Annotated in this window: 102 protein-coding genes and 1 riboswitch (1 of these 103 running past the window's edge); of the genes, 78 read left to right on the top strand and 24 right to left on the bottom strand. The window is 72.3% G+C overall.

Translation table 11 applies throughout. The annotated features are described in order from the left end of the window. The first annotated feature begins 75 nt into the window (after window positions 1-75). The 8 genes from ruvC to ACGFMM_RS30015 all read left to right on the top strand — a co-directional run bounded on the left by ruvC (window position 76) and on the right by ACGFMM_RS30015 (window position 9282). Window positions 76-606: a crossover junction endodeoxyribonuclease RuvC gene (ruvC, locus tag ACGFMM_RS29980; RefSeq protein WP_393649607.1), complete on the top strand. Its 531-nt coding sequence runs from the start codon at window positions 76-78 to the stop codon at window positions 604-606. Beyond that, a complete protein-coding gene (gene ruvA, locus ACGFMM_RS29985) occupies window positions 603-1223 on the top strand; it encodes a Holliday junction branch migration protein RuvA (RefSeq protein ID WP_393649608.1) in 621 nt (206 codons plus the stop codon). The genes ruvC and ruvA overlap by 4 nt, the downstream gene beginning before the upstream one ends. Before the next feature lie 71 nt (window positions 1224-1294). After that, window positions 1295-2389: a Holliday junction branch migration DNA helicase RuvB gene (gene ruvB / locus ACGFMM_RS29990; protein ID WP_393649609.1), complete on the top strand. Its 1095-nt coding sequence runs from the start codon at window positions 1295-1297 to the stop codon at window positions 2387-2389. 190 nt (window positions 2390-2579) lie between these two features. Beyond that, window positions 2580-3038: a preprotein translocase subunit YajC gene (yajC, locus tag ACGFMM_RS29995; RefSeq protein WP_393649721.1), complete on the top strand. Its 459-nt coding sequence runs from the start codon at window positions 2580-2582 to the stop codon at window positions 3036-3038. Between the two features lie 144 nt (window positions 3039-3182). Next, the gene (gene secD / locus ACGFMM_RS30000; RefSeq protein ID WP_393649610.1) at window positions 3183-4955 is read left to right on the top strand and encodes a protein translocase subunit SecD; all 1773 of its coding nucleotides are present in this window, start codon (window positions 3183-3185) and stop codon (window positions 4953-4955) included. Between the two features lies 1 nt (window position 4956). Then, window positions 4957-6051 carry a protein translocase subunit SecF gene (secF, locus tag ACGFMM_RS30005; RefSeq protein ID WP_393649611.1) on the top strand — a complete coding sequence of 365 codons (1095 nt, stop codon included), beginning with the start codon at window positions 4957-4959 and terminating at the stop codon, window positions 6049-6051. Further along, a complete protein-coding gene (locus tag ACGFMM_RS30010; RefSeq protein ID WP_393649612.1) occupies window positions 6048-6599 on the top strand; it encodes an adenine phosphoribosyltransferase in 552 nt (183 codons plus the stop codon). Before secF ends, ACGFMM_RS30010 begins: the two co-directional genes overlap by 4 nt. A 202-nt stretch (window positions 6600-6801) precedes the next feature. Next, on the top strand, window positions 6802-9282 hold the full coding sequence (locus ACGFMM_RS30015; protein WP_393649613.1) for a RelA/SpoT family protein: 2481 nt from the start codon (window positions 6802-6804) through the stop codon (window positions 9280-9282). A gap of 67 nt (window positions 9283-9349) precedes the next feature. Here ACGFMM_RS30015 and ACGFMM_RS30020 read toward each other — a convergent pair whose 3' ends face one another. Continuing rightward, window positions 9350-10579 carry a DUF349 domain-containing protein gene (locus tag ACGFMM_RS30020; protein WP_393649614.1) on the bottom strand — a complete coding sequence of 410 codons (1230 nt, stop codon included), beginning with the start codon at window positions 10577-10579 and terminating at the stop codon, window positions 9350-9352. 177 nt (window positions 10580-10756) lie between these two features. Beyond that, on the bottom strand, window positions 10757-11545 hold the full coding sequence (locus tag ACGFMM_RS30025) for a peptidylprolyl isomerase (protein WP_393649615.1): 789 nt from the start codon (window positions 11543-11545) through the stop codon (window positions 10757-10759). Between the two features lie 155 nt (window positions 11546-11700). Here ACGFMM_RS30025 and ACGFMM_RS30030 point away from each other — a divergent pair, with 155 nt between their 5' ends. The 5 genes from ACGFMM_RS30030 (at window position 11701) to rpsD (ending at window position 16847) form a co-directional block, all read left to right on the top strand. After that, entirely contained in the window at window positions 11701-12408 is a 708-nt protein-coding gene (locus ACGFMM_RS30030) for an MBL fold metallo-hydrolase (protein WP_393649616.1), read from the top strand. Window positions 12409-12420: 12 nt separating this feature from the next. Beyond that, window positions 12421-13683 (top strand): histidine--tRNA ligase, encoded by a 1263-nt coding sequence (gene hisS, locus ACGFMM_RS30035; protein ID WP_393649617.1) that lies wholly within the window; start codon window positions 12421-12423, stop codon window positions 13681-13683. Window positions 13684-13846: 163 nt separating this feature from the next. Further along, window positions 13847-14470, top strand: a complete 624-nt coding sequence (locus tag ACGFMM_RS30040; protein WP_393649618.1) for a vitamin K epoxide reductase family protein — start codon at window positions 13847-13849, stop codon at window positions 14468-14470. A 51-nt stretch (window positions 14471-14521) separates the two neighbouring features. Next, window positions 14522-15874: a replication-associated recombination protein A gene (locus ACGFMM_RS30045; protein ID WP_393649619.1), complete on the top strand. Its 1353-nt coding sequence runs from the start codon at window positions 14522-14524 to the stop codon at window positions 15872-15874. Window positions 15875-16232: 358 nt separating this feature from the next. After that, on the top strand, window positions 16233-16847 hold the full coding sequence (gene rpsD, locus ACGFMM_RS30050; protein WP_393649620.1) for a 30S ribosomal protein S4: 615 nt from the start codon (window positions 16233-16235) through the stop codon (window positions 16845-16847). 35 nt (window positions 16848-16882) lie between these two features. Here the strand turns inward: rpsD and ACGFMM_RS30055 are convergent, their stop codons facing one another. Then, the gene (locus tag ACGFMM_RS30055; protein ID WP_393649621.1) at window positions 16883-19054 is read right to left on the bottom strand and encodes an ATP-binding protein; all 2172 of its coding nucleotides are present in this window, start codon (window positions 19052-19054) and stop codon (window positions 16883-16885) included. 170 nt (window positions 19055-19224) lie between these two features. Between ACGFMM_RS30055 and ACGFMM_RS30060 the strand changes: the two genes are divergently transcribed. The 15 genes from ACGFMM_RS30060 (at window position 19225) to nusB (ending at window position 32884) form a co-directional block, all read left to right on the top strand. After that, window positions 19225-19656: a DUF948 domain-containing protein gene (locus ACGFMM_RS30060; protein WP_393649622.1), complete on the top strand. Its 432-nt coding sequence runs from the start codon at window positions 19225-19227 to the stop codon at window positions 19654-19656. A 5-nt stretch (window positions 19657-19661) separates the two neighbouring features. Then, window positions 19662-20021: a DUF6167 family protein gene (locus ACGFMM_RS30065; RefSeq protein ID WP_393649623.1), complete on the top strand. Its 360-nt coding sequence runs from the start codon at window positions 19662-19664 to the stop codon at window positions 20019-20021. Next, window positions 20021-22690 (top strand): alanine--tRNA ligase, encoded by a 2670-nt coding sequence (gene alaS, locus ACGFMM_RS30070; RefSeq protein ID WP_393649624.1) that lies wholly within the window; start codon window positions 20021-20023, stop codon window positions 22688-22690. The genes ACGFMM_RS30065 and alaS overlap by 1 nt, the downstream gene beginning before the upstream one ends. 2 nt (window positions 22691-22692) lie before the next feature. Next, window positions 22693-23157, top strand: a complete 465-nt coding sequence (gene ruvX, locus ACGFMM_RS30075) for a Holliday junction resolvase RuvX (RefSeq protein ID WP_393649722.1) — start codon at window positions 22693-22695, stop codon at window positions 23155-23157. 98 nt (window positions 23158-23255) lie between these two features. Beyond that, window positions 23256-24980 (top strand): endolytic transglycosylase MltG, encoded by a 1725-nt coding sequence (gene mltG, locus ACGFMM_RS30080; RefSeq protein ID WP_393649625.1) that lies wholly within the window; start codon window positions 23256-23258, stop codon window positions 24978-24980. Continuing rightward, entirely contained in the window at window positions 24977-25804 is an 828-nt protein-coding gene (locus tag ACGFMM_RS30085; RefSeq protein WP_393649626.1) for a shikimate dehydrogenase, read from the top strand. Before mltG ends, ACGFMM_RS30085 begins: the two co-directional genes overlap by 4 nt. Next, window positions 25801-26031, top strand: a complete 231-nt coding sequence (locus ACGFMM_RS30090; RefSeq protein ID WP_393649627.1) for a hypothetical protein — start codon at window positions 25801-25803, stop codon at window positions 26029-26031. The genes ACGFMM_RS30085 and ACGFMM_RS30090 overlap by 4 nt, the downstream gene beginning before the upstream one ends. 112 nt (window positions 26032-26143) lie before the next feature. Then, window positions 26144-27328: a chorismate synthase gene (gene aroC, locus ACGFMM_RS30095; protein ID WP_393649628.1), complete on the top strand. Its 1185-nt coding sequence runs from the start codon at window positions 26144-26146 to the stop codon at window positions 27326-27328. Further along, the gene (locus ACGFMM_RS30100) at window positions 27325-27843 is read left to right on the top strand and encodes a shikimate kinase (RefSeq protein WP_393649629.1); all 519 of its coding nucleotides are present in this window, start codon (window positions 27325-27327) and stop codon (window positions 27841-27843) included. The genes aroC and ACGFMM_RS30100 overlap by 4 nt, the downstream gene beginning before the upstream one ends. Beyond that, window positions 27840-28937 carry a 3-dehydroquinate synthase gene (aroB, locus tag ACGFMM_RS30105; RefSeq protein WP_393649630.1) on the top strand — a complete coding sequence of 366 codons (1098 nt, stop codon included), beginning with the start codon at window positions 27840-27842 and terminating at the stop codon, window positions 28935-28937. Before ACGFMM_RS30100 ends, aroB begins: the two co-directional genes overlap by 4 nt. Window positions 28938-28942: 5 nt before the next feature. Continuing rightward, on the top strand, window positions 28943-29380 hold the full coding sequence (gene aroQ, locus ACGFMM_RS30110; protein ID WP_393649723.1) for a type II 3-dehydroquinate dehydratase: 438 nt from the start codon (window positions 28943-28945) through the stop codon (window positions 29378-29380). Between the two features lie 239 nt (window positions 29381-29619). After that, window positions 29620-30597, top strand: a complete 978-nt coding sequence (locus tag ACGFMM_RS30115) for an AAA family ATPase (protein ID WP_393649724.1) — start codon at window positions 29620-29622, stop codon at window positions 30595-30597. A 112-nt stretch (window positions 30598-30709) separates the two neighbouring features. Further along, on the top strand, window positions 30710-31822 hold the full coding sequence (locus ACGFMM_RS30120) for an aminopeptidase P family protein (RefSeq protein WP_393649631.1): 1113 nt from the start codon (window positions 30710-30712) through the stop codon (window positions 31820-31822). 49 nt (window positions 31823-31871) lie between these two features. Beyond that, window positions 31872-32438, top strand: coding sequence for an elongation factor P (gene efp, locus ACGFMM_RS30125; protein ID WP_393649632.1), 567 nt, complete (start codon window positions 31872-31874; stop codon window positions 32436-32438). 2 nt (window positions 32439-32440) lie between these two features. Continuing rightward, a complete protein-coding gene (nusB, locus tag ACGFMM_RS30130) occupies window positions 32441-32884 on the top strand; it encodes a transcription antitermination factor NusB (RefSeq protein ID WP_393649633.1) in 444 nt (147 codons plus the stop codon). Window positions 32885-33113: 229 nt separating this feature from the next. On the opposite strand, the gene bldD is transcribed toward nusB, so the two are convergent. Then, window positions 33114-33614, bottom strand: coding sequence for a transcriptional regulator BldD (bldD, locus tag ACGFMM_RS30135; RefSeq protein ID WP_030607052.1), 501 nt, complete (start codon window positions 33612-33614; stop codon window positions 33114-33116). Window positions 33615-33859: 245 nt separating this feature from the next. Between bldD and pyrR the strand changes: the two genes are divergently transcribed. From pyrR to ACGFMM_RS30205, 14 genes are all read left to right on the top strand, one after another. After that, window positions 33860-34435, top strand: coding sequence for a bifunctional pyr operon transcriptional regulator/uracil phosphoribosyltransferase PyrR (gene pyrR, locus ACGFMM_RS30140; protein ID WP_393649634.1), 576 nt, complete (start codon window positions 33860-33862; stop codon window positions 34433-34435). An 80-nt stretch (window positions 34436-34515) separates the two neighbouring features. Then, entirely contained in the window at window positions 34516-35496 is a 981-nt protein-coding gene (locus tag ACGFMM_RS30145; RefSeq protein ID WP_393649635.1) for an aspartate carbamoyltransferase catalytic subunit, read from the top strand. A gap of 2 nt (window positions 35497-35498) precedes the next feature. Then, the gene (locus ACGFMM_RS30150; protein ID WP_393649636.1) at window positions 35499-36785 is read left to right on the top strand and encodes a dihydroorotase; all 1287 of its coding nucleotides are present in this window, start codon (window positions 35499-35501) and stop codon (window positions 36783-36785) included. Continuing rightward, window positions 36782-37399 carry a hypothetical protein gene (locus ACGFMM_RS30155; protein WP_393649637.1) on the top strand — a complete coding sequence of 206 codons (618 nt, stop codon included), beginning with the start codon at window positions 36782-36784 and terminating at the stop codon, window positions 37397-37399. Before ACGFMM_RS30150 ends, ACGFMM_RS30155 begins: the two co-directional genes overlap by 4 nt. Further along, window positions 37396-38535 (top strand): glutamine-hydrolyzing carbamoyl-phosphate synthase small subunit, encoded by a 1140-nt coding sequence (gene carA, locus ACGFMM_RS30160; protein ID WP_393649638.1) that lies wholly within the window; start codon window positions 37396-37398, stop codon window positions 38533-38535. Before ACGFMM_RS30155 ends, carA begins: the two co-directional genes overlap by 4 nt. After that, entirely contained in the window at window positions 38528-41836 is a 3309-nt protein-coding gene (gene carB, locus ACGFMM_RS30165) for a carbamoyl-phosphate synthase large subunit (protein ID WP_393649639.1), read from the top strand. Before carA ends, carB begins: the two co-directional genes overlap by 8 nt. A 78-nt stretch (window positions 41837-41914) precedes the next feature. After that, window positions 41915-43024 (top strand): quinone-dependent dihydroorotate dehydrogenase, encoded by a 1110-nt coding sequence (locus tag ACGFMM_RS30170; protein ID WP_393649640.1) that lies wholly within the window; start codon window positions 41915-41917, stop codon window positions 43022-43024. Beyond that, entirely contained in the window at window positions 43021-43860 is an 840-nt protein-coding gene (pyrF, locus tag ACGFMM_RS30175; protein WP_393649641.1) for an orotidine-5'-phosphate decarboxylase, read from the top strand. The genes ACGFMM_RS30170 and pyrF overlap by 4 nt, the downstream gene beginning before the upstream one ends. Before the next feature lie 269 nt (window positions 43861-44129). Further along, window positions 44130-44453, top strand: coding sequence for an integration host factor, actinobacterial type (gene mihF, locus ACGFMM_RS30180; RefSeq protein WP_393649642.1), 324 nt, complete (start codon window positions 44130-44132; stop codon window positions 44451-44453). Between the two features lie 49 nt (window positions 44454-44502). Further along, a complete protein-coding gene (gene gmk / locus ACGFMM_RS30185; RefSeq protein ID WP_393649643.1) occupies window positions 44503-45066 on the top strand; it encodes a guanylate kinase in 564 nt (187 codons plus the stop codon). 29 nt (window positions 45067-45095) lie between these two features. Further along, the gene (gene rpoZ / locus ACGFMM_RS30190; RefSeq protein ID WP_005319902.1) at window positions 45096-45368 is read left to right on the top strand and encodes a DNA-directed RNA polymerase subunit omega; all 273 of its coding nucleotides are present in this window, start codon (window positions 45096-45098) and stop codon (window positions 45366-45368) included. A gap of 58 nt (window positions 45369-45426) precedes the next feature. Beyond that, a complete protein-coding gene (gene coaBC / locus ACGFMM_RS30195; RefSeq protein ID WP_393649644.1) occupies window positions 45427-46695 on the top strand; it encodes a bifunctional phosphopantothenoylcysteine decarboxylase/phosphopantothenate--cysteine ligase CoaBC in 1269 nt (422 codons plus the stop codon). Between the two features lie 263 nt (window positions 46696-46958). Continuing rightward, window positions 46959-48167 carry a methionine adenosyltransferase gene (gene metK, locus ACGFMM_RS30200; protein ID WP_393649645.1) on the top strand — a complete coding sequence of 403 codons (1209 nt, stop codon included), beginning with the start codon at window positions 46959-46961 and terminating at the stop codon, window positions 48165-48167. Window positions 48168-48252: 85 nt separating this feature from the next. Then, entirely contained in the window at window positions 48253-50406 is a 2154-nt protein-coding gene (locus tag ACGFMM_RS30205) for a primosomal protein N' (protein WP_393649646.1), read from the top strand. Window positions 50407-50531: 125 nt separating this feature from the next. Here ACGFMM_RS30205 and ACGFMM_RS30210 read toward each other — a convergent pair whose 3' ends face one another. Next, window positions 50532-51038: a hypothetical protein gene (locus ACGFMM_RS30210; RefSeq protein ID WP_393649647.1), complete on the bottom strand. Its 507-nt coding sequence runs from the start codon at window positions 51036-51038 to the stop codon at window positions 50532-50534. Window positions 51039-51299: 261 nt separating this feature from the next. Here ACGFMM_RS30210 and fmt point away from each other — a divergent pair, with 261 nt between their 5' ends. The 5 genes from fmt to ACGFMM_RS30235 all read left to right on the top strand — a co-directional run bounded on the left by fmt (window position 51300) and on the right by ACGFMM_RS30235 (window position 57378). Further along, complete coding sequence (gene fmt / locus ACGFMM_RS30215) at window positions 51300-52232, top strand: methionyl-tRNA formyltransferase (protein ID WP_393649648.1); 933 nt, start codon at window positions 51300-51302, stop codon at window positions 52230-52232. A gap of 115 nt (window positions 52233-52347) precedes the next feature. Further along, a complete protein-coding gene (locus ACGFMM_RS30220) occupies window positions 52348-53769 on the top strand; it encodes an RsmB/NOP family class I SAM-dependent RNA methyltransferase (protein WP_393649649.1) in 1422 nt (473 codons plus the stop codon). 131 nt (window positions 53770-53900) lie between these two features. Continuing rightward, the gene (gene rpe / locus ACGFMM_RS30225) at window positions 53901-54584 is read left to right on the top strand and encodes a ribulose-phosphate 3-epimerase (protein WP_393649650.1); all 684 of its coding nucleotides are present in this window, start codon (window positions 53901-53903) and stop codon (window positions 54582-54584) included. A gap of 149 nt (window positions 54585-54733) precedes the next feature. Further along, window positions 54734-55783 (top strand): sugar-binding transcriptional regulator, encoded by a 1050-nt coding sequence (locus ACGFMM_RS30230; protein WP_393649651.1) that lies wholly within the window; start codon window positions 54734-54736, stop codon window positions 55781-55783. A 152-nt stretch (window positions 55784-55935) separates the two neighbouring features. Next, window positions 55936-57378 (top strand): GuaB1 family IMP dehydrogenase-related protein, encoded by a 1443-nt coding sequence (locus ACGFMM_RS30235; protein ID WP_393649652.1) that lies wholly within the window; start codon window positions 55936-55938, stop codon window positions 57376-57378. Window positions 57379-57385: 7 nt separating this feature from the next. On the opposite strand, the gene ACGFMM_RS30240 is transcribed toward ACGFMM_RS30235, so the two are convergent. Next, window positions 57386-58507, bottom strand: coding sequence for a GDSL-type esterase/lipase family protein (locus ACGFMM_RS30240; protein WP_393649653.1), 1122 nt, complete (start codon window positions 58505-58507; stop codon window positions 57386-57388). Window positions 58508-58819: 312 nt separating this feature from the next. On the opposite strand from ACGFMM_RS30240, the gene ACGFMM_RS30245 reads away from it, so the two are divergent. Continuing rightward, window positions 58820-60301, top strand: coding sequence for an amino acid permease (locus ACGFMM_RS30245; RefSeq protein WP_393649654.1), 1482 nt, complete (start codon window positions 58820-58822; stop codon window positions 60299-60301). A gap of 10 nt (window positions 60302-60311) precedes the next feature. Next, complete coding sequence (locus tag ACGFMM_RS30250) at window positions 60312-60767, top strand: Lrp/AsnC family transcriptional regulator (RefSeq protein WP_393649655.1); 456 nt, start codon at window positions 60312-60314, stop codon at window positions 60765-60767. Window positions 60768-60846: 79 nt separating this feature from the next. On the opposite strand, the gene ACGFMM_RS30255 is transcribed toward ACGFMM_RS30250, so the two are convergent. Further along, window positions 60847-61392 (bottom strand): Repetin, encoded by a 546-nt coding sequence (locus ACGFMM_RS30255; RefSeq protein ID WP_393649656.1) that lies wholly within the window; start codon window positions 61390-61392, stop codon window positions 60847-60849. A gap of 280 nt (window positions 61393-61672) precedes the next feature. Here ACGFMM_RS30255 and ACGFMM_RS30260 point away from each other — a divergent pair, with 280 nt between their 5' ends. Both ACGFMM_RS30260 and ACGFMM_RS30265 read left to right on the top strand, forming a co-directional pair. After that, the gene (locus tag ACGFMM_RS30260; protein ID WP_393649657.1) at window positions 61673-62473 is read left to right on the top strand and encodes a carbon-nitrogen hydrolase family protein; all 801 of its coding nucleotides are present in this window, start codon (window positions 61673-61675) and stop codon (window positions 62471-62473) included. Between the two features lie 55 nt (window positions 62474-62528). Further along, window positions 62529-64223: a flavin monoamine oxidase family protein gene (locus ACGFMM_RS30265; RefSeq protein WP_393649658.1), complete on the top strand. Its 1695-nt coding sequence runs from the start codon at window positions 62529-62531 to the stop codon at window positions 64221-64223. Between the two features lie 4 nt (window positions 64224-64227). Here ACGFMM_RS30265 and ACGFMM_RS30270 read toward each other — a convergent pair whose 3' ends face one another. From ACGFMM_RS30270 to ACGFMM_RS30290, 5 genes are all read right to left on the bottom strand, one after another. Continuing rightward, on the bottom strand, window positions 64228-64917 hold the full coding sequence (locus tag ACGFMM_RS30270; RefSeq protein WP_393649659.1) for a DUF5995 family protein: 690 nt from the start codon (window positions 64915-64917) through the stop codon (window positions 64228-64230). 105 nt (window positions 64918-65022) lie between these two features. Beyond that, on the bottom strand, window positions 65023-66102 hold the full coding sequence (locus ACGFMM_RS30275) for a GNAT family N-acetyltransferase (protein ID WP_393649660.1): 1080 nt from the start codon (window positions 66100-66102) through the stop codon (window positions 65023-65025). A gap of 11 nt (window positions 66103-66113) precedes the next feature. Next, window positions 66114-67409 carry a beta-galactosidase gene (locus tag ACGFMM_RS30280; protein ID WP_393649661.1) on the bottom strand — a complete coding sequence of 432 codons (1296 nt, stop codon included), beginning with the start codon at window positions 67407-67409 and terminating at the stop codon, window positions 66114-66116. Next, entirely contained in the window at window positions 67406-69001 is a 1596-nt protein-coding gene (locus ACGFMM_RS30285; RefSeq protein ID WP_393649662.1) for a phospholipid carrier-dependent glycosyltransferase, read from the bottom strand. Before ACGFMM_RS30285 ends, ACGFMM_RS30280 begins: the two co-directional genes overlap by 4 nt. 701 nt (window positions 69002-69702) lie before the next feature. Further along, entirely contained in the window at window positions 69703-70914 is a 1212-nt protein-coding gene (locus ACGFMM_RS30290) for an MFS transporter (RefSeq protein ID WP_393649663.1), read from the bottom strand. A 128-nt stretch (window positions 70915-71042) separates the two neighbouring features. On the opposite strand from ACGFMM_RS30290, the gene ACGFMM_RS30295 reads away from it, so the two are divergent. Beyond that, window positions 71043-72191, top strand: coding sequence for an ROK family transcriptional regulator (locus tag ACGFMM_RS30295; protein WP_393649664.1), 1149 nt, complete (start codon window positions 71043-71045; stop codon window positions 72189-72191). Window positions 72192-72227: 36 nt separating this feature from the next. Here ACGFMM_RS30295 and ACGFMM_RS30300 read toward each other — a convergent pair whose 3' ends face one another. Beyond that, window positions 72228-72968 (bottom strand): SDR family oxidoreductase, encoded by a 741-nt coding sequence (locus ACGFMM_RS30300; RefSeq protein ID WP_393649665.1) that lies wholly within the window; start codon window positions 72966-72968, stop codon window positions 72228-72230. A 66-nt stretch (window positions 72969-73034) separates the two neighbouring features. After that, on the bottom strand, window positions 73035-75389 hold the full coding sequence (locus ACGFMM_RS30305; protein ID WP_393649666.1) for a chitinase C-terminal domain-containing protein: 2355 nt from the start codon (window positions 75387-75389) through the stop codon (window positions 73035-73037). A gap of 239 nt (window positions 75390-75628) precedes the next feature. Beyond that, window positions 75629-75758: riboswitch (FMN riboswitch) on the top strand. Window positions 75759-75937: 179 nt separating this feature from the next. Here ACGFMM_RS30305 and ribD point away from each other — a divergent pair. The 10 genes from ribD (at window position 75938) to ACGFMM_RS30355 (ending at window position 84470) form a co-directional block, all read left to right on the top strand. Further along, window positions 75938-77011, top strand: coding sequence for a bifunctional diaminohydroxyphosphoribosylaminopyrimidine deaminase/5-amino-6-(5-phosphoribosylamino)uracil reductase RibD (ribD, locus tag ACGFMM_RS30310; protein WP_393649667.1), 1074 nt, complete (start codon window positions 75938-75940; stop codon window positions 77009-77011). A gap of 2 nt (window positions 77012-77013) precedes the next feature. Beyond that, window positions 77014-77622: a riboflavin synthase gene (locus tag ACGFMM_RS30315; protein ID WP_393649668.1), complete on the top strand. Its 609-nt coding sequence runs from the start codon at window positions 77014-77016 to the stop codon at window positions 77620-77622. Between the two features lie 56 nt (window positions 77623-77678). Beyond that, window positions 77679-78257 (top strand): nicotinamide riboside transporter PnuC, encoded by a 579-nt coding sequence (locus tag ACGFMM_RS30320; protein ID WP_393649725.1) that lies wholly within the window; start codon window positions 77679-77681, stop codon window positions 78255-78257. A 91-nt stretch (window positions 78258-78348) separates the two neighbouring features. Continuing rightward, the gene (locus ACGFMM_RS30325; RefSeq protein WP_393649669.1) at window positions 78349-79626 is read left to right on the top strand and encodes a bifunctional 3,4-dihydroxy-2-butanone-4-phosphate synthase/GTP cyclohydrolase II; all 1278 of its coding nucleotides are present in this window, start codon (window positions 78349-78351) and stop codon (window positions 79624-79626) included. A 54-nt stretch (window positions 79627-79680) separates the two neighbouring features. Then, entirely contained in the window at window positions 79681-80166 is a 486-nt protein-coding gene (gene ribH / locus ACGFMM_RS30330; protein ID WP_024760819.1) for a 6,7-dimethyl-8-ribityllumazine synthase, read from the top strand. A 34-nt stretch (window positions 80167-80200) separates the two neighbouring features. After that, a complete protein-coding gene (locus tag ACGFMM_RS30335; protein ID WP_309049467.1) occupies window positions 80201-80482 on the top strand; it encodes a phosphoribosyl-ATP diphosphatase in 282 nt (93 codons plus the stop codon). A 49-nt stretch (window positions 80483-80531) separates the two neighbouring features. Continuing rightward, a complete protein-coding gene (gene hisG, locus ACGFMM_RS30340; protein WP_393649670.1) occupies window positions 80532-81380 on the top strand; it encodes an ATP phosphoribosyltransferase in 849 nt (282 codons plus the stop codon). Between the two features lie 35 nt (window positions 81381-81415). Next, a complete protein-coding gene (locus tag ACGFMM_RS30345) occupies window positions 81416-81862 on the top strand; it encodes a PH domain-containing protein (protein ID WP_393649671.1) in 447 nt (148 codons plus the stop codon). A 245-nt stretch (window positions 81863-82107) separates the two neighbouring features. Continuing rightward, window positions 82108-83439, top strand: coding sequence for a hemolysin family protein (locus ACGFMM_RS30350; RefSeq protein WP_393649672.1), 1332 nt, complete (start codon window positions 82108-82110; stop codon window positions 83437-83439). Next, complete coding sequence (locus ACGFMM_RS30355; RefSeq protein WP_393649673.1) at window positions 83436-84470, top strand: hemolysin family protein; 1035 nt, start codon at window positions 83436-83438, stop codon at window positions 84468-84470. Before ACGFMM_RS30350 ends, ACGFMM_RS30355 begins: the two co-directional genes overlap by 4 nt. On the opposite strand, the gene ACGFMM_RS30360 is transcribed toward ACGFMM_RS30355, so the two are convergent. Next, window positions 84471-86393 (bottom strand): AAA family ATPase, encoded by a 1923-nt coding sequence (locus ACGFMM_RS30360; protein WP_393649674.1) that lies wholly within the window; start codon window positions 86391-86393, stop codon window positions 84471-84473. Between the two features lie 346 nt (window positions 86394-86739). Next, a complete protein-coding gene (locus ACGFMM_RS30365; protein WP_393649675.1) occupies window positions 86740-87366 on the bottom strand; it encodes a uridine kinase in 627 nt (208 codons plus the stop codon). Window positions 87367-87837: 471 nt separating this feature from the next. Here ACGFMM_RS30365 and ACGFMM_RS30370 point away from each other — a divergent pair, with 471 nt between their 5' ends. The 3 genes from ACGFMM_RS30370 (at window position 87838) to ACGFMM_RS30380 (ending at window position 91731) form a co-directional block, all read left to right on the top strand. After that, window positions 87838-89211, top strand: a complete 1374-nt coding sequence (locus tag ACGFMM_RS30370; RefSeq protein WP_393649676.1) for a peptidase C39 family protein — start codon at window positions 87838-87840, stop codon at window positions 89209-89211. Window positions 89212-89326: 115 nt separating this feature from the next. After that, window positions 89327-90310, top strand: a complete 984-nt coding sequence (locus tag ACGFMM_RS30375) for a phosphotransferase family protein (protein ID WP_393649677.1) — start codon at window positions 89327-89329, stop codon at window positions 90308-90310. A 248-nt stretch (window positions 90311-90558) separates the two neighbouring features. Then, window positions 90559-91731 (top strand): acyl-CoA dehydrogenase family protein, encoded by a 1173-nt coding sequence (locus tag ACGFMM_RS30380; RefSeq protein ID WP_393649678.1) that lies wholly within the window; start codon window positions 90559-90561, stop codon window positions 91729-91731. Here the strand turns inward: ACGFMM_RS30380 and ACGFMM_RS30385 are convergent. Beyond that, the gene (locus ACGFMM_RS30385) at window positions 91694-91966 is read right to left on the bottom strand and encodes a hypothetical protein (protein WP_393649679.1); all 273 of its coding nucleotides are present in this window, start codon (window positions 91964-91966) and stop codon (window positions 91694-91696) included. The genes ACGFMM_RS30380 and ACGFMM_RS30385 overlap by 38 nt on opposite strands. Window positions 91967-92146: 180 nt before the next feature. On the opposite strand from ACGFMM_RS30385, the gene ACGFMM_RS30390 reads away from it, so the two are divergent. Both ACGFMM_RS30390 and ACGFMM_RS30395 read left to right on the top strand, forming a co-directional pair. Then, entirely contained in the window at window positions 92147-93268 is a 1122-nt protein-coding gene (locus ACGFMM_RS30390) for a hypothetical protein (protein ID WP_393649680.1), read from the top strand. Between the two features lie 14 nt (window positions 93269-93282). Further along, entirely contained in the window at window positions 93283-94374 is a 1092-nt protein-coding gene (locus tag ACGFMM_RS30395) for a phosphotransferase family protein (RefSeq protein WP_393649681.1), read from the top strand. A gap of 34 nt (window positions 94375-94408) precedes the next feature. On the opposite strand, the gene ACGFMM_RS30400 is transcribed toward ACGFMM_RS30395, so the two are convergent. After that, complete coding sequence (locus tag ACGFMM_RS30400; protein WP_393649682.1) at window positions 94409-94783, bottom strand: hypothetical protein; 375 nt, start codon at window positions 94781-94783, stop codon at window positions 94409-94411. A 236-nt stretch (window positions 94784-95019) separates the two neighbouring features. Between ACGFMM_RS30400 and ACGFMM_RS30405 the strand changes: the two genes are divergently transcribed. The 4 genes from ACGFMM_RS30405 (at window position 95020) to fxsA (ending at window position 99037) form a co-directional block, all read left to right on the top strand. After that, window positions 95020-95460 carry an Lrp/AsnC family transcriptional regulator gene (locus ACGFMM_RS30405; protein WP_393649683.1) on the top strand — a complete coding sequence of 147 codons (441 nt, stop codon included), beginning with the start codon at window positions 95020-95022 and terminating at the stop codon, window positions 95458-95460. Window positions 95461-95469: 9 nt separating this feature from the next. Next, window positions 95470-97098, top strand: coding sequence for an amidohydrolase (locus ACGFMM_RS30410; RefSeq protein ID WP_393649684.1), 1629 nt, complete (start codon window positions 95470-95472; stop codon window positions 97096-97098). A gap of 492 nt (window positions 97099-97590) precedes the next feature. Further along, window positions 97591-98370: a polyprenol monophosphomannose synthase gene (locus tag ACGFMM_RS30415; protein WP_393649685.1), complete on the top strand. Its 780-nt coding sequence runs from the start codon at window positions 97591-97593 to the stop codon at window positions 98368-98370. 73 nt (window positions 98371-98443) lie between these two features. Beyond that, the gene (fxsA, locus tag ACGFMM_RS30420; RefSeq protein ID WP_393649686.1) at window positions 98444-99037 is read left to right on the top strand and encodes an FxsA family membrane protein; all 594 of its coding nucleotides are present in this window, start codon (window positions 98444-98446) and stop codon (window positions 99035-99037) included. A gap of 141 nt (window positions 99038-99178) precedes the next feature. Here fxsA and ACGFMM_RS30425 read toward each other — a convergent pair whose 3' ends face one another. The 4 genes from ACGFMM_RS30425 to ACGFMM_RS30440 all read right to left on the bottom strand — a co-directional run bounded on the left by ACGFMM_RS30425 (window position 99179) and on the right by ACGFMM_RS30440 (window position 102640). Next, window positions 99179-99553 carry an RNA polymerase-binding protein RbpA gene (locus ACGFMM_RS30425; RefSeq protein WP_026278069.1) on the bottom strand — a complete coding sequence of 125 codons (375 nt, stop codon included), beginning with the start codon at window positions 99551-99553 and terminating at the stop codon, window positions 99179-99181. Between the two features lie 255 nt (window positions 99554-99808). Then, window positions 99809-101167, bottom strand: coding sequence for an MFS transporter (locus tag ACGFMM_RS30430; RefSeq protein ID WP_393649687.1), 1359 nt, complete (start codon window positions 101165-101167; stop codon window positions 99809-99811). Between the two features lie 43 nt (window positions 101168-101210). Next, the gene (locus ACGFMM_RS30435) at window positions 101211-101975 is read right to left on the bottom strand and encodes a glycerophosphodiester phosphodiesterase (RefSeq protein WP_393649688.1); all 765 of its coding nucleotides are present in this window, start codon (window positions 101973-101975) and stop codon (window positions 101211-101213) included. Then, window positions 101972-102640: a YitT family protein gene (locus ACGFMM_RS30440; RefSeq protein ID WP_393649689.1), complete on the bottom strand. Its 669-nt coding sequence runs from the start codon at window positions 102638-102640 to the stop codon at window positions 101972-101974. Before ACGFMM_RS30440 ends, ACGFMM_RS30435 begins: the two co-directional genes overlap by 4 nt. 103 nt (window positions 102641-102743) lie before the next feature. Here ACGFMM_RS30440 and ACGFMM_RS30445 point away from each other — a divergent pair, with 103 nt between their 5' ends. Further along, complete coding sequence (locus ACGFMM_RS30445; RefSeq protein ID WP_393649690.1) at window positions 102744-104243, top strand: PLP-dependent aminotransferase family protein; 1500 nt, start codon at window positions 102744-102746, stop codon at window positions 104241-104243. 49 nt (window positions 104244-104292) lie between these two features. Here the strand turns inward: ACGFMM_RS30445 and ACGFMM_RS30450 are convergent, their stop codons facing one another. Next, window positions 104293-105882, bottom strand: coding sequence for a hypothetical protein (locus tag ACGFMM_RS30450; protein WP_393649691.1), 1590 nt, complete (start codon window positions 105880-105882; stop codon window positions 104293-104295). 43 nt (window positions 105883-105925) lie between these two features. Then, window positions 105926-106120: a hypothetical protein gene (locus ACGFMM_RS30455; RefSeq protein WP_393649692.1), complete on the bottom strand. Its 195-nt coding sequence runs from the start codon at window positions 106118-106120 to the stop codon at window positions 105926-105928. Between the two features lie 279 nt (window positions 106121-106399). Here ACGFMM_RS30455 and ACGFMM_RS30460 point away from each other — a divergent pair, with 279 nt between their 5' ends. The 6 genes from ACGFMM_RS30460 to ACGFMM_RS30485 all read left to right on the top strand — a co-directional run. After that, window positions 106400-106810 carry an ankyrin repeat domain-containing protein gene (locus ACGFMM_RS30460; RefSeq protein ID WP_393649693.1) on the top strand — a complete coding sequence of 137 codons (411 nt, stop codon included), beginning with the start codon at window positions 106400-106402 and terminating at the stop codon, window positions 106808-106810. A 229-nt stretch (window positions 106811-107039) separates the two neighbouring features. Continuing rightward, on the top strand, window positions 107040-108455 hold the full coding sequence (locus ACGFMM_RS30465) for a HEAT repeat domain-containing protein (protein ID WP_393649694.1): 1416 nt from the start codon (window positions 107040-107042) through the stop codon (window positions 108453-108455). A gap of 179 nt (window positions 108456-108634) precedes the next feature. Further along, entirely contained in the window at window positions 108635-109768 is a 1134-nt protein-coding gene (locus ACGFMM_RS30470) for a glycosyltransferase family 4 protein (RefSeq protein WP_393649695.1), read from the top strand. 143 nt (window positions 109769-109911) lie between these two features. Then, window positions 109912-111039, top strand: a complete 1128-nt coding sequence (locus ACGFMM_RS30475; protein ID WP_393649726.1) for a glycosyltransferase — start codon at window positions 109912-109914, stop codon at window positions 111037-111039. Continuing rightward, window positions 111036-112169, top strand: coding sequence for a GDSL-type esterase/lipase family protein (locus tag ACGFMM_RS30480; RefSeq protein WP_393649696.1), 1134 nt, complete (start codon window positions 111036-111038; stop codon window positions 112167-112169). Before ACGFMM_RS30475 ends, ACGFMM_RS30480 begins: the two co-directional genes overlap by 4 nt. Continuing rightward, window positions 112166-114620 carry the 5' portion of a hydantoinase B/oxoprolinase family protein gene (locus ACGFMM_RS30485; protein ID WP_393649697.1) on the top strand. 1169 nt of this gene lie beyond the right edge of the window, so only the first 2455 of its 3624 coding nucleotides appear in the window; the start codon lies at window positions 112166-112168; its stop codon lies off the right edge, out of view. Before ACGFMM_RS30480 ends, ACGFMM_RS30485 begins: the two co-directional genes overlap by 4 nt.

Raw genomic sequence — 114620 nt, forward strand, 5'->3', positions numbered from 1 at the left:
CACACCCCGTCGGCCCGCTGCGTTGTCAGTGGCAGGCGCTAGCCTGCACAAACAGATGAGCGAGGGAGGGCCTTGGTGCGGGTACTGGGGGTGGACCCGGGGCTGACCCGGTGCGGCATCGGCGTCGTCGAGGGCGTCGCGGGCCGCCCGCTGACCATGCTCGGCGTCGGCGTCGTCCGTACGCCCGCGGACGCGGACACCGGCGCCCGCCTGGTCGGCATCGAGCGCGGCATCGAGGAGTGGCTCGACCGCTACTCGCCCGAACTGGTCGCCGTGGAGCGGGTGTTCAGCCAGCACAACGTGCGTACGGTGATGGGCACCGCCCAGGCCAGCGCCGTGGCCATGCTCTGTGCCTCCCGACGCGGGATCCCCGTCGCACTGCACACCCCCAGCGAGGTCAAGGCCGCCGTCACCGGCAGCGGCCGGGCCGACAAGGCCCAGGTCGGCGCGATGGTGACCCGGCTGCTGCGACTGTCCGCCCCGCCGAAGCCGGCCGACGCGGCCGACGCCCTGGCGCTCGCCATCTGCCACATCTGGCGCGCCCCCGCCCAGAACCGCCTCCAGCAGGCGGTCGCCCAGCACGCAGCGAAAGGCCGCACCTCATGATCGCGTTCGTCCGCGGACCCGTCGCCGCCCTCGCCCCCACGACCGCGGTCGTCGAGGTCGGCGGGGTCGGCATGGCCGTCCAGTGCACCCCGGACACCCTGGCCGGGCTGAGGATCGGTCAGGAGGCCCGGCTCGCCACCTCCCTGGTGGTCCGTGAGGACTCGCTGACGCTGTACGGCTTCGCCGACGACGACGAGCGCCAGGTCTTCGAACTGCTGCAGACCGCCAGCGGCGTCGGGCCCCGGCTCGCCCAGGCCATGCTCGGCGTGCACCGGCCCGACGCGCTCCGGCTCGCCGTCTCCACCGGCGACGAGAAGGCGCTGACCGCGGTGCCGGGCATCGGCAAGAAGGGCGCGCAGAAACTCCTCCTCGAACTGAAGGACAAGCTCGGCGCCCCGCTGGGCACGGGCGCGACGAGGGCGGTCGCAGCGGGCCCGGCGCCGTGGACGGAGCAGCTCCACGCGGCCCTGATCGGCCTCGGCTACGCGAGCCGCGAAGCGGAGGAGGCGGTCGAGGCGGTGACCCCGCAGGCGGAGGAGGCGATCGCCGCGGGCGGTTCGGCCCCGGTCCCGCAGCTGCTGAGAGCTGCCCTGCAGACCCTGAACCGAGCGCGCTGAGGCACCGCGGTCGCTCCCGCCCCCCCCGGTACCCACCGACCACCGCACCACCACCGAGATAGGCACACCACGTGAACTGGGACGACGAGACGGACACCGGCACCGCCGCCGAGCGGCTGGTCGCGCCCGCCGCCGACGGTGAGGACCAGGCCGTCGAGGCCGCCCTGCGTCCGAAGGACCTGAGCGAGTTCGTCGGCCAGGAGAAGGTCCGCCAGCAGCTCGACCTCGTGCTCAAGGCCGCCCGCCAGCGCGGCGCCACCGCCGACCACGTCCTGCTCTCCGGCGCTCCCGGCCTCGGCAAGACCACCCTCTCCATGATCATCGCGGCGGAGATGAACGCCCCGATCCGGATCACCTCCGGCCCCGCCATCCAGCACGCCGGCGACCTCGCCGCGATCCTCTCCTCCCTCCAGGAGGGCGAGATCCTCTTCCTCGACGAGATCCACCGGATGTCCCGGCCCGCCGAGGAGATGCTCTACATGGCGATGGAGGACTTCCGCGTCGACGTGATCGTCGGCAAGGGCCCCGGCGCCACCGCCATCCCCCTGGACCTGCCGCCGTTCACCCTGGTCGGCGCCACCACCAGGGCCGGCCTCCTGCCGCCCCCGCTGCGCGACCGCTTCGGCTTCACCGCGCACATGGAGTTCTACGAGCCGCACGAACTGGAGCGCGTCGTCCGCCGCTCCGCCGGACTCCTCGACGTCGAGATCGACACCGACGGCGCCGCCGAGATCGCCGGCCGCTCCCGCGGCACGCCCCGTATCGCCAACCGGCTGCTCCGCCGCGTCCGCGACTACGCGCAGGTCAGGGCCGACGGCCGGATCGACCGCGAGATCGCCGCCGCGGCCCTCGCGGTGTACGAGGTGGACGGCCGCGGCCTGGACCGGCTGGACCGCGCGGTCCTGGAGGCGCTGCTGAAGCTGTTCGGCGGCGGCCCGGTCGGCCTGTCCACCCTCGCGGTGGCTGTGGGGGAGGAGCGCGAGACGGTCGAGGAGGTCGCCGAGCCCTTCCTCGTACGGGAGGGTCTGCTGGCGCGCACGCCGCGTGGCCGGGTCGCCACTCCGGCGGCCTGGGCGCACCTCGGACTGCAGCCGCCGCAGCCCGGGACCTCGGGAAATCCGGCCGCCGGGCCGGGAAGCGGACAACCGGGGCTCTTCGGGGCGTGACGGCCCGGTGACGGCGCGGAGGCTCGCCGGACGAGGAACCAATGGGGGATGCTGGGCGTTGTTCCATCGATGCGGACTCGCCTAGACTCCGCCGATGCCGCCCTTATGGTCGGCGCACCCACCCCCGAAGATCAGGCCGCGGAATCGCCGCGACCATGCGAAGGATTTCCGTCCCGTGAATAACATCGGCATGCTCCTCCCGTTCATCGTCCTCATCGGGGCCATGTTCCTGCTGACCCGCTCTGCCAAGAAGAAGCAGCAGCAGGCCGTGGAAATGCGCAACCAGATGCAGGAAGGCTCCGGCGTCCGCACGATCGGGGGGATGTACGCCACCGTCAAGGAGATCAGCGAGGACACCGTTCTCCTGGAGGTGGCGCCCGGCGTGCATGCCGTCTACGCCAAGAACGCGATCGGCGCGGTTCTCTCCGACGACGAGTACAACCGGATCGTGCACGGCGAGACCGACGGCGACGACAGTGACATCAAGATCACCGCCGACGCTGTACCGGATGACGTCTCCTCGCTGACCGAGAAGGACGACGCCTCCGACGCCAAGACCGACCTGACCAAGAAGGCGGAGCCGGCCGAGGCGGGCGCCGAGGCCGAGGTCAAGGACGGCAAGGCGGACGGCGACACCGACGCGAAGTAGTCGCAGCCGGGGACCGCGGGCGCGCCCCCCGGCGAGCCCGCGGTCCCCGGACGGTGTCTACGACTGCGGGGGCAGGTCCCCACACAACATCGTGGCCGCGCGCGCACACCCGGCGCGGGCGGTTGGACAGGGAGAATCGACAAGGTGGCAGCACCGAAGAAGGGCCGAAGGCCGGCGGGGGGACAGGGCAGCCCGGGACGTGTCCTGGTCATGTTCCTGATCGCCATGGTCGCGCTCACCGGCGGGATGTTCTGGTCGGGTCACACCACACCGCGACTGGGCATCGACCTCGCGGGCGGTACGACGATCACGCTCAAGGCGAAGGCGGAACCCGGTAAGGAATCCGCCGTCAACGAGACCAACATGAACACCGCGGTCGGCATCATCGAGCGCCGTGTGAACGGTCTGGGCGTCTCCGAGGCCGAGGTACAGACCCAGGGCCGCGAGAACATCGTCGTCAACATCCCGCGCGGGACGAACGAGAAGCAGGCCCGTGAGCAGGTCGGCACCACCGCCCAGCTCTACTTCCGCCCGGTCCTGACCGCGCAGCAGCAGGCCATGGACCCGAAGGCGACGCCGTCCGCGTCCCCCTCCGGCTCCCCGTCGCCGAAGCCTTCGGCCTCCGGCGCGACCGCCGACAAGGGCAAGGGCGAGAAGGACGGCAAGGCCACCGCCACGCCCACGGCGAGCGCCACCACCCAGGGCCGGCCGGTCTCCGAGGCCCTGAAGGCCCCGAGCCCCACGCCGACCCCGACGGGCAAGCCGAAGGCGTCCGAGACGCCGAAGGCGCCCGCGAACGGCGAGGCCGCGCTCCAGCAGAAGTTCGCCACGCTCGACTGCACCGACCCGGAGCAGCGCGTCGCGGCCGGCAAGAGCGCCAAGCCCACCGAGTCCACCGTCGCGTGCAGCACGCCCGAGAACGGCGTCGTCGAGAAGTACATCCTCGGCCCGGTCGAGGTGGACGGCAAGGACGTCGACGACGCCAAGGGCGCCTTCGACCAGCAGCGCGGCATGTGGATCGTCCAGATGCAGTTCACGGACGCCGGCGCCAAGAAGTTCCAGAAGATCACGGGCCGGCTGGCCCAGCAGCAGGACCCGATGAACCGCTTCGCGATCGCGCTCGACGGCGAGGTCGTCTCGGCCCCGTCCGTGCGGCAGACGCTGAGCGCCAGCGCGGAGATCTCCGGCAACTTCACCCAGGAGTCCGCGCAGGACCTCGGCAACATCCTGTCCTACGGTGCCCTGCCGCTGTCCTTCGAGACCCAGAGCGTCGACACCGTCACCGCCGCCCTCGGCGGCGAGCAGCTCCAGGCGGGTCTGATCGCGGGCGCGATCGGTCTGGCCCTGGTCGTGCTCTACCTGGTGATCTACTACCGCGGCCTGTCGCTGATCGCGCTGCCGAGCCTCCTGGCCTCGGCGATCCTCACGTACGTGATCATGGCGCTGCTCGGCCCGGCCATCGGCTTCGCGCTGAACCTGCCGGCCGTCTGCGGCGCCATCGTCGCCATCGGCATCACCGCGGACTCGTTCATCGTGTACTTCGAGCGCATCCGGGACGAGGTCCGCGAGGGCCGCACGCTGCGCCCGGCCGTCGAGCGCGCCTGGCCGCGGGCCCGACGCACGATCCTCGTGTCCGACTTCGTGTCGTTCCTCTCCGCCGTGGTGCTCTTCGTCGTGACCGTCGGCAAGGTCCAGGGCTTCGCGTTCACCCTCGGTCTGACCACCCTGCTCGACGTGGTCGTGGTCTTCTTCTTCACCAAGCCGCTGATGACGCTGCTCGCCCGCACGAAGTTCTACGGCAACGGGCACCCCTGGTCCGGTCTGGACCCGAAGCGCCTCGGGGCCAAGCCCCCGCTGCGCCGTTCGCGTCGTGCCTCCGGCCCGGCCGCCGGCCCCGTCGACCCGAAGGAGGCGTGAGATGGCGAAGCGCGACAGCTTCAGCGCCCGGCTCAACCGCGGTGAGGTCGTCTACGACTTCATCGGCAACCGCCGGATCTGGTACGGCATCTCGGTCCTGATCACCATCACGGCGATCGCGGCCCTGGCCGTCCGCGGCCTGAACATGGGCATCGAGTTCCAGGGCGGCGCGGTCTTCACCACGCCGAAGACCGAGGTCTCGGTCTCCCAGGCCCAGGACTACGCCGAGGAGGCCTCCGGCCACGACGCGATCGTCCAGAAGCTCGGCGGTGGCGAGCTGCGGATCCAGGTCGGCGGCGTGGACACGGCGAAGTCCGACCAGATCCGCGAGGACCTGGCCAAGGACCTGAACATCCCCGAGTCGCGGATCGCGGCCGAGCTGGTCGGTCCCAGCTGGGGCGAGCAGATCGCCACGAAGGCCTGGACGGGCCTCGGGGTCTTCATGATCCTCGTGGTGATCTACCTCGCCATCGCCTTCGAATGGCGGATGGCGGTGGCGGCCCTGGTCGCCCTGATCCACGACCTCACCATCACCGTCGGCATCTACTCGCTGGTCGGTTTCGAGGTCACGGTCGGCACGGTCATCGGTCTGCTCACGATCCTCGGCTACTCGCTCTACGACACGGTGGTCGTCTTCGACTCCCTCAAGGAGCAGACGAAGGGGATCACCAAGCAGACCAGGCACACGTACAGCGATCTGGCGAACATCTCGATCAACAGCACCCTGATCCGGTCGATCAACACCACGGTCGTGGCGCTGCTCCCGGTCGCCGGTCTGCTGTTCATCGGCGGCGGCGTGCTCGGCGCGGGCATGCTGAACGACATCTCGCTGTCGCTGTTCGTGGGTCTGGCCGCCGGCGCCTACTCGTCGATCTTCATCGCCACACCGCTGGTCGCGGACCTCAAGGAGCGCGAGCCGGCCATGAAGGCGCTGAAGAAGCGGGTGCTCGCCAGGCGGGCCGCCGCGGCCGCCAAGGGCGAGTCCGTGGACGCGGACCCGTCGGACGAGTCGGACGACTCGGTCGAGGACGCCGTCCCGGCCGCCGTGGTCGGCCAGCGCGGCCGCCGCGGCCGCTCCTCGGACGGACGGCGATGACCGAGCAGGTGACCGACCCGCGCGCCCTGCTGCTCAGCAGGATCCGCGACGTCCCGGACTATCCGAAGCCGGGCGTGCTGTTCAAGGACATCACGCCGCTGCTCGCGGACCCCGTGGCGTTCACGGCGCTGACCGACACGCTCGCCGAGCTGTGCCTGAGCAACGGAGCGACGAAGATCGCGGGCCTGGAGGCCCGCGGCTTCATCCTCGCCGCTCCGGTCGCCGTCCGCGCCGGCCTGGGCTTCATCCCGGTCCGCAAGGCCGGCAAGCTGCCCGGGGCCACGCTGAACCAGGCGTACGAGCTGGAGTACGGCACCGCCGAGATCGAGGTGCACGCCGAGGACCTGACCGCGGACGACCGCGTCATGGTCATCGACGACGTCCTCGCCACCGGCGGCACCGCCGAGGCGTCCCTCCAGCTCATCCGCCGCGCCGGCGCCTCGGTCGCGGGCGTCGCGGTCCTGATGGAACTGGGCTTCCTGCCCGGCCGCAGCCGCCTGGAGCCCGTCCTGGACGGCGCTCCGCTGGAGGCGCTGATCACGGTCTGAGCCGCGCGGCACGCGCTGCCCGCACAGGGGCGCTCCGGGACTCCCGGGGCGCCCCTGCGCGCTGTCCGGGGGCCGTGCGCCCCGGGTGGCCGGAATCGCGCGGTGGGCTCAGGGGGCGGACGCGTGCGCGTGGCGGCGGGTGGGTCGATACCATGGGTTTTCCGGGCCTGACCGGGGGACCCGGATCCCACGAGGAGCGCTCTTGCCAGACGAGGCCAAGCCACTCTCCGCCGCGCAACCCGACCCGCAGGCCGCGCAGGCCGCGGCGGGGTCCGCCACGCCACAGAACAAGCCCGCGGAGAACCGGCCGGCGCCCGACCGTGCGCCGGTCGCGCCCGCGCCGCTGGCGCCCCGGCCCACGCCGAGCCCCGCCGCCCGGCCGGGCGGCTCCTCGAACCGCGTAAGGGCCCGCCTCGCCCGGCTCGGCGTGCAGCGCTCGTCGCCGTACAACCCGGTCCTCGAACCGCTGCTGCGGATCGTCCGCTCCAACGACCCCAAGATCGAGACGGCGACGCTCCGCCAGATCGAGAAGGCGTACCAGGTCGCCGAGCGCTGGCACCGCGGCCAGAAGCGCAAGAGCGGCGACCCGTACATCACGCACCCGCTCGCCGTCACCACCATCCTCGCCGAGCTGGGCATGGACCCGGCGACGCTGATGGCGGGCCTGCTGCACGACACCGTCGAGGACACCGAGTACGGCCTCGACACCCTGCGCCGCGACTTCGGCGACCAGGTCGCCCTGCTCGTCGACGGCGTCACCAAGCTCGACAAGGTCAAGTTCGGCGAGGCCGCCCAGGCCGAGACCGTGCGCAAGATGGTCGTCGCCATGGCCAAGGACCCCCGCGTCCTGGTCATCAAGCTCGCCGACCGCCTGCACAACATGCGCACCATGCGCTACCTCAAGCGCGAGAAGCAGGAGAAGAAGGCGCGCGAGACCCTCGAGATCTACGCGCCGCTCGCCCACCGCCTGGGCATGAACACCATCAAGTGGGAGCTGGAGGACCTCGCCTTCGCGATCCTCTACCCCAAGATGTACGACGAGATCGTCCGGCTCGTCGCCGAGCGCGCACCCAAGCGGGACGAGTACCTGGCGATAGTGACCGACGAGGTGCAGAGCGATCTGCGCGCCGCCCGGATCAAGGCCACCGTCACCGGCCGGCCGAAGCACTACTACAGCGTCTACCAGAAGATGATCGTCCGCGGCCGTGACTTCGCGGAGATCTACGACCTGGTGGGCATCCGTGTCCTCGTCGACACCGTCCGCGACTGCTACGCGGCCCTCGGCACCGTCCACGCGCGATGGAACCCGGTCCCCGGCCGGTTCAAGGACTACATCGCGATGCCGAAGTTCAACATGTACCAGTCGCTGCACACGACGGTCATCGGACCCAACGGCAAGCCGGTCGAGCTGCAGATCCGCACCTTCGACATGCACCGCCGAGCCGAGTACGGCATCGCCGCGCACTGGAAGTACAAGCAGGAGGCCGTCGCCGGCGCCTCCAAGGTCCGCACCGACGTGCCCAAGTCGTCCGGCAAGGGCAAGGACGACCACCTCAACGACATGGCGTGGCTGCGCCAGCTGCTCGACTGGCAGAAGGAGACCGAGGACCCGGGCGAGTTCCTGGAGTCGCTCCGCTTCGACCTGTCGCGCAACGAGGTCTTCGTCTTCACCCCCAAGGGCGATGTCATCGCGCTGCCCGCCGGCGCGACCCCCGTCGACTTCGCGTACGCGGTGCACACCGAGGTCGGCCACCGCACCATAGGCGCCCGGGTCAACGGCCGTCTCGTCCCGCTGGAGTCCACCCTCGACAACGGCGACCTCGTCGAGGTCTTCACCTCCAAGGCCGCAGGCGCCGGCCCGTCCCGCGACTGGCTGGGCTTCGTCAAGTCCCCGCGGGCCCGCAACAAGATCCGCGCCTGGTTCTCCAAGGAGCGCCGCGACGAGGCGATCGAGCAGGGCAAGGACGCCATCGCGCGGGCCATGCGCAAGCAGAACCTGCCGATCCAGCGGATCCTCACCGGCGACTCGCTGGTCACCCTCGCCCACGAGATGCGCTACAGCGACATCTCCTCGCTGTACGCGGCGATCGGCGAGGGCCATGTCACCGCCCAGTCCATCGTGCAGAAGCTGGTCCAGGCGCTCGGCGGCGAGGAGGCCGCCACCGAGGACATCGCCGAGACCGCGCCGCCGACCCGCGGTCGCACCAAGCGCCGCTCCAGCGCCGACCCGGGCGTGGTGGTCAAGGGCGTCGAGGACGTCTGGGTGAAGCTGGCCCGATGCTGCACCCCGGTGCCGGGCGACCCGATCGTCGGCTTCGTCACCCGCGGCAGCGGCGTCTCGGTGCACCGCGCCGACTGCGTCAACGTCGAGTCGCTGTCCCGGGAGCCGGAGCGGATGCTGGACGTCGAGTGGGCGCCGACCCAGTCCTCGGTGTTCCTCGTCGCCATCCAGGTCGAGGCGCTCGACCGCTCGCGACTGCTCTCGGACGTCACGCGGGTGCTGTCCGACCAGCACGTCAACATCCTGTCCGCGGCGGTGCAGACCTCCCGCGACCGGGTGGCGACCTCGCGGTTCACCTTCGAGATGGGCGACCCGAAGCACCTCGGCCACGTCCTGAAGGCGGTGCGCGGCGTGGAGGGCGTGTACGACGTCTACCGCGTCACCTCGGCCCGCCGGCCGTAGCAGCGCGTACGAGGAAGGGCCCCCGGGATCGTGTCCCGGGGGCCCTTCCTCGTACCGTCAGGGGCACTCAGCCGCCGAACTCCTCCAGGCCCTTCAGCGCCTGGTCGAGCAGCGCCTGGCGGCCCTCAAGCTCCTTGGCGAGCTTGTCGGCCTTGGCGTCGTTGCCCGCCGCACGGGCCGCGTCGATCTGCTTCTGCAGCTTGTCGACCGCGTCCTGCAGCTGCCCGGTCAGACCCGCGGCGCGCGCCCGCGCCTCCGGGTTCGTCCGGCGCCACTCGGCCTCCTCGGCCTCCTGGATCGCCCGCTCCACCGCGTGCATCCGGCCCTCCACCTTCGGGCGGGCGTCGCGCGGCACGTGGCCGATGGCCTCCCAGCGCTCGTTGACGGTCCGGAAGGCTGCGCGGGCCGCCTTCAGATCCGTCACCGGCACCAGCTTCTCGGCCTCGGTCGCGAGCTCCTCCTTCAGCTTGAGGTTCTCGGTCTGCTCCGCGTCCCGCTCGGCGAAGACGCCGGAGCGGGCCGCGAAGAACACGTCCTGGGCGCCGCGGAAGCGGTTCCACAGGTCGTCCTCGAACTCGCGCTGGGCCCGGCCGGCGGCCTTCCAGTCCGCCATCAGCTCGCGGTAGCGGGCGGCCGTCGCACCCCAGTCCGTGGAGTTCGACAGCGACTCCGCCTCGGCGACCAGCGCCTCCTTCGCCTTGCGGGCGTCCTCGCGCTGGGCGTCCAGCGAGGCGAAGTGGGCCTTGCGGCGCTTGGAGAAGGCCGAGCGGGCGTGCGAGAAGCGGTGCCACAGCTCGTCGTCGGACTTGCGGTCCAGCCGCGGCAGGCCCTTCCAGGTGTCCACCAGAGCCCGCAGCCGCTCGCCGGCGGCCCGCCACTGCTCGCTCTGCGCCAGCTCCTCGGCCTCGACGACCAGCGCCTCCTTGGCGTGCCGGGCCTCGTCGGTCTGCTTGGCCTTCTGGACCTTCCGCTCCTCGCGGCGCGACTCGACCGTCTCCACCAGCTTGGCGAGCCTCTTGCCCAGCGCGTCCAGGTCGCCGACGGCGTGGTGCTCGTCGACCTGCTGGCGCAGGTGCTCGATGGCGGTCATGGCGTCCTTCGCCGAGAGGTCGGTGGTCTTCACCCGACGCTCGAGGAGGCCGATCTCGACAACCAGGCCCTCGTACTTGCGCTCGAAGTAGGCCAGTGCCTCCTCGGGAGTGCCGGCCTGCCAGGAGCCGACGACCTTCTCGCCATCGGCCGTACGCACGTACACGGTGCCCGTCTCGTCGACGCGGCCCCACGGGTCGCTGCTCACAGCGCCTCCTCCACCTGATGCCCTGCGAAGGGGTTGTGCCCCCCGGGCATCGTCCACAGTTTCGCGGCGGGTCTCGCCCGCCCTCCACAGCGCGAAATCCCTTCCGCGCTGCACAACGCCAATCTAGGCGACCGGCCGCCCGGCTGTCCGCAGTCAGCGCGAGCGAAGTTCACCGGTTCACACCTTGCGGACCGCGGCCTTCTCCACGGTGACGGCCAGCTTGGGCGCGCCGTCCTGGGCCCCGCCCTCGACGCCGCCGGCCGCGATCTCCTTCACGACCTCCAGGCCGGCCTTGTCGATCGTGCCGAAGGGGGTGAACTGCGGGGGCAGCTTGGTGTCCTTGTAGACCAGGAAGAACTGGCTGCCGCCGGTGTTCGGCTGCATGGTGTTGGCCATCGCGACCGTGCCGGCCGGGAAGGTCACCGTGCCGTCCGCACCGGCCTTGCCCAGCGCCGTGAGGTTCTCGTCCGGGATGTTGTAGCCGGGGCCGCCGGTGCCGTCGCCCTTCGGGTCGCCGCACTGGAGCACGAAGATGTTCTGCGTCGTGAGCCGGTGGCACTTCGTGCCGTCGAAGTACTTCTTGTCCGCGAGGTGCTTGAAGGAGTTCACGGTGTGCGGGGTCTTCGCCGCGTCCATGGCGACGGACACGGTCCCGCGGTTCGTCTTCAGCTCCATCGAGTACTTCGCCTTGGAGTCGATCGCCATCTTCGGCTCGGGCGCCTTCGACTCCGAGGGCTCCGGCGGGGTCGGCGTGGGACTTGCCGAGGCCGCGTCGTCGTTCTTGTCGCCGCCGGTCATCGCGACCGACGCGTACACGGCGCCTCCGGAGGCGAGCACCACGGCCAGACCTGCGGCGACCACGCTGTTGCGCCGCCGGTTCCGGCGGCGCATCTCCTCACGCCGCTGCTGCTGCCGCGCGTACTTCTCCCTGGCGAGCTGCCGCCGCCGCTGATCGCTGTTGACCACCGGGTCGCTCCTTGTCGGTTCGCTGGTTCCTGTCCTGGCCGGGTGTGCCCGTACCGTATACGGGTTGGCTGTGGGATGAGCAGCGCCGGTAGGCTCTGATCTGCTGCATTCCGCTCTGCCGCAAGCTCGTGCCGGACGACACACTAAGGACGATCGTGCTGATTGCCGGGTTCCCCGCCGGGGCCTGGGGGACCAACTGCTACCTGGTCGCCCCCGCCGCAGGCGAGGAGTGCGTGATCATCGACCCGGGCCACCAGGCCGCCCAGGGAGTCGAGGAGACGCTCAAGAAGCATCGGCTCAAGCCCGTCGCCGTGGTCCTCACCCATGGCCACATCGACCATGTCGCCTCCGTCGTGCCGGTCTGCGGCGCCCATGACGTACCCGCGTGGATCCACCCCGCCGACCGGTACATGATGAGCGACCCCGAGAAGGCGATCGGCCGCTCGATCGGGATGCCGCTGCTGGGCGAGCTGACCGTGGGAGAGCCGGACGACGTCCGCGAGCTCGGCGACGGCAGCAGCCTGGAGCTGGCCGGACTGGAGTTCTCGGTCGCGCACGCGCCCGGTCATACAAAGGGGTCGGTGACCTTCCGGATGCCCGAGACGACGGAGATCCCGTCGGTGTTCTTCTCGGGCGACCTGCTGTTCGCCGGCTCCATCGGACGCACCGACCTCCCCGGCGGTGACATGGACGAGATGCTCGAATCGCTGGCCCGCGTGTGCCTGCCGCTCGACAACTCGACCGTGGTGCTGTCCGGACACGGTCCCCAGACGACCATCGGCCAGGAGCGCGCCACCAACCCCTATCTGCGGCAGGTGGCCGCCGGCCTCGGGAGCGTGGACGCTCCCCGACGAGGAATGTGACGAGAGACTTCCGTGAGCACCTTCAAGGCCCCCAAGGGCACGTTCGACCTGATCCCGCCGTTCTCCGCGACCTATCTGGCCGTCCGTGACGCCATCTCCGCGCCGCTGCGGACCTCGGGCTACGGCTATGTCGAGACCCCCGGCTTCGAGGACGTCGACCTCTTCGCCCGCGGCGTCGGCGAGTCGACCGACATCGTGACCAAGGAGATGTACACCCTCACGACCAAGGGCGGCGCCAACCTGGCGCTGCGCCCCGAGGGCACCGCCTCCGTGCTGCGCGCGGCCCTGGAAGCCAACATGCACAAGGCCGGCGGACTGCCGGTCAAGCTCTGGTACTCGGGCTCGTACTACCGCTACGAGCGCCCGCAGAAGGGCCGCTACCGCCACTTCTCGCAGGTCGGCGCGGAGGCCATCGGCGCCGAGGACCCGGCGCTCGACGCCGAGCTGATCATCCTGGCCGACCAGGCGTACCGCTCCCTGGGCCTGCGCCAGTTCCGCATCCTGCTGAACTCGCTGGGCGACAAGGAGTGCCGCCCGGTCTACCGCGAGGCCCTGCAGGGCTTCCTGCGCGGTCTCGACCTGGACGAGGAGACCCGCCGCCGCATCGAGATCAACCCGCTGCGGGTGCTCGACGACAAGCGCGCCGAGGTCCAGGAGCAGCTCGCCGACGCGCCGCTGCTCAAGGACTACCTGTGCGAGGGCTGCAAGGCGTACCACGCGGAGGTGCGCGAGCTGCTGACCGCGGCGGGCGTGGTCTTCGAGGACGACGTGAAGCTGGTCCGGGGCCTGGACTACTACACCCGCACCACCTTCGAGTTCGTCCACGACGGTCTCGGCTCGCAGTCCGCGGTGGGCGGCGGCGGCCGCTACGACGGCCTCTCCGAGATGATCGGCGGCCCGGCGCTGCCGTCGGTCGGCTGGGCCCTCGGCGTGGACCGCACGGTCCTGGCCCTGGAGGCGGAGGGGATCGAGCTCGACATCCCCGCGGCCACCAGCGTCTTCGCGGTGCCCCTGGGCGAGGAGGCCCGCCGGGTTCTGTTCGGCGTGGTCAACGAGCTGCGCAGGGCGGGTGTGGCGACCGACTTCTCGTACGGCGCCAAGGGTCTGAAGAGCCACATGAAGAACGCCAACCGCTCCGGCGCCCGCTTCACGATCGTGGCCGGCGAGCGCGACCTCGCCTACGGCGTCGTCCAGCTGAAGGACATGGAGTCCGGCGAGCAGGAGCCGGTCGCCCTGGACAAGCTGGTGGAGACGATCACGTCCAAGCTCGCCTGACCGCACGCACCCGAGGGCCCGGCCGCATCCCGCGACCGGGCCCTCGGCGTGCCCCGGGCCGACCGTCGGCCGGTCGCACTTATGTCCATCGAACGGTGGACGGAGGGGCGGGTGCGGCAGAATGACCGTGCCCATCTGCTCGCGACGACCATGGAACGGCGAAATGACGAGTGCTGCGCTGGACGACGTGTCCGACAAGGGGAGCTCCGGCACGATCGGTGCGAGCCGGGCGTTCGCCTGGATGCTGGTGATCACAGGGGCGGCCGGACTGCTCGCCGCGTGGGTCATCACGATCGACAAGTTCAAGCTCCTCGAGGACCCGAACTTCACCCCGGGCTGCAGCCTGAACCCGGTGGTGTCCTGCGGGAACATCATGAAGAGCGAGCAGGCCTCGGCGTTCGGCTTCCCGAACCCGATGCTGGGGCTCGTGACCTACGCGATGGTCATCGCGATCGGCGTCGCGCTGCTGGCCGGGGCCCGGTACCGGCGCTGGTACTGGCTGGGGCTCAACGCCGGCACCCTGTTCGGCGTCGGGTTCTGCACCTGGCTCATGCAGCAGTCGCTGTACGAGATCAACGCGCTGTGCCTGTGGTGCTGCCTGGCCTGGGCCGCCACCATCGTCATGTTCTGGTACGTGACCTCGCACAACGTCCGCAAGGGCGTCATCCCGGCGCCGGGCGGCGTGCGCACCTTCTTCGACGAGTTCACCTGGATCCTGCCGACGCTGCACATCGGCATCATCGGCATGCTGATCCTGACCCGCTGGTGGGACTTCTGGACCAGCTGATCCCGCCCGGCCCGGGCCGGACTGTCAGTCGGCTCGCTTAGGCTTCCTTGCGTGGAGCCCGACCTGTTTACCGCCGCCGCCGAAGAACGCCAGGAGAAGGACCCGGCCAGCAGCCCGCTGGCCGTGCGGATGCGCCCGCGCACCCTCGACGAGGTCGTGGGCCAGCGGCACCTGCTCAAGCCCGGCTCCCCGCTGCGGCGCCTCGTGGGGGAGGGCGGCGGCCCGGCCGGGGCCTCCTCCGTGATCCTGTGGGGCCCGCCCGGCATCGGGAAGACCACGCTGGCGTACGTGGTCTCCAAGGCGACCGACAAGCGGTTCGTGGAGCTCTCCGCGATCACCGCCGGCGTCAAGGAGGTCCGCGCGGTCATCGACGGCGCACGCCGGGCCGCCGGCGGCTACGGCAAGGAGACCGTCCTCTTCCTCGACGAGATCCACCGCTTCAGCAAGGCCCAGCAGGACTCGCTGCTCCCCGCGGTGGAGAACCGCTGGGTCACCCTCATCGCGGCCACCACGGAGAACCCGTACTTCTCCGTCATCTCGCCGCTGCTCTCCCGCTCGCTGCTCCTGACCCTGGAGCCGCTCACCGACGACGACCTGCGCGACCTGCTGAAGCGCGCGCTCACCGAGGACCGCGGCCTCGGCGGGGCGGTCACCCTCCCCGACGACGCCGAGGCGCATCTGCTGCGGATCGCCGGCGGCGACGCCCGCCGGGCGCTGACCGCCCTGGAGGCCGCCGCGGGCGCGGCGATCGACAAGGGCGAGCCGGAGATCACGCTCGCCACCGTCGAGGAGACCGTCGACCGGGCCGCGGTGAAGTACGACCGGGACGGCGACCAGCACTACGACGTGGCCAGCGCCCTGATCAAGTCGATCCGCGGCTCGGACGTGGACGCGGCCCTGCACTACCTGGCCCGCATGATCGAGGCGGGGGAGGACCCCCGGTTCATCGCCCGCCGGCTGATGATCTCGGCCAGCGAGGACATCGGCCTCGCCGACCCCCACGCCCTGCCGATCGCCGTCGCCGCCGCCCAGGCCGTCGCCATGATCGGCTTCCCCGAGGCGGCGCTGACCCTCAGCCACGCGACCATCGCGCTGGCCCTCGCCCCCAAGTCCAACGCGGCGACCACCGCCATCTTCGCCGCGCAGGCGGACGTCCGGGGCGGCCTGGCCGGCCCCGTACCACCGCACCTGCGCGACGGCCACTACAAGGGCGCCGCCAAGCTCGGCCACGCCCAGGGGTACGTGTACCCGCACGACGTCCCCGGCGGCATCGCGGCCCAGCAGTACGCCCCGGACGCGGTGCACGGCAAGCGGTACTACGAGCCCACCCGGTACGGCGCCGAGGCCCGGTACGCGGACGTGGCGGAGAAGGTGCGCGAGCGGCTGAGGGGCGACGGCGGCTGACCCCCGAGCCTCCGGGCCCCGTGCACACCGCCTCCGCGGAGCCGGTACACTCGTGCGGAGTGCTGCGTCCCGTGTCCGGCCCCGTGCCGGCGACACCAGAGCGGGACAGTCAGCCGGAACACCGCCTCCGGGCGGAGTTCCAGGAGCGTCGCGCACCTTCGAAGGTGTCGCGTGCCACCCACCACCCCCCGGGTCTCCCGGGACCGGCGGTGGGTCGTTCGCGTGCTGCACGTACGTGCCCAGACCAGGGAGCGGCTGCCCGGCAGGTCCGTCAGGACCCGCGGGGTTTCCCGGCTGCGGATGCGACCTCCTCTAACCACTGGTGAAGCCGTATTCGCACAGATAGAGAGGTTGGTTCATGCCGAACCAGTCCCGCCCCAAGGTCAAGAAGTCGCGTGCCCTCGGCATCGCGCTGACCCCGAAGGCCGTCAAGTACTTCGAGGCCCGCCCCTACCCGCCGGGCGAGCACGGCCGTGGCCGCAAGCAGAACTCGGACTACAAGGTCCGTCTGCTCGAGAAGCAGCGCCTGCGCGCCCAGTACGACATCAGCGAGCGCCAGATGGCGCGCGCCTACGACCGCGCCAAGAAGGCCGAGGGCAAGACGGGCGAGGCGCTGGTCGTCGAGCTCGAGCGTCGCCTCGACGCCCTGGTCCTGCGTTCGGGCATCGCCCGTACCATCTACCAGGCCCGCCAGATGGTCGTGCACGGTCACATCCAGGTCAACGGTGGCAAGGTCGACAAGCCGTCGTTCCGTGTCCGTCCCGACGACGTCGTGATGGTCCGCGAGAAGTCCCGCGAGAAGCCGCTGTTCCAGGTCGCTCGCGAGGGTGGCTTCGCCGCCGACGGTGAGACCCCGCGCTACCTCCAGGTCAACCTGAAGGCCCTGGCCTTCCGCCTGGACCGCGACCCGAACCGCAAGGAGATCCCGGTCATCTGCGACGAGCAGCTGGTCGTCGAGTACTACGCCCGCTGATCTTCCTCAGCGAGCAGTAGTAGCTCACAGCGGTTTCAGCCCGCCGTCTCCCCGCCCTTCAGGGTGGGGGAGCCGGCGGGCTTCCGCGTCTCCGGGACCCTCGTACGGAACGGCCGTGGCGTCTGCGTCCCGCGCGCGCCGACGGCCGGCGCCCGCCGGCCCGCCAGCGCCCGGTCCACCACCTCGTCCAGCGACAGCTCCCTTCCCGCCCGCGCCGCCGCCGCGTACCGGTCGGGACCGAGCAGCTCGCTCGCCTGCCGCTCGCACAGCTCCCGCGGCCCGCCGAAGTTCGCCGAGCCGAACAGCGGCACCCCGACCGAGTCCCACACCGGGGCCGCCGCCCCCTGCAGCACCGCCGCCTCCGCCGGATCGCCCTCGCTCGCCGTCACCAGGGCGAGCAGCTCGATCGCCAGGACCAGCCCCACCAGATCGTGGAAGGTGTGGTCGATCGCGATGCACTCGGCGAGCAGCGCCCGCGCCTCGCCGAAATCGCCGCGCGCCCAGGCCGCGTACGCGAGCACATACAGGGCGTACGCCTTCGTCCAGCGCTCCCCGCGCTCCTCGCAGATCTCCCGCACCTCGGCGACCAGCAGCAGCGCACCCTCCAGGTCCCCCTGGAAGATCCGGGTCATCGCCAGCTCGACCTGCCCCATCAGCACATTGCTGTTGAGCTCGCCCAGCTCCCGGTAAGCGTCGAGCGCCCGCCGCATCAGCTCCTCGGCCCGCGGCATGTCGTCCGACAGCAGCGCCAGACAGCCCATCCGGTGCGTCGCGTACGCCTCCGCCACCCGGTCCCCGGCCAGCCGGGCCCGTTCCCCGCACTCGTGCAGCGCCGCGACCGCCGCCGCGTCGTCGCCCTGCAGGATCGCCACGTACCCCAGCACCCACAGCGGCTTCAGCCGCGCGTCGTGCTGACCGTGCGGCCCGGCCGGCTCCGGCTCCGGGGCGAGCGCCCGGTCCAGCCAGTGCCGGCCCTCCGCGAGCCGGCCGCAGCCCGCCCAGTAGAACCACAGCGTGCCCGCCAGGTGCAGCGCCAGATGCCCGTCCTCAGGCTGCTCCAGGCAGAGTTCCAGGGCGGCCCGCAGATTCGGCAGCGCCGCGTCCGTGGCCGCCGCGACCTCCGCCTGCCGGGGGCTGAACCACTCCAGCTCGCACCAGGTCGCCAGGCCCATGTACCAGTCCCGGTGCCGCCGCCGCATCCGCTCGGAGTCCCCGAGCGCGGCCAGCCAGTGCGCCCCGTACGCGGCGACCGTGTCCAGCATCCTGAAGCGCGGGCCCGCCGGGGTGTCCTCGCGCACCACCAGGGACTGGGCCAGCAGCCCGCCCAGCACGTCGAGCACCCGTTCCGTGGGCAGGCCGGCGCCCCCGCACACGTACTCCGTCGCCTCCAGGTCGAACGGCCCGGCGAACACCGACAGGCGCGCCCACAGCAGGCGCTCCTCCGGGGTGCACAGCTCGTGGCTCCAGCCGATCGCGGTCCGCAGCGTCTGGTGCCGGGGCAGCGCGCCCCGGGCCCCGTCGGTCAGCAGCCGGAACCGGTCGTCCAGGCGCTGCAGCATCTGCTGCACGGTCAGCAGCGGCAGCCGGCCCGCGGCCAGCTCCAGGGCCAGCGGGATCCCGTCGAGCCGCCGGCACAGTTCGAGCACCCCGTCACAGGAAGCCCCCGCGCCCGCCGGCGCCGCCCCCGCACCGGCCGCCCGCGCCGCGAACAGCTCGACCGCGTCCTCGTCCGACATCGGCGCCAGCGTGAACACCGCCTCGCCGTCCACCCGCAGCGGCCGCCGGCCCACCGCGAGCACGGTCAGCCCCGGCGCCCGGCCGAGGAGCTCCCGCAGCAGCGGTGCGCACTCCTCCACCAGATGTTCGAAGCCGTCCACCACCATCAGCAGCCGCCGCTCCGCCAGGTGCTCGGCCAGCATCGCCCGCGGGCACCGGCTGGTGTGATCGGTCAGGCCCAGCGCCTCGGCCAGCGCGTGCTCCAGGACCGCCGGATCGCGCAGCCCGGACAGCTCGGCGAGCCGCACCCCGTCGCCGTAGCGTTTCTCCGTCGCGGCTGCGCACCGCAGTGCCAGCCGGGACTTGCCCACGCCGCCCATGCCGACCACGGTGACCAGGCGGAACTCCTCCAGCAGCCGCCGCAGTTCGCCCTGCTCCCCGGCCCGGCCCACGAACCGGTTGAGCTCCGCCGGAAGATTGCTCCGTCGCATGGGACACGGAGCGTACTCATTCGCACGCACTCCGTACAATCGGTTCGCCGAACCGCCCGTTCCGGGCCCCGCGCCGCCCCTAATGCGGTACGGGGAGAGACCCCGGGCGCGATAGGGTCGGAGCACGACTTTTCGCAGGGGCCCAACGACAGCAGAGAGCGGTGCAGCGCGTGACCGGTGGAGAGGTTGCCGGGATCCTGGTGGCCGTGTTCTGGGCGATTCTCGTCTCCTTCCTCGCCGTGGTTCTGGTGAGGCTGGCGCAGACACTCAGGACCACCACCAAGCTCGTGGCGGAGGTGACGGAGCAGGCGGTTCCGCTGCTGGCCGACGCCTCCGCGGCGGTCCGCTCGGCACAGACCCAGCTCGACCGGGTCGACGCCATCGCCTCCGACGTCCAGGAGGTCACCTCCAACGCGTCGGCGCTGTCCACCACCGTCGCCTCGACCTTCGGCGGCCCGCTCGTCAAGATCGCGGCCTTCGGCTACGGCGTCCGCCGGGCGCTCGGCCGCAACCGTGACGACGCCCCGCGCGAGCGGACGGGCAGGTCGGTGATCGTCGGCCGTACGGTGCCCGCGCCGCGCCGCCGCAAGCAGAAGGGCTGAGCACGATGTTCCGTCGCGCTTTCTGGTTCACCGCCGGCGCCGCCGCCGGCGTCTGGGCCACCACGAAGGTCAACCAGAAGCTGAAGCAGCTGACCCCCGAGAGCCTCGCCGCCCAGGCGGCGAACAAGGCGGTCGAGGCAGGCCACCGGCTGAAGGACTTCGCCCTCGACGTCAGGGCGGGCATGGCCCAGCGCGAGGCCGAACTCGGCGAGGCACTCGGCCTGGAGGCCCCGGTCGAACCCGACGCGCGGGACCTCCCCGCACCGCGCCGGTACGCCGCGCTCGACCCGCGGACGCCCGGCCGGACGAAGAGCGACACGCACCCTTACCCCACGATCACGTACAACCGGAATGAGGACCACTGATGGAGTCGGCTGAAATCCGCCGCCGCTGGCTGAGCTTCTTCGAGGAGCGCGGGCACACCGTCGTCCCTTCGGCGTCGCTCATCGCGGACGACCCGACTCTGCTGCTCGTCCCGGCCGGCATGGTGCCCTTCAAGCCCTACTTCCTGGGCGAGGTCAAGCCCCCCTTCCCGCGGGCCGCGAGCGTGCAGAAGTGCGTGCGCACGCCCGACATCGAAGAGGTCGGCAAGACCACCCGGCACGGCACGTTCTTCCAGATGTGCGGCAACTTCTCCTTCGGCGACTACTTCAAGGAAGGCGCCATCAAGCTCGCCTGGGAGCTGCTGACCTCCTCGGTGGAGCACGGCGGCTACGGGCTGGACCCGGAGAAGCTCTGGATCACCGTCTACGAGCAGGACGAAGAGGCCGAGCGCATCTGGCGCGACGTCGTCGGCGTCCCCGCCGAGCGCATCCAGCGCCTGGGCATGGGCCCCAACTACTGGTCCATGGGCGTCCCGGGCCCCTGCGGCCCCTGCTCCGAGATCAACTACGACCGCGGCCCCGAGTTCGGCGTCGAGGGCGGCCCGGCCGTCAACGACGAGCGGTACGTGGAGATCTGGAACCTGGTCTTCATGCAGTACGAGCGCGGCGAGGGCTCCGGCAAGGAGGACTTCCCGATCCTCGGCGAACTGCCGGCCAAGAACATCGACACGGGCCTCGGCCTGGAGCGCCTGGCGATGATCCTCCAGGGCGTCCAGAACATGTACGAGACGGACACCCTCAAGGTCGTCATCGACAAGGCCACCGAGCTGACCGGCGTCGACTACGGCAAGGCCCACGACAGCGACGTCTCGCTGCGCGTGGTCGCCGACCACATGCGCACCTCCGTGATGCTCATCGGCGACGGCGTCACCCCCGGCAACGAGGGCCGCGGCTACGTGCTCCGCCGCATCATGCGCCGCGCCGTCCGCAACATGCGCCTGCTCGGCGCCACCGGCCCGGTCGTCCAGGACCTCGTCGACGTCGTGATCGACACGATGGGCGAGCAGTACCCGGAGCTGGTCACCGACCGCAAGCGGATCGAGACCGTCGCCCTCGCCGAGGAGGCCGCGTTCCTGAAGGCCCTCAAGGGCGGCACCAACATCCTCGACACCGCCGTCACCGAGACCAAGGCCGCCGGCGGCAAGGTCCTCGCCGGCGACAAGGCGTTCCTGCTCCACGACACCTGGGGCTTCCCGATCGACCTCACCCTGGAGATGGCCGCCGAGCAGGGCCTCTCCGTGGACGAGGACGGCTTCCGCCGCCTGATGAAGGAGCAGCGGGACCGCGCCAAGGCCGACGCCAAGGCCAAGAAGACCGGCCACGCCGACATGACCGCGTACCGGGAGATCGCCGACAGCAACGGCGCCACCCAGTTCACCGGCTACACCAACACCGAGGGCGAGTCCACGGTCGTCGGTCTGCTGGTCAACGGCGTCTCGTCGCCGGCCGCCACCGAGGGCGACGAGGTCGAGGTCGTCCTCGACCGCAGCCCGTTCTACGCCGAGGGCGGCGGCCAGCTCGCCGACCAGGGCCGGATCAAGCTGCACAGCGGCGCCGTGATCGAGATCCGCGACGTCCAGCAGCCGGTGCCCGGCGTCTCCGTGCACAAGGGCTCGGTGCAGGTCGGCGAGGTGACGGTGGGCTCCACCGCGTACGCCACCATCGACGTGCGCCGCCGCCGGGCCATCGCCCGCGCCCACTCGGCCACCCACCTGACGCACCAGGCGCTGCGCGACGCCCTCGGCCCGACGGCCGCCCAGGCCGGTTCGGAGAACTCGCCCGGCCGCTTCCGCTTCGACTTCGGCTCGCCGAACGCCGTTCCCGGCGCCGTGCTCACCGACGTCGAGCAGAAGATCAACGAGGTGCTGGCCCGCGACCTCGACGTGCACGCCGAGGTCATGCCGATCGACGAGGCCAAGCGGCAGGGCGCCATCGCCGAGTTCGGCGAGAAGTACGGCGAGCAGGTCCGCGTCGTCACCATCGGCGACTTCTCCAAGGAGCTGTGCGGCGGCACGCACGTCCACAACACCGCCCAGCTGGGTCTGGTGAAGCTGCTCGGCGAGTCGTCCATCGGCTCCGGCGTGCGCCGCATCGAGGCCCTGGTCGGCGTCGACGCCTACAACTTCCTCGCTCGCGAGCACACGGTCGTCGCCCAGCTCCAGGAGCTGGTCAAGGGCCGTTCCGAGGAACTGCCGGAGAAGATCGCCGCCATGCTCGGCAAGCTGAAGGACGCCGAGAAGGAGATCGAGAAGTTCCGCGCGGAGAAGGTCCTCCAGGCCGCCGCCGGTCTCGCCGAGAACGCCCAGGACATCCGCGGCGTGGCCCTCGTCGTGGGCCGGGTCCCGGACGGCACCGGCGCCGACGACCTGCGCAAGCTGGTCCTCGACGTGCGCGGCCGCATCCCGGGCGACCGCCCGGCCGTCGTGGCCCTGTTCACCACGGCCAACGGCAAGCCGCTGACCGTCATCGCCACCAACGAGGCCGCCCGCGAGCGCGGTCTCAAGGCCGGCGAACTGGTCCGCACCGCCGCCAAGACCCTCGGCGGCGGCGGTGGCGGCAAGCCGGACGTCGCCCAGGGCGGCGGCCAGAACCCGGAGGCCGTGCCCGAGGCCATCGCCGCGGTCGAGCGTCTCGTGGTGGAGACGGCGTGACCATGCGCCGTGGCCGTCGACTCGCGATCGATGTCGGGGACGCCCGGATCGGGGTCGCCTCGTGCGACCCCGACGGCGTCCTCGCCACCCCGGTGGAGACCGTGCCGGGACGTGACGTCCCGGCCGCCCACCGGCGGCTGCGGCAGCTCGTCGAGGAGTACGAGCCGATCGAGGTGGTCGTGGGCCTTCCCCGCTCGCTGAGCGGGCGGGAGGGCCCCGCGGCCACCAAGGTGCGGGCCTTTGCACAGGAGTTGGCGCGGGGCATCAAGCCGGTCCCGGTGCGGCTCGTCGACGAGCGGATGACGACCGTGACGGCCACTCAGGGACTGCGCGCCTCGGGGGTGAAGTCCAAGAAGGGACGCTCGGTGATCGACCAGGCCGCCGCTGTGATCATCCTTCAGAATGCTCTTGAGTCCGAACGGGTATCGGATAATCCGCCCGGCGAGGGCGTCGAAGTGGTCATCTGATCGCGATACGGTAACGTTCCGCGCGATGCGGCGTTCGAACACCTGCCGCACGACGTAGAGGCGGATCGTCCGGAAGCCTCGCGGCTGTTTGGGGATCGATGACTGAGTATGGCCGGAGCCCCGGCTCCGAACCGTGGCACCCCGAGGACCCCTTGTACGGGGACCAGGGGTGGGGAGGCCAGCAGCAGCACTACCCGCAACAGCAGTACCCGCAGCAGCCGCAGCAGGCCGACTACAACCAGCAGGACCCGTACGCCCAGGGCTACGGCGGCCAGCAGTACCCCCAGCAGTACGGGGAGCAGCAGTACGGCGGGCAGCCCGGGCAGGGGTACGACACGTCCGGACAGGGCTACGACACGTCCGGGTATCCCGTGCAGCAGCCGTACGACGGCGGCTGGGACACCGGCCAGCACCAGGCCATGCCGTACGGCGCCCCGCCCGCCGACCCGTACGGCGCGGCGCAGCCTCAGGACCTCTACGGCACGCCCGAGGCGTACCCGCCGCCGCAGCCCCCGGGCCGGCGGCAGGGCCCGCCGGAGCCGGTGAACGACTGGCAGTCGCAGGAGCCGGAGGAGGAGAACCACCCGTTCTTCACCGGCGAGGACGTCCCCGAGGAGCCCCGCCGCCGGCGCGGCCGGGCCCGTGAGGCGGAGCGCGAGGACGCGTACGACGACGACTACGACGACGAACCGGACTCCCGGTCCTCCCGCGGCGGCGGCCGTGACCGCCGCGGCAAGGGCCAGAAGAAGGGCCGCAACGGCTTCGCCTGCCTGTTCGTCGCGCTGGTCCTGGTCGGTGGCGTGGGCGGCGTCGGCTATGTCGGGTACCAGTTCTGGCAGGGTCAGTTCGGCTCGGCGCCCGACTTCGAGGGCGCGGGCAGCGGCTCGGTCCAGGTCGAGATCCCGAAGGCCGCGGGCGGCTACGAGATCGGCAACATCCTCAAGGAGGCCGGCGTCGTCAAGAGCGTCGACGCCTTCGTCTCCGCGCAGCAGAAGAACCCCAAGGGCCTGTCGATCCAGGCCGGCGTCTACACGCTGAAGAAGGGGATGTCCGCGGCGAGCGCGGTCGAGCTCATGCTCGACCCGGTCAGCAAGGACGCCCTCGTCCTCTTCCCCGGCATGCGCAACGTCAAGGTCTACGCGGAGATCGACAGGCGCCTCGCACTGCAGCAGGGCACCACGCAGGGCGTCGCCAAGGCGAAGGCCAAGGAACTCGGCCTGCCCGCCTGGGCGTTGAACCACAAGGACGTGAAGGACCCGCTGGAGGGCTTCCTGTACCCGGGCAGCTACCCGGTGGCCAAGGGCAGCAAGCCCGAGGCCGTCCTGAAGAAGATGGTGACCGCGGCGAACGCCGAGTACGACAGGCTGGAGCTCGAGTCCAAGGCGAAGTCCGTCGGCCTGCAGAACCCGTGGGAGCTGGTCACCGCGGCCAGCCTCGTGCAGGCCGAGGGCACCTCGCACGACGACTTCAAGAAGATGGCCGAGGTCATCTACAACCGGCTCAAGCCCTCCAACCCCCAGACCTGGGGCCGGCTCGAGTTCGACTCCACGTACAACTACATCAAGAACCAGAGCAAGATCGATCTCACGCTCGAAGAGCTCCGCAAATACGACAACCAGTACAACACGTACTACTACAAGGGCCTTCCGCCCGGCCCGATCGGCAACCCCGGGCCCGAGGCCCTGCGGGGCGTGCTCAGCCCGACGAGCGACGGCTGGTACTACTTCATCTCGATCGACGGCAAGACCTCGAAGTTCACCCGCACCTATGCGGAGCACCAGAAGCTCGTCAACGAGTTCAACAAGTCGAGGAAGAACGGATGACCACACCCCGCCGCGCTGCCGTGCTCGGCTCGCCGATCGCCCACTCGCTCTCGCCGGTGCTGCACCGCACCGCCTACGCGGAGCTGGGGCTCGACGACTGGTCGTACGACCGGTTCGAGGTCGACGAGGCGGCGCTGCCGGGGTTCGTCTCCGAGCTCGACGACAGCTGGGCGGGGCTGTCGCTGACCATGCCGCTCAAGCGGGCGATCATCCCGCTGCTCGACGAGGTCAGCGAGACGGCCTCCTCCGTCGAGGCCGTCAACACGGTGGTGTTCCGCGCGGACGGTACTCGGTACGGCGACAACACGGATATCCCCGGCATACTCGCCGCCCTGCGTGAGCGGGGCGTCGAGAAGACGGACTCCGCCGCGATCCTCGGCGCCGGCGCCACCGCCTCCTCCGCGCTGGCCGCCCTCGCCCGGATCTGCTCCGGCCCGGTCACCGCGTACGTCCGCAGCGAGGCCCGCGCTGCCGAGATGCGGGCCTGGGGCGAGCGGCTCGCCGTCGACGTCCGCACCGCCGACTGGGACGACGCGGCGCGGGCGTTCGACGCGCCGCTGGTCGTCGCCACCACGCCGGCCGGAACGACGGACGCCCTCGCGGCCGCCGTCCCCGACGCGCCCGGCACGCTCTTCGACGTGCTGTACGACCCCTGGCCCACCGCCCTCGCCGCCGCCTGGTCGGACCGCGGCGGCCGGATCGTCGGCGGGCTCGACCTCCTCGTACACCAGGCGGTGCTCCAGGTCGAGCAGATGACCGGCGTCCCCGAGGCGCCCCTCGCGGCCATGCGTGCGGCAGGAGAATCGGCGCTGGCCGCACGGTGAGCGCAACGGGGGAACTGGTCCTCGCGTCCCGCTGGGACGCGGTGTTCGACGTCGGCCACTGGATCGCCGCGGGACTCCGCATCGCCTTCGGCAGCCTGCCCGAATGGGCGAAGCTCACCTTCGCCGCCGTGGTCGTCCTCGCCCTCCTCGGCGGCTGGGCGCACAGCCGTACGCGGCGCCGGCGGCTCCTCGCTGCGTCCGGATCTGACGAAGCACGCGTCCGATAGCTGGACCGGCGGCCTGGTCGGGGCCCCGGACGTGGGAGGATCGGAACCGGCGGGCCAGGGCCGCGCACCCGGTCGCGCCGTCGCTGTGCCAGGCGCGAGCAGAGGAGCATCGTTGAGCAGGTTGCGTTGGCTGACCGCTGGGGAGTCCCACGGACCCGCGCTGGTCGCGACGCTGGAGGGACTTCCCGCCGGCGTCCCGGTCACCACCGAACTGGTGGCGGACCACCTCGCACGGCGGCGCCTCGGCTATGGTCGCGGCGCCCGGATGAAGTTCGAGCAGGACGAGGTCACCTTCCTCGGCGGCGTCCGGCACGGCCTCTCCCTCGGTTCGCCGGTCGCGGTCATGGTGGGCAACACCGAGTGGCCCAAGTGGGAGAAGGTCATGTCGGCGGATCCCGTCGACCCCGCGGAGCTCAGGGAGACGGGCCGCAACGCGCCCCTGACCCGGCCCCGCCCCGGCCACGCCGACCTCGCCGGCATGCAGAAGTACGGCTTCGACGAGGCCCGGCCGATCCTGGAGCGCGCCAGCGCCCGGGAGACCGCCGCCCGCGTGGCGCTCGGCGCCGTCGCCCGGTCCTTCCTCAAGGAGGCCGCCGGCATCGAGATCGTCAGCCATGTCGTGGAGCTCGCCGCCGCCAAGGCCCCGTACGGCGTCTACCCCACCCCCGCCGACGTCGAGAAGCTCGACGCCGACCCGGTCCGCTGCCTCGACGCCGACGCGTCGAAGGCGATGGTCGCCGAGATCGACCAGGCCCACAAGGACGGCGACACCCTCGGCGGCGTCGTCGAGGTCCTCGCGTACGGCGTGCCCGTCGGCCTCGGCTCGCACGTCCACTGGGACCGCCGGCTCGACGCGCGCCTCGCCGCCGCGCTCATGGGCATCCAGGCCATCAAGGGCGTCGAGGTCGGCGACGGCTTCGACCTCGCCCGGGTGCCCGGCTCCCAGGCGCACGACGAGATCGTGAAGACCGAGGACGGCATCAGGCGCTCCTCCGGCCGCTCCGGCGGCACCGAGGGCGGTCTGACCACCGGCGAGCTGCTGCGCGTCCGCGCCGCGATGAAGCCGATCGCGACCGTGCCCCGCGCCCTGGCCACCATCGACGTCGCCACCGGCGAGGCCGCCGCGGCCCACCACCAGCGCTCCGACGTCTGCGCCGTCCCGGCCGCCGGCATCGTCGCCGAGGCCATGGTCGCGCTCGTGCTCGCCGACGCCGTCGTGGAGAAGTTCGGCGGCGACTCGGTCGCCGAGACCCGCCGCAACGTGCAGTCGTACCTCGACAACCTGCACATCCGGTGACCGGCGGACCGCTCGTCGTCCTCGTCGGACCGATGGGCTCCGGCAAGTCCACCGTGGGCGCGCTGCTCGCCGAGCGGCTCGGCGCGCCCTACCGGGACACCGACGCCGACATCGTCGCCGCCGAGGGCCGCGAGATCGCGGACATCTTCGTGGAGGACGGCGAGGAGCACTTCCGCGCCCTCGAGCGCGCGGCGGTGCGCACGGCCGTGGCCGAGCACGAGGGTGTCCTTGCGCTCGGCGGCGGCGCGATCCTCGACGCCGGCACCCGCGAGCTGCTCGCCGGGCTGCCCGTCGCCTATCTCTCGATGGACGTCGAGGAGGCGGTCCGCCGGGTCGGCCTCGGCGCCGCCCGCCCGCTGCTCGCGGTCAACCCGCGCCGGCAGTGGCGCGAGCTGATGGAGGCGCGCCGCCCTCTCTACATCGAAGTCGCCCGTGCCGTCGTCGCCACCGACGACCGCACCCCCGAAGAGGTCGCCCAGGCGGTCCTCGACGCACTGGAGTTGAAGGACGTATGACGGACCAGGACCAGGTCACGCGGATCCACGTCGGCGGAAGCGCCGGACACGACCCGTACGACGTGCTGGTCGGCCGGCAGCTGCTCGGCGAGCTCGGCGGCCTGATCGGCGACAAGGCCCGGCGGGTCGCCGTGATCCACCCGGAGGCGCTCGCCGAGACCGGCGAGGCGCTGCGCGCGGACCTCGCGGACCAGGGCTACGAGGCCGTCGCCATCCAGGTGCCGAACGCCGAGGAGGCCAAGACCGCCGAGGTCGCGGCGTACTGCTGGAAGGCGCTCGGGCAGACCAACTTCACCCGGACCGACGTCATCGTCGGCGTCGGCGGCGGGGCCACCACGGACCTCGCCGGGTTCGTCGCGGCGACCTGGCTGCGCGGCGTGCGCTGGATCGCGGTGCCGACCACCGTCCTCGCGATGGTGGACGCGGCGGTCGGCGGCAAGACCGGCATCAACACCGCCGAGGGCAAGAACCTCGTCGGCGCCTTCCACCCGCCGGCCGGGGTGATCTGCGATCTCGCGGCGCTCGACTCGCTGCCGGTCAACGACTACGTCAGCGGACTGGCCGAGATCATCAAGGCCGGCTTCATCGCCGACCCGAAGATCCTCGACCTGATCGAGGCGGACCCCGCCGCCGCGCGGACCCCCGCCGGCCCGCACACCGCCGAGCTGATCGTGCGCTCCATCCAGGTCAAGGCGGACGTGGTCTCCAGCGACCTGAAGGAATCGGGGCTGCGGGAGATCCTCAACTACGGGCACACCCTGGCCCACGCCATCGAGAAGAACGAGCGCTACAAGTGGCGGCACGGCGCGGCCGTCTCCGTCGGCATGGTCTTCGCCGCCGAGCTGGGCCGGCTGGCCGGCCGGCTCGACGACGCCACCGCCGACCGGCACCGCGCGGTCCTGGAGTCGGTCGGGCTGCCGCTCACGTACCGCGGCGACCAGTGGCCCAAGCTTCTGGAGACCATGAAGGTCGACAAGAAGTCCCGCGGCGACCTGCTCCGGTTCATCGTGCTCGACGGCCTCGGCAAGCCGACCGTCCTGGAGGGCCCGGACCCGGCCGTGCTGGTCGCGGCGTACGGCGAGGTGTCCGCGTGAGCGACCTGCGGCGGGTGCTCGTCCTGAACGGGCCGAACCTCGGCCGGCTCGGCTCGCGCGAGCCGGACATCTACGGGGCCACGTCGTACAAGGGCCTGGTGGACTCCTGCCGGGAGCTCGGCGCGGAGCTGGGCCTCGACGTCGAGGTGCGCGAGACCAACGACGAGGGCGAGATGATCCGCTGGCTGCACGAGGCCGCGGACGGTTCGATTCCGGTCGTTCTCAACCCCGGTGCGTTCACGCACTACTCGTACGGAATGCGCGACGCGGCCGCCCAGCGGACCGCGCCGCTGATCGAGGTGCACATCTCGAACCCGTACACACGGGAGGAATTCCGGCACACCTCCGTGGTCGCCGCCGTCGCCAGCGGCACCGTCGCCGGCTTCGGCATCGGGTCGTACCGGCTGGCGCTGCGGGCGCTCGCCGACGAGATCCCTGGCTGACCGGGCACTCTGGACCGCCCCCGGCCGTTCCCCCTGGGAGCGCCGGGGGCGGTACGGTGCCCGGAGGCATCGGACGTACGAACGAGACGGAGTGGCACCGGATGCAGCACGGGATGGGGGCTCTGCCGCCGGAGTCGGGCGGCTGGCCGTCCACGGCCCACCAGCCCCCGGCGGGAAGCCCGCCGCATCCGGGAGCGCCCGGGCCGGAGAGCGACCAGGAGCCCACGGCCCGGCTGCAGATCGTCCGCGCCGCGGTCCCGCCCGGCCCCGGCGGCCGGCGTCCCGTACCGCCCCCGCCCGGCGGCGCACCGCAGCCGGGGCAGCAGCAGCACCCGCAGCAGCAGGCTGGGCCACAGCACCCGCAGCAGCCTGGGCCGCAGCACCCGCAGCAGCCGTACGCCGGTCAGCACCCCGGCCCCCAGCCCGCGCACCCCGGCCCCCAGCCCGCGCACCCCGGCCCCCAGCCTGCGCACCCGGGCGGGCCCGCCGGGCCGGCCGGCCCACCGGCCCCGCACTCCGGCGCGCCCGCGCCGCAGGCGCAGCAGCCCGGGCCCGCGTGGGGGAGCGGGATGCCGCGGGACACCACCGGGCACATCCCCCTGCCGCCCGGCGGGCCGGTCGCCATGCCCGCGCCCCCGGCCGTCGAGCTCGGCACCGGGAACGCGACGCTCGCCGTCCTGCTCATAGGCCCCGCCGGGGCCGGGAAGACCACCGTCGCCCGGCACTGGGCCCGCAGCCGCCGGGTGCCCACCGCCCACATCAGCCTCGACGACGTGCGCGAATGGGTCTGCTCCGGCTTCGCCGACCCCCAGGCCGGCTGGAACGAGAACTCCGAGGCGCAGTACCGCCTGGCCCGTCGCACCTGCGGCTTCGCCGCGCGCAACTACCTCGCCAACGGCATCTCCTGCATACTCGACGACGCCGTCTTCCCGGACCGCCCGGTCGTCGGCCTCGGCGGCTGGAAGCGCCATGTCGGCCCCGGCCTGCTTCCCGTCGTCCTGCTGCCGGGCCTGGAGATCGTCCTGGAGCGCAACGCCGAGCGCAGCGGCAACCGGCGGCTCTCCGACGAGGAGGTCGCCTCCATCCACGGCCGGATGGCCGGCTGGTACGGCTCCGGGCTGCCGATCATCGACAACTCCAAGTACGACGTGGAGACCACCGCCCGGGTCCTCGACGACGTCCTGGCCCGCTCCATCGCCAGCCCGCCCAGCTGGTAGCCCTGTCCCTGGCGGCCCTGTTCCCTGTAGCCCTGTCCTTGTAGTCCTGCCCGCAGGACCCGGTCGGACCTCACGACGGGCCGGGTCGCGCGGACGCTCGTAGGCTCGGAACATGTCACAGGTGTACGCGGACCGCCGTGTCAGGCTGCGCGACCGCTGCGCGGCCGCCGGCAGCACGGCGGCCCTGGTCTCCCGCCCCGCCAACGTCCGCTATCTCGCGGGCGGTTCGCCTCCCGGCGCGGTCCTGCTCCTGGGCCCGAAGGAGGACCTGCTGCTCTGCCCGGTCGTGCCCGGCGGGGATCCCGCCCACGGCCGGCTCGACGAGGACCTCCCGCTGACGGTGCTGCCTCCCGGCGCGCCCCTCGGCGATCCGGCCGTCGCCGCGGTCGACACGGCCCGCAGATCGGGGGCCGACTCGCTCGCGGTGGAGGAGCACCACCTCACGGTGGCCCGGCACCGCGCCATGGGCTCGGTCGCCCCGAAACTGCGCCTGGCCGATCTCGCCGGCGCCGTCGAACAGCTGCGGATCGTCAAGGACGAGGACGAGATCGCCTGTCTGCGGATCGCCGCCGAGATCGCCGACCAGGCGCTGGGGGAGCTGCTCGAGTCGATCCTCGTCGGCCGCACGGAGCGTCATCTCGCCCTGGAGCTGGAGCGCCGGCTGGTCGACCACGGAGCGGACGGCGCGGCCTTCGCGACCTCGGTCGGCACCGGCCCGAACTCCGGCCGCAGCGGCCACCGCCCCACCGACCGGCGCGTCGAGGAGGGCGACTTCCTCTCCGTCTGCCTGGGCGCGAACTACCGCGGCTACCGCTCCGAGATCGGTCGGACCTTCGTCATCGGCACCACGCCCGCCGACTGGCAGATCGAGCTGTACGACCTGGTCTTCGCCGCTCAGCGGGCCGGCCGGGAGGCGCTCGCGCCCGGGGCGGAGTTCCGGGACGTGGACCGGGCGGCCCGCCAGATCCTGGACGGCACCGGCCACGGCGAGGCCCTCGAACCCCGTATCGGGCACGGCGTCGGCCTGGAAATCGACGAGGACCCGCAGCTCGCACCTTCCGCCATGGGTAAACTGGACGCTTGTGTGCCGGTCACCGTCGAACCGGGGGTCCACCTCCCGGGCCGGGGCGGGGTCCGGATCGATGACACGCTCGTCGTACGCCAGGAGGCGGACGGCGGACCCGAGCTACTCACCATCACGACCAAGGAGCTGCTCGCGCTGTAGCGCGGGCCCGGCTCCCCGGTCCCACGTCAGTCCAGGAGATTCCGCAACCGTGGCTTCCACGAACGACCTCAAGAACGGCATGGTGCTCAAGCTCGAAGGCGGCCAGCTCTGGTCCGTCGTCGAGTTCCAGCACGTCAAGCCCGGCAAGGGCCCGGCCTTCGTGCGCACCAAGCTCAAGAACGTGCTGTCCGGCAAGGTCGTCGACAAGACGTTCAACGCCGGCGTGAAGGTCGACACGGCCACCATCGACCGTCGCGACATGCAGTTCTCGTACATGGACGGCGAGTACTTCGTCTTCATGGACATGGACACCTACGACCAGCTGCACGTCGACCGCAAGTCCGTCGGCGACGCCGCCAACTTCCTGATCGAGGGCTTCACCGCCCAGGTCGCGCAGCACGAGGGCGCGGTGCTCTACGTCGAGCTCCCGGCCGCCGTCGAGCTCACCATCCAGGAGACCGAGCCGGGCGTCCAGGGCGACCGCTCCACCGGTGGCACCAAGCCCGCCATCCTGGAGACCGGCCACCAGATCCAGGTCCCGCTCTTCATCACCACCGGTGAGAAGGTCAAGGTCGACACCCGCACCAGCGACTACCTCGGCCGGGTGAACAGCTAACCGTGGCTGCCCGCAGCAAGGCCCGTAAGCGGGCCTTCCAGATCCTCTTCGAGGCCGACCAGCGCGGCGCGTCCGTGCAGGAGGTCCTCGCGGACTGGGTACGGCACGCGCGGTCCGACGACCGTCAGCCGCCGGTCAGCGAGTTCACCATGCAGCTCGTCGAGGGGTACGCGCAGCACGTCGCGCGCATCGACGAGCTGATCGCCACCTACGCGGTGGACTGGGAGCTCGACCGGATGCCGGTCGCCGACCGGAACATCGTGCGCCTCGGCGCGTACGAGCTGCTCTGGGAGGACGGCACCCCGGACGCGGTGGCGATCGACGAGGCGGTGCAGCTCGCCAAGGAGTTCTCCACCGACGAGTCGCCGACCTTCGTCAACGGTCTGCTCGCACGCTTCAAGGACCTGAAGCCGCGTCTTCGCCGGGACGCCGGGGCGGACGCCTAGTCCGTCCGGTACGCGCCCGGCAGTCGAAGGGGCCCGCAGCACTCGGTGCTGCGGGCCCCTTCGCCGTACGGCGGCCTGGTGGACCAGGAGCGCGCCTGAGGGCCCGGCGGACCAGGACGCGCCGCGGGCGGCGGCGCGGGCCCCTGAACGCGCCGCGGGGCGGCGGGAAGGCCGTATGCCCCTCCCGCCGCCCCGGCGGCACGTTTCTGCTACTGCGGAGTCGCTGGACTCAGCTCTCCTCGTGGGCGACCGCGCGACGCGCGTCCGCGTCCAGGACGCCCCAGCTGATCAGCTGCTCGGTGAGCACCGAGGGCGACTGGTCGTAGATCACGGCGAGGGTGCGCAGGTCGTCCTGACGGATCGACAGCACCTTGCCGTTGTAGTCGCCGCGCTGCGACTGGATGGTCGCGGCGTAGCGCTGAAGGGGGCCGGCCTTCTCCGCGGGGACGTGGGCCAGGCGCTCCAGGTCGAGGACGAGCTTCGGCGGCGGCTCGGCGGCCCCGCCGGGGGTGGTGCCCGGGAGCAGCTCCTGCACCGGGACACCGTAGAAGTCCGCCAGCTCGGCCAGACGCTGCACGGTCACCGCACGGTCACCACGCTCGTACGAGCCGACGACGACGGCCTTCCAGCGCCCCTGGGACTTCTCCTCCACCCCGTGGAGGGAGAGGCCCTGCTGGGTGCGGATCGCGCGGAGCTTGGCCCCGAGCTGCTTTGCGTATTCGCTGGACATAACGCTCCCGGACGCTGTGACGACATGCGGCTGCGCCGCGCGGCTGGTAACTCACTGTGAGGTTACGCAGCGTTACTTGCCTCCGTCAAGCCGAATGGTCCATACCGCCCCCTCCCGGGGGACGGGGCGCGGAGCGGCGACGGGGGCGCGGGCAGGGCGGACGTCCGCCCCTGGTAGGGTTGACGGCGCACATCCGACGTCCTTTAAGAACCGTCCCGTGAGGCGGAGAAGGGGGTCCGTTTTTCATGGACGCACAGCAGGACATCCAGGGGTCCGGCACGGCACGCGCCGTGCTCGAAGCCCCCGACATCGCGCGGGTCCTCACCCGCATCGCACACGAGATCGTCGAGCGCGCTAAGGGCGCCGACGACGTGGTGCTCCTCGGCATCCCGACCCGGGGCGTGTTCCTCGCCCGCCGGCTGGCCGACAAGCTCGCGGAGATCACCGGACGGAAGATCCCGGTCGGCTCCCTCGACATCACCATGTACCGCGACGACCTGCGGATGAAGCCCGCCCGCGCCCTCGGCCGCACCGAGATCCCCGGTGACGGCATCGACGGCCGCCTGGTCGTCCTGGTCGACGACGTGCTCTTCTCCGGCCGTACGATCCGCGCCGCGCTCGACGCGCTCGGCGACATCGGCCGCCCGCGCGCCGTCCAGCTCGCGGTCCTCGTCGACCGCGGTCACCGCGAGCTGCCGATCCGCGCCGACTACGTCGGCAAGAACCTCCCCACGTCGCTGCGGGAGACGGTCAAGGTCCAGCTCGCCGAGGAGGACGGTCGCGACACCGTGCTGCTCGGCAGCAAGCCCGCCTCCGCCTAGCACCGGCTCCCCGCCGGGCCCAGGGCACACCCCTGCGCGCCCGCACCCCGCCACATCTCCACACCACGGAGCACACCCCGATGATGCGTCACCTCATCTCGGCCGCCGACCTCACCCGCGACGACGCCGTCCTGATCCTCGACACCGCCGAGGAGATGGCCCGGGTGGCCGACCGGCCGATCAAGAAGCTGCCCACGCTGCGCGGCCGCACGATCTGCAACCTCTTCTTCGAGGACTCGACCCGGACCCGGATCTCCTTCGAGGCCGCCGAGAAGCGCCTCTCCGCCGACGTGATCAACTTCGCGGCCAAGGGCTCCAGCGTCTCCAAGGGCGAGTCCCTGAAGGACACCGCCCAGACCCTGGAGGCCATGGGCGTCGACGCGGTCGTCATCCGGCACAGCGCCTCCGGCGCGCCCTACCGGCTCGCCACCTCCGGCTGGATCGACGCCCCGGTGATCAACGCCGGCGACGGCACCCACCAGCACCCCACCCAGGCCCTGCTCGACGCCTTCACCATGCGCCGCCGCCTGGTCGGCCGGGACGCCGGCCTCGGCCAGGACCTGGCCGGCAAGCGGATCACGCTGGTCGGCGACGTCCTGCACAGCCGGGTCGCCCGCTCCAACGTCGACCTGCTGCACACCCTCGGCGCCGAGGTCACCCTGGTGGCCCCGCCGACCCTCGTCCCGGTCGGCGTCGAGACCTGGCCCTGCGAGGTCAGCTACGACCTCGACAACGTGCTGCCGAAGTCCGACGCGGTGATGATGCTGCGTGTGCAGCGCGAGCGGATGAACGCCGCCTTCTTCCCGACCGAGCGCGAGTACTCGCGGCGGTACGGGCTGAACGGCGACCGGATGGCGAGGATGCCCGAGCACGCCATCGTCATGCACCCCGGCCCGATGGTCCGCGGCATGGAGATCACCGCCGAGGTCGCCGACTCCGACCGCTGCACGGTCGTCGAGCAGGTGGCCAACGGCGTCTCCATCCGGATGGCCGTTCTCTACCTGCTTCTGGGCGGCAACGAGCCCGCCGTCAGCCACACCCGCACCGAGGAGAGCAAGTAACCATGAGCAAGATCCTGATCCGAGGTGCGAAGGTGCTCGGCGGCGAGCCGCAGGACGTCCTGATCGACGGCGAGACCATCGCCGCCGTCGGCACCGACCTCGACGCCACCGGCGCCACGGTCGTCGAGGCCGAGGGCAAGATCCTCCTGCCGGGCCTGGTCGACCTGCACACCCATCTGCGCGAGCCCGGCCGCGAGGACTCCGAGACCGTCCTCACCGGCACGCAGGCCGCCGCCTCCGGCGGCTACACCGCCGTCTTCGCGATGGCCAACACCTTCCCGGTCGCCGACACCGCCGGCGTCGTCGAGCAGGTCTACCGCCTCGGCAAGGAGCACGGCTACTGCGACGTGCAGCCCATCGGCGCCGTCACCGTCGGCCTGGAGGGCAAGAAGCTCGCCGAGCTCGGCGCCATGCACGACTCCGCCGCCGGCGTCACCGTCTTCTCCGACGACGGCAAGTGCGTCGACGACGCCGTGATCATGCGCCGCGCCCTGGAGTACGTGAAGGCCTTCGGCGGCGTCGTCGCCCAGCACGCCCAGGAGCCCCGCCTGACCGAGGGCGCCCAGATGAACGAGGGCATCGTCTCCGCCGAGCTGGGCCTCGGCGGCTGGCCCGCCGTCGCCGAGGAGTCGATCATCGCCCGCGATGTGCTGCTCGCCGAGCACGTCGGCTCCCGCGTGCACATCTGCCACCTCTCCACGGCCGGCTCCGTCGAGATCGTCCGCTGGGCCAAGTCCCGCGGCATCGACGTCACCGCCGAGGTCACCCCGCACCACCTCCTCCTCACGGACGAGATGGTCCGCACGTACAACCCGGTCTACAAGGTCAACCCGCCGCTGCGCACCGAGCGCGACGTCATGGCCCTGCGTGAGGCCCTGGCCGACGGCACGATCGACATCGTCGCCACCGACCACGCCCCGCACCCGCACGAGGACAAGGACTGCGAGTGGGCCGCCGCGGCCATGGGCATGGTCGGCCTGGAGACCGCGCTCTCCGTCGTCCAGCAGACGATGGTCGAGACCGGTCTGCTCGACTGGGCCGACGTCGCCGACCGCATGTCCTTCGCCCCGGCCCGCATCGGCCGGGCCGAGGGCCACGGCCGGCCCGTCTCGGCTGGTGAGCCCGCAAACCTCACGCTGGTCGATCCGGCATACCGTGGTGCCGTGGACCCCGCGGGCTTCGCCTCCCGCAGCCGCAACACCCCGTACGAGGGCCGCGAGCTGCCGGGACGCGTCACGCACACCTTCCTGCGGGGCCGCGCGACGGTCGTGGACGGGAAGCTCGCGTGACACTCATCAACCTGGCCGCCGAGCCGAAATCGGCGGAAGTGACCGACTGGGCCGCGCGGCTCGGCTGGGTCGCCGGACTGCTGCTCTTCATCGCCTTCGTGTACTGGCTGATGCGCCAGGGATGGAAGTGGCGGGGCAGCCTCCAGTCCGGCCTCCCCGAACTCCCCGCCCTCCCGTCTCCCGCCACCACCCTCAACGGAGGCGGCAAGCCGCCGCTGCCCGGAATGCCGGACGCCGCGGGTGAGGCGAGACTGAGCCTCAGTGGGCGCTACCACGGCTCGACGACCGCCGGCCAGTGGCTCGACCGGATCGTCGCGCACGGGCTCGGCACCCGCAGCCGGGTCGAGCTCACCCTGACCGACCAGGGCCTGGCGGTCGTCCGCCCCGGCGCGAACGACTTCTTCGTCCCCGCCGCCGCCCTGCGCGAGGCCCGCCTCGACAAGGGCATCGCCGGCAAGGTCCTCGCCGAGGGCGGGCTGCTGATCGTCACCTGGGCGCACGGCGAGACGCTGCTCGACTCCGGCTTCCGGTCCGACACGGCGGCCGAGCACGCCGCCTGGGTCGAGGCCATCAACTCCATGAACACCAGCACGACGGAAGGCACCGCACGATGACGACCTCCACCCGGGGAGCCAAGGCTCCCGCCGTACTCGTCCTGGAGGACGGCCGCGTTTTCCGCGGCCGCGCCTACGGGGCCGTGGGGGTGACCTTCGGCGAGGCCGTGTTCAACACCGGCATGACCGGCTACCAGGAGACCCTCACCGACCCCTCCTACCACCGCCAGGTCGTCGTGATGACCGCCCCGCACGTCGGCAACACCGGCGTCAACGACGAGGACCCCGAGTCCGCGAGGATCTGGGTGGCCGGCTACGTCGTCCGCGACCCCGCCCGCGTCCCGTCCAACTGGCGCTCCCGGCGCTCCCTGGACGAGGAGCTGGCCCAGCAGGGCGTCGTCGGCATCTCCGGCATCGACACCCGGGCCCTCACCCGCCACCTGCGCGAGCGCGGTGCCATGCGCGTCGGCATCTTCTCCGGCAACGCGCTGCCCGACGAGGGCACCATGCTCGCCGAGGTCCGCCAGGCCCCCGAGATGACCGGTGCCGACCTCTCCGCCGAGGTCGCCACCAAGGAGACGTACGTCGTCCCCGCGATCGGCGAGAAGAAGTTCACCGTCGCCGCTGTCGACCTCGGCATCAAGGGCATGACCCCGCACCGCATGGCCGAGCGCGGCATCGAGGTGCACGTGCTGCCCGCCACCGCCACCGCGGAGGACGTGTACGCGGTCGAGCCCGACGGCGTGTTCTTCTCCAACGGCCCGGGCGACCCGGCCACCGCAGACGGCGCCGTCGCCCTCATGCAGGCCGTCCTGGAGCGCAGGACGCCGCTGTTCGGCATCTGCTTCGGCAACCAGATCCTCGGCCGGGCCCTCGGCTTCGGCACCTACAAGCTGAAGTACGGCCACCGCGGCATCAACCAGCCGGTCCAGGACCGCACCACCGGCAAGGTCGAGGTCACCGCGCACAACCACGGCTTCGCCGTCGACGCGCCCCTCGACAAGGTCTCCGACACCCCCTACGGGCGCGCCGAGGTCTCCCACGTGTGCCTGAACGACAACGTCGTGGAGGGCCTGCAGCTGCTCGACCAGCCGGCCTTCTCCGTCCAGTACCACCCCGAGGCGGCCGCGGGCCCGCACGACGCCGCGTACCTCTTCGACCGCTTCGTTTCTCTGATGGAGGCCGAGCGTGCCTAAGCGCACCGATATCCAGTCCGTCCTGGTCATCGGCTCCGGCCCGATCGTCATCGGCCAGGCCGCCGAGTTCGACTACTCCGGCACCCAGGCCTGCCGCATCCTCAAGGCCGAGGGCCTGCGGGTCATCCTGGTCAACTCCAACCCGGCCACGATCATGACCGACCCGGAGATCGCCGACGCCACGTACGTCGAGCCGATCACCCCCGAGTTCGTCGAGAAGATCATCGCCAAGGAGCGTCCCGACGCCCTGCTGCCCACCCTCGGCGGCCAGACCGCGCTCAACACCGCGATCTCCATGCACGAGCAGGGCGTCCTGGAGAAGTACGGCGTCGAGCTCATCGGCGCCAACGTCGAGGCCATCCACAAGGGCGAGGACCGCGACCTCTTCAAGGGCGTCGTCGAGGCCGTCAACGCCAAGATCGGCCACGGCGAGTCCGCCCGCTCGGTCATCTGCCACTCCATGGACGACGTGATCAAGGGCGTCGACACCCTCGGCGGCTACCCCGTCGTCGTCCGCCCCTCCTTCACCATGGGCGGCGCCGGCTCCGGCTTCGCGCACGACGAGGAGGAGCTGCGCCGCATCGCCGGCCAGGGCCTCACGCTCTCCCCGACCACCGAGGTCCTCCTGGAGGAGTCCATCCTCGGCTGGAAGGAGTACGAGCTGGAGCTGATGCGCGACAAGCACGACAACGTCGTGGTCGTCTGCTCCATCGAGAACTTCGACCCGATGGGCGTGCACACCGGCGACTCGATCACCGTCGCCCCGGCGATGACGCTGACCGACCGCGAGTACCAGGTCCTGCGCGACGTCGGCATCGCGATCATCCGCGAGGTCGGCGTCGACACCGGCGGATGCAACATCCAGTTCGCGGTCAACCCGGACGACGGCCGGATCATCGTCATCGAGATGAACCCGCGCGTCTCCCGCTCCTCCGCGCTCGCCTCCAAGGCCACCGGCTTCCCGATCGCCAAGATCGCCGCCCGGCTCGCCGTCGGCTACACGCTGGACGAGATCCCGAACGACATCACCGAGAAGACCCCGGCGTCCTTCGAGCCCACCCTCGACTACGTCGTCGTCAAGGCCCCGCGCTTCGCCTTCGAGAAGTTCCCGCAGGCCGACTCCACCCTCACCACCACCATGAAGTCGGTCGGCGAGGCGATGGCCATCGGCCGCAACTTCACCGAGGCCCTGCAGAAGGCCCTGCGCTCCCTGGAGAAGAAGGGCTCGCAGTTCACCTTCGTGGGCGAGCCCGGCGACAGGGCCGAGCTGCTGGCCGAGGCGGTCCGCCCCACCGACGGCCGGATCAACACCGTCATGCAGGCCATCCGCGCGGGCGCCACGCCCGAGGAGGTCTTCGACGCCACGAAGATCGACCCGTGGTTCGTCGACCAGCTCTTCCTGATCAAGGAGCTCGCCGACGAGCTGGCCGCCGCCGAGAAGCTCCAGCCCGAGCTGCTCGCCGAGGCCAAGCGGCACGGCTTCTCCGACGCCCAGATCGCCGAGATCCGCGGCCTGCGCGAGGACGTCGTGCGCGAGGTCCGGCACGCCCTCGGCGTCCGCCCGGTCTACAAGACGGTCGACACCTGCGCCGCCGAGTTCGCCGCCAAGACCCCGTACTTCTACTCGTCCTACGACGAGGAGAGCGAGGTCGCGCCGCGCGAGAAGCCCGCGGTGATCATCCTGGGCTCCGGCCCGAACCGCATCGGCCAGGGCATCGAGTTCGACTACTCCTGCGTCCACGCCTCCTTCGCGCTCAGCGACGCGGGCTACGAGACCGTGATGGTCAACTGCAACCCGGAGACCGTCTCCACCGACTACGACACCTCCGACCGCCTGTACTTCGAGCCGCTGACGCTCGAGGACGTGCTGGAGATCGTGCACGCCGAGTCCCTCGCGGGCCCGATCGCCGGTGTGGTCGTCCAGCTCGGCGGCCAGACCCCGCTGGGCCTGTCGCAGGCGCTCAAGGACAACGGCGTGCCCGTCGTCGGCACCTCGCCGGAGGCCATCCACGCCGCCGAGGACCGCGGCGCCTTCGGCCAGGTTCTCGCCGAGGCCGGACTGCCCGCCCCCAAGCACGGCACCGCGACCACCTTCGCCGGCGCCAAGGCCATCGCCGACGAGATCGGCTACCCGGTCCTGGTCCGCCCGTCGTACGTGCTCGGCGGCCGCGGCATGGAGATCGTGTACGACGAGACCCGCCTCGAGTCGTACATCGCCGAGTCCACCGAGATCAGCCCCACCCGGCCGGTCCTGGTCGACCGCTTCCTCGACGACGCGATCGAGATCGACGTCGACGCGCTCTACGACGGCGAGGAGCTCTACCTCGGCGGCGTCATGGAGCACATCGAGGAGGCCGGCATCCACTCCGGCGACTCGGCCTGCGCCCTGCCCCCGATCACCCTCGGCGGCTACGACATCAAGCGGCTGCGCGCCTCCACCGAGGCCATCGCCAAGGGCGTCGGCGTCCGCGGCCTGATCAACATCCAGTTCGCCATGGCCGGCGACATCCTGTACGTCCTGGAGGCCAACCCGCGCGCCTCCCGCACCGTGCCCTTCACCTCGAAGGCCACCGCGGTGCCGCTGGCGAAGGCCGCCGCCCGGATCTCCCTGGGCGCCACCATCGCCGAACTGCGCGAGGAGGGCCTGCTGCCGAAGACCGGCGACGGCGGCACCCTGCCGCTCGACGCGCCGATCTCCGTCAAGGAGGCCGTGATGCCGTGGACCCGCTTCCGCGACATCCAGGGCCGCGGCGTGGACACCGTCCTCGGCCCTGAGATGCGCTCCACCGGCGAGGTCATGGGCATCGACACGGTCTTCGGCACGGCCTACGCCAAGTCGCAGGCCGGCGCGTACGGCCCGCTGCCCACCAAGGGCCGCGCGTTCATCTCGGTCGCCAACCGCGACAAGCGCTCGATGATCTTCCCGGCCCGCGAGCTGGTCGCGCACGGCTTCGAGCTGCTCGCCACCTCCGGCACCGCCGAGGTCCTCAAGCGCAACGGCATCAACGCCACCGTCGTGCGCAAGCAGTCCGAGGGCGAGGGCCCGAACGGCGAGAAGACCATCGTCCAGCTGATCCACGACGGCCAGGTCGACCTGATCGTCAACACCCCGTACGGCACCGGCGGCCGCCTCGACGGCTACGACATCCGTACGGCGGCGGTGGCGCGCAGCGTCCCGTGCCTCACCACGGTCCAGGCGCTCGCCGCGGCCGTCCAGGGCATCGACGCGCTCAACCACGGCGGGGTGGGCGTCCGCTCGCTCCAGGAGCACGCGGAGCACCTGACCGCGGCCCGCGACTAGCAGCCCGTACGAAGAGGGGGACACCGGCGACACCGCGGTGTCCCCCTCTTCATGAGGACACCTGGATCTGAGAGACACATGTACAAGTTCTTCTTCCACCTGGTCTTCAAGCGGATGGACCCCGAGGAGGCCCACTACCTGGCCTTCCGCTGGATCCGGCTCGCCGCCCGCGTCCCCGTGCTCCGCACGTACGTCGCGGCCGTCCTCGCGCCCCGCTACGAGGAGCTGCGCACCGAGGCCCTGGGCCTGCGGATGCACGGCCCGTTCGGCCTCGCGGCCGGCTTCGACAAGAACGCGGTCGCCATCGACGGCATGTCGATGCTCGGCTTCGACCACGTCGAGATCGGCACGGTCACCGGTGAACCCCAGCCCGGCAACCCCAAGAAGCGGCTGTTCCGCCTCGTCGCGGACCGCGCCCTGATCAACCGCATGGGCTTCAACAACGAGGGCTCCGCCGCCGTCGCCGAGCGCCTGCGCACCCGGACGCCGGTCTTCAGGACCGTCGTCGGCGTCAACATCGGCAAGACCAAGGTCGTCCCGGAGGCCGACGCCGCCGCCGACTACGTGAAGTCGACCGAGCGGCTCGCCGCCCACGCCGACTACCTCGTCGTGAACGTCTCCTCGCCGAACACCCCCGGCCTGCGCAACCTCCAGGCCACCGAGTCGCTGCGCCCGCTGCTCACGGCCGTCCGCGAGGCCGCCGACCGCACCGTCACCGACCGCCGCGTCCCGCTGCTGGTCAAGATCGCGCCCGACCTCGCGGACGAGGACGTGGACGCCGTCGCCGACCTCGCCCTGGAGCTGGGCCTGGACGGCATCATCGCCACCAACACCACCATCGCCCGCGAGGGCCTCGGCCTGAAGTCCGACCCGGAGCTGGTCGCCGAGACCGGCGGCCTGTCCGGCGCGCCCGTCAAGGCCCGCTCCCTGGAGGTCCTGCGCCGGCTGTACGCGCGCGTGGGCGACCGGATCGTCCTCGTCGGCGTCGGCGGCATCGAGAACGCCGAGGACGCCTGGCAGCGGATCCTCGCCGGCGCGACCCTGATCCAGGGCTACAGCGCCTTCATCTACGAGGGCCCGTTCTACGCCCGCGCGATCCACAAGGGCCTGGCCGCCCGCCTGGCCGCCTCCCCGTACGCCACCCTCGCCGAGGCCGTCGGCGCCGACACCCGAAAGGCATCCAAGTGACCCTCGAACCGTTCGGGACCCGCCTGCGCTCCGCCATGGACGAGCGCGGTCCGCTCTGCGTCGGCATCGACCCGCACGCCTCCCTGCTCGCCTCCTGGGGCCTGAAGGACGACGTCGACGGCCTGGAGACCTTCACCCGCACGGTGGTGGAGGCGCTGGCCGAGACGGTCGCCGTCTTCAAGCCGCAGTCCGCGTTCTTCGAGCGCTTCGGCTCGCGCGGCATCGCCGTCCTGGAGCGGGCCGTCGCCGACCTGCGCGCGGCGGGCGGCCTGGTCGTCATGGACGCCAAGCGCGGTGACATCGGCTCCACCATGGCCGCGTACGCGGAGACCTTCCTGCGCCCTCAGTCCCCGCTGTTCTCGGACGCGCTGACGGTCTCCCCGTACCTCGGCTACGGCTCGCTGAAGCCGGCCGTGGACCTCGCCCGGGAGTCCGGCGCGGGTCTGTTCGTCCTGGCGCTGACGTCGAACCCGGAGGGCGCCGAGGTCCAGCGGGCGGTCCGGGAGGACGGCCGCACCATCGGCGCGACCATGCTGGCGCACCTGGCCGCCGAGAACGCGGGGGAGAGCCCGATGGGCTCCTTCGGCGCGGTCGTCGGCGCCACCCTGGGCGACCTGTCCTCGTTCGACCTGGACATCAACGGGCCGCTGCTCGCCCCCGGCATCGGCGCGCAGGGCGCGATGGCCGCCGATCTTCCGGCGGTCTTCGGTTCCGCGGTGCGCAACGTGGTGCCGAACGTGAGCCGCGGCGTCCTGAAGGAGGGCCCCGACGCGGCCGCGCTGAGGGCCGCCGCCGAGCGGTTCGCGGACGAGATCCGGGCCGCCGTCGCCGTCTGACCCGTCCGTGCCGTCTCAACTGTCGAAAGGCGAGGGGCGAAAAACCCCGGCATAATGCCTGGATTGTCCTGGTCGGTGATGCCAGACTCGATCCTGACCAGGACTTTTCGTCTGTTCTCGCTGACTGGAGCGGTCTTGGCCGCTAGTCTCCGACGCAGAGTTCTCGTGGCGAACGGCCCAGGCCACCGCCATGCGACTCGCCGTGTGTGGAGCGTCCGCGTTCCTCGGCGGCCCGTATCCGACAGTTCGACATCCGAGGTGACGTAGGCGTGGCTCTTCCGCCCCTTACCCCTGAACAGCGCGCAGCCGCGCTCGAAAAGGCCGCCGCGGCTCGCCGGGAGCGGGCCGAGGTCAAGAATCGACTCAAGCACTCCGGCGCCTCCCTCAACGAGGTCATCGACCAGGGCCAGAAGAACGATGTCATCGGCAAGATGAAGGTCTCGGCGCTGCTCGAGTCCCTGCCGGGCGTCGGCAAGGTCCGTGCCAAGCAGATCATGGAGCGGCTCGGCATCTCCGAGAGCCGCCGCGTGCGGGGTCTCGGCACGAACCAGATCGCCGCGCTGCAGCGGGAGTTCGGCAGCACGAGCGCCTGAGTCCGGGACGGCGTCCCGGGCACACCCGCAAAGCTGGAATAATCGCTGCATGGCAGCAGAGGTACGTCCGCGGCTGACCGTGCTCTCCGGCCCCTCCGGGGTCGGCAAGAGCACGGTCGTCGCTCATATGCGCAAGGTCCACCCCGAGGTCTGGCTCTCGGTGTCGGCCACGACACGGAAGCCCCGGCCCGGCGAGAAGCACGGTGTCCAGTACTTCTTCGTCTCCGACGACGAGTTCGACAAGCTGATCGCCAACGGCGAACTCCTCGAGTGGGCCGAGTTCGCGGGCAACCGCTACGGCACGCCCCGTCGCGCGGTCCAGGACCGCCTGGAGGCCGGCGAGCCGGTACTGCTGGAGATCGACCTCCAGGGAGCCCGCCAGGTCAAGGAGTCCATGCCGGACTCCCAGCTGGTGTTCCTGGCCCCGCCCAGCTGGGACGAGCTGGTCCGGCGGCTCACCGGCCGCGGCACCGAGTCGCCCGAGGTGATCGAGCGCCGGCTGGAGGCCGCCAAGGTCGAGCTGGCCGCCGAAACCGAGTTCGACACCACCCTTGTCAACACCTCCGTCGAGGACGTAGCACGTGAGCTGCTAGCCTTGATGGAAGTTCTTTGATCTTTTTCCCATCTGTCGGAAGGTAGAGCGTGTCCTCTTCCATCACCGCGCCCGAGGGCATCATCAACCCGCCGATCGACGAGCTGCTCGAGGCCACGGACTCGAAGTACAGCCTCGTGATCTACGCGGCGAAGCGCGCGCGTCAGATCAACGCGTACTACTCCCAGCTGGGTGAGGGCCTGCTGGAGTACGTCGGTCCGCTGGTGGACACCCACGTCCACGAGAAGCCGCTCTCGATCGCTCTGCGCGAGATCAACGCGGGCCTGCTGACCTCCGAGGCCATCGAGGGCCCGGCGCAGTAAGCACGAAACGCTTGTCACCACAGGCCCGGCGGAACAACCGCCGGGCCTGTGGTGTCTCATGGAGTCGTACGCATCTGACGTCGTACGCGGTCGAGTGCGGGGAGTGGCAGTGGTGACGAAGCCGAAGGTCGTTCTGGGGGTCAGCGGCGGCATCGCCGCGTACAAGGCCTGCGAGCTGCTGCGGCGGCTCACGGAGTCCGGCCACGACGTGCGCGTCGTCCCCACCGACTCGGCGCTGCACTTCGTCGGCGAGGCCACCTGGTCCGCGCTCTCCGGCAACCCGGTCTCCACCGAGGTGTGGGAGTCCGTCCACGAGGTCCCGCACGTCCGCATCGGCCAGGCCGCCGACCTCGTGATCGTCGCCCCCGCCACCGCCGACATGCTGGCCAAGGCCGCGCACGGGCTCGCCGACGACCTGCTCACCAACACCCTGCTCACCGCCCGATGTCCGGTGGTCTTCGCGCCCGCCATGCACACCGAGATGTGGGAGCACCCGGCCACCCAGGAGAACGTGGCCACCCTGCGTCGCCGCGGCGCAGTGGTCATCGAGCCCGCGGTCGGCCGGCTCACCGGCGTCGACACCGGCAAGGGCCGGCTGCCCGACCCCGCCGAGATCTTCGAGGTCTGCCGGAGGATTCTGTCCCGCGGCACGGCCGCGCCGGACCTCGCCGGCCGTCATGTCGTGGTCAGCGCCGGCGGCACCCGTGAACCGCTCGACCCGGTCCGCTACCTCGGCAACCGCTCCTCCGGCAAGCAGGGCTACGCCCTCGCCAAGGCCGCCGCGGCCCGCGGCGCGCGGGTCACCCTCATCGAGGCCAACACCGGCATCCCCGACCCGGCGGGCGTCGACGTCGTCCACGTCGGCACCGCGCTCCAGCTGCGCGAGGCGGTCGTGAAGGCCGCCCCGGACGCCGACGCGGTGGTGATGGCGGCGGCCGTCGCCGACTTCCGTCCGGCCGTCTACGCCCCCGGCAAGATCAAGAAGAAGGACGACGGCGGCGCGCCCACGGTCGAGCTGGTGCGCAACCCGGACATCCTGGCGGAGATCTCCGCCGACCGCGTCCTGGACGGGCAGGTGGTCGTCGGTTTCGCCGCCGAGACCGACGACGTCCTCGCGAACGGCCGTGACAAGCTCCGCCGCAAGGGATGCGACCTGCTCGTGGTCAACGAGGTCGGGGAGCGCAAGACCTTCGGCCAGGAGGAGAACGAGGCCGTGATCCTCGCCGCCGACGGCGCCGAGACGCCGGCGCCGTACGGGCCGAAGGAGGCCCTCGCCGAGACGGTGTGGGACCTCGTCGCGCCGCGGCTGCGTCCGCTGCCCGCGTAACCACTCCGGTACCATCGGGAGAAACCGTACATCGGCGACACAGCGTGATCGAGGTGTGCGGAGCTGGTCCTTTCGGGCGCGAAAGGGGGCCATTCGCCGTAAGGGAAATGACCATTTCCCGGGTGATCCGGCTCCCACCTTGCGAGACACCTGGTCATACGCCCGAGAGCGCCCGATAAACTGTTCTCGGAACGACGCGGGGCGCAGCCCCCTGCTGTTCCGTAAATGATCAGCCAGCAGCCGCTGCAACCACAGGGAGCGTTGTGTCCCGTCGTCTGTTCACCTCGGAGTCCGTGACCGAGGGTCACCCCGACAAGATCGCTGACCAGATCAGCGACACCATTCTCGACGCGCTGCTCCGGGAGGACCCCACCTCCCGCGTCGCCGTGGAGACCCTGATCACCACCGGCCTGGTCCACGTGGCCGGCGAGGTCACCACCAAGGCCTGGGCGGACATCCCCACCCTGGTGCGCAACAAGATCCTCGAGATCGGGTACGACTCCTCGAAGAAGGGCTTCGACGGCGCGTCCTGCGGCGTCTCGGTCTCCATCGGGTCGCAGTCCCCGGACATCGCGCAGGGCGTCGACACGGCGTACGAGAAGCGCGTCGAGGGCGACGAGGACGAGCTGGACAAGCAGGGCGCCGGCGACCAGGGCCTGATGTTCGGCTACGCGTCGGACGAGACCCCCGAGCTCATGCCGCTGCCGATCTACCTGGCACACCGGCTCTCCCGCCGCCTCACCGAGGTCCGCAAGAACGGCACCATCCCGTACCTGCGCCCCGACGGCAAGACCCAGGTCACCATCGAGTACGACGGCGACAAGGCCGTCCGCCTCGACACGGTCGTGGTCTCCTCGCAGCACGCCTCCGACATCGACCTCGACTCGCTGCTCGCGCCCGACATCCGCGAGTTCGTCGTCGAGCACGTCCTGAAGCAGCTCGTCGAGGACGGCATCAAGCTGGACACCGACGGCTACCGCCTGCTGGTCAACCCGACCGGCCGCTTCGAGATCGGCGGCCCGATGGGCGACGCCGGCCTCACCGGTCGCAAGATCATCATCGACACGTACGGCGGCATGGCCCGCCACGGCGGCGGCGCGTTCTCCGGCAAGGACCCGTCCAAGGTCGACCGCTCGGCCGCCTACGCCATGCGCTGGGTCGCCAAGAACGTGGTGGCCGCCGGCCTCGCCTCGCGCTGCGAGGTCCAGGTCGCCTACGCCATCGGCAAGGCGGAGCCGGTCGGTCTCTTCGTCGAGACCTTCGGCACCAACGCCGTCGAGACGGAGAAGATCGAGCACGCCATCGGCGAGGTCTTCGACCTCCGCCCGGCCGCGATCATCCGCGACCTCGACCTGCTGCGCCCGATCTACGCCCAGACCGCCGCGTACGGCCACTTCGGCCGTGAGCTGCCGGACTTCACCTGGGAGCGGACCGACCGCGTCGAGGCGCTGCGCAAGGCCGCCGGTATCTGACGCGTTCCCCTCGTGCCCGTACGGCCCCGGACCTGCTGGTCCGGGGCCGTCGGCGTTGTCGGTGCCGTTTGGTAGGAATGGGGCTGTGAGCAGCGACAACCAGACCCCCGAAGGCGGGCCGGAGGCCGGCGGGCCGCCGGAGCAGCTCGCGCTCATCCGGGAGAGCGTGCGCAAGGCGAAGGCGCCCCGCGCCAAGCCGCGCACCTGGCGCGGGGCGTCGCTGGCCAAGGAGCTGCCGGTCGCCCGGATCGTGGTCAACAAGGGCGTGCTCCATCTCGACCGGTACTTCGACTACGCCGTCCCCGAGGAGCTCGACGAGGCCGCGCAGCCCGGCGTGCGGGTCCGGGTGCGGTTCGGCGCCGGGTCGGGCAAGGTGCGGGACGGGCGGCGCGAGGGCGGCCGGCTCATCGACGGCTTCCTCGTCGAGCGGCTCGCCTCCTCCGACTACACCGGGCCGCTGGCCGCGCTCGCCGACGTGGTGTCGCCCGAGCCGGTGCTCAGCCCGGAGCTGCTGGCGCTGGCGCGGGCGGTCGCCGACCGGTACGCGGGGAGCCTCGCCGACGTGCTGCAGCTCGCGATCCCGCCGCGCAGCGCGCGCGCCGAGTCCCGTCCCTCGCCCGCGCCGCTCCCGCCGCCGCCCGCGCCGGAGCCGGGGAGCTGGACGCGGTACGAACGCGGCCCGGCGTTCCTGGAGTCGCTGGCCCGGGGCGGGGCGCCGCGAGCGGTGTGGAACGCGCTGCCGGGGCCGTCCTGGGCCGAGGAGCTGGCCCGCGCCGTGGCCGCGACGCTCGCCTCGGGGCGGGGAGCGCTGGTCGTCGTGCCCGACGGGCGGGCGGTCGCCCGGGTGGACGCGGCGCTGACCGCGGCCCTGGGGGAGGGACGGCACGCGGTGCTCACCGCGGAGGCCGGTCCCGAGAAGCGGTACGGGCAGTGGCTCGCGGTGCGGCGGGGCGCGGTGCGGGCGGTCGTCGGCACGCGGGCCGCGATGTTCGCGCCGGTGCGGGATCTGGGCCTTGTGGCGATCTGGGACGACGGCGACGGCAGCCACAGCGAGCCGCACGCACCGCAGCCGCACGCCCGTGACGTCCTGCTGCTGCGCGCCGCGCACGACCGGTGCGGCTTCCTGCTGGGCTCGCTGAGCTGCACGGTCGAGGCGGCGCAGCTGGTCGAGTCGGGGTGGGCCGGGCCGCTCGTCGCCGGGCGCGAGCAGGTACGGGCCGCGGCGCCTCGGGTGCGGACGGTGGGCGACGAGCAGCTCGCCCGCGACGAGGCGGCGCGGGCGGCGCGGCTGCCGTCGCTGGCGTGGGCGGCGGTCCGGGACGGGCTGCGGACGGGGCCGGTCCTGGTCCAGGTGCCGCGGCGCGGGTACGTGCCCCGGCTGGCCTGCGAGCGGTGCCGGACGCCCGCGCGCTGCCGGCACTGCGCGGGGCCCTTGGAAGCCCCCGAGCAGCAGGAGCTGCGGTGCGGGTGGTGCGGGCGCGGCGCGCCGGACTGGCACTGCGTGGCGTGCGGCTCGGTGCGGCTGCGGGCCCAGGTGGTGGGCGCGCGGCGCACGGCGGAGGAGCTGGGGCGGGCGTTCCCGGCGGTGCCGGTGCGAACCTCCGGGCGCGACCACGTGCTGGACACGGTGCCGGGGCGGCCGGCGCTGGTCGTCTCGACCCCCGGTGCGGAGCCGGTCGCCGAGGGCGGCTACGCGGCGGCGCTGCTGCTGGACGGCTGGGCGATGGTGTCCCGGCCCGATCTGCGGGCCGGGGAGGAGGCGCTGAGGCGCTGGATCGACGCGGCCTCGCTGGTGCGGGGGCAGGGGGAGGGGGGCACGGTGGTCGTCGTCGCCGAGCCCACGCTGCGGCCGGTGCAGGCGCTGGTGCGGTGGGATCCGGTGGGCCACGCCCAGCGGGAGCTCGCGGAGCGGGCGGAGCTGGGGTTTCCGCCGGTGTCCCGGATGGCGTCGGTGGCGGGGCCGGTGGACACGGTCCTGGGCTTCCTGGCGTCCACGCCGCTGCCCCCGGACGCGGAGATCCTCGGCCCGGTCCCGCTGCCCGTCGTCCGCCCGGGCGGTACGAGCCGCCCCGGAGACCCGCCGCCGGGCGAGCCCTGGGAACGCGCCCTGGTCCGCGTACCGCCGGGCACGGGGGCGGCGCTGGCCGCGTCCCTGAAACAGGCCCAGGCGTCCCGTTCCACCCGAGGCCCGGCGACGACCCCGATCCGCATCCGGGTGGACCCCCCGGACATCGGCTGACGGTCGCGGGGGTGGCCGGGCACCTCCCGCCTCCGGCGGGCCCACCCCGAGCGGGCTCCGCCCCGTACGGCGACGAGCCGCCCCTTCCCGTCGTGTGGCGGGTGGGCGGCTCGGCGGGGTCCGCGTCAGCCGTTGCGGGGGCCCGGGAAGGCCGGGGGGCGGGGGTCGTCGCGGAGGGGCTGGGGCGGCATCGTGCGGGCGGCGGGGACGGCAGGGACGGCGGGAACGGCGGGGGGAACCGGGAGGGTACGGGTCGTGCCCTCCTCGGGCGCGCCCGGCTGGGGCGCGCGGCGGGCGCCGTAGCGGCGGTGGACCGCCTGCTTGGTCACCCCGAGCGCCGAGCCCACCGCGTCCCACGAGAAGCCCAGCGAACGGTCGAAGTCCACCGCCGCGGTCACCAGGGTCTCGACGCTGTCGCGGAGTTCCTGCGCGAGGCGGACGGTCGGGGCGGGCGCGCGCCCGTAGACGACGAAGCCCGTCGACGGGCCGGAGCGGCGCGGGCGGTACACATTGCCCAACTGGGCCGTGAGCGTGCGCAGTGCGTCCACCTGCCGCCGGACCCGCTCGATGTCCCGCACCAGCAGGTGCAGACTTGCCCGGGCTTGGGCGTCGTGGGTTGCGTGGTCGGCCATGTGCAAGCCTCTCGAACCGGCGTGTGAAGGGGGCGGGGCCGCAGCGCTGCCGCGGCGGCCCGATTCGGTCAATCTCTCTTGACCAACGCGCCACCCGTGCTTGGGTCACGCTTCAGGGGCGTACACGCATATGCACAAGCCGGGCACACCGCAACACGCCCCCTCGTGCCGCGGCCTAGACTGGTGCGCTGCCCTCCCCCAAGCTCTCGGCTGCGTTCGAGCAGGGAGGTACCCCATCGCCCCGAGACGAGGTCAACCCGAGTGAAGCTGGTCTTCGCAGGCACCCCCGAGGTCGCCGTCCCCGCCCTGGACGCCCTGCTCGCCTCCGGCCGGCACGAGGTGGCCGCCGTCGTCACCCGCCCCGACGCCCCCGCCGGCCGCGGCCGGCGGCTCGTCGCCAGCCCCGTCGCCCAGCGCGCCGAGGAGGCGGGCATCGAGGTGCTGAAGCCGGAGCGGCCGCGCGACGAGGCGTTCCTGGCCCGGCTGCGCGAGATCGCCCCGGACTGCTGCCCCGTCGTCGCCTATGGCGCGCTGCTGCCCCGCGTCGCCCTCGACATCCCCGCCCACGGCTGGGTCAACCTGCACTTCTCGCTGCTCCCGGCCTGGCGCGGCGCCGCGCCCGTGCAGCACTCCCTGATGGCCGGCGACCAGGTCACCGGCGCGTCCACCTTCCTGATCGAGGAGGGGCTCGACTCCGGCCCCGTCTACGGCGTGATCACCGAGGACGTCCGGCCCACCGACACCAGCGGCGACCTGCTCACGCGCCTCGCGTTCGCCGGCGCGGGCCTGCTCGCCGCCACCATGGACGGCATCGAGGACGGCACCCTCAAGGCCGTCCCGCAGCCCCCCGAGGGGATCACCCTCGCCCCGAAGATCCAGGTCGAGGACGCCCACGTCGACTGGGCCGCCCCTGCCCTGCGCGTCGACCGCGTGGTCCGCGGCTGCACCCCCGCCCCCGGCTCCTGGACCGCCTTCCGCGGCGAGCGGCTCAAGCTCATCCAGGCCGCGCTCGTGCCGGACCGTACCGACCTCGCCCCGGGCGAGCTCTCGGCCGGCAAGAACAACGTGTACGTCGGCACCGGCTCCCACGCGGTCGAGCTGCTCTGGGTCCAGCCGCAGGGCAAGAAGCCCATGCGGGCCGCCGACTGGGCCCGCGGCGTACGCATCGCGCCCGGCGAGACCGTCGGCGGCTAGCGGCAGCGGACGGGGCGGGCGGGGCGGACGGCCGCGGACGCCCGTGGACGGCCGGGCCGTCGCGCCGACGTAGGCTGGGAGGGTACGTCCTCTTCCTTCCTTACGCGGAGCACCTTTGAGCGAGCAGGCCCGTCGCCGTCCCCCCAAGCCCTACCGCCGGCCCAAGAAGGACCCGGTCCGGATCCTCGCCTTCGACGCGCTGAGGGCGGTGGACGAGCGCGACGCCTACGCCAACCTCGTCCTCCCGCCGCTGCTGAAGAAGGCCCGCGAGCAGGAGGGCCCGGACCGGTTCGACGCCCGCGACGCCGCGCTCGCGACCGAGCTGGTGTACGGGACCCTGCGCCGCCAGGGCACGTACGACGCGATCATCTCGGCCTGCATAGACCGGCCGCTGCGCGAGGTCGACCCGCCGGTGCTCGACGTGCTCGCGCTCGGCGCGCACCAGCTGCTCGGGACCCGGATCCCCACGCACGCCGCGGTGTCCGCCAGCGTCGAGCTCGCGCGCGTGGTGCTGGGCGACGGCCGGGCCAAGTTCGTCAACGCCGTGCTGCGCCGCATCGCGCAGCACGACCTGGACGCCTGGATCGAGCAGGTCGCCCCGCCGTACGACGAGGACGCCGAGGACCACCTCGCGGTCGTCCACTCGCACCCCCGCTGGGTCGTCTCGGCGCTCTGGGACGCGCTCGGCGGCGGCCGGTCCGGCATCGAGGAGCTCCTGGCGGCCGACAACGAGCGCCCCGAGGTCACCCTCGTCGCCCGCCCCGGCCGCTCCACCACCGCCGAGCTGGCCGAGGCCGCCGAGACGGTGCCGGGCCGCTGGTCCCCGTACGCGGTGCGGCTCGCCGAGGGCGGCGAGCCCGGCGCCCTCGACGCCGTCCGGGACGGCCGGGCGGGCGTCCAGGACGAGGGCAGTCAGCTGGTCGCGCTCGCCCTCGCCAACGCCCCCGTCGACGGCCCCGACGAGCGCTGGCTCGACGGCTGCGCCGGCCCCGGCGGCAAGGCCGCCCTGCTCGGCGCGCTGGCCGCGGAGCGCGGCGCGGCGCTGTTGGCCTCCGAGAAGCAGCCGCACCGCGCCCGGCTCGTCGAGCGGGCGCTGGCCGGCAACCCCGGCCCGTACCAGGTCATCGCCGCCGACGGCACCCGTCCGCCGTGGCGGCCCGGCTCCTTCGACCGGGTCCTGATGGACGTCCCCTGCTCCGGCCTGGGGGCCCTGCGCCGCCGTCCGGAGGCCCGCTGGCGGCGGCGCCCCGAGGACTTCGACGGCTTCGCCCCGCTGCAGCGGGGGCTGCTGACGGAGGCGCTGAAGGCGGTGCGGGTCGGCGGAGTCGTCGGGTACGCGACCTGCTCCCCGCACCTGGCCGAGACCCGGGTCGTCGTCGACGACGTCCTGAAGCGGACCGGCGGGGCCGAACTGATCGACGCGCGCCCGCTGATGCCCGGCGTTCCCGCGCTCGGCGACGGTCCGGACGTCCAGCTCTGGCCGCATGTGCACGGCACCGACGCCATGTACCTGGCGCTGATCCGCCGCACGGCCTGAGCCGAAGGCGCGTTTGATTCGTCGGGATTGGGGTGGTCTAGACCGGTCCGGGCCACCCCAGTTTCGTCCGGAACTCCATCCGAAACCGCTTCGCGGCAAAGAACCGCCCAAGAGCATGGCAGGCTTGGCTCATGGCGCAGATCAACCCGAGCATTCTGTCCGCGGACTTCGCCCGTCTCGCCGAGGAGGCGAAGGCGGTCGACGGCGCCGACTGGCTGCACGTCGACGTGATGGACAACCACTTCGTGCCCAACCTGACCCTGGGCGTGCCCGTGGTCGAGTCGCTGAGCCGCGCGACGCGGACCCCGCTCGACTGCCACCTCATGATCGAGGACCCGGACCGCTGGGCCCCGCAGTACGTGGAGGCCGGCGCGGGTTCCGTCACCTTCCATGTGGAGGCCGCGGCCGCGCCCGTCCGCCTCGCGCGGGAGATCCGGGCCAAGGGGGCGCGGGCGTCCATGGCGCTCAAGCCGGCCACGCCGATCGAGCCGTACGAGGACCTGCTCCCCGAGCTGGACATGCTGCTGATCATGACCGTGGAGCCCGGCTTCGGCGGCCAGTCGTTCCTCGACATCATGCTGCCGAAGATCCGCCGCACCCGTGAGCTGATCTCCAAGCACGGTCTGGAGCTGTGGCTGCAGGTCGACGGCGGCGTCGCGGAGTCGACGATCGAGCGCTGCGCCGAGGCCGGCGCGGACGTCTTCGTCGCCGGCTCGGCGGTCTACGGGGCGCAGGATCCGGCCGAGGCGGTCCGGTCCCTGCGGGCCAGGGCGGAGTCCGCGACGGCCTCCGCTGCGTGGGCGTGTGGCCACTGAGCCTCGGGCAGATGAACGTGGTCCGACGGGCGGCCGACAGGTCTGATCAAGGCCCGCGGGATCTGACAGGATGGACGAAGAGTCCACAGTGTGAACAGCGGCGGCGACTGCACGGCAGTGGCTGAGCAGCGGTACGTGAACAGCGGTACGTGAACAGCAGTGAGGAGATCGCGGTGGCGGGTATGTCGGCGGGACGGTCAGCCCTGCGGATGGGACCCGCGGAGCTGGTGCAGGCGGCTGCCATGGCGCGCCGCTTCTACCTGGAGGGCAAGTCCAAGATCCAGATCGCGGAGGAGTTCGGCGTCAGCCGCTTCAAGGTGGCCCGCGTTCTGGAGACGGCGCTGGAGCGGGATCTCGTACGCATCGAGATCCGCGTCCCCGCCGAACTGGACGCCGAACGCTCCGACGCGCTCCGCGCCCGGTTCGGGCTGCGGCACGCGGTCGTCGTCGAGTCTCCTGCGGAGGGCGTGGACGAGTCGCCCGACCCGGAGAACCTCGGCGAGGTCGCGGCCGATCTGCTCGGCGAGCTCGTGAACGAGGGTGACGTCCTGGGCCTGGCCTGGGGACGCTCGACCATCCACATGGCGGCGGCCCTCGACCGCCTGCCGCCCTGTACGGTCGTGCAGCTCACGGGCGTGTACGACGCCGGGACCGCCGAGCGCGGCTCCGTCGAGGCGGTCCGCCGCGCCGCGCAGGTCTCCGGCGGCGAGGCGCACCCCATCTACGCGCCGATGCTGCTGCCGGACCCTGCCACGGCGGCTGCTCTGCGCAACCAGACCGGGATCGCGCGGGCCTTCGAGTACTTCGACAAGGTCACCGTCGCCTGCGTCTCCATCGGCTCCTGGGAGCCGGGCATCTCCACCGTCCACGACATGCTCACGGACGAGGAGCGGGCCCACTACGCCTCCCTGGGCGTCGCGGCCGAGATGTCCGCGCACCTCTTCGACGCCGAGGGCCGCCGGGTCGGCCGCGACCTGGGGGAGCGCTGCATCACCGTCGAGGCGGACCGGCTGCGCCGGATCCCCGAGGTCGTGGCGATCGCCGGCGGCCAGCGCAAGGCGGCGGCGATCGGCGCGGTGCTCCGCTCCGGCCTGGTGACCAGCCTGGTCACCGACCGCTCGGCGGCCGACTTCCTGCTGTCCGAGTCCACGCCCGGCCCGCGCCCGGCGCTCGACCGCGCGGACCCGGACGGCGTCTGAGCGGCTCTCGGAGGATCCGACAATCCGCTTCGGCGAGTCCTGGATGTTGCGCCCGGCCTGACTCCAGGACGGGCGTGGGAGAATGAACTACGTGCTTTTTCCCCTGGCTGAAATGCCTAGGGGCCGATCCGATCGACTGGGATGTTCAGCACGTGCGTTTCCTCAATGACGTCAAGCCGCCGTACGACCTGACGTACGACGATGTGTTCATGGTGCCGAGCCGCTCGGCCGTGGGTTCCCGCCAGGCCGTGGACCTCTCGTCGCCCGACGGCACCGGGACCACGATCCCGCTGGTCGTGGCCAACATGACCGCCATCGCCGGCCGCCGCATGGCCGAGACGGTCGCCCGGCGCGGCGGACTCGTCGTGATCCCCCAGGACATCCCGATCGAGGTCGTCACCGACGTCATCTCCTGGGTCAAGGGCCGTCACCTGGTCCTGGACACCCCGATCGTCCTGGAGCCGCACCAGACCGTCGCCGACGCGCTCGCGCTGCTGCCCAAGCGGGCGCACGAGGCCGGCGTCGTCGTCGACGCCGACCGCCGCCCCGTCGGCGTCGTCACCGACGCGGACCTGTCCGGCGTGGACCGCTTCACCCAGCTGTCCGAGGTCATGTCCAAGGACCTGCTGCTCCTCGACGCCGCCATCGAGCCGCGCGAGGCCTTCACCATCCTGGACAGCGCCAACCGCCGTTACGCCCCCGCGGTGGACGCCGACGGCCGCCTGGCCGGCATCCTCACCCGCAAGGGCGCGCTGCGCGCCACGCTGTACACCCCGGCCACCGACGCCAACGGCAAGCTGCGCATCGCCGCCGCCGTCGGCATCAACGGCGACGTCGCGGGCAAGGCCAAGCAGCTCCTCGACGCCGGCGTGGACACGCTCGTCATCGACACCGCGCACGGCCACCAGGAGTCGATGATCAGCGCCATCCGGACCGTCCGGGGCATCGACCCGCACGTCCCGATCGTCGCCGGCAACATCGTCGCCGCCGAGGGCGTCAAGGACCTGATCGAGGCGGGCGCGGACATCATCAAGGTCGGCGTCGGCCCCGGCGCCATGTGCACCACCCGCATGATGACCGGCGTCGGCCGGCCGCAGTTCTCCGCCGTCATGGAGTGCGCCGCCGAGGCGCGCAAGTACGGCAAGCACGTCTGGGCCGACGGCGGCGTCCGGCACCCGCGCGACGTCGCCATGGCGCTCGCCGCCGGCGCGTCCAACGTGATGATCGGCTCCTGGTTCGCCGGCACGTACGAGTCCCCGGGCGACCTGCAGCACGACGCCCAGGGCCGTGCGTACAAGGAGTCCTTCGGCATGGCCTCGGCCCGCGCCGTGAAGAACCGCACCAGCGACGAGTCGTCCTACGACCGGGCCCGCAAGGCGCTGTTCGAGGAGGGCATCTCCACCTCGCGCATGTTCCTCGACCCGCAGCGTCCGGGCGTCGAGGACCTCATCGACTCGATCATCGCGGGCGTCCGCTCCTCCTGCACCTACGCGGGCGCGAACAACCTCGCCGAGTTCGAGCGGAACGCCGTCGTCGGCATCCAGTCCGCCGCCGGCTACGCCGAGGGCAAGCCGCTGCACGCCAGCTGGAGCTGACCGGCGGCTAGTCCGCACCGATGCCGACGCCGCGGGCCCCCGGGAGACCTCTCCCGGGGGCCCGCGGCGTTCCGGCGAACCCCGCGTCGCGCAGCGCCCCCGCCACCGCCCGCGCGATCAGCGCATGGCCGCGGTCGTTGGGGTGGAGGCCGTCCGCGAGGTCCTGAGGGCCGAGGACGTCGCGGCCGGACAGCAGGGCCAGCCGGTCGTCCCCGGCCGCCACGCGGTCGCGTACGGCCTCCTCCATGGCCGCCCGCAGCTCCGCCAGGGTCGCGCCCAGCGCGTTGCGGGTCGACTCGGCCTCCGGGCGCAGCACGGGGGAGAGCAGCAGCAGCGGCGTACGCGGCCGGCCGGCGCGCACCAGGGCCAGGAACGCCCGGGTGGTCTCGTACAACAGCGGGGCGGAGTGCGGGATCCGGCCCCAGCAGTTCGTGCCGAAGGCCAGCGTCAGCAGCTGCGCGGGCAACGCCGCCAACTGCTCCGCGATGGGCAGCTCTCCGCGCGCCGCCCCCGCGTAGCCCAGGTTCACCGCGTCCAGGCCCAGCGCCCGGCCCGCGACCGCCGGCCAGGAGTGCGCCGGCCGGGTGGACCACCAGCCCTCGGTGATCGAGTCGCCGTGCACCACCCAGCGCGGCCTGGCCGGGGCGGGCGCGACCGCGCCGCCGACCGCCCGCAGCGCCAGCAGTCGAGGGGCCGCCCACTCGGGCGGATGGACCGTGAACGGCCCCGGGCGCGGCGGGAGTTCGAGGACCACCACGGCGTCCTTCGCCGGCCGGGCGAAGGTCTCGCCGAGCAGCCGGCCGCCCTCCCACAGCGCGAAGCAGTGCGCCAGCTCCCGCAGCGCGTCCGCCCGCCCGGGAACCCGCGCCCGGTAGTGCAGCGCCACCGCCCGGGTGCCCGGAGCGGCCGTGAACTCCAGCCGCACGCCGATCGGCAGCGCCGCCCGCTGCGCCGCATCCCACGGCAGCCGGTCCAGGTCCGCCGGGTCCGCGCGCAGCGCCCGGCCCCGCTCGTCGAACCACGCCGTGCCCCGCAGGAAGGGCCCGGCGTCCTGCCACGTCCCGTCCGTGCCGTCCGTTCCGTGCGTTCCGTCCGGTTCCATGGCGGTGCAGAGTGCGTCATCGGCCATGAGAAGTCCATGCCCGTGAAGGCGGGTCTGCCACCCCCCGGGCGGAGGGCGCCGAAACGCCCCGATGTGTCGATTCGTGCACCGGGGCGCAATGTTTCCCCGGTTGTGCCGCAAGTGCGCAATGATCATCTGTCGCTGCGCAACAACCCTGCATTACAAGTGCAAGCTCTGACCGTTTAGGCTCATGCCTCGTACCAGGAGTGGCGTCGACCGCCTGCTCGGCGGTTCCCCCTCCCGTGGGCTGCGTTCGCGCGCCCGCCTGCCGCCGCGGTCGTCGCCTACCCGACAGGCAGCGATAAGGAGCCCCACGCAGTGCTGGACCACGGCGCAGCCCCAACGGTCGACGAGACGACCGCCCGCAAGACTTCCGGGCTCTCCGCCCTGACCCGGCGCAAGCCGGTAGAACGCCTGGTCGCCGAGGGTGGCCAGGGTGAGGGCGGCTCGCTCCGCCGCTCGCTGTCCATGTGGCAGCTGACGATGATCAGCATCGGCGCCACGCTCGGCACCGGCATCTTCGTCGTCCTCGGCGACGCCGTCCCCAAGGCCGGCCCCGCGGTCACCCTGGCGTTCGTCATCGCCGGTCTCACGGCGCTCTTCTCGGCCCTCTCCTACGCCGAACTGGCCGGCACCATCCCCGTGGCCGGCTCCTCCTACTCGTATGCGTACGCAACGATGGGCGAACTCGTCGCCTGGGTCTGCGGCTGGTGTCTGGTCCTCGAGTACGGCGTCTCGGTGGCCGCGGTGGCGGTCGGCTGGGGCGAGTACCTCAACGAGCTGCTCGACGGCACCATCGGCGTCACCATCCCGGCGCTGCTCTCCTCGGCGCCCGGCGAGGGCGGCGTGATCAACCTGCCGGGTCTGATCGTCGTGCTCCTCGCGATGGTGTTCCTGCTCGGCGGCGCCCGCGAGTCCGCGCTGGTCAACACCATCATGGTGTTCGTGAAGATCGCCGCGCTCGTGCTGTTCTGCGCCATCGGCTTCATGGGCTTCAAGTCCGGCAACTACAAGGACTTCATGCCGCTCGGCATGGCGGGCGTCAGCGCCGCCGGCGCCAGCCTGTTCTTCTCGTACATCGGCTTCGACGCCGCCTCCACCGCCGGTGAGGAGGCGAAGGACCCGAAGCGCGACCTGCCCCGCGCGATCATGCTCTCGCTGCTGATCGTCACGGTGCTCTACGTGGCCGTCGCGGCCGTCGCCGTCGGCGCCTGGAACTGGAAGAAGTTCGAGGGCTCCGAGGCCTCCCTCGCCGCGATCATGAACGACGTCAGCGGCCAGACCTTCTGGGGCACCCTGCTCGCCCTCGGCGCCGTGATCTCCATCGCCAGCGTCGTCCTGACCGTGCTCTACGGCCAGACCCGCGTCCTGTTCGCCATGTCCCGCGACGGCCTCGTCCCCAAGGTCTTCGCCAAGGTCAACCCCAAGACCGGCACCCCGCGCGTCAACACGGTCATCGTCTCGCTGTTCTGTGGCGCGCTCGCCTCCGTGATCCCGCTGGGCAAGCTCGTCGACGCCACCAGCATCGGCACCCTGTTCGCCTTCGGTCTGGTCAACATCGCGGTCATCGTGCTCCGGTACACCCGCCCCGACATGGAGCGCACCTTCCGGGTGCCGCTCGGCTGGCTGTTCCCGGTGCTCGGCTTCCTGTTCTGCGCCTACAACATGTTCAGCCTGGACACCGTCACCTGGGTGGTCTTCGGTTGCTGGATGGCCGCCGGACTCGTGTTCTACTTCCTGTACGGCATGCGCCGCTCCCGACTGGCCACCGCGGCCGTGGCCACCGACGCAGAGAAGTGATCCACCCGTAGTGCGACTCAACGACCTCGACGAACGCATCGTCCACGCCCTCGCGGAGGACGCCCGACGCTCGTACGCCGACATCGGCTCGCTCGTCGGCCTGTCCGCCCCCGCCGTGAAGCGGCGCGTGGACCGGCTGCGGGCCGACGGCGCAATCACCGGCTTCACCGTCAGGGTGGACCCGGCGGCGCTCGGCTGGGAGACCGAGGGCTTCGTCGAGATCTACTGTCGCCACAACACCTCGCCGGACGACATCCGGCGAGGTCTGGAGCGATACCCCGAGGTGGTGTCCGCGTCGACCGTCACCGGCGACGCGGACGCCGTCGTCCAGGTCTTCGCCTCGGACATGCGGCACTTCGAGCGGGTCCTGGAGCGGATCGCGGGCGAGCCCTTCGTGGAGCGCACCAAGTCCGTCCTGGTGCTCTCGCCGCTGCTGCGGCGCTTCTCCTCGGGCTCGCCCGCGTAGTCCTGAGGGCCGCGGGGCCGGTGCGGTGCGGGCCGTGGTTCCCGCACCGCACGCCGGCCGCCCACCCCCGTGGGGCGGTCTATTCGGCCGGGTACGGGACCTCCCACGGCGTCACGTGGAAGTCGCCCGTCCCGGCCTTCGTCTTCTCGAAGGGCGCCGAGCTCAGGCACGGCGGCACCTCCAGGTCCGTTTCGCGGCCGACCCAGCTGTAGCCGAGGCGGTCGCGCTTGCCGAGGTCGTGCACCGAGACGCCGACCCGCTTGTTCTTCAGGTCCTTCATGTCGGTCTCGACGATCACGCCCGTCACCACGGCGACCTTGCCGCCGGTGACCAGGCAGTCCACCTTCGCCACGGCGTAGCCGCCCCCGCCGCCCTTGTAGTGGCTGAAGCGGAAGGTGCCGGTGGCCGCCTGCGGGTCCTTGACGTCCTTCGCCGCCAGATGCGCGTCGAAGCTGAACGTGATGTCGTCGCTCGCCACCCGGTACAGCTTCGCCGTCCCGGTCAGCGCCGCGGCCTCCCGCTCGCCCCGGCGGTCGCCGTCCCCCGAGGCGACGGCGGAGCCGGCCGCCCCGGCGGTCATCAGCAGCGCGGCGGCGACGGCGGCGAACTTCGTACGGCGGTTCATCTCGTGGTCCTTTCGGCTGGTCAACCGGACGACCACCACTCTTCCGCGGCCAGCCGCCCCGGGCGTCGGGCCGCAGGACGGTTCGGGTCTCCGCCGCGCGGCGGGGGAGGCGTACGCCCCGGGGCGGAGCGGGCGCGCAACGAATCGCCGCGGAGCCCGGCAACCGCGCAACGGTTCCACGGTCGGTCCGCAACGGTCCCGTCTTGTCCCGGCATGAGCCCGAACCGTACCGTTTTGACGTCTCCCCGCCACCCGCTCGTCACCCCGCCGAGGTCCGCCCATGCCGCCGCTGCGCACCGCTCTGCTGCAGAGCTCCGGAGTGCCCGGCGACGTCCCCGCGAACCTCGCGCTCCTGGGCGAGGCGGCCGCCCGGGCCGCCGCCGCGGGCGCCGGGCTGCTGATCACCTCCGAGCTCTTCCTCACCGGCTACGCCGTCGGCGAGGACCTCGCCCGGCTGGCCGAGGCCGCCGACGGCCCCGCCGCCCGTGAGATCGCCGAGCTCGCCGCCCGGCACGGCCTGGCGATCGTGCACGGCTACCCCGAGCGGGCCGGCGAGCGCCTGTACAACGCCGTCCGGCTCACCGGCCCCGACGGCGCCGCGCTCGCGGACTACCGCAAGACCCACCTGTACGGCGACTTCGAGCGGCAGTGGTTCACGCCCGGCGACGAGCACGTCGTCCGGGCCGAGCTGCACGGCCTCCGCATCGGCCTGATGATCTGCTACGACGTCGAGTTCCCGGAGAACGTCCGGGCGCACGCGCTCGCCGGGACGGACCTCCTCGCGGTGCCGACCGCGCAGACGGCGTCGTACGCGTTCGTCGCCGAGTCCGTGATCCCGGTCCGGGCCTTCGAGAACCAGATGTACGTGGCGTACGTGAACCGCACCGGCCACGAGGGCCCCTTCGACTTCGCGGGCCTGTCCTGTCTGGCCGGGCCCGACGGCACGGTCCGCGCCCGGGCAGGCCGAGGCCCGGAACTGGTCCTCGGCGACGTCGACCCCGACCTTCTCGCTGCCTCCCGGACCGCCAATCCGTATCTGCGCGACCGCCGCCCCGGCCTCTACACCGCGCTCACCACCTGAGCGCCCCCCCCGCCTCCCCTCCCTCTCCCCGTTCGTCCCGCAAGGAGTCCGATCCATGACGTCCACGGTGCCCAACGCCGTCCAGCACACCGACGGCCAGCCGCCGATCACCATGTTCGGTCCGGACTTCCCCTACGCGTACGACGACTTCCTCGCCCACCCGGCCGGCCTCGGCCAGATACCCGCGACCGAGTTCGGCACCGAGGTCGCCGTCATCGGTGGCGGTCTCTCCGGCATCATCTCGGCCTACGAGCTCATGAAGATGGGCCTCAAGCCCGTCGTCTACGAGGCCGACCAGATCGGCGGCCGCCTGCGCACCGTCGGCTTCGAGGGCGCCGAGACCGAGGGCCTCACCGCCGAGATGGGCGCCATGCGCTTCCCGCCCTCCTCCACGGCGCTGCAGCACTACATCGACCTTGTCGGCCTGGTCACCGAGCCCTTCCCGAACCCGCTCGCCGAGGCCACCCCCTCCACGGTCGTCGACCTCAAGGGTGAGAGCCACTACGCCGAGACCATCGCCGACCTCCCGCAGATCTACCGCGACGTCGCCGAGGCCTGGAACGCCTGCCTCGACGAGGGCGCCGACTTCTCCGACATGAACACCGCGATGCGCGAGCGGGACGTCCCGCGCATCCGCGAGATCTGGGCCAAGCTCGTCGAGAAGCTCGACGACGAGACCTTCTACGGCTTCCTGTGCAAGTCGGAGGCCTTCAAGTCCTTCCGCAAGCGCGAGATCTTCGGCCAGGTCGGCTTCGGCACCGGCGGCTGGGACACCGACTTCCCGAACTCCATCCTGGAGATCCTGCGCGTCGTCTACACCGAGGCCGACGACCACCACCGCGGCATCGTCGGCGGCTCCCAGCAGCTGCCGCTGCGCCTGTGGGAGCGCGAGCCCGAGAAGATCGTCCACTGGGCGCAGGGCACCTCGCTGTCCACCCTCCACGACGGCACGCCGCGCCCGGCCGTGACCCGTCTGCACCGCACCGCGGGCAACCGCATCACGGTCACCGACTCCTCCGGCGACATCCGCACCTACCGCGCCGCGATCTTCACGGCCCAGTCGTGGATGCTCCTGTCGAAGATCGAGTGCGACGACACCCTGTTCCCGATCGACCACTGGACGGCGATCGAGCGCACCCACTACATGGAGTCGTCGAAGCTGTTCGTCCCCGTCGACCGGCCGTTCTGGCTGGACAAGGACGAGGAGACCGGCCGCGACGTCATGTCGATGACGCTGACCGACCGCATGACCCGCGGCACCTACCTGCTGGACAACGGCCCCGACAAGCCGGCCGTCATCTGCCTGTCGTACACGTGGTGCGACGACAGCCTGAAGTGGCTGCCGCTGTCCGCGAACGAGCGGATGGAGGTCATGCTGAAGTCCCTCGGCGAGATCTACCCCAAGGTCGACATCCGCCGCCACATCATCGGCAACCCGGTCACCGTCTCCTGGGAGGACGAGCCCTACTTCATGGGCGCGTTCAAGGCCAACCTCCCCGGCCACTACCGCTACCAGCGCCGCCTGTATACGCACTTCATGCAGGACCGCCTCCCCGAGGACAAGCGCGGCATCTTCCTCGCGGGCGACGACATCTCCTGGACGGCCGGCTGGGCCGAGGGCGCGGTGCAGACCGCCCTGAACGCCGTCTGGGGCGTCATGCACCACCTCGGCGGGTCCACGGACTCCACCAACCCGGGCCCGGGCGACGTCTACGACGAGATCGCCCCGGTGGAACTCCCGGAGGACTGAGGCGCTACGCACGCGCCAGTGGGGTGAGCAGCATTCGCCCCACCAGGCCCACCGAGCGGTCGAGGCGTTCGGTGAACTCCTCGGCCAGGTCGGGCAGTCCGCGCAGCTGCCACAGGGAGCGGGCGGTGAGCCAGGCCCCCTCGCGGGCCCGCTCCAGACTCCAGCAGCCCAGCAGGTGCGTGAGCGGGTCCGCGACCTCCAGGAGGTCCGGGCCCGGCATCAGCTCCTCGCGGATCCGTTCCTCCAGGAGCACCAGAAGATCGCCGACCTGGTCGAACTCGTCCTCCAGCTCGCGCGGCGCGCAGTCGAGCGCCCGGCAGGCGTCCACCACGGCGAGGGCCAGATCGTGGCCGATATGGGCGTTGATCCCGGCCAGCGCGAACTGCAGCGGCCGCACCCCGGGATGCCGCCGGTAGTGGAACAGCGGCCGCCAGCACGCCGGCAGGGGCCTTCCGGCCGCGTACGCGTCGACGACCGTCAGATAGCGCTCGGCGAACCGTACGTCGAGGGTGGCGGCGGCCCGCCGGTCGGCGAACGCGCCCGCCGTGACGGCCCGGCCGATCTCCTCGGTGACCGTCAGATAGACCCGGTTGAACACCGCGACCCCGTCGGCCGGGTGCCAGGCCGACCGCAGGCCCCGCATCCGGTCCACCACGGGGTCGACCGAGGTCGTGCACTGCCCGATCCGTGCCATGGCGGCAGGGTCCCAGCCGCCGGGGCCGGGAGGGAACTCCCCGGCCCGGGGCTCACCGGAACGGGCGAACGACTCAGGCCTCGGCCGGTCCGGCCTCGTCGGTTCTCAGACCGCATGGCCAAGCCGTGGAATCGCGTTGAGCGTGTTCAGGGCGGCGCGGCGCAGTACGGGATTGCCCGCCACCGCCCCGCGAACCCTCGTCACCGCCTCCACTTGAGTGCGTCGGACAGTGGCAGGGATCGTACGCAGGTCCACCCATCCCTCCGAGCGGGGGAGTTCGGACGATTTCATCGCCTCCTTGTACGGTTCCCTGCCCTTGCCGAGATCGATGCGGTCGAGTCCTTCGGCTGCCGCGGACTCCGCCGCTTTGAGACGCACCAGTATGCCCGGTGAGAACTGGCCCACGTCCGGGTCGTACGCCGAGAACCAGATGTGCAGAACACGCAGGGACCGCAGCCCGAACAGCCAGGCGACGGGCCGCCCGCCCGCGTAGAGAACCGAGACCACGCCGGTGCAGGTCGCCCCCCGGGCGCGATGCAGTTCCCGCACCAACGCCGTCGCTCTCGGCTGGTTGAACAGGTCCACCTGCTCCTTCGCCCGGTAGTGGGCGGACTTGTGGCGCATGAGTGCGTCGAGCGATTCCGGGTCGGTGTCGTGAAATGCGAACCGCACCTCTCCCACCCTCCTGGCCAGCAGTCGCTCGTCCTGCCGCAGGTGTTTGGCCCGTCTGGTCGACCTGGCGCGGAGCGCGGCGACATAGGCGTCGTACCCCTGCCGGAGGTCGATGACCGGAGATCCGGCACGATCCACGACCTCGGTTTCGAACGGTGTCTGGTCTTCGGCGAGATGGTCGTATCGCCACAGGCGGAGCCCGCAGGAACGCAGGAGTTCCATGGGGTCCCAATCGAGCTCCGGCACGTGGATCAGCCCCTGGCAGTCACACATACCGCTGCCGATCGGCAGGCCGAGTCCGAAGCGATGCCGTTCGAACGGGAAGAATCCCAGCAGTCGCTGTCCGTCGGAGAGGACCGCCACGCGGGCGCCGGGGCGCTGGTGGCCCACGGCCTGGGTGAATTCCGGCGACAGGAAGGGGCTGTCCAATGCCGGGGTCGCCTCCTGCATGGCTCGCCACGCGGTGAGTTCGGCTTCTCCGAGTTCGTCCGGAGTGATCACGGTGACATTCATGTCCCGGCTCCTCAGTTCAAGCGATCGATGACGGCTCCGTACTCCTGGAGTGATGAGCCGGGAGTGCCGTCGTAGAGGTTCTTGTCGAAAGCCCACATGAGATCTTTGAGTCCGCAGGACGTCATCTGCCGGGCGGCGTCGTCCATGACGCCGTCATAGTAAGGACGTATCTGAGGTCCGGAGCTTTCTCCGCCGATATCGAATCCGTAGTATCGGGCGAGGTTCGCGATCCAGCGCACGGACGACCAGTCGCCGACGACAGCGTTCGACGGGTCGAGAATGTCCTGTTCCTCGTCGGACGGTGCGCAACCTTGGTTGCTCGGATCTCCCGAGCCGTCGACGAGCGATGTGGAGACGATCTCGATGTTCTCGCTGCCTCGGATATAGGAGAGGCTCTTGTAGTAGCTCACTCCGCGGCCCATCAGGTCGGGCAGTACCGTGCCGTCGAGGTAGCTGTTGACGGCACTTTCGTGTTCGCCCGGACGGACACCGGTGCCAGGGACCAGGATTTTCATCCTGCCCTGGTATCCGAGTGACGTGTACTGGCTGATCTGCCAGTTCACGGTTTGGGCGATGGCCTGGAGATACCAGTCGGACCATGCGGCCACGTCCGCCCGTTCGACGTTCCTCCCCTGGTACGTCCGGTCCCCCGGCTCCCATCCGGGCAGTGGGTTGGGAGGAATGTCCGGCGGCCTGCCCGAGTCGCCGGCCGTACTCTGCGCGTTCCCGTCGAACGCCCAGAAGGAATTGTTTCCTTCTTCGCCCGGATCCGCGGGTGGATAGGTGAACTCTCCCGTTTCACTCACACCGATCCGGACCGCCCAGAAGTTGTGGAGTCCGAGTTCGCTGTTGAATTTCTTGATGTACTCCTGGACCTCGCGCCTGACGGACTGGCTGAAGACCACGTTCGGCGCATCCGTGAAATGATCTCCGTACTGGTTGACGAAATCGGAGTCCGGATGCTCCCTGAGCCACCCGGGCGGGGAATGGAGCGTGATGCCGACTTCAATCTCCAGCCCCGCCTCTTCGAACTCTCTTATCGTGTCCCTGAGTCGGTCTATGTACGCCTGGTCGAACGCGTCGTCATGCGGTTCGAACCGATCCCAGCGCACTTCGAGGTGTGCGAGCCGAATCCCGATCTCGTATTCCCTCGGAGCCCGTTCATGGTCCGTGAGCAGGGTGCCGAAGTGGTACTCCTCCTTCTCGTCGGCCTGCAGCAGTGCCATTGATGCCAGCAGGGCCAGAATGACGGCCAGGGCACCGGCGAACCACCAGTGGCGCTGGGTAAGGCCGGCCGGATGCTTCATGGCGTCCTCGTCTGGCTGTCGGGAGAGACGGACGGATTCGGCGGGGGCATGCGGTAGAGAGCGAGGGTGTCGTAGGTCCGCCCCTTGAAGGAGAACACCAGGTCGCCGTCCGCGATCAGCCGCCGCGTCTCGCCAACCGTCAGGAAGGTGTATCCCTCCCTGACCTCCTTCCAGGGAACGACCACGTACCGAACCCCCGCCTCGGCCCGGGCCTGCGGTGTGACCCACTTGCCCACGCGGTAGAGATCCTGCAGACCGCTGGTTATCCCTTGCCCGGTCGAAGCGAAATAGGGCGTCCCGTCGACGACGGTGATCGAGCTCCCCGCCGGCAGACGAGTCTCCAGATAGGCCCTCAGCTTCGCGTAGCCGTCGTCGGGCTCCATCCTTCCCACGACGTAGGACGTGCCGGAGATTCCGAGCAGCACCACGAGAGTGGTCACGGCGAACCGGCGTACGACGCGCCCCGTGCGGCCGTTGCGGCGCCTCAGCACGAGCGGGACGGCCACCGTCACCGAGATCAGGCTGGTCACCAGCAGCAGGTAGAGGTAGTGCTCCTCGAGCGTTCCGAAGAGGACCGCGTAGGCGAGGGCGCAGACCCCCGACAGGTTCAGCAGCCCCATCAGGCGCTCGGCCGGATTGCCCCAGCGCAGGAGGATGACCAGCGCGATCAGGCAGGCCGTCAGCACGAGGTACGTGGCGGCGTAGGTCGGCGCTTCGTCCGCGAGCCGGGACACCACGGAAGGCGCCTCCGCCGAGTTGAAGCCGGTCTCCTGGACCAGCCCCAGCAGCCGTTGGACTCCCTGGCTCTTCACCTCCAGGAACCAGCTCAGCTCTCCGCCGATCGCCACGACGGCCACATAGACGGCATACGGCACGGCGCTCATTCCCACGACGCCGAGCAGCAGCCGGCGCGGCGGTCCCCAGCCCATCAGCATGGCCATGAGCACGGGCAGCACAGTGACGAACACCGCCCAGTCCTTGGTCAACACGGACATGCCGAAGAGAAGCCCCGCAGACACCGCCCGCAGCCGTGCCCTTGCCGGCAACGGACGCCAGAACAGCGGAAGCAGCACCGCGAACCCCGCGATCGCGGGCAGCATCATGGCGGTCTCCAGCAGCACCCGACCGTTCTGGCGAATACAGAAGGCGTCGACGGCGAAGAGAGCTCCGGCTGCCGCTGCCGCCTGCCACGATCGTGACGCCCTGGCCACCACAACCGTCAGCGCAGCGGCCGTGGCGGCGGCGAGCAGTGCGTTGAGGACCCGCATATCGTAGACCGACATGATGGCGTTGGGTTCAAACCCGAAGGCGTATTCCCATCCGGCCATGAGGTAGAAGAATGCGGGCGGGTGCAGGAAGAACGGGCTCCCACCTTCGTAGGGGTACCCGTGGACCACGGTGTTGTGGCCGATGTCCCGATAGAGCACCTCGTCGGTGAAGATATCCGCCGAGCTGCCGATGTTCACCAGTCGAAGCACCGCCGTGAGGACGAATACGGCGCCGGCGACCACCGCGACTGCCGGAACCCGACTGACGGTTCGCCGGATCGTCGATGCCGAAGCCGACGCGGTCCGTGAGGCCAGAGCCGTCATCGTGGGCCTCCTGGACACAGAGTCGATGCGGCTTTGCTGTCCAGCCCGCGCTGCCGGGCGGTCTCCACAAGGCAGGCCCGCGCCGCGCCCCGGATCAGGGCGTGGTGGGGCCGTCGAGGGGCGTCGTCCGAGGGTGCTGGAGGTGGATCGCCGCCGGCGTTGGCCTGATGGCCGCCGGAGGCGTCGTCACGCCGACCGCCCGCGCGGTGCGAGGAGGCGACGCGGGACCGCCGGCCGCGCCGGGCGCCGGACCGGCGATGGGCGGCGCGGCGCGGGGCGCGGGCCACCGGGGTCGGACGGTCGGAGGCCCGGCGGGCGGGGTGCGCTCCGTGCCGGGCGGGCGTCGTGGGGGAGGCGGGCCGGGACACCGTGGCAGGCCAGTCGGTCGCCCGCCGCAGGGGATGCGGTTCGTGGAGCGCCGTATGCCGACGAACCCGAACGGTGATCACGATGGGCCCTCTTTCGATGATTCGCGAGGTGCTGCGCCGCTGCCTCGCGTGCCCATTTTCCGAACGCCATTGAATTTCCAGGCTTGCACATCAGGGGCGGGGGATCAAGTGCTCTTCGGTCGGTACGGGACCAGGCGCAGCAGTGCGCTCCGCGGGCGCGATAGGGAGTCCGCAATGGGGCGGCCTGAAAATCCCTCGAAGTGAATTCCACCTCGGGAGGCGGGAAATGCTGATCAAGATCGCCCCCTCCAACTACCTGCTGGGATCCGGTACGGGCCCGGCCGTCGCGGGCCGTGGGGTGCTCCGGCCGCCCGGGCGGAGCACGCCGGCGCCCAGCACCAGGCCGACGGCGAGCAGCGTGACCAGTCCGAAGGACAACGTCAGCGAGGTCGCGTCGGCGATGCCGCCGATCGCCGAGGGGGCGATCAGGCCCGAGGTGTACGTGATGGTCGCGACGCCGGCGATGGCCTGGCTGGGGTTCGGGCCGCTGTGCCCCGCCGCCGCGAAGGCCAGCGGGACGACCACCGCGACGCCGAGCCCGATCAGTCCGAAACCGGCCATCGCGAGCGCCGCGTGCGGGGCGACGACCACCAGGACCCCGCCGAGCGTGGCCGCCGCGCCGCCGACCCGGACCGTGCGCACCGGCCCGAAGCGGTCCACCACCCGGTCGCCGACCAGTCGCGCCACCGTCATCGTGAGCGCGAAGGCGGTGGTGCAGGCGGCCGCGACGCCCGCCGACGAGCCGAGCTCGTCCTTCAGGTAGACCGCCGACCAGTCCAGGCTGGCGCCCTCCGCGAACACTCCGCAGAAGCCGATCGCCCCGATGACCAGCGCCGACCGCGGCGGCAGCGCGAAGCGCGCCGGCGGCTCCTCGTCGGGCGTGCTGCGCAGGTCCAGCACGCCCTGACAGAACGCCAGGCCGAGCACGGTGAGCACGGCCGCGGCGAGCAGATGGTGCGCCCGGGCGTCGACGCCGAGGTGGGCGGCGACGGTGCCGGCCGCCGAGCCGAGCAGGGCGCCCCCGCTCCACATGCCGTGCAGGCTCGACATGATCGACTTGCCGAGCCGGGTCTCGGTCTCGACGCCGAGCGCGTTCATCGCCACGTCGGACATGCCCGCGGTGGCCCCGTAGACGAAGAGCGCGGCGCACAGGCCGTACACGTTCGGGGCGAGCGAGGGCAGGATCAGCGCCGCCGTCCACAGCGCCAGCAGGCCGCGCAGCGCGGTGCGCGCGCCGAAGCGGTGGCTGATCGCGCCGGCGAGCGGCATCGCCACGGACGCGCCGAGCGCCGGGAAGGCGAGCGCCAGGCCCAGCTGCCCGGCGGAGACGCCGGCGTGTTCCTGGATCCACGGGATGCGGGTGGCGAAGCTGCCGGTCACCGCGCCGTGCACGCAGAAGACGGCGGCGACGGCGAAGCGGGCGCGCCGCAGCCGCTCGGCGCCGAAGACGGTCTCGGCCGTCATGGTTCCCTCCCTGTCCCCTCGGCCGGGTTGGCCGGCGCGTAAACTATCAGGAACCCTGCCTGATAAATAGAGTGGGCGCGGAACCGGCGTACGAAGGTCTGAGAACGAAGGTCTGAGAGGATCCCCGCATGGCCGCATCCCCGAGCACCGCCCGGGCCATCAACGACCGGCTCGCCCTGCGCCTGCTCCAGGACGAAGGCCCGTTGACGGCCACGCAACTGAAGACGCTGACCGGACTGTCCCGGCCCACCGTGGCCGACCTCGTCGAACGGCTCCAGGACTCCGGACTCGTCCGCGTCGTCGGCGAGTCCGGCGCGGAGCGCCGCGGCCCCAACGCCAAGCTGTACGGGCTCGTCGCCGACCGGGCCCACCTCGCCGCCCTCGACGTGCGCACCGACTCCGTCTCCGTCGTCGTCGCCGACCTGCTCGGCGCGACGCTCGCCGAGGCCTCCGTGCCCATCGGCGACGGCACCGCCGCCGAACCGCCCCCCGAGCCCGCCGTCGAAGAGGCCGTCGCCCTGCTGGAGCGCACCGCCCGGCAGGCCGGCGTGGCCCGGCTGCACAGCGTCGGCATCGGCGCGCCCGGACTCGTCGACCCGGCGACGGGCGAGCTCAACGACTCCTCCGGACTGCCCGCCTGGCACCGGCGCCTGGCGCCCGCCCTGCAGAGCCGGGTCCCCGCCACCGTCCTGATCGAGAACGAGACCAACCTCGCCGCCGTCGCCGAGCAGCGCGTCGGCGCCGCCCGGGACCGCGACACGTTCGTCCTGATCTGGCTCGGCCGGGGCGTCGGCGCCGCCGTGGTCCTGGCCGGCCGGCTGATCCGCGGCGCCTCAGGCGGCGCGGGCGAACTGGGCTTTCTGCCGGTGCCGGGCACCGCCGGGCTGCCCTCGGCCACCGACTGCGGCGGCGGCTTCCACGCGCTGGCCGGCGCGGCCGCGGTCGACGCGCTGGCGGTGCGGCACGGCCTCGACCCCCGTACGGCGCTGGCCTCGGGCGACGAGCGCTTCCTCGACGAGCTCGCCGAACGCCTCGCCGTCGGGGCGGCCGCGGTCGCCTCGGTGCTCGACCCCGGCTGCGTCGTCCTCGGCGGCGAGAACGGCCACGCCGGCGGCGCCGCGCTCGCGGCCCGCGTCGAGGACCGCCTGGCCCGGCTCTCCCCGCTGCGCACCGAGGTCCGGGCGACCGCCCTCGGCGACGGCGCCGTGCTCCGCGGCGCCCTGCTCGCCGCCCGCGACGCCGCGCAGGACGACCTGTTCGGGCCGGGCGCGCCCTGACCGTGGAAGCGGGGCCCCAGCTGCCCAAGCGGCTCCCTAGCCGCCGAAGCGGTGCGCGAGGAACTCCTCGAAGGTCACCCGCCCCAGCGCGCGGTCCGGTGCGAGCTGGTCGCCGTTCCGGAAGCCCCGGTACAGGCGGCCGGGCAGCGGGAGCTCGACCAGCCGGCGCTCCTTGCCCGCTGCCGTCAGATAGGCGTCGGCCAGGTCCGTGAGGCGGCGGATCTCCGGTCCGCCGAGGTCCTCGGCCCGGCCGACCGGGGGGCCGGTCGCCAGCTCGGCGAGCCGGGCGGCGGCCTCCGTCTTCTCCACCGGCTGGAAGGACACGTCCTTCGGCAGCAGCATGACCGGCGGCTTCGCCAGGCCCTCCAGGAGCTGCAGGATCAGGTCGTGGAACTGGGTGGCCCGCAGCACGGTCCAGCCGAGCCCGGACCGCTCGATCAGCCGCTCGATGACGTACTTCGCCTTCAGGTGGGCGTACGGCATGCGGTCCACGCCGACGATCGAGATGTACACCAGATGCGGCACGCCGGCCCGCCGCGCGGCCTCGAGCAGGTTGCCGGCCGCCCGCGCGTCGCCGCGCAGGATGTTGGTGCAGTGCACGACAGCGTCCACGCCGTCCACGGCGCTGTCCACGAGCGGCCCGCCCTCGCGCAGATCGACGGCGTAAGGCGGGCTGTGCCGGCTCAGCACGCGCACCTCGTGTCCGTCGCCGCGCAGCGCGTCGCAGACCGGCCGGCCGAGCGTGCCGGTGCCGCCGGTCACCAGGATCGTGCTCATGCCTTCAGCGTGAACGCCGTCGCCGCGGCCCGCACGTGCGGGCCGCGGCGACGGTGCGGTGCGGGGTCAGCAGGCGCCGAGGTCCTGCCAGACGCCCCATTCGCCGGTGGTGCCGGGCTCCTCGTTCTGCGTCCACCACTTGGCCTTCCAGGTGTGGCCCTTGTGGGAGACCTGGTTGTCCGCGTTGTAGACCTGCCCGGCCACGTACGCGGGCGCGGTGCAGGAGCCGCCCGGGTCGGTCGGCGTCGGCGTGGGCGTCGGGGTGGGCGTGGGGTCGGTCGGCGTCGGGGTGGGCGTCGAGCCCCCCGGCTCGACGACCGTGACACCGCGGGCCAGGTCACCGGCCAGCGCGTACGTGGTGCCGCCGATGTTCACCGTCCAGTTCGACGGGGTCGACACCGGCAGGTAGTAGTTGAACGCGAGGTCCACCGAGGCGCCCGGCGCGAGCGACTGCCAGGCCGGGAGCTTCAGCGACACGCGGTGGAAGTTGCCCTTCAGCCCGCCCACGTTGCTGCCGGTGTGGTCGCTGCTGATCACCTTGGTGCCGAAGCCGGACTGGTCGGAGGCGTTGCCCGGAGCGGCCGTCGCGTAGTCGAACTGGAACTCCGTGCCGCCGGGCAGAGCGGTGTTCGTGTTGTTCGTGATCTTCAGCTTGGGCGTGATCGGGTAGTTGGAGTCGCCGAGCTTGAACTCGCCGAACTCCACGCCCACGTTGACCGCCTGCGCCGGAAGCGCCTTGTCGGCCTTCTTCGCGCCGTACGGGGTGGCCGCCTTGAACTTGTCGTACATCAGCGAGGTGAGCGTGGAGCCCATCTCGTACTGACCCTTGGCCGCGTTCCAGGCGTAGTCGCCGGCCATCTCCCAGACCATGGTGCCGCCGATGCCGCGGTCCACCACGTAGTCGGCCTTGGCGGCCACGGACTGCTCGTCCTCGGTGGAGAGGAAGACCTTCTTCTCGGCGTTCCACAGCCACGGCGCGACCAGGGTGGAGTCGTACTTACGGGCGTAGGTGCCGGTCAGCGTCGTGTTCGCGGGGAAGCCGTACTGCGTGACGTAGTCGCCGACGATCCCCCTCTCCAGGTTCTTGGCGTGCCACATCGGGTTGGAACCGGCCGGCGACTCCTGCCCGTTGGTGTCCTTGTCGTGCCACAGGTTGTCGATCCCGACCGCGCCGTCGCCGCACTTGGTCAGACCGGCGCCGGCCGGACAGGTGGTCGCGGCGGCCTTGCCCCACAGGCCGTCGGTGCCGCCCTGCACGTTCTTGTGGCCGCGGGTGTAGTACGGCAGGCCGATGTTGATGCGGCCGGCCGGCATGGAGCCGCGGAAGTAGTGGTACGCCCAGTCGGTGTTGAGGTACCCGACACCGCCGTACTGGGAGGAGCCGTAGACGCCCGCGGCGGCCAGCTCGGCGTCCTTGCCGTCGTCGAAGAGCGAGGCGTTGGGGCCGACGTACTCGTTCCACGCGCCGTGCAGGTCGTAGGACATGATGTTGACGTAGTCCAGATACCTCTGCATCTGGAAGGTCTCCATGCCGCGCAGCAGATAGCCGGAGGAGGGCGCGGCGACGGTCAGCAGGTAGTGCTTGCCGTCGGCGGCGCCGGCCCGGTCCAGCTTCTCGCGCAGCGACTTCATCAGCGCGTCGTAGCCCTTGACCAGACCCGCGCGGCGGGCGTTGGCGAGCTGCCAGTCGAGCGGGTTGCCCGCGTCCTTCATCGTCGTCGGGTACTCGTAGTCGATGTCGACGCCGTTGAACCCGTACTTCTTGATGAAGGCGACGGCCGAGTCCGCGAAGGTGTCGATGCCGGCCTGGTTGACCGAGCCGTCGGGATGGGTGGCCATGGCATAAAAGCCCCCCGAATTCACTCTGGCGCCGTTGTCGTCGAAGTAGCCGCCGGTCTCCGCCCAGCCGCCGACCGAGATCAGCGTCTTCACGTCCGGGTGCTGCTTCTTGTACTTGGTGAGCAGGTTGAAGTGGCCCTTGTAGGGCAGCGCCGGGTCCATCTCGGCGCCGGCCACGCCGGGCCAGGTCATTCCGGTGGCGGCGTTGTTCGGTCCGTCCGTGCCGACCGACAGCTTGTTGTCGGAACCGATGTGCCCGAAGGCGTAGTTGATGTGGGTGATCTTGTCCCACGGGATGTTGTTGGCGAGATAGGCGGGCTCGCCGTTCTTGCCGGTGCGCCAGCCGGTGAAGTAGCCGATGACGCGGCGCTGGTGGTCGGCGCCCATCTTCTCGCGGCCCTCGGTGTCGTAGACCGAGCAGTAGGGGACGTCGACGCCCGGCGTCTTGTACAGCCCGTCGGGGCGACAGCTCTCGTTGTCGGCGGCGTACGAGACTCCGCCCGAGAGCGAGCTGAACAGCAGTCCGGCGGCGGCCACGCCGGACGCGGCGAGCAGAACTCTCCGCTTGGTGGGGGACGGCACGATCGGTTCCTCCCATGGAGGTCAAACACACAACGAACAAGGGGGTGGTGCGTGTTGGGCCCGTGGAGTGCGCACGCCGGCGGGCCGTACCCCGGAGGTGACACGGAGATTAAGAGGACTAGACCAGTCGGTCAATAGGTCTGGACCAAAGTCGCCGAGAAGTCCCGTTGTGAGCCACCCCACAGAACTCGTCTGCATGGCCGACGCCCGTCCGTGGCAGACTGGCCCTGTATCAGCAGCAGCGCACTCCGGGGTCGGTGTAATTCCGAACCGGCGGTATAGTCCGCGACCCGTCCGCAGCCAGCGGCCGGTTGACCAGGTGAAATTCCTGGACCGACGGTGAAAGTCCGGATGGGAGGCAGTGCGCGGCGGGCGATCGTCCTCGAAGGGCGTGCCGGCCGTACCCGCTGATCGCCGCCACCGGCGCACCCGGTGTCCGCGGCGGTCCGGCGTATCCGGCCTCGGCACCCCTGCGTGCGGCGTCGTTCCCGCTCTCTGTCGTCATCGACAGGCCCCGGAGTCCGTGCCCGAAGAGGCAGGAGGACCCGGTGGCAGACCAGGCCGACATCACCGCCATGCGGCGCGCCGTGGCGCTCGCCGCCCGCGGACTCGGCTCCACCAGCCCGAACCCCGTCGTCGGCTGCGTCGTCCACGACGCCTCCGGCCACCAGGTCGGCGAGGGCTGGCACCGGCGCGCCGGCGGCCCGCACGCCGAGGTCCACGCCCTGCGCGAGGCCGGCGCCCTCGCCCGCGGCGGCACCGCGTACGTCACCCTCGAACCCTGCAACCACACCGGCCGCACCGGCCCCTGCGCCCAGGCCCTGATCGACGCCGGGATCGCCCGTGTCGTGTACGCCGTCGGCGACCCGAACCCGCGGGCCACCGGCGGCGCCGACACACTGCGCGCGGCCGGCGTCCAGGTCGCGCAGGGACTGCTCGCCGACGAGGCCGAGACGGTCAACCTCGCCTGGCTGACCTCCGTCCGCCGCGGCCGCCCCTTCGTCCGCTGGAAGTACGCCGCCACCCTCGACGGCCGGATCGCCGCCGCCGACGGCACCTCCCGCTGGATCAGCTCCGCCGAGTCCCGCGCCGACGTCCACCGGCTGCGCGCCGAGGCCGACGCCGTCGTCGTCGGCTCCGGCACCGCCCGCGCCGACGATCCGCACCTGGCCGTGCGCGGGATCGAGGACGCCGTCCAGCCGCTGCGGGTCGTCGTCGACACCGAGGCCACCGCGGTCAAGCCCGGCGCCCGCGTCCTGGACGACGCCGCGCCCACCCTGATCGCCGTCGCCGAGGACGCCGCCACCGACCTGCCCCAGGCCGTACGCCTGCCCCGGGCCGAGCGCGGCCTGTCCGTGCCCGCCCTCCTGGACGCCCTGCACGAGCGAGGCGTCCGCTCCGTCCTCCTCGAAGGCGGCCCCACCCTCGCGGGCGCCTTCCTCGCCGCGGGCGCCGTCGACCAGGTCGTCGGCTACCTCGCCCCGGTCCTCCTCGGCGCGGGTCCCGCGGCCCTGAAGGACGCCGGAATCAGCACCATCGCCGACGCGTTCCGGCTCGACGTCACCGAGACCGTCCGCATCGGCCCCGATCTCCGCATCACCGCCACCATCAAGGAGCGCTGACCGTGTTCACCGGAATCGTCGAAGAACTGGGTGAGGTCACCGCCGTCGAGAAGCTGGACGACGCGTCCCGCTTCCGGCTGCGCGGCCCCGTCGTCACCGGTGACGCCAAGCACGGCGACTCCATCGCCGTGAACGGCGTCTGCCTCACGGTCGTCGAGTTCGGCGACGGCGAGTTCACCGCCGACGTCATGGCGGAGACGCTGAAGCGCTCCTCGCTCGGCGCGCTGGAGGTCGGCTCCAAGGTCAACCTGGAGCGGCCGATGGCCGTCGGCGACCGCCTCGGCGGGCACATCGTCCAGGGCCATGTGGACGGCACCGGCACGATCCTGGACCGGACCCCCTCCGAGAACTGGGAGATCGTCAAGGTCGCGCTGCCCGCGCACCTGTCCCGGTACGTCGTCGAGAAGGGCTCCATCACCGTCGACGGCGTCAGCCTCACCGTCGTCGAGGCCGCCGAGGACTGGTTCACCATCAGCCTCATCCCCACCACCCTCGCGCTGACCACGCTCGGCATCAAGCAGAGCGGTGACGCCGTGAACCTCGAGGTCGACGTCATCGCCAAGTACGTCGAGCGGCTGCTCGGCCCGAACGCCCGGGAGAACCTCCAGTGAACTGGCTCAACGCCGAGGCCTTCACCGTCCTGGGGCAGCCGATCAAGTGGTTCGACATGATCGGCAACACGATCGGACTGATCGCGCTCGCCCTCGGCTGGCGGCGCTCCGTCCTCACCTGGCCCGCCCAGCTCCTGTCCGGCCTGATCCTCGTCGGCGCGTACGCCTCCGCGCACCTGGCCGGCGGCGTCGGCAAGCAGATCCTGGTCATCGCCGTCGCGGCCTGGGGCTGGCACCAGTGGACCCGCGGCCGGCAGCAGGCCCAGGACGGCTCCATCGCCGTCCGCTTCGCCACCTGGAAGGAGCGCGGGCTGCTCCTCGGCGGCGCGGTCCTCGGCACCCTCGCCGTCGGCGGGCTGTTCACCCTGTACCCGTCGCTGTCCTGGAGCCCCTGGGCCGACGCGTACATCTTCGTCGGCACGCTGGTGGCCATGGTCGCCCAGGCCCGCGGCCTGGTCGAGTTCTGGTTCGCCTGGCTGCTCGTCGACCTGGTCGGCGTCCCGCTCGCCTTCAGCAGCGGCCTCGCCTTCTCCGGCCTGGTCTACGTGATCTACTTCGCCCTCGTCATCTGGGGCATGCGCGACTGGTGGCTCCGGACGCGCACGGCTCCGTCTTTGGAAGGAGCCCTCCTGTGAGCGACGCATGCGTGGCCGCCGGGCCGCAGACGACATCGATGGCCGCACCTCTGCGCCGCGCAGGCGGAGAAGCGAACGAAAGGGGTGCAGCATGACCGCGCTGCCCATCTGGGACACCACCGACCTCGCGCTCGACCCCGTGGAGCAGGCCATCCGCGACATCGCCGCCGGCCGGCCCGTCGTCGTGGTCGACGACGAGGACCGCGAGAACGAGGGAGACCTCGTCATCGCCGCCGAGAAGGCCACCCCCGAGATCGTCGCCTTCATGATGAGCGAGTGCCGCGGCCTGATCTGCGCGCCCATGGAGGCCGACGAACTCGACCGCCTGCAGCTGCCGCAGATGGTCGAGCACAACACCGAGTCCATGCGGACCGCGTTCACCGTCTCGGTCGACGCGAGCCCCGCGCACGGCGTCAGCACCGGCATCTCCGCCGCCGACCGCGCCACCACCCTCCAGATGCTGTCCAGCGGACAGTACGGGCCCGGCGACTTCGTCCGCCCCGGCCACATCTTCCCGCTGCGCGCCAAGGAGGGCGGCGTCCTCGCCCGCAACGGCCACACCGAGGCCGCGGTCGACCTGGCCCGGCTCGCCGGACTGCGCCCCGCCGGCGCGATCGTGGAGATCGCCGGCGAGGACGGCGTCATGCTGCGGCTGCCCGAGCTGGTCCCGTTCGCCCGCAAGCACGGCCTGACGATCATCTCCATCGAGGACCTGATCGCCTACCGCCGCTCCGCCGAGCCGACCGTCCGCCGCGAGGCCGAGGTCGCCCTGCCCACCGCACACGGCGACTTCACCGCGTACGGCTATCGCTCCACCGTCGACGGCGTCGAGCACATCGCCCTCGTCCACGGCGACCTCGGCGAGGGCGAGGACATCCTGGTCCGGGTCCACTCCGAGTGCCTGACCGGCGACATCTTCCACTCGCTGCGCTGCGACTGCGGCCCGCAGCTGGAGGCCTCCATGGAGCGGATCACCGAGGCCGGCCGCGGCGTCGTGGTCTACCTGCGCGGCCACGAGGGCCGGGGCATCGGACTGCTCTCCAAGCTCCGCGCGTACGAGCTGCAGGAGCGCGGCCGCGACACCCTCGACGCCAACCTCGAGCTCGGCCTGCCCGCCGACGCCCGCGACTATGCGGCCGGCGCGCAGATCCTCGCCGACCTCGGCGTCCGCAGCCTCCGGCTGATGACCAACAACCCCGAGAAGACCGCCGCCCTCGCCCGGTACGGACTGGACGTCCGGGGCCGCGAGCCCATGCCGGTCCAGGCGGGCGAGCACAACCTGCGCTACCTCACCACCAAGCGGGACCGCATGGGACACGACCTGCCCTGGCTGGACGGCGCCTCCGCCACCACCTGCGGCAACCAGTAACTTCCGGACACACCACCGAACGCACGACCGTACGCACGACCGGCAAGGAGAAACATGAGCGGCAAGGGCGCACCCGTCCTCAGCGTGAAGAACTGCGGCGACCTCCGGGTCGCGGTCATCGCTGCCCAGTGGCACGAGAAGATCATGGACGGTCTCGTCGACGGCGCCCTGCGCGCCCTGTCCGAGCTCGGCATCGACGAGCCGACCCTGCTGCGCGTCCCCGGCAGCTTCGAACTCCCCGTCGTGGCGAAGGTGCTCGCCGGCCGCGGCTACGATGCCATCGTCGCGCTCGGCGTCGTCATCCGCGGCGGAACCCCGCACTTCGAGTACGTGTGCCAGGGCGTCACCCACGGCCTCACCCAGGTCTCGATCGACACCGGCGTACCCGTCGGCTTCGGCGTCCTGACCGTGGACAACGAGGAGCAGGCCCTGGACCGGGCCGGCCTCGAGGGATCCTCCGAGGACAAGGGCCACGAAGCGGTCACCGCCGCCGTCGCCACCGCCACCACACTGCGCACCGTGAGCGAACCCTGGCGCTGAGCAGGGCATCCCCACCCCGTACTCTTAGGACATCATGGCGAACGAAACCCGTAAAAGCTTCGAAGAGCTCTTCGCCGAGCTGAAGCTCAAGGCCGAGACCGGCGACCCCGCCACCTCCCGCACCGCGGAACTCGTGGACAAGGGCGTCCATGCGATCGGCAAGAAGGTCGTCGAGGAGGCCGCCGAGGTCTGGATGGCCGCCGAGTACGAGGGCAAGGAAGCCGCCGCCGAGGAGATCTCGCAGCTGCTGTACCACGTCCAGGTGATGATGGTCGCCCGCGGGATCTCCCTCGACGACGTCTACGCCCACCTCTGAGCACGTCCCCGAATCGAAACCCCCACCCGAGGCAAAGGAAGCCCACCCCATGCTGCGCATCGCCGTCCCCAACAAGGGTTCTCTCTCCGGACCTGCGATGGAGATGCTCCATGAGGCGGGCTACCGGCAGCGCAAGGAGTCCAAGGAACTCGTCACGGTCGACCCCGAGAACGAGGTCGAGTTCTTCTACCTGCGCCCCAAGGACATCGCGATCTACGTGGCGTCCGGCCGCCTCGACATCGGCATCACCGGCCGCGACCTGCTGCTCGACTCCGGCGCCAACGCCGAGGAGATCCTGCCGCTGAACTTCGGCCGGTCCACCTTCCGCTACGCCACCAAGCCCGGCACCGCCGAGGGTCCGCAGGACTTCGCCGGGATGACGATCGCCACCTCGTACGAGGGCATCGTCGCCAAGCACCTCGCCGACCAGGGCATCGACGCCTCCGTCGTGCACCTCGACGGGGCCGTCGAGACCGCGATCCAGCTCGGCGTCGCCGAGATCATCGCCGACGTCGTCGAGACCGGCACCTCGCTGCGCAACGCCGGCCTGACGGTCATCGGCGAGCCGATCCTGAAGTCCGAAGCGATCGTGGTCCGGCGCACCGGCGCGCCCTCCGACGACGCGAAGGTGCAGCAGTTCCTGCGCCGCCTCCAGGGCGTCCTCGTCGCCCGCAGCTACGTGATGATGGACTACGACTGCCGCGCCGAGCACCTGGAGCGCGCCGTCGCCCTCACCCCCGGCCTGGAGTCGCCGACGATCTCGCCGCTCCACAACGAGGGCTGGGTCGCCGTCCGCGCCATGGTCCCCGCCCGGGACGCGCAGCAGATCATGGACGACCTGTACGAACTGGGCGCCCGCGCCATCCTCACCACGGCCATCCACGCCTGCCGCCTCTGAACGGCCCGCCGGCGCCATCGAAGGAACTCCCGCGCATGCCCGACACCCCCGCCCTGCCGGTCGTCTTCCGGCCGCAGCGCACCCGGTTCGTCCTGCTCACGCTGGGCACGGTGATGTTCGTCGTCATCACCGCCGTCACGCTGATGCTGGAGCGGCTCAGCCCGGCGGAGCGGGTCAGTTTCGTCTTCACCGCGGCCCTGTTCCTCGGGATCCTGACGCTGCTCAGCCGTCCCAAGGTCGTGGCCGACGACGAGGGCGTCACGGTCGTCAACCTCACCCGCACCCGCCGGCTGGCCTGGGCGGAGATCCTCCGGGTCAACCTCAGGCCCGGCGACCCCTGGGTGTTCCTCGACCTGAGCGACGGCACCAGCCTGCCCGCCCTCGGCATCCAGCCGGGGATCGCCAAGGAGCAGGCCATCCGCGACGCCCGCGCCCTGCGGGCCCTCGCGGACGCCCGAGGCACCGGCCCCGACACCGCCTGACCGCGGGACGGGCCCGGCCCGGCCGAGGGTGAAACCGGGTCCCCCATACGGGGCCGACCCCCTGCCCCCGGGCGGCCGGCCGTGACTAATCTGGAGGCGGTGGCACCGACGCGGTGCCACCGCCTCGCGTCCACGGGCCGACCGCCGGCCCGCGGGGCCTCCCTGCGAACCGAGGAGTGACTCCCTCCGGCAATGGACGGATCGTCCGGTAGTACCTGCGCCGCCCCCTCCCACGAGGCGGCGGCATGATCATCCCCCTACTGCTGCTGCTCGCGGCCTTCGTTCTGATCCTCGCCAACGGCTTCTTCGTGGCCGCCGAGTTCGGCCTCGTCACCGTGGAGCGCCCCGACGCCGAACAGGCGGCCGCCGGCGGCGACCGGCGCGCACAGACCGTCGTCAAGGCCCTCGGCGAGCTGTCGTTCCAGCTCTCCGGCACCCAGCTCGGCATCACCATCACCTCGCTCGTCGTCGGCATGCTCGCCCAGCCCGCGCTCGCCGCGCTCCTGGCCCCGCCGCTGACCGCGCTCGGACTGCCCGACGGCGTGGTCGGCGGGATCGCCGTGGTGACCGGCATGCTGCTGGCCTCCGCCGTGCAGATGGTCGTCGGCGAACTGGTCCCCAAGAACTGGGCGGTCTCCCGGCCGCTCCAGGTGGCCCGGTTCGTCGCCGGACCGCAGCACCGGTTCTCCTCGGTGTTCCGCCCGGTGATCTCCCTGCTCAACGCCGTCGCCAACCGGCTCGTCCGGCTGTTCGGCGTCGAGCCGGCCGAGGAACTCGCCTCCGCCCGCACGCCCGGCGAACTCGTCGCGCTGGCCCGGCACTCGGCCCGCGCCGGGGCGCTCGAACAGGACACCGCGGACCTCTTCGTGCGCACCCTGTCGCTCGCCGAGCTCACCGCCCAGCACGTCATGACGCCGCGGGTGAAGGTCAGCTCGCTGCAGTCCGACGCCACCGCGGCGGACGTGCTCAACCTGACCCGGGCCACCGGCCTCTCGCGCTTCCCGGTCTACCGGGACCGCATCGACGAGATCACCGGCATGGTCCACCTCAAGGACGCGCTCGCCGTCCCGGCCGACGAACGGCTGCGCACGCCCGTCGGCCGGATCGCCGTGGCGCCGCTGCTCGTCCCCGAGACCCTGCCCGTGCAGGAGCTGCTCGACCGGCTGCGCCGCGAGCAGCCCATCGCGGTCGTCGTCGACGAGTACGGCGGCACCGCCGGCGTCGTCACCCTGGAGGACATCGTCGAGGAACTCGTCGGCGAGGTCCGCGACGAGCACGACACCGCCGCCGACGAGCGCCCCGAACTCGCCTCCGTCGCCGCCGAGGACGGACAGCCCGCCTGGGAGGCGGACGGCAGCTGCCGGGTGCACACCCTGCACCGGATAGGGCTCGAAGTGCCCGACGGGCCGTACGAGACCGTCGCCGGTCTCGTCGCTGACCTCCTCGGGCGCATTCCCGCGGCCGGGGACCGCGCCGAGCTGCCCGGCTGGCGGCTCTCGGTCCGCCAGGTCGACCGCTACCGCGCCGAGCGGGTCTGCCTGGTGCGGACCGCGAAGGTCCCGGAGGCCGCCCGGTGAGCGCCCTCCAACTGGTGTTCGCGCTGCTCCTGGTGGTCGCGAACGGCTTCTTCGTCGGCGCGGAGTTCGCGCTGGTCTCGGTGCGGCGCAGCCAGATCGAGACGGTTCCCGGCCACCGGGCCCGCCAGGTCCTGTACGGCCTGGAGAACCTGCCGCAGATGATGGCGGCGGCCCAGTTCGGCATCACGGTCTGCTCGCTCACCCTGGGCGCGGTCGCCGAGCCGACCGTGGCCCGGCTCCTTGAGCCGGTCTTCCACGCGGTCCACGTCCCCGAGGGCCTGATCCATCCGCTGGGCTATGTGATCGCCCTGGCGCTCGTGGTCTTCCTCCACCTCGTCGTCGGCGAGATGCTGCCGAAGAACCTGGCGATGGCGGACCCGGAGCGCACCGCGCTCCTCCTCAGCCCGGCGCTGGTCGGCTTCGCCCGCCTCTGCCGGCCCGTCACCGCGGCCTTCGGCGCCTGCGCCGGGGCCGTGCTGCGGCTGTTCGGGGTGGAGCCCAAGGACGAGGTCGAGGCGGTGTTCACCAGTACCCAGCTCGGCCGCCTCGTCGAGGACGCCGGCCAGGCGGGGCTGCTCGCCCCGGCGGAGCAGGAGCGCCTGGAGGACGCCCTGGAGCTGGGCAGCCGCCCGGTGACGGACGTCGTGATCCCGCCGTCGGCGCTGGTGACGGTGACCCCGTCGGCGACGCCCCGGGAGATCGAGGAGCTGACCGTCCGCACCGGCTACTCCCGCTTCCCGGTACGGGGCGGGCGCGGCGGACGCTTCCTGGGCTTCGTCCATGTGAAGGACGTCCTCGATCTGGAGGACCGCGAGCGGGCGGTGCCGCAGCACGTGTGGCGCCCGATGCCCGTACTGGGCTCCGAACTCCCGCTCGACGACGTGCTGACCGTCATGCGCCGGGCGGCCACGCATCTGGCGCAGGTGGCGGACGCCTCGGGCCGCGTGGTCGGCCTGGTCGCCCTGGAGGACGTGCTGGAACTGCTGGTGGGCGAGGTCCGCGACCCCGCGCACCGCACCGCCGTCGGCTAGCTAGGCCGGCGGCTCCTGGGGGCCGCGGGCCGTGGGTCCGCGGCCCGACAGGACCTCGCCGTACGCCTGCATCAGGTCCGGCAGGCGCAGGGTGGCCAGGTCCTCGCGGGTCGGCGTGACGGCGTAGCCGGAGAGCCTGAGGTCGCGGTAGGCGCAGGACTTCTCGTACAGGGTGCGCAGGAAGCGGCCGTTGCCCAGCTCGTCGATCCAGCCCTGGTCGACGACATGGCCGCTGATGGAGCGCAGCTCGTCCAGGGCCTCCTCGTCCCAGCCGTCCCCGTTCGCCGCGGCCAGCACCCGGCCGATCGCGGTGAGTTCCAGCGGCCGGTACGAGGGGAAGTCCACCCGGGTCGTGAACCGGGACGACAGCCCGGGGTTGGCGGCGAGCAGCCGGTCCATGCCCTCCGGGTATCCGGCGAGGATCACCACGAGGTGGTCGCGGTTGTCCTCGGCGCGCTTCAGCAGCACCTGCAGCGCCTCGTCGCCGTACGCGTCGCCCTTGCTGTAGCCGGAGTTGGAGAGCGCGTACGCCTCGTCGACGAAGAGCACCCCGCCGACCGCCGAGTCGATCAGCTCGTTCGCCTTCACGGCCGTCTGCCCGAGGTACTCGCCGACGAGGTCGGCCCGCTGGGCCTCCACGAGATGGTCGCCGCCGAGGAGCCCGAGGGCGTAGAAGACCCGGCCGAGGATCCGGGCGACCGTGGTCTTCCCCGTCCCGGACGGGCCGGAGAAGACGAAATGCCGCTTCGGGGGTTGCACCGGAAGGCCCTGCCCGGCCCGCAGCCGGGCCATCTCCAGCTGCGCCGACAGCGCCTTGACCTGCCGTTTCACCGGCTCCAGGCCGACCATCCGCTCCAGCTCCGCGAGCGCCTCGGCCAGCAGCGCCGGGTCGGTCGCGCCGGCCGGGAACCGCGGCGGCAGCGGCCGACCGGGCACGGCGGCCTTCTCGCGGACGTCGTCCGGCGGCGGCGCGGGCGGCGGGGTCCCCGGCGGGGCGCCGGGCGGGGCGCCCGGCGGCGGCTGGAGCGGCTCGCCGCCGAACCGCGGCGGCTCCGTGAGCGGGCCCTCGGTCTCGGCCCGGTCCGCGTCCACGCTGTCCTGGCCCAGGCCCCCGAGCGCCACCGCCGCGTACCCGGCGGGATCCTCCGCGCCGTCGAAGCCGTCGTACTCGGCGATCGCCGCGAGCCGGGCCGAGGTGTCCATGAACGCCGGGTCGATCCGGTGCACCGCCCGGTACAGGGGGAGTGCGGCGGCGCTGCGGCCGGTGCCCTCGTGCGCCCGGGCGAGCCAGTACCGCAGCTCCTTGCGCTGCGGCTGCTCGCTGCGGCAGCGCATCAGCGCGGCGGACAGCAGCGGCTCGGCCTGCGCGAACATCTCCAGGCGGACGCGGGCCATGCCGCCGAAGAGGCCGGCCTCGATGCCGAGCAGCGGATCGTCGACGAGGGATTCGGTGTGCCGGACCAGCTGGTCCCAGTCCTTGACGAGATAGGCGCGGCAGGCGTGCAGGAAGCGGACCTGCGGATCGGTGTCCACCGGCGGCAGCCCGGCCAGGGCCCGGTCCAGCTCGGGCACGTGCCGGCCGTCCAGCCAGTGCGAGGCGTGAGCGAGGAGCAGATCGCGGGCGGATTCGAGCACCGGCTGGACCCACCAGCCCAGCCAGTACCAGGAGTTCAGGGTGCGCCGGTGCCGGGTCCGCTGCTCGCCGAACCGGTCGCGGTTGCGGTACATCCGCAGTAACGCGGTGGTGGTGTCGATGCGCAGGGCGTGCAGGCCGAGCCAGCCGTCGGCCATGCCGGGGTCGATCCGGACGGCGGTCCGGAACTCCTCCTCCGCCTGCGGGTACGCGCCCATGGTGTACGCGTCGACGCCGCGCAGCCAGGCGAGCTCGGCCGGGGCGTGGACGCCGCGGGCGCCACTGTCCATCGCGTCCCCCACTACCCAACCGCCTTCTCGTGGACGGGATTTGACCGCACCTGGGGCATCGTACCTGCGCAGCGCGGGGTCGAGTGAGGCGTCGGGAGCGATCCGGGAGCGATTCCGGAGAGAGCTGCGGCGGACCGCCGACGGTGACCCTGGGTGAGCATGGGGGGTTGCGCGGAGCGGTGGAAGAAGACGAAGGCGGGCAGAACGAAGCCCCCGATCACGGGGGAACAACCGGGGGCTTCGCGTCTGCGGCGGCTTCGGAAAGCCGCACATTGAGAACGTAAGACCTGTACGCCCCGTCGGTCAAGCCGAGTTGGAGCAGTCTGGCAAGTCGATGTCCGACTGCTCAGTACGGAGGCCGAGGGCGGTCACGGTCCGTGAGGATCAGGTCCTCGGCGGCCGCCTCAGCAGGCCCCGGGAGCCACTCGTACCCCACCTGTCGCTCCCGAATCAGAGCGTCCGCGAACGGACGCGAGGGGTCCGCTGCGAAATGGCGTGTCTCCGCCACCGTCCAGCCGTCCCAGAAGGCGGAGAGCTCCGGTCCGTCCCGGTGCCGGCCCCGCACCCAGGACGCCTCCGGCTCCCGCTCCATCCACAGCAGCGCGGCCAGATGCGGGCGCAGCGCCCGGCGGCCGGTGCCGACGCCCTCGACCAGGACGACCGGTGCGGCGGGCAGCGGGCGGGGCGGGCCGAAGACGCGCGCGTGCCAGTCGTACGGCCGGTAGTGCGCGGTCTCGCCCCGCGAGAACGGGGCGATCACCTGCTCCGCCAGCCGCTCCGTCCAGGCGAACGGCTCCTGGTGGGTGGCGAGATCGTCGGTGTGCAGCACCGGCGCGCCGTCGAGCGCGGCGGCGAGACGGGTGGCGAAGGTGGACTTCCCCGAGCCCGCGTGGCCGTCCACGGCGACGAGCCGGACGGGTCCGCAGGAGGGCGGCAGGGCGCGCAGCGCGGCGGCGCGGTCGAGGAGGTCCATGGGGCCAGCGTATCGAGGGCCAGCTGCGCCGCCGCAGGTCAGCAGGGTGCGAACGCCAATGGTGGAGACCAATATTGCTCGCGCCACGCGCTGCGAAGCGCTGGCCCGGGCCGCGGTCCAGGCGCGATAGTGGCGGTTCACGGCGCGCAGGGCCCGCGCGCCGCGGCACCCGGCACCGCCCTCGTACGCCGCGCACCACCGACCGAGTACGCCGTGCACCACCGACCTCGTACGCCGCAAGCATCCGTCCGGCACACCGCGGCACCACCGGCCTCGTACGCCGCCGACGTCCCCACCCGCCACCGAACCCCGTCCCGCCCCGCACCGAGGCGCGACCCGGCGCGAGCCCCGCTCCACGCGCCGCCCCACCCGCCCACGAGCCCGCCGCAGGACGCGCACCACCCCCGCCCCGACCACCGCCCGAGCCCACCCCGCCCGCCATCGTTCCCGCCGCATCCGACCGGGGGTCCCATGACCAGTTCCACTCCGCGCAGGACCGTGCTGACCGCCGCGCTGGCCGCCGCCGCGGGCGCGGCCACCGCGACGCCGACGCCGGCCACCGCCGCCGCATCCCGTCCGCGGACGGCCGCGCCCGCCCGCCACGCGCCCGAGCCCGGGCTCGTCGACAACAGCGTCTGGACCACGTACACCGACTGGCGCTCCGGCGAGGCCGCCGGCGTCCGGGCGGTCGCCGGCCGCCGCCCCGCCCTGGTGATCGGCGTCCCCGCCGGGCGCACCGAGTACGCCGACCCGCACACCGGGAAGCGCGCGACCTGGGAGTACGCCACGTGGACCTCCCCGGTCCACGCCTCGACCGTCCCGGCCACCGAGGTCATCGCCTCCTGGAACGCCGGCACCCCGGCCGGCACCTGGCTCCAGATCGAGCTGACCGCCGGGTACTCCGACGGCTCCTGGACGCCCTGGTACGTCCTCGGCCGCTGGGCCTCCGGCGACGGCGACATCCGGCGCACCTCGGTCGACGACCAGACCGACGGCCGCAGCACCGTCTGGACCGACACCCTCGCCGTCGACGACGCGGCGAGCGGGCTCCGCCTGCTCGCGTACCGGCTCCGCCTCACCCTGTACCGCCGGCCCGGCACGACCCTCACGCCCGCCGTGTGGCGGGTCGGCGCCATGGCCTCCGACGTCCCGGACCGCTTCACCGTCCCCGCCTCCACGCCCGGCCTCGCCCGGGAGCTCGTGGTGCCGCGCTACTCGCAGAACACCCACGTCGGCCAGTACCCGGAGTACGACAACGGCGGCGAGGCCTGGTGCAGCCCCACGTCCTCGCAGATGATCATCGAGTACTGGGAGCGGCGCCCGACGCCCGAGCAGCTGTCCTGGGTGAACCCCGACTACGCCGACCCGCAGGTCTGCCACGCGGCCCGCAACACCTACGACCACCAGTACGAGGGCTGCGGCAACTGGCCCTTCAACGCCGCCTACTGCGCCGGCTACGACGAGATGACCGCGGTGGTCACCCGGCTGCGCACGCTCACCGACGTGGAGACCCTGATCGCCGCCGGCATCCCGGTGATCACCTCGCAGTCCTTCCGCAAGGAGGAGCTGACCGGCGCGGGCTACGGCACCTCCGGCCACCTGATGACCGTCATCGGCTTCACCGCGGACGGCCACGTGGTCGCCAACGACCCGGCCTCGCCCAGCAACGAGGCGGTCCGCCGGGTCTACGACCGGCGCGAGTGGGAGAACATCTGGCTCCGTACGAAGAGGTATGACGCAAACGGCAAGGTCAGAAGCGGTACGGGCGGTGTCTGCTACCTCTTCTGGCCAGCCGAGCCGGCACCAAGTCAGCAACGCGCACTGCGGTCGCTCGGCCTGGTGTGAGCATGTGTGGCCCCACGGCCGCCTCGTGGCCACCTCCCTCGCGCACCTCGAATCCACCGGCGGGCCGCATGAGAATTCCCTCGAACAGAGGGAAGGATTCCCCCACACTTGCAGAATGCCGAACATCGTCACCCCACGCCTGCAGTACACCGCCACGGCCGCACGACCGTGCTGGGGCGATCTTCCACAGGGCATTCGCCAACTGATCTCACGGCACCTGGGTGATGCAGTGGACGTGGGGCCAAGCGCGGGCAGCGGCTTCACCAGTGGCTTCGCCGCAGTGGCCCACGGGAGCAGCGGCACACAGTTCATCAAGGCGGTCAACGGCGAGACGAACGCCGTGATCGCCAACTCCTACCGAAGGGAGGCGATGATCAACCAGGCGCTCCCTCCGGAGGTCCCGGCACCACGCCTGCAGTGGATCGAGGAACAGGACGACTGGGTGGTCCTCGGCTTCGACGCCGTCAGCGGTGGACACATGCCGGCCGAACCCTGGCAGCCCAACGAGCTGGATGCCACTCTGAACGCCTACGCCACGACGGCCGAGGCGCTCGCCACCCCCTCACAGCAGATGCTGGAACTCGGTGTCGAACCAGTTGACGCCCACGGCGACTTCACCGCCTGGCGTGACCTCGAATCAGGCGGCATGAAAAGGGAAGATCTGCCGGTGTGGGTGCCGTTCCGGCGCATGCCGCAGCTCGCCGAGCTGGAGAGCCAGTGGCGGAAGGCCACGACGGGCAATGCCGTCTTGCACCACGACCTGCGCCAGGACAACGTGCTCATCGACACCACTGATGCCGCGTGGATCTGCGACTGGAACTGGCCCTGCCTCGGTGCAAGCTGGTTCGACCTCGTGCTGCTCCTCGCCACGGCGTTTGCCGACGGCCACGACGCGACCAACCTGTTTGCGGAACATCCCACCACCCGCGGAGTCGCAGACGAACAGCTCGACGCAGCCCTCGCCGCGCTCTCCGGCTTCTTCCTCGTCTCCGGCGCACAGCCCCCGGCGGACTGGTCACCGCATCTTCGCCGGCATCAGACGTGGTGTGGCGAAGTCACCCTGCGATGGCTGGCTGACAGGCGGCGCTGGACCTTCTGAGCAGGTTGCGCGAGTCTCGGACCGCGGAGTGTCGTGGCACTGGGCAGGTGGGGCCTTCCCGTTCGGAGGCCTGGAGGCGGTCGGCATCCGGGCCTGAGCATCCCGCCGAACGGGCATACTCCTCCCGCCACAGCCGCCGGTCGCCGCGATCCGCAACCCGGACGGGCAGCATCGGCCCTGTGCGTCACGGCGGCGCCGCCGACCCCGGTCGCGCCGCCGCCGCGCCCGACAGGGAGGAGTGCGCCGCCATGTCCGACCGTGCCCCGCAGCCGGTGGCCCGCAGGCTGCCCAGCGACGAGGCCCGGGACCTGCTGGTCCTGGTCCGGGAGCTCGCCGAGCGCGAGATCGCGCCGCGCGCCGCCGAGGAGGAGGCCGCCGGGCGATTCCCGCGCGAGCTGTTCACGCTGCTGTCCGGGACGGGCCTGCTGGCGCTGCCGTACGACTCCGCGTACGGCGGCGGCGACCAGCCGTACGAGGTCTATCTGCAGATGCTGGAGGAGCTGGCCGCGGCCCGGCTCACCGTCGGCCTCGGCGTCAGCGTGCACACGCTGTCCTGCCACGCGCTGGCCCACTTCGGGACGGAGGAGCAGCGGGCCGCCCGGCTGCCCGCGATGCTCGGCGGCGGGCTGCTCGGCGCGTACTGCCTGTCCGAGCCGTCGTCCGGCTCGGACGCCGCCGCCCTGCGCACCCGCGCGGAACGGGACGGCGGGGACTGGGTGCTGGACGGCACCAAGGCGTGGATCACGCACGGCGGCGTGGCCGACTTCTACACGGTGCTGGCCCGCACCGGAGGCCCCGGTCCCAGGGGGATCACCGCCTTCCTGGTGCCCGGCGACGCCCCGGGGCTCTCCGCCGCGGCCCCCGAGCGGAAGATGGGCATGAAGGGCTCGCCCACCGCCCAGGTCCACATCGACGGGGTACGGGTGTCCGACGCGCGCCGCATCGGCGAGGAGGGGCAGGGCTTCACCATCGCCCTGGCCGCGCTGGACTCCGGCCGGCTCGGCATCGCCGCCTGCGCGATCGGGGTGGCGCAGGCCGCGCTCGACGAGGCCGTGGCGTACGCGCGGGAGCGCCGCCAGTTCGGCCGGCCCATCGCCGACTTCCAGGGGCTGCGCTTCCTGCTCGCGGACATGGCGACCCGCATCGCGGCGGGCCGGGCGCTGTACCTGGAGGCGGCGCGGCTGCGCGACGCGGGACTGCCGTTCGCCCGGGAGGCGGCGATGGCCAAGCTGTCCTGCTCGGACACGGCGATGCAGGTGACGACCGACGCGGTGCAGGTGCTCGGCGGCTACGGCTACACCGCCGACTTCCCGGTGGAGCGGCTGATGCGCGAGGCGAAGGTGCTGCAGATCGTGGAGGGCACCAACCAGATCCAGCGGATGGTCATCGCTCGTCACGTCGTGGGACCAGAGTCCCGCTGACCCCGCTGGCCCGTACGGTGCGGTCGGACCAGACGGGCGCCGCGGCGAGCCGGTTCCACTCCGGGTCGCGGCGGCCCGGCAGGGTCCGGCCGTGGCTCGCCCACTGGCGGATCATCGCCTGGTAGATGGGCGGGTCGGCGGGGGGCGGAGTCGGCTGCGGAACCGATTCTTCAGCGCCGGTGTCCACCCGGCGCCAGCGTCCGTACCCGCTCGGCGCGGTGTAGGTCGAGGTCATGCCCGATTCAACGTTCACCTGCCCGCGGGGGTCACCGTCGACCGCATTCGAGCGAAGGTTCGCCCCTTACCCGAGGGCTCCCAGGCGTGTACTCAGGGGCTCCCCGGGCGTGCACGACTCTGGCCGACCCTCCGTTTCTGACGTACCGTCAATTTCCCTTCGCCGACCTGGAGGTCACACGTGTCAAAGGACCGGCCCGTCGCGCTCGACGAGTACCCCGTGCATCAGGCCCCGCTGTCGATGAAGCACCACGTCAGCGGCGACCGGAACGCCTACGACCGGTGCATCTTCCATGTCTTCGACCACGCCGGCCGCGCCCTGCTCATCGCCGGGCTCGGCGTCTACCCCAACACCGGCGTCATCGACGCCTACGCCACCCTGCGCACCGGCGACCGGCTGCACGCGGTGCGCGCCTCCGACGCCCTCGGCGACGACCGCATGAACCTCGCCGTCGGCCCGCTGCGGATCACCGTCGACGAACCCCTCCAGCGGCTCACCCTGCACTGCGACGCCGACCCCGGCGACCCCGACGGGCTCTCCTTCGACCTCACCTGGACCGGCGACTTCCCCGCCGTCTGGGAGCCCCACCACGTGCAGCGCCGCGGCGACCGCCTCATGCTCGAAGGCCGCCGCTTCGTCCAGGCCGGGCACTGCACCGGCGTGATCCGGGCCGGCGGCGAGGAGTTCACGGTCACCGCGGGGGAGTGGACCGGCACCCGCGACCGCAGCTGGGGCGTCCGCCCCCTCCCCGGCGAGGAACCCGGCCGCGCCGACGAGTTCCGCCCCGAGGGCTTCCACTGGCTCTGGATCCCGGTGCGCTTCGACGACCGCTTCGTCATGGTCGTCGTCCAGGAGGACGCCGACGGCTACCGCACCCTCAACGACGCCCTCCTGGTCCGCGACGGGCAGTCCGACGCCCAACTCGGCTGGCCCCGCACCGACATCGCCTACCGACCCGGCAGCCGCCACCCCGAACGCGCCGTCGTGCACCTCACCGACCCGGCCGGCAAACCCCTGGAGCTCGGCGTCGAGATCCTCGCCTCCTCCCCGCTCGCCGTCGGCGCCGGCTACCCGCCCGCCGGCGACTGGCAGCACGGCAGCTGGCAGGGCCGCGACTGGACCGACCGCCGGGTCTACGACCTGTCCGACCCGGCCGCCCACCCGATGGCCGCCTTCGGCGTCACCGACCACTCCGCCCGCTTCACCCTCGACGGCCGCACCGGATACGGGATCTTCGAGCACGGTTCCTTCGGCCGTCACGACCCCAGCGGCTTCGCCGACTACGCGGCCGTCGCCGAGTGAGGAGGACCCCACCCATGGCCACCGCCCCCCGCCCCCGCACCTCCACCCGCGACCCCGAGGAACTCGGCCGCCGGCTCACCGCCTGGCTCGACCCGCGGCTGCCCGGCGTCACCATCGGCGACCTCGCCGTCCCCGGCTCCAACGGCATGTCCAGCGAGACCCTGCTGTTCACCGTCGACCACCCCGACGCCCCCGCCCGCGGCTGCGCCCTTCGGCTGGCCGCCGACCCCGCCGCGTACACGATCTTCCCGGTGTACGACATGGAGCGGCAGCACCGGGTCATGCAACTGGTCGGCGAGCACACCGACGTGCCGGTGCCGCGGGTGCTCTGGCTGGAGACCGACCCCGGCCCGCTCGGCGCGTCGTTCTTCGTCATGGAACGGGCCGACGGCCGCGTCCCGCCGGACGTCATGCCCTATACGTACGAGGGGAACTGGCTGCACGCCGCCACCGACGCCGAACGCGCCCGCCTGGAGGCCGAGTCCGTCGGAGTCCTCGCCCGGCTGCACGACCAGTTCCCGGCGAAGGAGGCCGCGTTCCTGCTGCCGGACGGCCCCGGCAGCCCGCTGCGCCGGCACGTCGACGCCCAACGCGCCTACTACGCCTGGGTGGTGAAGGGACTCGTGCCCTCCCCGCTGATCGAGTCCGGGTTCGACTGGCTGGAGGACCACTGGCCCGCCGACGAGGGACCCGCCGTACTCAACTGGGGGGACGCCCGCATCGGGAACATCGTCTACGACGGCTTCGAACCGGCCGCGGTCCTCGACTGGGAGATGGCCGGCTGCGCCCCGCGCGAGGTCGACCTGGGCTGGACCGTCTACCTGCACCGGTTCTTCCAGGACCTCACGGTGAGCTTCGGACAGCCCGGACTGCCGGACTTCCTGCGCCGCGACGCCGTCGAGCGGCGGTACGCCGAACTGACCGGCCACACGCCGCGCGACATGGAGTTCCACACCCTCTACGCGGCCCTGCGGCACGCGATCGTGATGCTCAGAGTCGCGTACCGGCAGGCGCACTTCGGAGAGGTGGCCGTGCCGGAGAATCCGGACGGCCTCATCCTGCACCACGCCACGCTGGCGGCGATGGTGCGCGGGGACTACTGGTAGGAGGGGCGGATGGCGACGAGCGCCGGCGCCGCCGTCAGGCGGCGCGGCGCAGCTGCCGCGCCTTCATCGGACGCGAGCCCGGACCGCCGACGTGCGAGAAGGGCTGCGTCCGCCAGTCGAGCCCCTGCGGGAGCGTCAGCAGAAGACCCATCTCCTGCTCCTGGACCTCGAGGGTCTCGTCCGCGGGCCGGGCCTCCGCCGCCGCGCGACCGGTGCCCGCGCACACGGTGAGCGTGAACGGGTGCCACGGCGTCGGGCAGAGCGCGTGCTCCGGGAGCACGTCCTCGTCCGCGAGCAGCGCGATCGGCTGGGCGCAGTCCGGGCAGACGACCCGGTACATCTCGAAGGTGTCGTACGCGTCGAGGACGTCGTCCTCGGAGGTCACGACGGAATCAACAGGCTCCTGCATGGAGAACTCCCCCTCGGGTGGGCCGACCACGTCTACGAATGGCCTCGACCACAGCAAGCAATGCCCAACGGGCCCGCCGTATAACCGCGAGGTCACGATCCACTCCAGGGCGAGGCTGTGGCATTCGTCACATGCCCGTCGCAGGTGCCGCCCACATGCCGCGGACCCGCCCAATCGTGCTCATCGGGGCGTCACCCGGCTGTGCCGATCAGCACCCGGGGCAATAGGTTGACCGCATGGAGGAGCTGGATCGTCAGATCGTCGAATTGCTGGTCAAGGACGGGCGCATGAGCTACACCGACCTGGGCAAGGCCACCGGCCTGTCCACCTCGGCGGTGCATCAGCGCGTCCGGCGGCTCGAGCAGCGCGGGGTGATCCGCGGGTACGCCGCGGTCGTCGACCCCGAGGCCGTGGGCCTGCCCCTCACCGCCTTCATCTCGGTGAAACCCTTCGACCCCAGCGCCCCCGACGACACCCCGGACCGGCTCGCCGACATCCCGGAGATCGAGGCCTGCCACAGCGTCGCCGGCGAAGAGAACTACATCCTCAAGGTCCGCGTCGCCACCCCGCTGGAGTTGGAGCACCTGCTCACCCGGATCCGCACGCAGGCCGGCGTCTCCAGCCGCACCACCGTGGTGCTCTCGACGCCGTACGAGGCCAGACCGCCGCGCATCTAGGCTGGTCGCATGAGCGACAGCCTGACCCAGCGTCTGCCCGAGGACGCGCACCGCACCGTCCTGCTCCGCCGGGGAGAAGTCCACAGCCCCGCCGATCCCTTCGCCACCGCCATGGTGGTGGAGCGCGGGCACGTCGCCTGGGTGGGCTCGGAGGGCGCGGCCGACGCGTTCGCCGACGGCGCCGACGAGGTGATCGACCTCGACGGTGCCCTGGTCACACCGGCGTTCGTCGACGCCCACGTCCACACCACGGCCACCGGTCTCGCGCTGACCGGGCTCGACCTGTCCGGCGCGCGTTCGCTCGCCGACGCCGCCGAGCGCATCCGCGCGTACGCCGCCGCCCGGCCCGGCGACCGGATCCTCGTCGGCCACGGCTGGGACGCCGCCCGCTGGCCCGAACGGCGCGCCCCGCGCCGCGAGGAGCTCGACGAGCTGACCGGCGGCCGTCCCCTCTATCTCACCCGGATCGACGTGCACTCGGCGGTGGTCACCACCGCGCTGCTCGATCTCGTCCCCGGCGTCCGCGCCCTCGACGGCTTCCGCGACGGCGAGCCGCTGACCGGCGACGCCCACCACGCCGTGCGCGCCGCGGCGTACGGCGCGATCGCGCCCGCCCAGCGCGCCGAGGCCCAGCGCGCCGCGCTGGCCCGTGCCGCCTCCCTCGGCATCGGCACCGTCCACGAGTGCGGCGGCCCGCAGATCTCCTCCGAGGGCGACTTCACCGGACTGCTCGCCCTCGACGGCCCCGCCCCGCGGATCGTCGGCTACTGGGCCGACCTCGACGTCGAGCGGGCCCGCGCGCTCGGCGCCCGCGGCGCGGCCGGCGATCTGTTCGTCGACGGCTCGCTCGGCTCGCACACCGCCTGTCTGCACGAGCCGTACGCCGACGCCGGTCACACCGGCGCGGAGCGCCTCGACGCGGCCGCGGTCGCCGCCCACGTGGTGGCCTGCACCGAGGCCGGGCTGCAGGCCGGCTTCCACGCCATCGGCGACGCCGCGGTGTCCTCGGTCGTCGACGGCGTGCGGGCCGCCTCCGAGAAGCTCGGGCTCGGCCGGATCCGGGCCGCCCGGCACCGCGTCGAGCATGTGGAGATGCTTACGCCGGAGACCGTCGCCGCCTTCGCCGAACTCGGGCTCACCGCCTCCGTCCAGCCCGCCTTCGACGCGCTGTGGGGCGGCGACGAGGGCATGTACGCGGAGCGCCTCGGCGTCGAGCGGGCCCGTACCCTCAACCCGTTCGCGGCGCTGCTGCGGGCCGGCGTCCCGCTGGCGCTCGGCTCGGACAGCCCGGTGACCCCGCTCGACCCCTGGGGCACGGTACGGGCCGCCGCCTTCCACCGCACTCCTGAGCACCGGGTCTCCGTCCGGGCCGCGTTCACCGCCCACACCCGGGGCGGCTGGCGGGCGGCCGGCGTCGACGACGCGGGCGCTCTGGTCCCCGGCGCCCCGGCCGACTACGCGGTCTGGCGCACCGGCGATTTGGTGGTGCAGGCGCCGGACGACCGGGTGGCCCGCTGGTCCACCGATCCGCGGTCCGGCACGCCCGGTCTGCCCGATCTGACCCCGGGCGGCGAACTCCCCGTCTGCCTTCGGACGGTGGTCGGCGGACAAACCGTCTTCATGCGCCTGAACGAGTGACATCAGGACATTTCGCACCCTGGCGCGGGAGGTCGGAGGCTCTGCCGCGACCTGCGGATCTTCGTCGCAGGCCGGTCCCTTCTGTCCGTCCGCCCAGGTCAAACGAGTGTTGACAGGAAGCCGCCACCGGCCGGTAGGTTCGGCGCGTCCACCACGGGACGTCCGACCGGTTCACTTCCACGCAGTCGCCGAACGCCGCTGGGTCATGGGGAACGCACGCGCCGCCACAGGCGCGGACGCAACCCCGGAGCCAGGTTCAGCGTCCGTGCCTCGGGGGCGAGGGAAGGTTTTTCCGGCGGAGGGTGCGATCCGGGTGGGGCCCGGGCGTTCAGTAGACAACGGCCTTCGGCCGACCCGCAGCCAGCGGGTCCCAGGTCGGCCCGAAGGACGCCGGGCCCCTACCCATGCCGACCTTCGAGCCCCTACCCATGCCGACCTTCGAGCAGACCTCGCTATGGTGGGCACTCGCGTACGGACGTCAAAGGGGCAGCAGTGAACGACGGTGGGCAGCGACGGTACGGCCCGCTCGGCCGGGTCTTGGTGATCATCCCGACCTACAACGAGGCCGAGAACATCAAGCCGATCGTCGCCCGGGTGCGGGAATCGGTCCCCGAGGCGCACATCCTGGTCGCCGACGACAACAGCCCCGACGGCACCGGCAAGTTCGCCGACGAGCTCTCCGCCGACGACGACCAGGTCCACGTCCTGCACCGCAAGGGCAAGGAGGGCCTCGGCGCCGCGTACCTCGCCGGCTTCCGCTGGGGCATCGAGCACGACTTCGGCGTGCTCGTCGAGATGGACGCCGACGGCTCGCACCAGCCCGAGGAGCTGCCCCGGCTGCTCACCGCCCTCAAGGGCGCCGACCTGGTGCTCGGCTCCCGCTGGGTGCCCGGCGGCCGGATCGTCAACTGGCCCAAGTCCCGCGAGATCATCTCCCGCGGCGGCAGCCTGTACTCCCGCGTCCTGCTCGACCTGCCGCTGCGCGACGTCACCGGCGGCTACCGGGCCTTCCGGCGCGAGACCCTGGAGGGCCTCGGCCTGGACGAGGTCGTCTCGGCGGGGTACTGCTTCCAGGTCGACCTGGCCCGCCGCGCCGTCGCCGCCGGCTACCACGTCGTCGAGGTCCCGATCACCTTCGTGGAGCGCGAGATCGGCGACTCCAAGATGAGCAAGGACATCCTCGTCGAGGCGGTCTGGCGGGTCGCCGGCTGGGGCATCGGGGACCGCGCCCGCAAGGTCGGCAAGCGGCTCGGCCGCAGCTCCGGCAGCTGAACCCTCCTGTCGGGCCCGGGGCCTGAACTCTCCTTTACGACGTTCTTGCGGGCGGCCAGGCACACTGGGGGGCATGACGACCGGCGCACCGCCTCCCCTCGCCCCGAAGCGCTCCCGCCTGCGCACCTTCCTCCCGCTCGCCCTCGCCGTCTGGCTGGTCCTGGAGATCTGGCTGTTGACGGTCGTGGCGCGGGCGGCCGGCGGACTGACCGTGTTCCTGGTCCTCGTCGGCGGCGTCGTGCTGGGCGCCACCGTCGTCAAGAAGGCCGGCCGGCGGGCGTTCGCCAACCTCTCCGGCGCCTTCAAGGAGGCCCAGGCGGCCGCGCAGAGCGGCCGCTTCCCCGACGCCCCGCGCCGTGACGGCGCGGCCGACCGCAACGGCTTCCTGATGCTGGGCGGTCTGCTCCTGATGCTCCCCGGCCTGATCTCCGACGCGGCCGGCCTGCTGCTGCTCGTGCCGCAGATCCGCTCGGCCCTCGGCCGGTACGCGGAGAAGGCCGTGGAGCGCCGGATGGCCGCGGCGGCGCCCGGCAGCCTCCAGGACGCCTTCCAGCAGGCCCGTATTCACCGGCCGGACGGGAAGGTCGTGCAGGGTGAGGTCATCCGCGACGACGCGCCGCAGGAGCCCCGCGGCCCCGAGCGGCCCCGGCCGCCGCTGATCCCCTGACAGCCGAAGGGCCGCCCTGCTCGGCAGGGCGGCCCTTCGTCGACCTGTGCGCGAAGGTCGGCATGTGCGAACGCCGCGGGGCCCGGTACACCCTGAACGTGTACCGGGCCCCGCGGCGTGTTGCTGTGCCGTGGCTGTCCGCTAGGCCGACTTGCGGCTGTCGCGCGGATGCACGGCGATGTTCATGGCGCCGGAGCGCAGGACCGCCAGCCTCTCGGCCAGCACCTCCTCCAGCTCCTCGCGGGTACGCCGCTCCATGAGCATGTCCCAGTGCGTACGCGCCGGCTTGCCCTTCTTCTCCTCGGGGCCGTCCCCGTCCACCAGGAGTGCCTGGCTTCCGCAGACCTTGCACTCCCACTCCGGCGGAATCTCCGCCTCGACCGAGAACGGCATCTCGAAACGATGCCCCTTCTCGCATGCGTACTCCACCGCCTGGCGCGGGGCCAGATCGATGCCGCGGTCGGTCTCGTAGCTGGTCACCACGAGGCGCGTGCCGCGAAGAGCTCGCTCACTCATGAATCGTGCCTCCCGGGCTTGTCGCCCACAGGACAGGTGTCGCTGTCGTCGTCATCCGGTCAACGTCCGGTCGGCGGTAAAGATTCCCGTTGCGGGTCATGCGTCGCCCGTCGTGCCGCCCCTTGTTGTACCCACCAGTGCCCGGTTTGTCACATCTGGCAGCAGATGTCACCCAGCGCCTTCGCAAAGTTGGCGCGCAGTAACGGTCCGGCTGGCAGGCCAAAGGTGTACACTACCGGACTTTCGTTCCGACGTCTAAATCCGCTCCGGAACGGGGTTGCCCGCCGCCTCGATCGCACGCCGCACCGGCACTCGCGCCAGCAGCACGAAACCGAGCGCGAAGAAGATCACCAGGGAGATGATGGCATCCCGGTAGCTGCCGGTCAGCTGGTACGCGAGACCGAACACCAGCGGCCCCAGCCAGCTCAGACCCCGGTCGCTCATCTCGTACGCGGCGAAGTACTCCGCCTCCTTGCCACGCGGCACCAGGTGCGAGAACAGGGAGCGGGACAGCGCCTGGCTGCCGCCGAGCACCAGACCGATCGCCGCCGCCAGGAAGAAGAACGCCACCGGCGCCCCGGCCGGCAGGAAGTAGCCCGCCGCCAGGATCAGCGTCCACACCGCGAGCGAGGCCAGCACCGTGCGCTTCGCGCCGTACGTTCGGGCCAGCCGGCCCATCCCCAGCGCGCCCGCCACCGCGAGCACCTGCACCAGCAGCACCGCCGTGATCAGCGTCGTCTGCTCCAGGTCCAGCTCCTCCGAGCCGTACACCGACGCCTGGGAGATCACGGTCTGCACGCCGTCGTTGTAGATGAGGTACGCCACCAGGAACGACAGTGTCAGCGGATGCCGGCGCATGTCCTTCAGCGTCGCGATCAGCTGCTTCCAGCCGCCGCCGACCGCGTGATCCCGCACCGCGGGCCCGGTCTGCCGGTCCCGCAGCCGCCTCAGCGGCACCAGCGTGAACGCGCCCCACCACAGGCCGGCCGACGCCAGACAGATCCGCACCGCGGTGCCCTCGCTCAGCCCGAACGCGTCGTGCTGCGAGTACAGGACCAGGTTGAGCACCAGCATCAGCGCGCCCGACGTGTAGCCGAACGCCCAGCCGCGCGAGGAGACCGCGTCCCGCTCCTCGGGCGCCGCGATCTGCGGCAGATACGCGTTGTACAGCACCATCGACACGGACAGCGAGGCGTTCGCCACGATCAGCAGGAACGCGCCCAGCAGATAGCGGTCGCCGCCCAGGAAGAACATGCAGGTCGTCGCGGTCGCGCCCGTATAGGCCGCGGCGGCGAGCATCGGCTTCTTCCGGCCGCTGCGGTCGGCCGCCGCGCCGACCAGCGGCATCACGAGCACCGCGACGAGGATCGAGGCCGACACCGCGTACGCGAACAGCGAGCCGGCCCGCACGGGTATCCCGAGCGGATGCACGAAGCCCTCGGCGTCCGCGGCCGACTTGGCCACCGCGGTGAGATACGGGCCGAGGAACACGGTGACCACGCTCGTCGAGTACACCGAGCAGGCGAAGTCGTAGAAGTACCAGCCGCGCTGCTCGCGCCGGCGCTCGAGCACGCCGGTCAGGCCGTCCGGCTCCTCGGCGGTGTCAGTGGTCACGTGTGCGCGGTCCCCTCGTGCGTCCCCGTGGGCAGACGCGCGCTCAACTCCAGACGCCCCGATCGGTCAGGACGTCGCGCAGCGTCTCCAGATGATCGGTCATGATGCCATCGACACCCAGGTCGAGGAGAGAGTTCATCCGCTCCTGATCATTGATCGTCCACACATGAACCTGGAGCCCGCGGGCGTGGGCCTCGCGGACGAAGCGCCGGTCCACCACCTTGATCCCGCCCTGGCTCTCCGGCACCTGCGCCGCCACCGCGCCCGCGCGCAGCGCCGCCGGGATTCCCAGCGAGCGCAGCCGCAGCCCGATGACGCCGCGCACCCCGTACGAGGTGGCGAGCCGCGGTCCGGCCAGGCGCTGCGCCCGGGCGATCCGGCCCTCGTCGAAGGAGCCCACACAGATCCGGTCCCAGGCGCCGGTCCGGCGGATCAGGTCGACCAGCGGCTGCAGCGCGGTCTCCGTCTTGAGGTCCACGTTCCAGCGGGCCTCGGGGAACTCGTCGAGCAGGTCCTCGAACAGCGGCAGCGGCTCCTTGCCGGCCACCCGCGCCTCGCGCACCGCGCTCCACGGCAGGTCGCGGATGCGGCCCGAGGTGTCGGTCACCCGGTCCAGGGTGCTGTCGTGGAAGGCCACCAGCACCCCGTCCGAGGTGGTGTGCACATCGGTCTCGAAGTAACGGAAGCCCGTCGAGGTGGCGCGCCGGAAGGCGGCGGCGGTGTTCTCCAGGCCGTCCGCCGTGCCGCCGCGATGGGCGAACGGGATCGGGGCCGGGTGGTCCAGGTAAGGGTGGCGTACGCGAGTCACGGCCGCAGTATGACCTGCTTCGGTGTCGCGGAGGCTACGACGCTGCTGCTCGCGCCCTCTTCGGGGACGGCGAAGAAGCGGAGGAAGAACTGCGCGAGCGGGCCGATGCTCAGCGCGTAGAGCACCGTGCCGACGCCGAGGGAGCCACCGAGCAGGAAGCCGGTGACCACCACGGCCACCTCGATCGCGGTGCGCACCAGGCGGATCGAGCGGCCGGTGAGCCGGTGCAGACCGGTCATCAGGCCGTCCCGCGGGCCCGGTCCGAAACGGGCGGCGATGTACAGGCCGGTGGCCAGGCCGTTCAGGACGATGCCGGCGACCATCAGGGCGATCCGCGAGGGCAGGCCGTGCGCGTCGGGGACCAGGGCGAGGGTGGCGTCCATCGCGATGCCGATCACGAACACGTTGGAGACCGTGCCCAGGCCGGGCTTCTGCCGGATCGGGATCCACAGCAGCAGCACCACCGCGCCGACGATGATCGACACGATGCCGATGGTCAGACCGGTCCGCTCCGCGAGACCCTGGTGGAGCACGCCCCAGGGCTCCAGGCCGAGCCCGCCGCGCACGAGAAGCGCCGAGCTCACGCCGTACAGCGCCAGTCCCGCGTACAGCTGGGTGAGACGGCGGGTCAGGTGCCGGCCTCGGAGGCCGGAGGCGATGGACATGGAATTGCCCCCCTGTCTGGTGGATGTGGACTGGCACATGACACTCTGTGGCGGGGGACGAGATGCCAACCATGGCCAATCCGAGGAAGGTGGACTGAATTCCATGGCTGAGTGGACTTCAGCGGTGGGTGCGGCGCAGCTGGCGCGGCAGCTCCAGGCGCAGCAGCCGCGGCCCGCGGGCCCCGGCGCCCGCAAGCCGCCCGCCTACCGCGCGCTGGCCGACGGCATTCGCATGCTCGTCCTGGAGGGCCGGGTCCCGGTCGCAGCCCGGCTGCCCGCCGAGCGGGAGCTCGCGCTCGCGCTGACCGTGAGCCGGACGACGGTCGCCGCGGCGTACGAGGCGCTGCGCGCCGAGGGCTTCCTGGAGTCCCGGCGCGGGGCCGGCAGCTGGACCGCCGTGCCCGCCGGCAACCCGCTGCCCGCCCGCGGCCTCGAACCGCTGCCGCCGGAGTCGCTGGGCTCGATGATCGACCTCGGCTGCGCGGCGCTGCCCGCGCCCGAGCCGTGGCTCACGCGCAGCGTGCAGGGCGCGCTCGAGGAGCTGGCGCCGTACGCGCACACGCACGGCGACTACCCGGCCGGGCTTCCCGTCCTCCGGCAGATGATCGCCGACCAGTACACGCGGCGCGGCATCCCGACGATGCCCGAGCAGATCATGGTCACGACCGGGGCGATGGGCGCGATCGACGCGATCTGCCATCTGTTCGCCGGGCGCGGCGAGCGGATCGCCGTCGAGTCCCCTTCCTACGCGAACATCCTCCAGCTGATGCGCGAGGCCGGTGCCCGCCTCGTGCCGGTCGCCATGGCCGAGGGCCTCGGCGGCTGGGACCTGAGCCGCTGGCGGCAGGTGCTGCGGGACGCGGCGCCGCGGCTCGCGTACGTGGTCGCCGACTTCCACAACCCGACCGGCGCGCTCGCCGACGAGGACCAGCGCCGGCAGCTCGTCGACGCGGCGCGGTCCGCCGGCACGGTCCTCGTCGTCGACGAGACGATGACCGAGCTGTACCTGGACGACGACGTGGAGATGCCGCGTCCGGTCTGCGCCTTCGACCCGGCCGGGGCGACCGTGCTCACGGTCGGCTCCGCCAGCAAGGCGTTCTGGGCCGGGATGCGCATCGGGTGGGTCCGGGCCGCGCCCGACGTGATCCGCTCACTGGTCGCCGCGCGCGCCTACGCGGACCTCGGCACGCCGGTCCTGGAGCAGCTGGGCGTGCACTGGCTGATGCGCACGGGCGGCTGGGACGAGGCGGTCTCGCTGCGCCGCGCCCAGGCCCGGGAGAACCGCGACGCGCTGGTGGCGGCGGTGCGCAAGGAGCTCCCGGACTGGGAGTTCCACGTGCCGCGCGGCGGCCTGACCCTCTGGGTCCGCACCGGCGGCCTCTCCGGCTCCCGCCTCGCGGAGGTCGGCGAACGCGTCGGCGTCCGGGTCCCCTCCGGCCCCCGCTTCGGCGTCGACGGCGCCTTCGAGGGTTATGTCCGCCTGCCCTTCACGGTCGGCGGCCCGGTCGCGGAGGAGGCGGCCGCCCGCCTCGCCGCAGCCGCCCGCCTGGTCGCCTCCGGCGCGGCCACCGGCGCGGAACCCCCGCGCACGTTCGTGGCGTGAAAATCCCCCACCGCGCCCCGGAAGGGGCGGGGTGGGGGAGAGCCCCGCGTCAGCCCTCCGCGCGGACGATCGCGTGTTCCGCCGTCGACTCCGATTCCGACTCCGGGGACGGGAGCGGATCCGGGCTGAGGGCGCTGGAGCGCGGCGGGAGGAGGGCGGTGACCGCCTGGCGGTGGGCAGCCGGGGCCGCGTCGTCGTACGGGTCCGGCGTGGCCGGGGTCTGCAGGCGCAGGACCGGGCCGGCGCCCAGGCGGGCGTAGCCGCGGCCGGGGGGCACGTCCGGGGTGGGGGTCGTGTGGGGGGCCGCGCCCAGGACGGACTCGATGCGGTCCGGGGTCGCCGGGCCGAGGACCACGCGGGCCCGGGTGTGCGTCCGTACCGCCTCGCCGATCGCGTCCAGACCGTCGAACTGCTCGGCCACCACCACCGTGACCTGCGCCGCCCGCCCGTGCCGCAGCGGGGCCTGGAGCAGGGCCTGCGGGTCGGTGCGGTCGTCGGCCGCCGCCAGGTACGACAGGACGCTCGGGCGGTCCAGCAGGATCCACAGCGGCCGCTTGGTGTCCTCCGGCGCCGGAAGACCCGCCTGCCGCGCCCGGTTCGCCGCGACCAGCCGCCGCTCCGTCTCGTGCGCCGCCCACTCCAGGCTCGCCAGCGCCCCGGCCAGCCCGCACTCGACCGCCAGCACTCCGGCCCGTCCGGTCAGACAGGCGTACTCGCCCGTGCCCGCCCCCTCGATGATCAGCACGTCGCCGTGCGGCAGCGCCTGCAGCGCGATCGACCGCAGCAGCGAGCTCGCGCCGCCGCCCGGCTGGCCGACGACCAGCAGATGCGGTTCCTGCGAGCGCGGCCCAGTACGCCACACCACGGCGGGCGCGTCCTGTTCGCCGTCGCCCGCGACCACCGGCACCGTCCGCTGCACCGCGTCCTCGTCGGTGAACCCGAGCACCGTCTCCCCGGGCGTCGTCACGAACCGCTGGGCCGCGATCGTGGTCGGCAGGGCCGCGAGCACGGTCATGAGCAGCTGGTTGCCCTCCTCGTCCCAGTCGAAGCGGTACTCCCGCCCGCGCCCCGACTTGGCGTGCAGCACCTGCTCGATCCGGGCCCGCGCGGCCGGCTCGCCGTCGGTGAAGTACGCGGGGTACTTGATGCGCAGCCGGGCCGGCCGCCCGTCGTCGTCGAAGGCGGGGTCGCCGAACGCGCCGCTCCACTCGCCCCCGTGGGCGTACAGCGGCGCCGGGTCGTCCGGCACGGAGAAGTACGGCACGAGCGCCTCGTACAGGCCCTGAAGCCGCGCCAGCTCCGCCTCGTCGGGCCCCGTCTTCACGACGGGGCGCTCACGCCCCTTCCACGCGGCCGCGCCCATCACCGTGACCAGGGCCAGGAGCGGCCCGTACGGGATGAGCGCGACGACCACGACGCAGGCCGCGACCATGAGCAGCGTGGGACCTCGCCGCTCCTTGGGGGTCGCGGCCCACTTGACGCGGCCGGTCGCGGCCAGCTTCCGCAGACCGCGGGAGACCGTGATCAGCGGATGGAGCACGTCGGTGGCGCTGTCGGCGGCCGTGCGCGCGATCTCTCGACTGCGAGCGATCCGGTCGCTGCCGCTGGTCAGAATGCGGGGGAGTGGTCGCCGGGCCACGTCGTACTCCTGGAGTTGTGGAAGGGGCTGTGGGGCGTCGGCGTCAGAACTTGATGCCGCCCAGGAGGCTGGCCAGGCTCTGGCTGCCGGCCGTGATGCTCGGCGCGATCGCCGTGCCGGCGAGGAAGAAGCCGAAGAGGGCGCTGACCAGTGCGTGGGACGCCTTCATCCCGTCTTTCTTGAAGAACAGGAAGCAGATGATTCCGAGCAGCACCACACCTGAGATGGACAGGATCATTTGGGGTTCTCCTGGTTGAGGGGACAGTCACCATGAGTCCTTCCAGGTTCACAGGAAGTATCTATGCGATAAAAGGTGCAAACGGGTGAAAAGCTGGCGATTTCACTTGACCGGCGGACGAGGATCCGTTCTCCGGGTGGCGAAAGCCCCGGGGTGCGGTAGAGGACCGGACGCGCGTCCCGCCCGCGGGTGATCTTTGCCGTGGACGGACCGCCTCATGTCGCACGACGGGCAGTACCCTGTCGATTCACTCGTCCGGCCCCAGTGAAAGGTGCACCCATGAGCAGCGCCCCGGAGACCCCCGAGCCGCTCGACCCCGAGGTCGTCGAGCTGGCGGGCAAGGTCTTCGACCTCGCGCGTCACGGCGACGCCGACGCCCTCGCCGCGTACGTCGACGCCGGCGTGCCGGTGGAGCTGACCAACGACCGGGGCGACACCCTGCTCATGCTCGCCGCCTACCACGGCCACACCGCCGCCGTTCAGGCGCTGCTCGCCCGCGGCGCCGACGCCGACCGCGCGAACGACCGCGGCCAGACCCCGCTCGCCGGCGCGGTCTTCAAGGGCGCCGACGACGTCGTACGCGCCCTGCTCGCCGGCGGCGCGGATCCGGAAGCCGGGACTCCGTCCGCCCTCGACACCGCGCGGATGTTCGCCAAGACCGAGCTCCTGGCACTCTTCGAATCCCGGTGAACGGGTACTGAACAGCAGGTGAGAGCGGTCCCGTAAATGTGGGTGCGGTCCGGAAACCGCTGGGTCATCATGACGACGAGCCCACAGGGGGCCACCGAAGAGAGGCAGAGGAAGATGGTCATCATCAAGCGACGGACGACGAGCGGCCCGACATGTTGCTGCGCGGCCTAGGTGAACCCCACTGTCCGGTTTTCCACGGTTGCGTCGACAGCTTGATGTGAGGCCTTCCATGTTCGATCCCGTCATAGCGCCGAGCGGCACACTGCTCGGTCTGCTGCAGAGAGGCCGCGGCGACGGCACCCTGCACGCCCTCGCAGCGCCACGCGCCGAAGCGCTGGCCGCCCTCAACCACTGCGTGCTCCTCGACCCCCGCCAGGACTGGCGCGTCGAGAACCGCTCCCTCTACTACGCACGCCTGTACCTCGACCTGCACGGCGGCCTCGACGCGATCGAGGCGCACCTGTTCGGGGCCGAGGACGTGTTCGACACCGAGGACTCCCGGACCGGGCTCGCGCTCTCCGTCCTGGGACACCTCGCCGCCTACGGCCGCCGGGACGCCCTCCTCCTGCTCCGGCGCTACGCGGCGACCGGTGCGAACTGGGCCTGGGCGCTCGACGAGCTGGCCCTGCGCGACGACGACGCCGGCCTGCGCACCCTCGCCGAGCCCGTCCTCGCCCGGTTCCCCGCCGACGCCGAGGGCGACGCCGCCCTGGCCGCCGCCGTCCGCGACGCCTTCGAGCCCCGGCCCTGGCGGCTGTGGGCCGAGGACCCGCGCGAACGCGTCGGTGCCCGCGTGCGCGCCGCCGGGGAACGCGGCTCCTTCGACCGCTGGCAGCGGCAGATGCGGCCCACCGGGCCCCGCCCCGGCTGGAGCGTCCAGGCCGTCCTCGACTGGGCCCAGCAGGGCCTGGAGCGCGGAACGGAGCTGCACGGCCCCGCCGCCCGCTGCCTGAAGGCCGTCGCCGGACCCGAGGACCGGCCCGCCATCGTCGAGGCCGCCCGCAGCGGACCCGACGGGGCGCGCTGCGCCGCCCTGCACTACCTCGCCGAAGCGCGTGACCCGGCCGTGCTCGACCTGATCGAGACCGCGACGACCGACCCCTCCCGGATCGTCTCGGACACCGCCGTCAGCGCCTTCGAGCGGATGTGCGGCGAAGCCGCCGTCGACCGCGCCCGCGGCTGGGTGCAGCGGCCCGACGCGCTCGGCGCGTCCGCCGCCGCCGTGCTCGCCGACCGGGGCGCGCCCCAGGACGCCCCGCTCGTGCTCGGCGCGCTGCGGCGCACCGTCCGCTCCGAGGGCCCCGACGCGACCGCCCTGTACGCCCTCGTCGACGGCGCCGGCCGGCTCGGCATCGGCTGCGCCGCGCCCGTCCTGCGCCACGTCTACCGCGAGACCTCCTCGTCCGAGCTGCGCGGCCGCACCGCCCGCGCGCTCGCCGCGACCGACCCCACGTACGCGACCGGCTTCGCCGTCGAGTGCCTGTGGGACTGCGAGGAGACGACCCGCGAGCTGGCCGCCCAGCACGCCGAGACCGGCGACGTCCGGGTGGCCGAGCGATTGCGCCGGCTCGCCGCCGACCCGGCCGAGGAGGCCGAGGTCCAGACCGCGGTACGCAACCGCATAGGCCCCGACCTGCAGGTCTAGGCCGCCGCCCGCCCGCCCCCGGCGTGTACGGGGTGCGGGGCGGGTGACGCCGAATGTGCTCCTGGCCCGCGCCCCCGGCGACCGCCCCCACGCGCCCCGGGGGAAACGCTCATGGGACGTTCGACGGGGAGAAAGATCCACGTTGGCGGGGGAACCCCGGACGCGACGACAACACGGGTATGCGTGTCGTCATCGTCACCGAATCCTTTCCCCCCGACGTCAACGGTGTGGCGCATTGCGCCCTGCAGACCGCCCGGCACCTCGTCCGGCGCGGCCACGACCCCCTCGTCATAGCCCCCGCCGCGCCCCACGGCGCGGCCGAAGCTGCGGACGCCGCCGCACCCTGTCCGGTGGTCCGCGTCCCGTCCCTCCCGCTGCCCGGATACCCGCAGGTCAGAGTCGCGCTGCCGAGCCGCCGGGTGGCGTCCGCGATCGCCGCGCACCGCGCCGACCTGGTGCACCTCGCCAGCCCGTTCGTGCTCGGAGTGCGGGGCATGACGGCCGCGGCGCGGCTCGGCATCCCCGCCGTGGCGGTCTACCAGACCGACCTCGCCGGGTACGCCCGCACCTACGTCGGCGCCGGCGAGGGCACCGCGTGGCGGCGGCTGCGCACCGTGCACGCCGCCGCCGACCGGACCCTCGCCCCGTCCAGCGCGGCGGTGCGGGACCTGGCGGAGCACGGCGTGCCGCGGGTACGGCTGTGGCAGCGCGGTGTCGACACCGTGCGCTTCCGCCCCGAACTGCGCGACGAGGCGCTGCGCCGGGACCTCGCGCCCGGGGGCGAGGTGCTGGTCGGGTACGTGGGCCGGCTCGCGCCCGAGAAGCGGGTCGAGCTGCTGGCCGGGGCGTGCCGGCTGCCCGGGCTGCGGGTCGTGGTGGTGGGCGACGGGCCCAGCGAGCCCGGGCTGCGGACGGCGCTGCCCGGCGCGGTGTTCCTGGGCCGGCGGACCGGCGACGAGCTGGCCCGGATCTTCGCCTCGCTCGACGTGTTCGCGCACACGGGCCCGTACGAGACGTTCTGCCAGACCGTGCAGGAGGCCATGGCGAGCGGCGTCCCCGTGGTCGCCCCCGCCGCCGGCGGCCCGCTCGACCTCGTCGACCACCGCACCACCGGCTTCCTGGTCCCCCCGAACGACGGCCCCGCGCTGAGCTCGGCCCTGGCGACCCTGGCCGCCTCCCCGGACCTGCGCGCCGTCTACGGCCGGGCCGCCCGCGCGGCCGTCGAACAGCGCACCTGGGAGGCGATCGGGGACCAGCTGCTCGGCCACTACACCGAGGTCCTGGAGGCCCGACGCACGGCGGTGGCGGCGTGAAGGGGGCGCGGACGGCGGGAGCGCGGGCGGTCGTCGGTCTCCGGGACGACGCGCCGACCGTGCCGGAGCAGTACGCGCCGGCGCCGGGCGCGCCGGAATCGGGCGCGGCGGAACCGGCTGCCGGGCCCGACGCCTCCGGCGGGTTGCGGATCGTGCGCGTGGCCAACTTCGTCACGCCCACCTCCGGCGGGCTGCGCACCGCGCTCGACCGGCTCGGGCGCGGGTACCTCGCCGCCGGGCACGAACCGGTGCTGATCGTGCCCGGCACGGAGGCCGACGACCGGGTCACCGAGCAGGGGCGGGTCATCACCCTCCCCGGCGCCGTCCTGCCCGGCACCGGCGGCTACCGGGTGCTCTCCGACCGCGGCCGCGTCCAGCGGCTCCTGGAGGAGCTCGCCCCGGACCGCCTGGAGGTCAACGACCGCACCACGCTCCGCTGGACGGGGGAGTGGGCGCGCCGCGCCCGCGTCCCGTCCGTGATGGTCTCCCACGAGACCGCCGACGGCGTTCTGCGCACCTGGGGCGTGCCGAAGGCGGCAGCCACGCGCGTCGCCGACCGGCTCAACCGGCGCAGCGCCTGGGCCTACTCGCGGATCGTCTGCACGACAGAGTGGGCGGAGCGGGAATTCGCCCGCATCGGCGCCCGCAACGTCGTCCGCGCGCCGCTCGGCGTGGACCTGGAGCGCTGCCGCCCCGACCGGCACAGCGCGGCGGTGCGCGCCCGGTACACCGAGGGCGAGCGGGTCCTGCTGCTGCTCTGCTCGCGGCTGTCGGTGGAGAAGCGGCCCGGCACCGCGATCGACGCGCTCGCCGAACTGCGCGCCGCCGGCGTGAGCGCGGCGCTGGTGGTGGCCGGCGAGGGGCCGCTGCGGGAAGGGCTCGAACGGCGGGCACGAGGGCTGCCGGTGCGGTTCCTCGGGCACGTCGCCGACCGTGAGGCGCTCGCCGGACTCCAGGCCTCCGCGGACGTCTGCCTCGCCCCCGGACCCGCCGAGACGTTCGGGCTCTCCGCCCTGGAGGCGCTGGCCTGCGGCACGCCCGTGGTGGCGAGCGCGTCGTCCGCGCTCCCCGAGGTCCTGGGCCCGGCGGGCGCGTCGGCCGCCGACGACCCCGCCGCGTTCGCCGCCGCCGTCCGCACCCTGCTGGCCGAGCCGGAGCCGGTACGCCGGGCCCGCGCCCGTGCCCGCGCCGAGCTGTTCTCCTGGCAGCGCTCCACCACGGCCTTCCTCCGCGCCCACGACGCCCTCACCCCCGAGGCAGCCCCGAGATGACCCTCAGCACCCCGCCCCCGCTGCCCCAGCCCGCCCCCGCCCCGACCCCCTGCACCGAAGCACTCGAAGCACTCGAAGGACTCGAAGCGCCCCAAGCCCCCGTCACCCCCCATGCCCCCGCCCGACGCCCCTCCGGTCCCTCGCGGCCGCCCGCGCGCCCCGACAGCCCCGAGCCGCCGCGGCTGCCCGGGCCGGCGGGGCCGCCCGACGAGGGGCGGGAGCCGGAGCCGTACGGACCGGATCAGGGGCGGGGCAGCGGGCCCGCCGCGCCCGCCGTCCTCCGGTTCGCCGTGCTCGGGGACTCCCTCAGCGAAGGGGTCGGCGACCGTGTCGAGGGGCGCTGGCGCGGGTGGGGCACGCTGCTCGCCGAGCAGCTCGGGGACGCCGACCACCCCGTCGACTTCCGGAACTTCGCCGTCAGCGGGGCCCTCAGCCAGGACGTCGCCGACGACCAGACGCCGCGCGCCGTCGCCTTCCGGCCGCACGTTGCCTCCGTCGTCGTCGGCGTCAACGACACTCTGCGCCGCACCTTCGACATCGGACGCCTCGCCCGCAACCTCGACCGCGCCTGCGGCGACCTCGCCGCCGCCGGTTCCGTCCTGCTCACCGCCTGCCTGCCCGACCCCGGCCGGATGCTCGCTCTGCCCGCGCCGCTCGCCCGGCCGCTGGCCCGCCGCCAGCGGGCCGTCAACACCGTCGTCCACGCCCTCGCCGCCCGCCACCGCACCCTCCACCTCCACCTCGCCGACCCCGTCTGGACCAGCGACCGCACCCTGTGGAGCGCCGACCGGCTGCACCCCGGCGAGCGCGGCCACCGCGCCATCGCCGCCAGGTTCCACTCCCTGCTCGCCGCCGAGGGCCTGGCCCACGGCGCGCCGCCCTCCCGCGAACCCCAGCAGCCCCCGCCGACCACCCGCGACGTGCTGCTCTGGCTCGCCACCTCCGGCACCGGCTGGGTCCTGCGCCGCTGCAACGACCTGCTGCCCCAGCTGGTGTTCCTCGCCGGGGGCGAGCTCCGCCACTGGGCGCAGGGCACCGGCGCCCGGCTCGACCGCCGCGCCGAGAACGCCCTGTCCGCCGCCCTCGCGGCCGTGTCGCTCGACGTCCCCCGCGCCAGAATGGGGGAATGACCGGACGCTGGGAGTTCTGGATCGACCGCGGCGGCACCTTCACCGACGTCGTGGGCCGCCGCCCCGACGGCCGTCTCGTCACCCGCAAACTGCTCTCGCACGACCCCGCGCGCCGGCAGGACGCCGCCGTCGCCGGCATCCGCCTGCTCCTCGGCCTCGGCCCGGACGACCCCGTACCGGCCGACCGGATCGACGTCGTCAAGATGGGCACCACCGTCGCCACCAACGCGCTCCTCGAACGCCGCGGCGAGCCCACCGTGCTCCTCGTCACCGAGGGCTTCCGCGACGCCCTCCGCATCGCCTACCAGAACCGGCCCCGCCTGTTCGACCGTCACATCGTGCTCCCCGAGGCGGTGTACGAGCGGGTCGTCGAGGTCCCCGAACGCGTCGACGCCCACGGCCGCCTCGTCCGCCCCCTCGACGAGGACGCCGTCGCCGCCGCCCTGGGCACCGCCCACGCCGACGGCTACCGCAGCGCCGCCGTCGTCCTGCTGCACGGCTACCGCCACCCCGCGCACGAGGCCCGCGTCGCCGCCCTCGCCCGCGCCGCCGGCTTCCCGCAGGTCAGCTGCTCCCACGAGGTCAGTCCGCTGATCAAGCTGGTGCCCCGCGGCGACACCACCGTCGTCGACGCCTACCTCTCCCCGATCCTGCGCCGCTACGTCGAGGAGGTCGCCGCCGAACTGCGCGGCATCCGGCTGATGTTCATGCAGTCCAACGGCGGACTGCGCGAGGCCGCCCACTTCCGCGGCAAGGACGCCGTCCTGTCCGGCCCGGCCGGCGGCGTCGTCGGCATGGCCCGTACCTCCCACCAGGCCGGCCACGACCGCGTCATCGGCTTCGACATGGGCGGCACGTCCACCGACGTGTCCCACTACGCGGGCGAGTTCGAGCGCGAACTCGGCACCCAGGTCGCCGGCGTCCGCATGCGCGCCCCCATGATGAGCATCCACACCGTCGCCGCCGGCGGCGGCTCCGTCCTCCACTACGACGGCCGCCGCTACCGCGTCGGGCCCGACTCCGCCGGCGCCGTCCCCGGACCCGCCTGCTACCGCCGCGGCGGCCCGCTCACCGTCACCGACGCCAACGTGATGCTCGGCCGCGTCCAACCCGCCCACTTCCCGGCCGTGTTCGGGCCCGACGGCGACCGGCCGCTCGACGCCGGCGTCGTACGGGAGAAGTTCACCGCCCTCGCCGAGGAGGTCGGCGGCGGCCGCACGCCCGAGGAGGTCGCCGCCGGCTTCCTGGAGATCGCCGTCCTCAACATGGCGAACGCCGTGAAGAAGATCTCCGTCCAGCGCGGCCACGACGTCACCCTCTACGCCCTCACCAGCTTCGGCGGCGCCGGCGGCCAGCACGCCTGCGCCGTCGCCGACGCCCTCGGCATCGACACCGTCCTCGTCCCGCCGCTCGCCGGCGTCCTCTCCGCGTACGGGATCGGCCTCGCCGACGCCACCGCCCTGCGCGAGCAGTCCGTCGAGGCCCGGCTCGACGACGCCGCCACCCCCGCCCGCATCGAGGAACTCTGCGCCGACCTCGCGAGCCGCACCCGCGCCGAACTCCGCGCCGACGGCCTCCCCGACGCGGCGATCAGCACCCGGGCCCGTGTCCTGCTGCGGTACGCGGGCACCGACGCGAGCCTGCCCGTACCGCTGGGCCCCGTCGATGCGATGGCCGGGGAGTTCGCCGCCGTTCACCGTGCCCGGTACGCCTTCACCATGGACAAACCGCTCGTCGTCGAAGCCGTCCAGGTCGAGGCGACGGGGGCCGCGGGTCCGCACGAACCGGTGGCCGTCGACCGTTCGCAGCGCCCCGGCCCCCTCGCCCCGTACGCCACCGTCACCATGCACAGCGACGGCGAGCCCCGCGACACCCCGCTGCACCGCCGCGAGGACCTGCGGCCCGGCGACACCGTCGCGGGACCCGCGATCGTCGCCGAGGCCGACGCCACCACCGTCGTCGACCCCGGCTGGCAGGCCACGGCCACCGAACAGGGCCATCTGCAACTCACCCGTGCCACGCCCCGACCGTCCCGGGTGGCCGTGGGCACCGACGTGGACCCGGTGATGCTGGAGGTCTTCAACAACCTCTTCATGGCGATCGCCGAGCAGATGGGCGTGCGCCTGGAGAACACCGCCCACTCCGTCAACATCAAGGAACGGCTCGACTTCTCCTGCGCGCTCTTCGACGCCGACGGCAACCTGATCGCCAACGCCCCCCACATCCCCGTCCACCTCGGCTCCATGGGCGAGTCCATCAAGGAAGTGCTGCACCGCCGCGCCGGCGACCTGCGCCCCGGCGACGTGTACGCGGTCAACGACCCGTACCACGGCGGCACCCACCTGCCCGACGTCACCGTCGTCACCCCGGTCTTCGGCCCCGACGGCGGCGACCTGCGCTTCCTCGTCGCCTCCCGCGGTCACCACGCCGAGATCGGCGGCATCACCCCCG

The sequence above is a fragment of the Streptomyces sp. NPDC048604 genome (genome assembly GCF_043199435.1).
Classification (GTDB): domain Bacteria; phylum Actinomycetota; class Actinomycetes; order Streptomycetales; family Streptomycetaceae; genus Streptomyces.

What these genes read in the sequence shown, in the direction of transcription:
- ruvA (WP_393649608.1), top strand. Translation starts at nt 603, where the DNA reads ATGATCGCGTTCGTCCGCGGACCCGTCGCCGCCCTCGCCCCCACGACC.
- yajC (WP_393649721.1), top strand. Translation starts at nt 2,580, where the DNA reads ATGCTCCTCCCGTTCATCGTCCTCATCGGGGCCATGTTCCTGCTGACC.
- secF (WP_393649611.1), top strand. Translation starts at nt 4,957, where the DNA reads ATGGCGAAGCGCGACAGCTTCAGCGCCCGGCTCAACCGCGGTGAGGTC.
- ACGFMM_RS30010 (WP_393649612.1), top strand. Translation starts at nt 6,048, where the DNA reads ATGACCGAGCAGGTGACCGACCCGCGCGCCCTGCTGCTCAGCAGGATC.
- ACGFMM_RS30040 (WP_393649618.1), top strand. Translation starts at nt 13,847, where the DNA reads ATGACGAGTGCTGCGCTGGACGACGTGTCCGACAAGGGGAGCTCCGGC.
- rpsD (WP_393649620.1), top strand. Translation starts at nt 16,233, where the DNA reads ATGCCGAACCAGTCCCGCCCCAAGGTCAAGAAGTCGCGTGCCCTCGGC.
- ACGFMM_RS30055 (WP_393649621.1), bottom strand. Translation starts at nt 19,054, where the DNA reads ATGCGACGGAGCAATCTTCCGGCGGAGCTCAACCGGTTCGTGGGCCGG.
- ACGFMM_RS30065 (WP_393649623.1), top strand. Translation starts at nt 19,662, where the DNA reads ATGTTCCGTCGCGCTTTCTGGTTCACCGCCGGCGCCGCCGCCGGCGTC.
- alaS (WP_393649624.1), top strand. Translation starts at nt 20,021, where the DNA reads ATGGAGTCGGCTGAAATCCGCCGCCGCTGGCTGAGCTTCTTCGAGGAG.
- ruvX (WP_393649722.1), top strand. Translation starts at nt 22,693, where the DNA reads ATGCGCCGTGGCCGTCGACTCGCGATCGATGTCGGGGACGCCCGGATC.
- mltG (WP_393649625.1), top strand. Translation starts at nt 23,256, where the DNA reads ATGACTGAGTATGGCCGGAGCCCCGGCTCCGAACCGTGGCACCCCGAG.
- ACGFMM_RS30085 (WP_393649626.1), top strand. Translation starts at nt 24,977, where the DNA reads ATGACCACACCCCGCCGCGCTGCCGTGCTCGGCTCGCCGATCGCCCAC.
- aroB (WP_393649630.1), top strand. Translation starts at nt 27,840, where the DNA reads ATGACGGACCAGGACCAGGTCACGCGGATCCACGTCGGCGGAAGCGCC.
- ACGFMM_RS30120 (WP_393649631.1), top strand. Translation starts at nt 30,710, where the DNA reads ATGTCACAGGTGTACGCGGACCGCCGTGTCAGGCTGCGCGACCGCTGC.
- bldD (WP_030607052.1), bottom strand. Translation starts at nt 33,614, where the DNA reads ATGTCCAGCGAATACGCAAAGCAGCTCGGGGCCAAGCTCCGCGCGATC.
- pyrR (WP_393649634.1), top strand. Translation starts at nt 33,860, where the DNA reads ATGGACGCACAGCAGGACATCCAGGGGTCCGGCACGGCACGCGCCGTG.
- ACGFMM_RS30145 (WP_393649635.1), top strand. Translation starts at nt 34,516, where the DNA reads ATGATGCGTCACCTCATCTCGGCCGCCGACCTCACCCGCGACGACGCC.
- ACGFMM_RS30150 (WP_393649636.1), top strand. Translation starts at nt 35,499, where the DNA reads ATGAGCAAGATCCTGATCCGAGGTGCGAAGGTGCTCGGCGGCGAGCCG.
- carA (WP_393649638.1), top strand. Translation starts at nt 37,396, where the DNA reads ATGACGACCTCCACCCGGGGAGCCAAGGCTCCCGCCGTACTCGTCCTG.
- ACGFMM_RS30170 (WP_393649640.1), top strand. Translation starts at nt 41,915, where the DNA reads ATGTACAAGTTCTTCTTCCACCTGGTCTTCAAGCGGATGGACCCCGAG.
- gmk (WP_393649643.1), top strand. Translation starts at nt 44,503, where the DNA reads ATGGCAGCAGAGGTACGTCCGCGGCTGACCGTGCTCTCCGGCCCCTCC.
- coaBC (WP_393649644.1), top strand. Translation starts at nt 45,427, where the DNA reads ATGGAGTCGTACGCATCTGACGTCGTACGCGGTCGAGTGCGGGGAGTG.
- ACGFMM_RS30210 (WP_393649647.1), bottom strand. Translation starts at nt 51,038, where the DNA reads ATGGCCGACCACGCAACCCACGACGCCCAAGCCCGGGCAAGTCTGCAC.
- rpe (WP_393649650.1), top strand. Translation starts at nt 53,901, where the DNA reads ATGGCGCAGATCAACCCGAGCATTCTGTCCGCGGACTTCGCCCGTCTC.
- ACGFMM_RS30240 (WP_393649653.1), bottom strand. Translation starts at nt 58,507, where the DNA reads ATGGCCGATGACGCACTCTGCACCGCCATGGAACCGGACGGAACGCAC.
- ACGFMM_RS30255 (WP_393649656.1), bottom strand. Translation starts at nt 61,392, where the DNA reads ATGAACCGCCGTACGAAGTTCGCCGCCGTCGCCGCCGCGCTGCTGATG.
- ACGFMM_RS30260 (WP_393649657.1), top strand. Translation starts at nt 61,673, where the DNA reads ATGCCGCCGCTGCGCACCGCTCTGCTGCAGAGCTCCGGAGTGCCCGGC.
- ACGFMM_RS30265 (WP_393649658.1), top strand. Translation starts at nt 62,529, where the DNA reads ATGACGTCCACGGTGCCCAACGCCGTCCAGCACACCGACGGCCAGCCG.
- ACGFMM_RS30270 (WP_393649659.1), bottom strand. Translation starts at nt 64,917, where the DNA reads ATGGCACGGATCGGGCAGTGCACGACCTCGGTCGACCCCGTGGTGGAC.
- ACGFMM_RS30275 (WP_393649660.1), bottom strand. Translation starts at nt 66,102, where the DNA reads ATGAATGTCACCGTGATCACTCCGGACGAACTCGGAGAAGCCGAACTC.
- ACGFMM_RS30280 (WP_393649661.1), bottom strand. Translation starts at nt 67,409, where the DNA reads ATGAAGCATCCGGCCGGCCTTACCCAGCGCCACTGGTGGTTCGCCGGT.
- ACGFMM_RS30285 (WP_393649662.1), bottom strand. Translation starts at nt 69,001, where the DNA reads ATGACGGCTCTGGCCTCACGGACCGCGTCGGCTTCGGCATCGACGATC.
- ACGFMM_RS30290 (WP_393649663.1), bottom strand. Translation starts at nt 70,914, where the DNA reads ATGACGGCCGAGACCGTCTTCGGCGCCGAGCGGCTGCGGCGCGCCCGC.
- ACGFMM_RS30295 (WP_393649664.1), top strand. Translation starts at nt 71,043, where the DNA reads ATGGCCGCATCCCCGAGCACCGCCCGGGCCATCAACGACCGGCTCGCC.
- ACGFMM_RS30300 (WP_393649665.1), bottom strand. Translation starts at nt 72,968, where the DNA reads ATGAGCACGATCCTGGTGACCGGCGGCACCGGCACGCTCGGCCGGCCG.
- ACGFMM_RS30320 (WP_393649725.1), top strand. Translation starts at nt 77,679, where the DNA reads ATGATCGGCAACACGATCGGACTGATCGCGCTCGCCCTCGGCTGGCGG.
- ACGFMM_RS30325 (WP_393649669.1), top strand. Translation starts at nt 78,349, where the DNA reads ATGACCGCGCTGCCCATCTGGGACACCACCGACCTCGCGCTCGACCCC.
- ribH (WP_024760819.1), top strand. Translation starts at nt 79,681, where the DNA reads ATGAGCGGCAAGGGCGCACCCGTCCTCAGCGTGAAGAACTGCGGCGAC.
- ACGFMM_RS30335 (WP_309049467.1), top strand. Translation starts at nt 80,201, where the DNA reads ATGGCGAACGAAACCCGTAAAAGCTTCGAAGAGCTCTTCGCCGAGCTG.
- hisG (WP_393649670.1), top strand. Translation starts at nt 80,532, where the DNA reads ATGCTGCGCATCGCCGTCCCCAACAAGGGTTCTCTCTCCGGACCTGCG.
- ACGFMM_RS30345 (WP_393649671.1), top strand. Translation starts at nt 81,416, where the DNA reads ATGCCCGACACCCCCGCCCTGCCGGTCGTCTTCCGGCCGCAGCGCACC.
- ACGFMM_RS30350 (WP_393649672.1), top strand. Translation starts at nt 82,108, where the DNA reads ATGATCATCCCCCTACTGCTGCTGCTCGCGGCCTTCGTTCTGATCCTC.
- ACGFMM_RS30360 (WP_393649674.1), bottom strand. Translation starts at nt 86,393, where the DNA reads ATGGACAGTGGCGCCCGCGGCGTCCACGCCCCGGCCGAGCTCGCCTGG.
- ACGFMM_RS30365 (WP_393649675.1), bottom strand. Translation starts at nt 87,366, where the DNA reads ATGGACCTCCTCGACCGCGCCGCCGCGCTGCGCGCCCTGCCGCCCTCC.
- ACGFMM_RS30370 (WP_393649676.1), top strand. Translation starts at nt 87,838, where the DNA reads ATGACCAGTTCCACTCCGCGCAGGACCGTGCTGACCGCCGCGCTGGCC.
- ACGFMM_RS30375 (WP_393649677.1), top strand. Translation starts at nt 89,327, where the DNA reads ATGCCGAACATCGTCACCCCACGCCTGCAGTACACCGCCACGGCCGCA.
- ACGFMM_RS30380 (WP_393649678.1), top strand. Translation starts at nt 90,559, where the DNA reads ATGTCCGACCGTGCCCCGCAGCCGGTGGCCCGCAGGCTGCCCAGCGAC.
- ACGFMM_RS30385 (WP_393649679.1), bottom strand. Translation starts at nt 91,966, where the DNA reads ATGACCTCGACCTACACCGCGCCGAGCGGGTACGGACGCTGGCGCCGG.
- ACGFMM_RS30395 (WP_393649681.1), top strand. Translation starts at nt 93,283, where the DNA reads ATGGCCACCGCCCCCCGCCCCCGCACCTCCACCCGCGACCCCGAGGAA.
- ACGFMM_RS30400 (WP_393649682.1), bottom strand. Translation starts at nt 94,783, where the DNA reads ATGCAGGAGCCTGTTGATTCCGTCGTGACCTCCGAGGACGACGTCCTC.
- ACGFMM_RS30405 (WP_393649683.1), top strand. Translation starts at nt 95,020, where the DNA reads ATGGAGGAGCTGGATCGTCAGATCGTCGAATTGCTGGTCAAGGACGGG.
- ACGFMM_RS30410 (WP_393649684.1), top strand. Translation starts at nt 95,470, where the DNA reads ATGAGCGACAGCCTGACCCAGCGTCTGCCCGAGGACGCGCACCGCACC.
- fxsA (WP_393649686.1), top strand. Translation starts at nt 98,444, where the DNA reads ATGACGACCGGCGCACCGCCTCCCCTCGCCCCGAAGCGCTCCCGCCTG.
- ACGFMM_RS30425 (WP_026278069.1), bottom strand. Translation starts at nt 99,553, where the DNA reads ATGAGTGAGCGAGCTCTTCGCGGCACGCGCCTCGTGGTGACCAGCTAC.
- ACGFMM_RS30440 (WP_393649689.1), bottom strand. Translation starts at nt 102,640, where the DNA reads ATGTCCATCGCCTCCGGCCTCCGAGGCCGGCACCTGACCCGCCGTCTC.
- ACGFMM_RS30445 (WP_393649690.1), top strand. Translation starts at nt 102,744, where the DNA reads ATGGCTGAGTGGACTTCAGCGGTGGGTGCGGCGCAGCTGGCGCGGCAG.
- ACGFMM_RS30455 (WP_393649692.1), bottom strand. Translation starts at nt 106,120, where the DNA reads ATGATCCTGTCCATCTCAGGTGTGGTGCTGCTCGGAATCATCTGCTTC.
- ACGFMM_RS30460 (WP_393649693.1), top strand. Translation starts at nt 106,400, where the DNA reads ATGAGCAGCGCCCCGGAGACCCCCGAGCCGCTCGACCCCGAGGTCGTC.
- ACGFMM_RS30465 (WP_393649694.1), top strand. Translation starts at nt 107,040, where the DNA reads ATGTTCGATCCCGTCATAGCGCCGAGCGGCACACTGCTCGGTCTGCTG.
- ACGFMM_RS30470 (WP_393649695.1), top strand. Translation starts at nt 108,635, where the DNA reads ATGCGTGTCGTCATCGTCACCGAATCCTTTCCCCCCGACGTCAACGGT.
- ACGFMM_RS30480 (WP_393649696.1), top strand. Translation starts at nt 111,036, where the DNA reads ATGACCCTCAGCACCCCGCCCCCGCTGCCCCAGCCCGCCCCCGCCCCG.